Consider the following 115,343-nt stretch of genomic DNA (forward strand, 5'->3'; position numbering starts at 1 on the left):
CATACCGGTTTTTGGCTGGTGTTTTTCGTGAGAGATTAATTTTTGTTGTGCTTTGCGTCCACTATGCAGTGTTTGACACACCACGCCGTGTTTGTGTGGTTGACGGGCACATGGTTTTTTGTGTGTTGTCTGGTTGGTTGTGTCGGTGGTTGATAGCGGCAGGGAAACGCCCGGTCCCATTCCGAACCCGGAAGCTAAGCCTGCGTCGCGCTGATGGTACTGCACTCGGGAGGGTGTGGGAGAGTAGGTTGCTGCCGACACTATATAATTTCATGTTTGGTTGTTTGTTTGGCCCGTGGTTGGGTGCACCCTGGTGGTGCATTCAACCACGGGCCACAAACATATCCACAGTTAGATTCTTGAATATAGAGAGGCGACGAATGGATGAGCGACAACGTTAGCTATGAATCCCTAAGCCTCTACGATGCTACAGCCGACAAAGCTGCCAGCGCCGTCATAAAGCAGTATTCAAGCAGCTTTCATATCGCGACCTGCCTGTATCCGAAACCTATTCGGCGAGACATCCGCAACCTCTACGCGGTAGTCCGAATAGCGGATGAAATAGTTGATGGAACCCTGCACAAAGCAAACTCTCTCGCGGGCAATACTCATTGCATGAGCAATGCTTTAGCCTCTTATGAACAGACCATCCTTAATGCACCGGACAAGCGTTTTCATACTGACCCGATTGTGCACGCTTACGCCAATACTGCCCGACGGTGTCGATTCCCAGAAGAACACTTGCAAGCATTCTTTCGCTCAATGCGCATGGATCTGAGTACGACCAGCTTTGCTGACACAGAGCTGCAAGAATACATCTATGGTTCCGCGGAAGTCATAGGACTGCTATGCCTCGATATTTTTTACGCCGAGACACCACGCCCAGATTCAGCTACCTGGTCACGGATACAGGAGGGGGCACAACGCCTCGGCGCCGGCTTACAAAAAATCAATTTCCTCAGAGACTACACTGAAGACACTACAGTTCGTCGGCGCGATTATTACCCTCGCTTGTCCGCACCGTCCGCAGAAGAAGCATTCAACAGCATCTTGGCAGAAGCTCGCTCCGATCTGCTAGCAGGCGCACGAACAATCAAATTACTCCCTCCCAGCGTTCAACCGGCGGTAGCCGCGGCATCCGAAATTTACTTGGAATTAGCGCGCAAACTCTGCCGGCACCCGGAAGCGGTTATCGGTGCAGGCACTAACAAACGCAGGTTATCGGTCCCGAAGCCGGTTAAAACCCGGCTAGTCAGTCAGGCAATATTTCGTTCCGGTTATGGTGCCGCGCTACACAAACTAACCCGGAAGGCAGGCGCATGAAACCCCAAGTGTTGGTGATAGGCGCCGGTATCAGCGGGCTTGCTACCGCCGGGCTTCTGGCAAGGCGCGGGTTTGCGGTCACGGTCGTCGACAAGAATGAGTCCGTTGGTGGCAGAATTGGCGAAATATCCGACTCCGGGTTTCGGTTTGAAACCGGGCCCTCGTGGTATTTGATGCCAGAAGCATACGATCAATTTTTCCGCATCATGGGTACAAGTACCGCCGCGCAGTTATCACTGTCGGTGCTTGATCCGGGTTACCGCGTGTGGACAGACGTCGGCGAATACGTCGATGTGCCCCGTGGGGCAGACAAGGTCGCGGAGTTATTTGAATCGATTGAGCCAGGGGCAGGAGCACGCTTGCGTAGTTACCTGGCATCCGCACACCTGGTTTATTCCGTTGCCCTCAGTCATTTTTTGTACACTACCTTCCGTTCAGCGTCTGCGTTTTTTCAGCCAGAGGTCCTGCGCCGTTCCGGGCATCTGCTCCGGTTTTTGTTGGTTCCCCTACAGCAGTTCGTCGAGAAGCAGTTTCGCGATCACCGTCTGCGTAAAATTCTGCAATATCCAGCGGTGTTTCTTTCGACCCAACCAAGTACAGCCCCGAGTTTGTACCACTTGATGAGCCACACTGACTTGGAACTGGGGGTGCGATATCCAACTGGTGGTTTCCGGGCTATTGTAGATGCAGTCGCACAATTGGCGCACGAGCATGGTGTCCGCTTCGAATTAGGATCCGAGGTTGTTCGTCTGGATTGCGCGGATCGCAACAACAGCCCACGACGCTCCAGCCAGCAGGACCGCAGCACGTTGTACTCCGGTGCACAGGCGGATAAGGCTCATATCAAGCGCGTCGAGGTGCGGACAGCGGAGGGTAGCCAGACTTATTACCCTGACCTCGTGGTGTCCACGGCAGACCTGCACCACACTGAAACTGTGTTGCTTCCTCGCAAATACCAAAGTTACCCCGAAACGTATTTTGCGAAAAAAGACCCTGGGATCGGCGTCGTACTGGCCATGTTGGGCGTTCGCGGAGCGCTTCCAGAATTAGCTCATCATTCATTGCTGCTGTCCCCGGAGTGGCAGAGGGATTTTTCTGCCGTATTTTCGGCAACCGGCGCGCTACCCGAAAATAAGAGTTCGTTATCGCTGTACGTGTGTAAGCCCTCGGCAACCGATGCGACAGTGGCTCCTGCCGGTTACGAAAATCTTTTTGTACTAGTACCTACAGCGGCCGATCTGGGGATTGGCTACGGTTCTGGCGATCATGCCGACGAACGCAATAATGTTGCTTTTGCGCAGCAGGAATCACCGGCGGTAACAGCTATCGTCGACAAGGCTGTGGCTCGGATTGCCCAAGTGACAGGCGTTAATGATTTGGCGGAGCGAATTGTGGTGCGGCATACGCTCGCGCCAGGAGATTTCGCGAAGGATTTCCATGCTTGGCGCGGTGGTGCTCTGGGCCCGGCGCACACGCTAGGGCAATCTGCGATGTTTCGACCGCAGAATAAGTCGAAAAAACTCTCCAACCTTTACTACGCCGGTGCGACTGTCGCGCCCGGGGTGGGGGTGCCGATGTGCCTGATTTCGGCCGAAAATGTTCTCAAACGTATCGATGGGCGGACAGATTCCCGTCCCATGCTTGCCGACGAAGTGCTGCATGGCAGCCACTGTAAGCGAAATCGCAGCCACTAAAAACGAATCTTTAACTTTGCTGCAAGGTATCGAGCACCCCTAGCTCGGTACGAAAACTGCGCTGCCGGCCGTTTAACGGATCGGTGAAAGAGATTTCCCGGGCGATGAGATGCATGGGCACCGCAAAATCTTCTTCATCCTCTTTATATATCCGCGGATAAACAGGATCGCCCAAGATGGGTACTCCTGCCGCCCACATATGCAGGCGCAGTTGATGTGTTTTACCAGTGACCGGGGCCAACCGGTAACGCGCCAGTGGTGGCTGCGGGCCGTGGATTTTTTCCAGCTCGGTTTGTTCTGCCGGGCTGCACGGAGTGATGGCATCTACATAGGTGATCGCATTGGTTTCGCCTTCCACGAAGCGGCCCTGCAATTCGCCAGGGTGTTTTTCGAGCCGGGAACGCCAGCTAAGCCGACAGTCGTGAGCAAGCGAGTCGGCCAACTCTGGATCATAAGCCGCGACGGCCTCGTACACCTTGGATACCTGACGTTGCGCGAACAGGGTTTGATACGGCCCGCGCAGTTCGGAGCGGGTGGTGAACACGACCAACCCGGAGGTTAAACGGTCCAGCCTGTGGGCAGGGGAAATCTCCGGGATACCGGTGAGCCGACGCAACTGCACAGTCGCGGTTTGCACAATGTGGCGAGCCCGCGGCATCGTAGCCATGAACGGTGGCTTGTGGACCACCAGCAAGTCATCGTCGCGGTGGATTATCGTGAGCTGGTAGGGAATTTCGGCTTCCGGGGCAGGGGTTTTGTAGAAGAAGACCTCACAATTTTCGGGTAGCAGCTCGTTGGGGGAAAGCGGGGTGCCGTTGTGGCGCACCACCTCGTGATCGCGAAAGCGTTGGTAAATCGCCTCCCAATTATCATCTGGGTGGCGATGTCTCTGGGAAAAAATTACCTCGGCGACGGCATCGACAGCTCGAATTCCGGATGGTGGGGCGCCTTGAATGCGGATGCGCGTGGGGTTCAGACCATCTTTGATGGGTAACGGGGTGGACTTTCGGCGCATGTCGTTTATTATATCGTTATGGATTTAAACGCATTCTTAGAACCAATCACCAACTTCTTTGCCTCTGAAATTGGCGCCACCATCTCACGGGTACTGCACAGTATTTTCCAGCTTCTCTACCCAGCTAACTCGGAAGCTGCACATAAATAAAAGGTTTCCCACTCCTCCCACGCCTTGTCGCTTTACAGGGCTTTGGTTTTGGACGCGATGAAGAGCACGAAACAGCCGTGGTGTGCATTGTAAATCTACGGACAGTGTCGGTGATCGCGGTTATACTGGGTGGTGGAAGGGATATTTTCGCCGGATTTGCTCATATCAGGTTCGGTCAGAGGTATTCACCAGTTATGGCTGAAAACGACCTGGAGAAAGGGCGGTCACAATGTCCAAAGAAGATATCATTGTAGTAGCAGTAGACGGATCCGATGCTTCCAACGAGGCTGTCCGTTGGGCAGCAAATGCAGCGGCAAAGCGTGGGGTTCCTCTACGTCTGGCTTCTAGCTACACGATGCCACAGTTTTTGTATGCAGAAGGCATGGCTCCGCCGAAAGAGCTTTATGACGAGCTGCAAGGCGAAACTTTAGACAAGATTGAAGCCGCGCGGAAGCTGGCTTTAGAAGTGGCTCCTGAAATTAAGATCGGTCACACGGTGGCCGAGGGCTCTCCGATTGACATGCTATTGGAGATCTCCAATGACGTCACCATGATTGTTTTGGGCTCCCGCGGTCTGGGCGGTTTGTCTGGCATGGTTATGGGCTCTGTTTCTGCTGCGGTAGTTTCCCACTCCACCTGCCCAGTCGTGGTGGTTCGGGAAGATTCCGGAGTTACCGAATCCTCCAAGTATGGCCCAGTCGTCGTCGGTGTGGATGGTTCTGAAGTTTCCCAAAAAGCCACTGAATACGCCTTTGCCGAAGCGCACGCCCGTGGCTCTGAGCTGATTGCGATCAACACCTGGATGGATATGCAGGTGCAGGCATCGCTGGCAGGCTTGACGGCTGCGCAGAAGGAATGGGAACAAACTGAAAAAGAACAAAAGCAGATGATGGATGAGCGCTTGTCTGCTTTAGTGAAGAAGTACCCAGAGGTACCGGTGAAGAAGGTCGTGACCCGGGATCGTCCGGTGCGGGCATTGGCGGAAAACGCGGAAGACGCTCAGCTGCTGGTGACCGGTTCACATGGCCGCGGCGGATTCAAAGGAATGCTGCTAGGATCGACTTCTCGTGCACTGTTGCAATCCGCGCCGTGCCCAATGATGGTTGTTCGCCCAGAATCGGAGTAAAAAATGGAAACCCTTAGCTTGGGAATTATCGCCTGGATTATTATCGGTGGTTTGGCAGGTTGGATCGCCGGTAAAATTAAAGATTCTAGCCAGGGTTTCTTCGGAAACATCCTTGTCGGCATCGTCGGCGGTCTACTCGGTGGTTGGCTACTGAGCCTGCTCGGCTTCGATGCTGCTGGCGGTGGTTTCTGGTTCAGCCTGCTCACAGCCATTCTTGGTTCAGTGATCCTGCTGTCTATCCTGAATGCGATTAAGAAATAATGCTGCGAAAGTAGCTGCACTAAGCCAGTCGGTTTCTACCGGCTGGCTTTTTTAGTGACCAAAATCTGAATACAAAAAGTCTTACTAGTGCGCGCGAACTGAACCGGGTGGTCTATATTGTATGAAGACCGACTAGTGCAGGTGCGTGGTCTGATCGCGCATACGGCTGAGAACAGGAAGGAGCCGGAGTGAGCACCGCCAAGAAGAAGACGACGGCTAGCCGTCGCCAGAACCGCCCGAGTCCCCGCACTCGGTTGCTCAACTCTGCCACCAAACTTTTCGACACTGAAGGCATTCGTGTGATCGGTATTGACCGGATTTTACGCGATGCAGATGTTGCCAAAGCCTCGCTATATTCGTTGTTTGGTTCCAAAGACGCGCTGGTGACCGCCTATATCGAGAAACTTGACGAGGACTTTCGGGAAGATTGGCAACAGCGCACGGCAGAACTCACCAATGTGGAAGACAAGCTTTTGGCTTTCTTCGATAAAGCCATCGACGATGAACCAAAAAAGGATTTTCGCGGCTCGCACTTTCTCAACGCAGCTAACGAATATCCAAAGCCAGAGACTGACTCTGAACGGCAAATCATTTCTGCGTGCATGAACCACCGTAGCTGGGTGCATGACACCATGACCACGCTGTTAAACGAGAAAAATGGCTACCCGTCCGCAACCCAGGCCTCGCAGTTGCTTATTTTCCTCGATGGCGGGCTTGCCGGGGCACGCCTGACCCGCAGCATCAACCCGCTGGTGACAGCACGAGACCTGGCGCGCCAGATGTTAGCGGCGCCACCAGCGGACTATTCGATTTAGTCGCGCCCACCTTCCCTTGGGGTATCGCTCGCGTCGCTAGAGGTATTTTCGGTAGTCGTATCCTGCGGAGAGTCGGCATTTGTAGATCTAGCCTGGGCAGCCTTCTTTTCGGCCTTTTCCGCCCGGCGCTGACGCGAAATCTCTAGTCGTGCTTGCTGCTGCTTTTTCCGCAGCTCCTTTTTCTCGGCGCGCTCCTGCTCTGCAGCGCGTTGCTTTTCTGCGCGGGTGGCGGCGAGTTCTTTTGCATACTCCGGATCTTTTCGCGCACGCTTATTTTCTTGTTTGCGTTCCCGTTTGCTCTGCTTACGGTCCTTTTTCCGCTGCCGGAATAATTGATGTGACTTACGTCGAGCCTCGTGATGCTCTTCTCGCAGTGGGTAGCGCACACGTACCAGCACAATGAACAATAGCGATTGCACCAAGGTCCACAAGTTATTAATGAACCAATAAATAATAATGGCCCAAGGGATCGGCACGTTAAAAGCGACAAAGAACAGCATGATCGGCACAAATACCGACATCACGATCAAGAATTTGAATAACCGGCGCGCGATAGCATTCGACCATTCAGTGGTATAGAACGCGCGGAAGGTACTGATCACCAAGTTGATTGTGGTAAATGCAATAGCCAGTAGCAGCGCGGGCATCATCCCAGAAACGACTTCCGTGGTGCTAATACCAAAGGCCTGCTCTAGGTCTGGGCCCATCGAGGCGAATGCCGGAAGCGGAATGCCTAAAAATTCTGTGTGACGGAAGTCGCTGACCTCCGCGGCAGTTAATAAGCCGATTGATTCTGCCGGCGCAATGCCCGTTTCTGCGCCAGAGCTGCCCGCAGCGCCTGCCTGTCCGGAACCGCCTTCTAGCGGGTTCGCCATTAACAACAGCAGCCGATACAGGCCGATGAAAACCGGAATCATGATCAGTGGCGGGATACACCCCATCACTGGGCTGTAACGGTATTCGTCGTAAAGCGCTTGTTTTTTCTTTTGATATTCGCGAATCTCGTCGGTGCTGGTTACTTCCGCGTATTGTTCCTCAAGAGCGTTTAGGCGCGGACGAAGTAATGCGATGACGCGCCCAGAACGGGCGGAATACCAGGTCAATGGTGCGATCAGCCCGCGGACAGTGACGATGAGAAACGGAATGGAGACCAGCCATGACACGGAGTCTTCTAGCCCAAATATATTTTGAAAGATCAGGTGCCATAGTTTCATGACCGCCGAAACTGGGTACATGAACAAGTCATATAAAGCTTCCATAGAAAGAGCGCGCTTCCTTCCGACGAGGATCGTTTCTGCCGGGGATTAGGCAGAAAAACACCGGCCGTTTAAAGTCTAGCCGTACGGCTGCACTGGGTAAGCTGTGGGCATGAGCAGCCCGGATCTTGTTGCAAAAAACGGTGATACTGACGTTGTGTCCGAATCCGATTTACGTGTGCCGCGTTCGGTAGCGGTGACGCCTGATTCCGCAGCAGAGGCAGAGGCCGCGATTGCCGATGTAGTAGCTGATCGTGATGTGCTGGGTGATGGCATTCATGTGCTCACCGCCGTGTTGTTAGTGGTTGGTGTGGTCGGTTCATTGCGTATGCCGTTGCCTGAAGCCAGCTTGAACCTCATTTTGTACACTGCTTTTGCCGCAATCTATTTTGCCGGTTCGGTGTATCTGGATGAGAAAGAAGAAAGCGTCCAACTATTTTGGCTTTTCGGTCTCCTAGCTGTGTGGATGGCGATTATGTTCGTCACCCCAATGGGGGCCTACCTGGCGTTTACTATTTTCTTTTTGTTTCTGCGGGTGCTCGATGGGGTACGTGGGATTGTCTCCGTCATGTTTGCCACCAGCATCACGGTGATCATGCAGATTCCCTCTGGACTCACCCTGGGCGGCATCATGGGGCCGACGGTCTCTGCTATTGTTACCGTCGCAATCTATTTCGCCTTCACGACGCTGTCCCACATCAGCCGCCAACGCGCCCAGCTGATCCATGAGTTAATGGAGACTCGTGAGCAGCTAGCGGAATCCGAACGCGAAGCCGGAATTAATGCCGAACGCCAACGTATCGCCCACGAAATTCACGACACCCTGGCGCAGGGGTTGTCCTCCATTCAAATGTTGCTGCACGCGGCGGACCGGGGCTTAGATCGTATCGACGCCGCGCATGAGGGCGATGAGGCAGTGGATTCGTCTCAACCGCGCCACCACATTGAACTTGCTCGCACCGTGGCCGCTGATAACTTGCAAGAGGCCCGGGCCATGATCGCCGCGTTGCAGCCGGCCACATTGGCGGAGACTTCCTTGCAACAAGCCTTGGAACGTGTTGCGCAGAATTGGGCAGACACCAGCGAGATCGTCATTGACGTAGAGGTGGACGGTACAGCGCGGCAGCTGCCGATGAAAACCGAGGCCGCATTGTTGCGTATCGCGCAGGGGGCAACCGGCAACGTCGTCAAGCATGCTGGGGCTAGCCGGGCGCGCATTACCCTGACTTACGACGAGGACATAGTGCGTTTGGACGTGGTGGATAATGGAGCTGGTTTTGATCTTGCCGACGTCGACAAGCGCCCTAGTGGGTTGGGGCATGTGGGCTTGGCAGCTATGCGGCAGCGGGCCGCCGAGCAAGGCGGACAGATGGAAATTGAAACCGAACCTGGGCGCGGGACCGCGGTATCGGTGACGATGCCGTGCACGGAATAGCCGGGGAGTAAGATAAAGCTAAGTAACCGTCAGAAAAGGGGTAGTTGTCCACCATGATCAGAGTCTTGCTGGCAGACGATCACGAGATCGTGCGCCTTGGGCTGCGCGCAATTTTGGATGATGCGGAAGACATCGAAGTTGTTGGCGAAGTTGCCACCGCCGAGGCCGCGATTTCTGCCGCGCATGCTGGTGGCATTGACGTGCTGTTGATGGATCTTCGATTTGGCGCTGGCGCAGAAGGTCACCGGGTAACGGGTGGGGCAGAAGCCACGCGCACGATTAAAACTTCAGTGCCACACCCACCAAAAGTACTGGTGGTGACGAATTATGACACGGACGCGGACATCCTCGGCGCAATTGAGGCCGGGGCAGTGGGCTATTTGTTGAAAGATTCCCCGCCGGCGGAATTGTTGGCTGCGGTGCGTTCGGCAGCAGAAGGTGATTCTGCGCTGTCGCCGGTGGTTGCGGATCGTTTGATGACGCGCGTACGCACCCCGCGCAGCTCGTTGACCCCGCGTGAGCTAGAGGTGCTGAAGCTGGTGGCCTCGGGTTCGTCGAACCGTGACATCGGCACCGAGTTGATGTTGTCGGAAGCCACCGTGAAGTCTCACTTGGTGCACATCTACGACAAGCTGGGTGTGCGCTCCCGGACCTCGGCGGTGGCTGCTGCCCGGGAGCAGGGAGTGCTTTAACAGCGCGCGTTACCCTTCAGCGATATTGCGCTGAATATCCTCAGTGATTAAGTCAATATCGTTGCTGACGCTGCGGTGCGCGCGACGACGCTGCTGGTCGGTCATGAACTCCGCGTTGTCGACGGCTGCTTTCAGCTCGTCCAAGCGCTCGTTAATATCGCGCTTGTATCCTGGCTTCACGCTGGTGTCCTGCAGCGAATTGCGGATTCCCTGAATGCGCGCCTTCAAATCCGCACCGTGGCCGCTAAACTGCGCCATCTGTTCTGGGGTGACACCAGAGCGCTGTGCGGTTCGTTTACTGAACTGATCCTGCGCGGCAGTGATACCGCGGTAAATTAACGGCAGAGCCAGCGGCAGCAGCACGCGGGAAGCACCGGCGAAACGCTTGATGTTATCGGCGTTGAATTTGCCGGTTTGCAGCTTATCCAGCTCCATCTTCGCCATTTTTTCCTGGTGCTTGCGTTTGGATTTCAAGCCCTTGTTTTCGTCTTTAATAATCGCGCGTTTTTGCTTTGCCAGTAGTTTTTCGCGGCGGGCGCGTGCCTTCGAATCAGCTTTGATCTCTGCTTTCGCGCGGGCCTTGGCAGCTTTAACGGCGGCTTTGGCATCGCTACGGCGCTTACGGAGTGACTTCATCAAGCCCATGGTGTGCTCACCTTTGCTGAAAATTGCGTATTTTTACCAGTTGCTGATTCAACAATACCTGGTGGTCTCGACTAGGCTGACCACCTGTGATCGGCTGTCGGGAATTTGTGGAAGCGCATGACCTCGTCGGCTGCCATTATCGCCTGGTGCAAGCCCGCCGTTACCCCGAGACCCCGGCGACGGAATCTTCGCAAGAACGTGCGTTGCGCAGCGCCGATGCCCGGGCAGAGGTGGCTGCCTTATTGCCGATAGCCCCCGCGCTTGGCGACGGCCGCCGCCGGAATTTCCAGCGAATAGATTTAGGTCCGCTGCCTGCTGGTGATGCTGCGGCGGTGGAATGCCGGGAGTTTGACACCTTAGAAGCCCTTGCTTGGCAGCCAGATCTGATTACCGGCGCGGTGCTGGCGGGAACCACGGGTGATCGTGAAACCGGGGACACCGCCGGAAGCATGGGTACGCCTGGCGGGGCTGATATTCCGCACAACGGGCAGGCTGGCAACGATGGCAACACGCCTGTGGACTGGAAAGTCTCCGTCGACGCTTTGGTACGCACCGGGGACAACGCCTACCTGCCGGTGATGGTCAGCAACCACCGCGTGGCGCGAGAAAAAACCGGTGGCGCGGTAGCTGTTCTTCCCACTCACCGCGCCGGGCTGGGCCAACCCATCACCGAGCAATTCGCCTTGCGTCAGCATTCCGTTGACGGTTACCGGTTGGGCCTGGCAGCACGAGCGCTCGATGAACTCGGGCTGGCTACCGGTCGTGGTGGTTTGATCGGGCAGGATCGTCTCCGGATTTTCCTGATGGATACCCAACGGTTCCAGCGAGGGTTGTCGAATGCGCTTGCTGCTGTGCAACCGGAGGAATTACCACAGGGGCCGCGGCGTCGAAAAGAGTGTGCGAGCTGTCGGTTTTGGGTCTATTGCGAGCACGAATTGCAGGACACCGACGATATCAGCCTGTTTTTATCCGGTGACCGGGCTGATCATCTGCGTGAACGCGGGATCACTACCGTGGAGGCGCTGCGTCGGGCAGATCCCTCTGTGGCCGGTGATTATGCCCAATTGGCGGATGCGTGGCGGCGTGGAATCACCTTTTTAGCCCGCAGGCCAGCACAAGAGATGCGGATACCGCGTGCCGACGTCGAGCTGGACATCGACATGGAAGCCTACCTCGACCAAGGCGCGTACTTGTGGGGTGTGTGGGATGGCGCGAACTACCACCCGTTTGTCACCTGGGACGAGCTCGGTGGGGCGGCAGAAGCGCGTAATTTCGCGAAGTTCTGGGAATATCTGTGCCAGCGGCGTCGGCAAGCAGAATCGGTGGGCCTTAGCTTTCGGGCATATTGCTACTCTGCGCATGGGGAAAATCATTGGATGCGCATGTCAGCGCGACGTTTTGCAGGCCAGCCAGGTATTCCGAGCATGGAAGAGGTCAGCGCGTTTATTGCCTCCGAGCAGTGGGTGGATGTGTTCCGCTATGCCAAGCAGTTTTTGGCCGATACCGCGGGCATGGGGCTGAAACAGGTGGCGGCGACGGCAGGGCATCGTTGGCCAGATGATGACGTGGATGGCGAACAGTCGGTGAATGCGCGCCGCAAAGCCGTGGGCGATGGGCCGGAGGCAACCCGCTCCCGGGAGCAGCTTTTGGGCTATAACCAGGGCGATTGCCAGGCCACGCGGGTGGTGCGGGATTGGTTGTGCGCGGGTGCGCCGGGCGTGCCACGGATGCGGAGTGTTCGCTAGTCAGCGTTAGGTGTTTCCTTGGCGTGCGCGAAAATCCCGAGCGCCAGCATCGCACCGGCCAACAGCACAAGCGTGCCGACGAAGCCCCACCACGGTAGGGCGGTAAAAACCAAGCCGGATAGCGCGCCGACGACCGACGAGCCCAGGTAGTAGCACAGCACGTACATGCTGGATGCTTCGGCGCGGTTGTGTTCTGCGATGGCGCCCACCCAGCCAGAAGCGATGGAATGGGCGGCGAAGAAGGAAGCGGTAAAAATCAGCAAGCCGGTCAGGGTCAGCCACAGCCACGGGGTGGCAGTAAGTAGCAACCCGATGATGAATGCGGTGGTGGAAAATACCAGCACTGTGCCGCGGGAGAATCTTTCCGCCAGTACACCTGCCCGGGCAGCGGAATAAGTGCCGCTGAGGTAAGCCAAAAATGCCAGTGCGACGATGCCTGGGGACAGCTCGAAATAGCCGATCAAGCGGAATGCCAGGAAGTTATACAAAGAAACGAACACCCCCATGGCGAGAAAAGCAATGAGAAACATGGCCGCCAGCGATGGCGTTTTCCAGTGCGTGACCATGGATTCGTATTCGGTGCGAAACCGCAGGGCTTTCGGCTGGAAGAACTGCTGGCGCGGCAGAGTGAGCGCCACGATGATGGCGAAGCCGAGAGCTAGGAGGGATGCACACAGGATTGCTACGCGCCAGTCGGTGACTTCCAGCAGCATTGACGGGATCAGGCGGCCGGTGAGCCCACCGACGGAATTGCCAGCGACGTAGACGCCCATGGCGCGGGCCAGGAAGCGGTGGTCGAGTTCTTCAGCCAGCCAAGCCATGGCCACCGCGGGTGTACCAGCGATGAAAGCACCGTGTAGCAAACGCAAGGCGATGAGCTGGTGGATGGTGTGTGCGAGCGGAAGCGTCAGCCCGATAAGCGAGGCCGCGATGGCGGAGATAATCAGCACTCGGTTGCGGCCAAAGCGTTCCGAGAGGATCGAGGCCGGAACCACGCAGATTGCCAACATTCCCGTGGCGACGGAGACTGTCAGCGCTGCGACGGTTGGTGTGGTGTCGAAGGCGTCGACAAGCGCAGGCAGCATAGCCTGGGTGACATACAGCCCGTTGAATACGGCCAGCCCCGCTGCCAGGACCGCGACGGTGGCTAACCGGTAGTTACGTTCTCCCCGTTGTAGGCCGCGTGCGGGTACTGTTTGTGTCATATATTACATGGTGTCACGTTTTTCACTGCGCGGTTGAAGTGTCCCAGGTTTTGTTCCGTCTGAGTAGGTGGGAAAATCTGGACTATGTCCAAAAATTGATCAGGATGCGAAGGGCCACGTCGTTCGTTTAATTGAGGATCGCATCCTGCCGAAAGGTCTTGTTGATAGAGGTCGAATGTAAATCGTTGCACCAAAGGTTGGTACCTCCTGACGTACGGCACGCCAGTGACTACAACGAGCCCGGGCACAAGGAATACTACGCACGAAAAACCCGAGCTCATCGCAGAGCTGGCCCCATGGCGGCGGGAAAACCACAAGTTGCGAGATACCAACGAACTGCTGAAGACTGCCTCAGGTTTTTCGCCTCGGAACCAGGCTCAAAGCCTCCGTTATGATCCAATTCATCGATAACTATCTTGATCATTTTTCTGCCTGAATTCATCTGCGAGACGTTAAACACCCACCGTGACGGTGGGTTCATCACCTCGCGTAAATTCCGCGAATCTAAAACCCGGACTCCGACCAAGCTGTGAGTAACAGATATTACGTATCCACGCTCCCAGCACGGGATTGTCGCTTCTACCATAACTGTCAGAGACTCCTATGACAATGTTCCAGCGGAAAACGGGAATGGCTCCGACAAAAATGAGCTGATCCATAACCGAAAATGGGATGATACTGTCGAGGAGAAAATCGCGACGTTTGAGCGGGTGCATTGGTGGAACGAGAAAAGTCGACACCAAAGCTTGGGATACCGCACACCGCCTGAGGACGAGGAAGAGTTTTGGTCCGGCACCCCGGGGCACAAGATGATGGAAACCTAAGCAAAAGCCGCGGAAAAACCGGCGCACTCCATTACCAATAGTTCGCTTGCATACCCCGTATGCAAAACCCAAATGCACCTATTCTCTTCATAAAATGCAAACTACAATTTCTTTTCATTTCCGTTATTCGTATCAAGAGCTTGGAACAGTTCTTGCCTTGTTGGGGTTTCCAGGTTCTTTGTCAACATTCCATCCGACAAGACAACGGCACGCTGTGCCTGTGCTGCCACCTCTAAATCATGTGTCACCATGACGACAGCAGCGCCTTGTCGGCTGAGCTCTGCAAGTTCGTTCATGACTAAGCTCCCCGACCGAGAGTCCAACGCACCCGTCGGCTCATCGGCGAACAACACTCGAGGCTTCATGGCTGAGGCCCTGATAATCGCCACTCGTTGGCGTTGGCCACCAGAAAGTTGGGCAGGATAATAATTCTTCCGTTCGGCCAACCCAAACTTTTCAAAAAGGCTATTCAGCTCCTTTTTCGCTATTTTTTTAGATACGAATCGTAAGCCAAGCTGGACGTTTTCCATGGCTGTCATGGAATCCACCAAATTATAATCTTGAAAAACGAAGCTCGCGTTTTTACGACGAATATCGCTCCGCTGGTTTTTGGACGCAGTCACCAAATCAACTCCACACAAAAAACTGTGCCCAGAGTCAGCTTGCACGAGTCCAGAAATGCAGTAAAGAAACGTTGATTTTCCCGATCCAGAAGGTCCAACGATTGAGATAAACTCGTTCTCAGTGACAGAAAAGTTGATCCCCCTAATGACTTGCTCTTTTTCCTTCTTATTGATTGAGAATGATTTTTTCAGTTCCTGTGTGTCAATAATCTTGTTCATTTTACTTTCCTTAATGCGAGATTGCGGTGATATCGAGCTTTCTGGATTCCTTAAATGTTGGAATCACAATAGACACGGCAAGTAGCGAAAACCCGGCAATAAGCAGGAAATAGGTTTCATTTCCAATCCATACGGGGCTAGCGTCCGGAACCGGCCCTTGTCCAAATGCGATACCGATGGCTAAAGCATTAAATCCCAGAATAATCGAGGAAATCACAACAGCCGATAAGAAATAAATAATGCATTCAAATACGGAAGACCACCGAATTGAAGCTGTAGTTGCACCCAAGGTTTGCAGCAAGGCAACGTCATGTCGTCTCCACTCATTCGTAAGAGACACGGCAATCACACCAGAAAAAGCGGCGATAATGACGGGCGCACCAAAGATCAGGATGATTTGGCTTGTTGGACTAACCTGAAGGTCCGACTCATTTGCACCCGAGACATACATAATGTTCTTGGTTTGGTTAACCATGCCGAAGATACAGCCAACCGACGCCGCTGCCACAACCAATGGGGTAACAACAGAGGTAGACAACGTGGCTCGTCGACGAGCCGATGTTCTGGCAAGTACCCAACTGTCCAGCCAGTTCAGTGGCAATAGTCGACCTATCAAGGTAACAACTGGTTTCACCATCACTCGGTCTGACAAGCCATAGGCGAGCAACAATCCAAGCCCTGCACCCCAATAAGAGGAGAGTAATCCGCCGAGACGCTCCATGTCATCAATTGGTGAAGTTGATGCAATACCGATATACCCAATAATGATTCCTGTTATGATGAGGCCTGAGATTATTAGTTTGACAATGCTTCGAGAAGGCGCTTGTTCAGGCATGTCCATCACGGCCTCTACAGGCTCCACCTTTTTCAGCTGGCGTGTTCCCAAAATCAATGCTAAGAACAACACAACAAAAGCTATCCCCGGCCCAAAAGTCCAAGCCCACGCAGTCAAAGGCTCTGATAGCGCAGGCAGTACTAGGAACCCTGTGTGGTCAATAATGCGCCCGAGAGCTGGCCACGATAAGAATGCTAGGGCACTTCCCATCAGAGATCCTGCTAAGGAACTAATAGTAGCTATCCCTATATATCTCGACCTCGCTTTCTGAGGAGAGGCACCGATGACCTGCCAAAGCGCTATGCGCCGAGAATCTCGTCGAATAGCTACTTTGACAACAGACGGAAGGCACATCAGCACTGCCAAACATGTTAGGGCTATTTGAAGACCACCCATAGCTGCGAACTGTTCACCCGACTCCGCTTCAGAAGCCTGAGCGCCGACGATTATAATTCCAAGGGAAAGAGAAAGCATCCAAGAAGATACTAGAGTTAGTAACAGAACTGCTATAGAAACAGGTTTAAGGTCTCGAATTTCTTTATACATACGCTATCCTCAGTTATTCATAAAATTTCACTATCGCATATAATGTATAGATAATATAAATAAGAATAAATAGGACGCTAGCCAGGCGTACGCCTTTTAATGTTCCACTCATTCCTTCGGCTTTTTCTTTTATTCCCAGCATGCACAGTAACGTTTTGTAACCGTCTGAATTATAAAGCGGAAGAAAATTAACACAGATTCCGAATGTATATAAGATAAACGTAACGGTACTCAGCTATAAGAATTCCAGTACGTTGAATAATGACGCCAAAACTAGGCAATAGTCCCAACTGCAGTAACCGTCAGAACCGAGGATGGCTCCACAAACAACAAAGTGTCAGTTGTTATTTTGATCTGTCAGCTGCACTGCTTCAACCTCCAGATTAAGTTCCTGAATTATTTTCTCCACCTCCTTCCTGAATTCGCCATTTACTTGTTCTTTGAAGCCTACATCATATTTAGACCCCATAGTTATTTAGACAACAAATCTGGTTCTTATTGAGACATCTACCCCGGATAGGGCTGGGATTGCCCAGGTTCTTTTTCGCCTGAGAGTAAGTGCCCCAGGTTTTGTTCCGTTTGAGTAGATGGGAAAATCTGGAACATGCCCAAAAAATTTGACCAGGATGCGAAGGACCGCGTCGTTCGCTTGGTGGAGGATCGCATCCTGGCAGAGAACATGTCGATGCAGGCTGCGTGCCAGGCAGTAGCCCCAAAGTTGGGGGTTTCATGGCACACGGCTCGTCAATGGGCGCAGGCGGCTCGTCGAGAAGGACGCGTCACTAATCCGTTGCCTGAAGATCTTGTTGCAGAGGTGAGCAAGCTGCGTCGTGAAAACCACAAGCTACGCGACACTAATGAGTTGTTGAAAGCTGCCTCGGCTTTTTTCGCATCGGAACTCGACCCGAAACGTTAAGAAATGATCCGGTTCATCGATGCGTATTGGGATCGTTTCACAATCGAGTTCATCTTCTACAACGGTGAAGAATAATCGTGAAAGTGGCTTCATTACCTCGCGTGGTTACCACCAATCCAAAGCCCATGGTGCGCGCTTGGCTGTGAAGGCATCGCTATCGGTCGTGAGCAGACTGCCAGATTTATGCGTATGGCTGCCCTGTCTGGTAGAGGCAAAGGCGGGAGACCTGTCACCACCCGCACACCCAAAGGGCCGGATCTGGGGCCTGACCTCGTTAATCGTGAATTCAAAGCACCGGGACCAGGAAAACTGTGGGTGGCTGGCATTACCTATGTACGGACACGAAAAGGATTCGTCTACACGGCTTTTGTCACCGATGCGTACTCCCGCGGGATTGTCGGGTGGGCACTATCTGATTCGATGCGGACTTCAGGCGCTACCGCTCCAGGTGCTCAACCAGGCGATTGTCAGTGCTAAGGAAACTTCCAGGGTTGGTTTACCATTGTGACTACGGGTCGCAGTATGTCAGCGTTGTCTACAACGAGCGAGGTGCCCAGCACGGGATCACTGCGTCCACCGGGACTATTGGCGACTGGTATGACAATGCTCTGGCCGAAAACGTCAACGACCCTTTACAAGAACGAGCTCATCCATACCTGCATGTGGAATGATGTTGTCGACGTGGAGAGTGCAGCCTTCGACTGGGCGAATTGGTGGAACGACGCAAGGCTTCATCAGAGCCTTGGCTACCGCACACCAACGGAGATTGAATCAGAGTTGTGGAGCCATCAACCAGCCTGAGAAATAATAGAAAATAAGGCATATGCCTAGGAACAAAACCCGGAGCACTTCAGGTGCTGGTTTTCCGACTCTAGATTAGGAGTGGAATAAACATGCTGAAACCTCTGGAAAGCATCACAATTCTTTCGGTACTCGTGGCCCTCGCGCTCTATGTATTGATTAGCATTATTGCTGCCTCGGGTGACGGATTTCCGTTTCTTGTTGGCGCATTATTTCTTCTGGCCGCCGCTATCGCGGTTGTGCTTATCGGGATAAATATTTCGCTCTGGAGCCATAAGCGGGCACGGTATTGTACATCCGCGATAGGAAAAATCGGCGCGTGGATAATTACCGCCGGAATTGTTATTGCAGTTGCTGCCGTTATTACTCAGCTGTTTCGTGCCGGTGGTTTTTGGGAACCGCTGTTTAGTGAGCTTTTATGGGTAATAACTGCAGCCACCGTACTACTGTGGCTGGGATTTATCTTTCTTATGGTTTCCGGGAGAACGCGCTAAGCCAGAATGGTTGCCCGCGAGGTAAAAACTCCGAAGAGATAAAAACCGCCACTAAAAACTGCCACGAAAAAACGCCGTGTCCAGCACGTAAAGTGCGCGGACACGGCGTTCCTGCAAGCCGCAGCGATGATGCGGCGGAAGGTTTACTTCTTCGCTGCTGCGAAACGCTCTGCAACGTCGTCCCAGTTGAAGACGTTCCAGACAGCCTTGACGTAATCAGGCTTGACGTTCTTGTACTGCAGGTAGAAAGCGTGCTCCCACATATCCAGCATCAGCAGTGGGGTGAAGTTCACGGAAGTGTTGCCCTGCTGGTCGGTCAGCTGCTCAACGAGCAGGCGACCAGCAATGTGGTCGTAACCCAGCACGGCCCAGCCGGAACCCTGCAGGCCGAGTGCTGCTGCGGAGAAGTGCGCCTTGAACTTCTCGAAGGAACCAAAGTCGCGGTCGATAGCCTCTGCTAGCTCACCGGTTGGCTCGCCGCCACCGTTAGGGCTCAGGTTCTTCCAGAAGATGGAGTGGTTGGTGTGGCCACCCAGGTTGAAAGCCAAGTTCTTGGACAGCGCACGGATGCGGTCTGGGTTGGCTTCGCCGTTGCGCTCTTCTTCCAGAGCGTCCAAAGCTGCGTTAGCACCCTGCACGTAAGTGTTGTGGTGCTTGGAGTGGTGCAGCTCCATGATTTCGCCGGAGATGTGTGGCTCCAGAGCGTTGTAGTCATATTCGAGTTCTGGGAGTTCGTAAACAGCCATTATCGCTAAATCCTTTCGTTGGGTACATCGCCCATAATAGGCACGTATAAGAATTTCGCAACATTTTTATGACATAAAACTATTCACGCACACCAAGCATCAGAGGATGCTCTTATAAACAAATACACAGCTGCACGCGAGCTCCTTTCACAGTATTTAGCGAGCTACGCGGGCGTAGAATATCGGCATGTGGATGTTTGGAAATAACCCAGAACTCGTCGCCGAAGAAGACGCCCTGCATGGCGGAAAGCACCCGGTCCTAGAAAACCCACGCCCGCATGCCGTGTTGGGTACGCCAATTACTGGCATCTGGGAAGACGGCCAGGCCAGCCTGATTGTGGGCTTGGGGTGTTTCTGGGGTGTGGAAAAACTTTATTGGAACCTCGACGGCGTGGTGTCTACGTCGGCTGGTTATGCCGGTGGCGTGACGCCGAACCCGACGTACCGGGAGGTGTGCACGGGGCGCACCAATCACGTGGAAGTTGTGCGCGTGGTTTATGATCCTTCTCAGATTTCCCTCGAGGATCTGGTACGCGTTGGTCTAGAAGCACACGATCCAACTCAGGGTTATCGGCAGGGCAACGACGTGGGTACGCAGTACCGCTCGGCGTTTTATACCGAAGGCCCAAACGCGGCGGAAGAAAAACAGACCGTCGACAAGCTTGTCGACGCCTACGGTAAGAAATTGCAGGCCAACGGCTACGGTGAAGTCACCACGGAGATCGCTACGCTGGCCGAGACCCCGGCGGGCGAGTACTACTTGGCGGAGGACGAGCACCAGCAATACCTGGAGAAAAACCCACAAGGCTATTGCCCGCACCACGGCACGGGCATTGCCTGCAGTATTTAGGCTTGGTCGCTGTATCTTCGTTATCCCGAGGAGTTCACGCACACCATGTTGACTGGCTGTCATATCGTTGCCCACCGTGGCTATTCCGGGAAGTATCCGGAAAATTCGCCGGAGGCGTTTCAGCAAGCCCTGCAACTGCCCATTCATGGCCTGGAATGCGATATTCGCGCCAGCCGCGATGGGCAGGCGGTGGTGATTCATGATCCCAGCGTGGACCGCACCAGCAATGGCACCGGCATGGTCGCGCGCATGACGTGGCCCGAGCTGCAGCGGCTGAATATCGGTTCCGAGGATGCGCCACAACAACTCATGCTTGTCGACGATTTGCTGCGCATGCTCGGGAATAACTCGCACCACCTTTATATTGAGACCAAACCGCTGGTGCGGCAGGGGGCTGCGCTGGAAAAAGCTCTGGCGCGGGCGTTGCATCGTACCGGCATGGTTGCGGACCCTCGTGTGCACATCATTTCTTTTTCACATGCTTCGCTGCGCAGGCTCGCGAGTCTCGTGCCGCAGGTGGACCGGATTTATTTGCGCCGCGGTTGGGAACGGCGGTGGAACAGCCGCGATTTGATGCTCTCACGCCCGCATGCGCTGGGGCTTTCTCTGGACCACGGCAAAGCCAACCCGGCTGCGATTGGTGTGGGAGGCCGTCGGACGTACATGTGGACCGTCGATAAGCCAGAAGATATGCGCTGGGCGCGCGATCACGGGGTGAACCTCTTGGCGACGAATTGGCCGGAGCGTGCACTTAAAACGCTGCGGGAATGAGAAGGGGCTGTAAACATTCGTACGAAGACTCTGCTTGCCGAATAAGTGACTGTAAAGTACCGGGTAGCTCAACAAGCGATTGAACGTAACTGGGGGATGAAGCAATGAGTGATAAGCCAAGGAGCGTAGGAATTTCATCAGTAGGACCATTGCTTACGTTTACTGCGACGGATCTCGAACACGATCTGTTGGTGCGGTATGAGCAAGGGACAATTTGGCTAACGCAGGCGTTGATGGGGGAGCTGTTCGGTGTAGATAAGCGTACTGTTTCTGAGCATCTTCGGAATATTTTCGCATCAAGAGAACTGGATGGGGATTCAGTTGTCCGGAAAATCCGGACAACTGCCGATGACGGTAAGAATTATCAGGTCAAACACTATAATCTCGATGCGATAATTTCGGTTGGGTATCGGGTGAACTCCAAACGGGCGACTCAGTTTCGCATCTGGGCTACTAAAGTGCTTCGAGATTTCACGTTGCGCGGTTTCGTTGTCGATAAGCAGCGCATGGAACAAGGCGAGATTTTTGGGGACGACTATTTTGAGCAGTTACTCCAAGAAATTAGAGAAATCCGATTATCGGAGCGTCGCTTTTATCAAAAGGTGACAGACATATATGCAACGGCGACAGACTATGACAAGGATGCACCGGTTACAAAAACTTTCTTTGCTACGGTGCAGAACAAACTGCATTACGCGGTACATGGCCACACCGCTGCAGAGCTGATTCATGAACGTGCTTCGGCAGATAAAATGCATATGGGCTTGACAACCTGGAACAAAGCTCCAGATGGCAAGGTGCTGGCCGGGGACGTGACCGTCGGCAAGAACTATCTATCTAAAACAGAGATCAAAGATTTAGGGCGGCTTGTTGAAACGTTCTTGAACTTGGCTGAAAGTCGAGCTGAACGTCAGATTCCAACCACTATGGAACAGTGGGCGGGACTACTCGATCAAGTATTATCGATCGATGGTCGTGAGTTGCTTAAACATGCGGGCAAGATTTCTAAGAAGCTTGCTGATGAATTTGCGCTTGGAGAATTTTCCAAATTTCGGGTTGAGCAGGACAAGAGATTTAAGTCTGACTTCGATGCTTTCATAGAAGCAGGTGAAAATGCGGTTGAATCCATCAAGAACGATGACGATTAATAAGTTCACTTTGGGAACCGTCGGCATACGCTGCGGCGCTATGGAAAATGAGCAGGCAGCTATGTCGTAAACTGGCGCGCATGGCGAAGAAGAAAAAGAAGCAAGAAGACCTCCCCGAGGGAATGTCGCGTCGACAAGCAAAACTTGCAGCCCGGGCTGCGGAACGTGCCAAGCTGGAAAAAGATCCACGCCCTTTCGCTGGGTTCGCGTGCGAAGCCGAACTAATTGCACTGCAAGAATTTGTGCCCTCCGGTTACGCGAAAGTGGATATCGCAGGCATCGATCGCACCGTGTGGCTGTGTAGTGTTTTGCCGGGAGCATCCGCAGCGATGATCCGCGATGAGCAATACGGCGGAGATGCCTTCGTCGCACTGCAGGTGCAAGCCCACGGCGTGAACCCGCACCATGACCTGGCCTACGCCCTGAACTGGGTGAAAGAGCACTCGGCTGGCGAATCGCTGGTGTCCACGGCAGCCGACGGCAACCAGCCGGAACTCACGGAACTGCTGCCGCACGACACCACGCTGGATATCCAGCTCGAGCAAGACTTTTCCTGGTGGATGCCAGAAGGCGCGCCCATGCCGGAGCAGGTTGCGCAGTCGATGCAGATGGCCAACGATTCCGTCATTGAAACCCACGCGATCGATGCCGACGCGCCGGGTGCTTTGTGGTGGTCGGATACCGGCAGCGGTAAGGCGCACATCCGCTGGGTACGCCCGGTGGACAACGAAAACGATTTCCTTAACGCCTTGGCACGCGTGGCCGCTCGCGGTGACTTGCACGTGGGTGAAGACACCAAGTTTGCCGGTGTGTTCCGTACTCATGGTGTGATTGCCCCAGTTTTTGATGTCACCCCGGAGCCAGCCGCGGATTCCTACCGCGAGCAGCTCGAACGCGTGAACCAGGCTTTGGAAGAAGAAATCTCCAACGACGCGCAGCTTTCTGCCGACGAGCGTAAGCAACTGCAAAACATTAAATCGCGGCAGGTCACCATCCGCTAGTACCGCGGGGCAGCGGCTGCAGCCTCAGAGCAGCGGCCGCAGCCGCAGTGATCTGCGGTTTAGCGGCCTGCCGGAAGTGCGTGGAACAAAGACGCGCCAAAGATCGTTGTAGTTGACATGACATCATTATTTACGACTTTGGAACTTGGCCGCTTTAGATTGAAAAACCGCATGACCATGGCCGCGCTGACGCGTCAGCGCGCAGGTCATAGTGGGGTGCCGAGCGATATGCATGTTCGGTACTATTCTCAGCGTGCTAGCGCGGGCCTCGTAGTTACAGAGGGTACCTTCCCCGCATGGACAAATCGCGCGTTTCCGGGCCAAGCAGGTATCGCAGATGATGAACAGGCGGCCGGTTGGCGCGAGGTAGCCAACGAAGTGCACAACAGTGGCGGTGTCATTTTCATGCAGCTCATGCACGGTGGCCGCACAAGCCACCCGGATCTTATCGATGGAGCCCAAGCAGAAGCACCCAGTGCACTGGATTGGGGCGGAGAAGTTCGTGGGTTTTCCGGCAAAATGGACGCGCCGATGCCACGTGCACTGGAGACCAAAGAAATTCCACGCATCGTCGAAGAATTCCGCGCTGCTGCACGTCGCGCCGTAGAAGCTGGAGTTGATGGCGTGGAGATTCACAACGCCAACGGATACCTGTTGCATGAGTTTTTGGCACCATCCGCCAACCAGCGTGACGATGAATTCGGTGGTAGCCCCGAAAACCGATGGCGATTGCCTGAAATGGTCATCCGCGCGGTGGCTGATGAAATCGGGGCCGACCGCGTCGGAGTGCGCTTTTCCCCAGGGCACAACGTGCAAGGAGTCATCGAAGAAGACGAAGCAGACATGGTGGCTACATATGGCGGTCTCATAGATGCCATCACGCCACTAAACCTGGCTTATGTTTCCTTCCTGCACGCGGAGCCGGAAGGTGAGCTGATGTCGACCTTAGCGAACAAAGCGCGCGCTAACGGTGTGACCAAAGTACTGATGAATGATGGGTTTGGCACCGTGACTACAAAGGAAGATGCCCAGCGGGAGCTGGAATTAGACTACGTAGATGCTGTTGTAGTCGGGCGACAGTTTATTGCGAACCCAGACTTGGTGCGGCGGTGGCACGAAGATTTGGTGCTGAACGAACCAGATCAAGCCACGTTCTATATGGGCGGCGAACGTGGCTATACAGACTACGAGACAATCGCGGATTAACCACTAGCTCTGTAACCGATGAATGCGCCCCTGCACTAAGCAGGGGATTAGCGCAGTGAGTTCCAGAGGTTTTCTGCCTCAATCTCGTCCCATAGCACCACGTTTCCGACGTCGGTATCAGCAAAACCACCGACCGGTACCGTCTTGGTTTCCACCCCGGTACCCATCGACAATGCCAGGCGGGCCAGGTGCCATACGTGATCGCTTTCGCCGACGGTAAACGACTTTGATACCGAGCTGATCATCGGGAATACGTCAAAAGGGTTGAGCAGCGTCGACGGGTTCGTAGCCTCGTGCATCAGCGCAGAGAAAAACTCACGCTGGCGTTCTACACGGTCCAAATCACCCATCGCGGTGGCACGGGTACGCACATAGCCCAGTGCGTTGGCACCGTCCATTTCTTGGCATCCTGCGCCAACATTGAGATTGGCCAACGGATCGTCGATCGGTTCGGAAGGACACAATTCCACCCCGCCGATAGCGTCGACAATATTGGCCAAACCGCCCATGCCCACTTCGGCGTAGTGATCAATGCTGACTCCGGTGTTGGCCTCCACGGTTTGCGTCAATAGCTGTGGGCCGCCATAAGTAAATGCCGCGTTGATTTTGTCTTGCCCAAAACCAGGCACGTCGACGTAGCTGTCGCGAGGAATGGAAATCAGCTGTGCACTGGTGCCTTCCAGGTGCAGCAACATGATCGCGTCGGTGCGGCCGGTTCCAATATCGCCACCGGTGCCTAGCCGGGCAATATCTTCTTCGCTTAAGCCCACGCGCGAATCCGAACCAACCAGCAGCCAGTTCGTGCCCTTGGTGGATCCGATAGGTTGCTCCGGTTCCGAGGCCACGCGGGTGAGCTGGGCATCCGCCCAAAAAGCAATAACCAGCAGCAGAACTATGAGCACTGCCAACGGCCAGCCCAAGCATCCAACACAGCCGAATTTCGGGCGGCGCAGCTTCGAGCGCAACCCGGCCGCACTAAACTTTCCGAAACCACGGCCACCGTGCGCGCCGGGGTGTGGATTGCGTACATCGGCGTAAGCTTGCTGGTACTGCTGGCTCGGTTGCCCATACCCACCGGGTTGTGGATAGTACTGTCCAGGTTGTTGGGCATAAGGTTGCCCCACATAATTTTGTGGCGGCCGTTGCTGTGGTGGCCGTTGCTGTTGTGGAGGCTGCTGATACGGAGATTGCTGCCCAGGAGGCTGTTGCCCTGGCTGCTGTGGAAATTGCTGTGCGGAACGAGACGGCACTTCACCGTGACGGTCCTGTCCTGCCGCGCGGCCCTGCGCGTACCCTGCCGCGGCACCACCGACAGCACCGCCCGCTACTGGTCCGCCCAAGTCCATGCGGGTCGGCTCCGAAGGGATCCGCTGTTGGTTGCGCGACTGGTGCAGTTGCTCGCGGTTGACCGGACGAGCACCCGGGTGGTTGTGCCCGGAGACCGAACGTGCACCATGCCCAGCATCGTGATTTGTGCTCTGCCGAGCAGAATTAGCCCGTTGCGCATCATAAATAGCGCGTTCACGGCGCAGCTTTTCCCGGTCAATCGGCGGGCGGTTCGCCCGCGAATCTTGCCGGTTGGTGCGCGCCGGGCGCGCAGAGTGTGCAGAACGCTCGGAGTGTTCAGGCCGCTCAGGCCGTTCGGAACGCGGCGGACGTGCAGCACGAGGGGCACGCGAAGGTTCTTGCGGGGCTTCGGGCTTGGCATGTCGCCCGCCGCCAGCGGAATGACGGCCGCTTTCCCGTGCACGATCGGGCGCCGTGCGTGGACGCCGTCGTACTGGCCGACCGTAGCGATCCAGCAGCGGCTTACCGTCGCGCCCCAGGACGACGTCACCTTCTGCAGGCCCGTGGGATCCCCCGTGCCGTCCAGCTGGCCGTTCTCCGCGATCTGTCATGGCAGATATTTTACCTATCCTTGCTTGTGCAGTGCCCGCTTAGTGTCCTTTAGTAAGTAATCACGCATGCACATCAAGCGCGAGCCCGAGCAGCTCGTCGTCGGCAAGCGTGATGGACCCCAAATGAACCCCAACTGGTGGGCGTCCAGGCAAAGCCCAAGGAATCGAAATAGCGGGCCTTCCCGTCATATTAAATAGCGAACACCATGGTGACCAGCGGGTTTGCTCGGCAAAACAACGTGAGTGCTCCATCGCGGCAAAATGGCCCACCGGCGGCGGATCATGGGTGAGCGTGGGCGATAACACCACATCAACATTCCAAAAAGAATGCAACAGACCATTCAGTGCCGCGGCGTGTTTTTTCGCTGCCTGCACCTCCGCTGGTGCTTGCCGACGCCCGAGCTGCCCCACCCAGTGCGGGTAGCCGACGGTGCCTGAGCCTGGTGCTAATGTGTCGTCGGCAAGCGCGGTGGCGAGCGCGGAGCTAAAAATCGTGCGGAAGGCGTCTAGGGTGCGCTCACCGGGAAACGCAGTGATGGGGATGATCTGGTGGCCCGCGGAATTAAGCGCTTCGGCGGCTAGCTCTGTGGCCTGCACCATGGGATCGGCAACCTCGGCATCTGCCAAAATCGGGTCGGTGAGTAGGCCGACGCGCACACGAGCAATGCTGGGGTGAAGTTCGTGCAAGAAAACCGAATCAGCCACCGTGGTGGTGACAAACCCCTGCACCGCTAACGCCCCGTTCGGCATTCCCGGTGGCCGCGGGGTGGTGGGTTTGAAACCGACAAGCCCGCAGGCCGCAGCCGGAACACGGATCGAACCACCGCCGTCCGAGGCATGCGCGGCGCGCACAGTACCGAGTGCGACCTGCTCTGCAGCACCACCCGACGAGCCACCCGGGGTCGCGCCCGGCCACAAGGGATTCGTCGGGGCAGGCAGGCCCACCGGCTCGCAATCAATGCGTAAGCCCAGCTCAGAAGACGCGGTTTTCGCTTCGATGCGCGCGCCCTGGGCTTGCAGATGCGCTAGAAACGGCTCGGTGCGCTGGGCAATATATCTGCGGGAGATATTGCCCAAGGTGGTGGGAAGCCCGGCGACGTCGTAAAGATCCTTTGCTGGGATCGACCAACCCGCCAGCCGCTCGGGGTTGGGGAGGTGCGCGTGTTGCGCCCGCGGAAAGACCATGCAGATCAGGGTAATCTAGCGGGCATGAGCACCGTGGCATACCTGGGACCCGCCGGAACTTTCACCGAGGCTGCACTGCACAAGCTACAGCGCGCCGGGGTGTTTGCTCGGGCGGGACACGATGCAGGGGCTGGTATCACCGCTGTTCCGGTGGCTTCGCCGGGTGAGGCTTTACGACGCGTCAGCATAGGCAAGGCCGATTATGCCGTTGTAGCCGCAGAAAGCTCCGTCGAAGGCGCAGTGACTGCCACGCACGACGCGTTGGTGGAAAACCCCGGGTTGCAGATTTTCGCCGAGGCCACACTGGATATCCAATTCAGCATCCTGACTGCTACCGAAGAAATCGCGGCAAAGCCGCACGCGATTACCAGCATTGCGACGCACCCGGTGGCGTATCAGCAGATCCGCACCTGGGTGGAAAACCACCTGCCGAATGCCGAGTTCATCCCGGCCTCATCCAACGGGGAAGCCGCACGCATGGTCGCACAAGGCCGCGTTGATGCCGCTGCCGCCCCGGATAATGCTGCGGATCTGCATGGGCTTGCGCGGCTAGCACAAGGGGTGGCTGATGTTTCCGGCGCCCAGACTCGTTTTATTGCACTTACTGCGGCGCAGCGAAGCGCTGCACCCCGCACGGGCAACGATCGCACCGGAATCATTTTTCACGTGCACAACGAACCCGGCGCACTGGCTGGCGTGTTGCAGGAAATCGCTGGCCACGGGGTGGATTTGTCCCGCATTGAATCCCGCCCGACGCGCACCGGACTGGGGACTTACCGCTTTCATATCGACATGCATGGCCACATCGATGACTTACCGGTGGCCGCGGCGCTTGCGGCACTTGAACGGCGCTGCGAGAAAGTGCAATTCCTCGGCTCCTGGCCCAAGGCAGGGGTTTAAGCATGGGAAAAGTCATTTTGCTCCGCCACGGGCAAACACACTCCAATATCCACGGCTACCTGGATACGCGCCCGCCGGGAGCAGAACTCAGTGAGCTGGGGCGTCGACAAGCCCACGCTGTTGGTGAGGAATTCGCCCGTGATCTGGGAGAAATCCCGCAGTGGTGGTCGTCGATGGCCATCCGCACGCAGCAAACCTCTGAGATCGCTGCCCGTGCCTTCGAGCAATTCCGTGGACTCGAGCCCTACACCATCCCAGTGCAGGTGACCCCGGGGCTGTTTGAGGTTTTCGCTGGTGACTACGAAATGAGCCAAAACATGGGGAAAATCGCCGAATACCATCAGTGTTTGCTGCGGTGGCTCGAAGGCGACGAACAAGCAGCAACCCCTGGCGGTGAAACCTACCCCGAGATTCTGGCGCGCTATTTACCAGTGATGGAACAAGCCGCAGCCAGCGATAACACCACGGTCATTGCCAGTCACGGCACCGTTATCAGAGTCGTGGCGCGCTACCTCACGGGCCTGGACCCGAGGCAAGCATTTGAATGGTATCTGCCCAACTGCCGCTACATCGTGCTAGACCCGGCAGGGCGGGAGTTTGGGCAGTGGAAGCTCGAGCGCTGGGGCGACTATGATCTGGGGGTCCTGCATACCTGAGCCGTGCTGCTTACGGCAGCCGAAAGAGCCGGGCGGTGCGGAAGTTTTAGCCAAAACCAGCGGCATGCAGCTGCTCTTCGTCCATACCGAAATAATGCCCGACCTCATGAAACACAGTCACCTCGACTTCGTCGGCAAGCTGCTGGATACTGCTGCAATATCGCTTCAGGGCTTCGCGGTACACAAAAATCGCATCCGGCAGAAAACCTGTGTGGTGGTGGGTGCGCTCCACCAAGGACACGCCCTCATACAGGCCTAAAATCTCGGGGTTTTCCGGGTGAAAATCCTCAATCAAAATGGCAACATTGCGCAGGCGATACGCGAAATCATCCGGGATTTTATCCAGCGCATCTAGCACTAGCTCCTCGAAATCCTCGTCGCTAATTTCAACCATTGCCCACCACCTTTGCACCTTTGCCGGAAGCGGAATGATTTCCGCTGTCATCGCAGTTGTTAGCGCCTTGGATTACGCTCTGGACGTTCCTCTGGTGGGCCACCGTCGATAGTCAACGCCCCACGGCCTTCGCGTGCTGTGCCTTCAATGGTGGAAAAACCGCCGCCATCGCGGGCGTGCACCAGCGTGCAATTCACGGAATAGGAACCATTACGCCAGGAATCCTCGCTAATCGCACCCCAGTATGGTTGCAGCGTGGACTGGTACAGGTTTTCCTCGCCGCCTAAATAATCCTCGCCTGCGCGGGTGCAGACGTCGGCAAGAAATTCATCCTGGGCTTCGCCGGCCGGGTATCCATCCGGGAAATTCTCCCGCAAATTGACCGTTGAGGTGACCTCCATGTGGTGCGGTTCGCCGCAGGCGACCTCGGTCAGGGTTTGTGATTCCTCGATGCGTAGGCAGGACTGTGCGCTATAAACCCGGGCTTGATCGCGCTCCGAAACCTTGCCGGTGGTCAGCTGCGGCACACCGCGCGCATCGGTGGTTTGCAGGCCGCACAGCATGGTGCGATCGCCATTCTCCCAGGCAGGAGCCGGCGGGAGGATAGGGGCGATGGAATATTTGCCGGTCGGATCAAAACGACCATCTAAGTAGCGCAGGGTGGGTGCGCGGCAGAGTTCTTCGCGTAGCTGGGCTTGGCGTGCGGTGCCGGGAACCCCCGCTTCCGGGCCGAACTCGGCAGTAGGATAAGCACTCAAATCCTCGCGCGCGGAGACTTCAAAACGGTGTTCTTCCGCGCAGTCGGCTTGTTCGAAATTGGTGATTTTACCTTCCGGGGTAATATCCCAGCTCAGACAGGCGCCAGCATCAGCGGTGGTGAACGATGCCACCTTTGGCTTTGGTTTCTGCGTCGATTCGGTCGCAGGGCTGGCGTTGACGGTGGTGTCGTTTGCTTGACCAGTGCTGCTGGAACCGGAATCCGAAAACAGCCCATAGCCGGTTAATGCCGTTGCGCTGGCAAGAGCAGTCACCAGTGCCGTGCGCACTGCTGCTGCTGATCGCCATGGTGACTGAGTACTCATCGGCAGCTAGTTTACCTTGTCGTTTCACGCTAGACTCTGGAGGCGTGATTGATCTGAAGCTTTTGCGCGAAAACCCTGACCTTGTCCGACAGTCGCAGCGCACCCGCGGCGAGGACCCGCAGCTTGTCGACGAGCTGCTGGCTGCAGACGAAAAGCGCCGTCGCGCTATTGCCACCGCAGATGATCTGCGCGCGGAACAAAAAGCATTCGGTAAAAAGATCGGTCAGGCTTCCGCAGAAGAACGCCCAGCGCTGCTGGAGGGATCTTCCGAGCTGAAACTAAAGGTCAAGCAGGCGCAGGAAGAGCAAAAGGCCGCCGAGGATGAAGTAGCCGCCATCCAGTACCGTTTGTCGAACATCGTGGAGGGCGCACCTGCCGGTGGCGAGGAAAACTTCATTGAAATCGAACGCGTCGGAGAAATCCCTAGCTTCGATTTCGAACCGAAAGACCACCTGGAGCTTGGGGAAAAGCTCGGGCTTATCGACATGACTCGCGGTTCGAAGGTCGGTGGCGCACGTTTTTATTACCTCACTGGTGATGGTGCTTTCTTGCAACTGGGCATGATGATGCTCGCTGCGCAAAAAGCGCGCGAAGCCGGATTCCAGCTGATGGTGCCTCCGGTTTTGGTGCGCCCAGAGATCATGTCTGGCACGGGCTTTTTGGGTGAACACTCCGACGAAATTTATTACCTGGAACGCGATGACATGTATCTGGTCGGTACCTCGGAGGTGGCGTTGGCGGGCTATCACAAAGACGAGATCATCGATCTTGCCGACGGCCCAATCCGCTATGCCGGCTGGTCTTCGTGCTTCCGTCGGGAAGCCGGTTCGCACGGTAAAGACACCCGCGGTATTTTGCGTGTGCACCAGTTCGACAAGGTAGAGATGTTCAGCTACTGCAAACCGGAGGATGCAGCAGCGGAACACCAGGCTTTGCTGAACCTGGAAAAAGACATGCTTGCCGCCATCGAGGTTCCATACCGCACCATCGACGTTGCCGGGGGTGATTTGGGTAGCTCCGCAGCACGCAAATTCGATAACGAGGCCTGGGTGCCATCTCAGCAGACTTTCCGTGAGCTGACTTCCACCTCGAACTGCACTACCTTCCAAGCCCGACGCTTGTCGACGCGTTACCGCGATGAACAGGGCAAAACCCAGACTGCTGCGACGCTCAACGGCACGCTAGCCACCACTCGTTGGCTGGTTGCGATCCTGGAAAATCACCAGCAGGCCGACGGCACCGTGGTAGTCCCAGAAGCCCTACGCCCATTCGTCGGCAAGGAGATTTTGGAGTGACCGAATACCGCAGCCGTGCCGGGCTACGCGTGCCAGAAAACCTGCCGAAGCTGAGAAAGCACCCATCTGAAGCCCGCGAAATTCCCTACGGCACCCCGGTGGTGCCGCTGGCTCGCTGGCTGATGTTTCTGCAGGGCATCGAAGTGACCGTGGACGGCGTCGAAAATATCCCTGCTGATGGTGGCGCGCTTCTGGCAATCAACCACACTGGCTATTACGACTTCATCCTGGGCGGGTACCCTGCGTACCTGCGGGGACGTCGCATCGTGCGCATGATGGCGAAAAAGGCGATTTTTGATACGCCGATTGTCGGTACTGTGCTGCGGATGATGGGCCACATCAGCGTGGACCGTTCTGCAGGAAAAGGTGCTGCATCCAAGGATGCAGCGGTGCAGAAATTGCGTGAGGGCAAACTGGTGGGGATTTTCCCAGAGGCTACGATCTCACGCGCATTTGAAATCAAAGACCTGAAGACCGGTGCTGTGCGCATCGCAGATGAAGCAGATGCGCCGTTGCTTCCGGTGATTATTTGGGGATCGCAGCGCATCTGGACCAAAGACCTGCCCAAAAACCTCTGGCGTGCCAATGTGCCGGTGCGGGTAGCCGTCGGCAAGCCCATCGAACTCAGCGGTTCCGTAGAAGAAGATACTGCAGCGCTGAAAAAAGCGATGGAAAAGCTGCTAGAAACCACCCGGGAGAAATACGCCGAGCGTCATGGGCCATTCGAACCTGGCTTACCGTGGATGCCGGCTTCTTTGGGCGGGAGCGCTCCAACCCTGGAACAAGCCGCTGAAATTGATGCTGCCGCGCGTGCCGAACGCGCACGTAAAAAAGCTGCGAAGGCGGAAAAAGCTGCAAAGGCAGCGAAGGCGGAAAAGAAAGACCGCAAGTGAGCCAGGCAGATGATGCAATGGCCATCGGGCCCGCCCCGCGACTAATCGTCAGCGATATTGACGGTACCTTCATTAATTCGGCCGATCGTGTGCCGCCGCGGGTACGCGATGCCATACATAAGGCAACCGCGCAGGGGATGCATTTTGCTTTAGCGACTGGGCGCCCTTTCCGCTGGTTGCAGCCGGTATTAGAACAAATAGCAGCCCGACCAGTGTGTGTCACTTCCAATGGAGCGGTGATTTACGACTGTGCTGCCGATGAGGTGCTCACCGCCGCAGAGATCTCGCCGGAACTGATGGAAGAGGTCTATCATACTGCACAAGAAATTTTTGCCCCCTACGGCGGGGTAAGTATCGCTGCAGAATACGCAGGCTATTCCGTACGGCAAGACCCAACCGAGCTGTTTGTGGCCGCGGATAATTACGCACACACTTGGGCCGATTCGCAATTTATTTCTAAGCCGACAGAACAAGTCTGGCAAAAGCCCGCCGTGAAGTTTTTATTGCGTAATCCGGCGATGTCCGCGAACCAGATGTATGGGCTGTTGGCTGAACATATTGATAGCCGACGCGCACACGTTACGTATTCGATTGATGCGGGATTGCTGGAAGTCGCGGCACCGGGGGTAAACAAGGCCGCTGGCCTGGAATTCCTTGCCAACCACTTGGGAGTGGCGGCTGCGGACGTCATCGCCTTCGGTGATATGCCAAATGACATTGAGATGCTGCGCTGGGCCGGGCGTGGGGTAGCAGTAGAAAATGCGCACCCGGCGGTGCGCCAGGCAGCTGATATGGTAACTGGGTCTAATGACGATGCCGGGATAGCCCAGATCATAGAACGGTGGCTGTAGAACAACCATGTTTATTGCTGCACTCGACCAAGGCACCACGTCCACGCGGTGCCTTATTTTTGACCGCGACGGAAACGTGGTCTCGCAGGCTCAGTTGGAACACCAGCAAATTATGCCGCGCAAAGGTTGGGTGGAGCATGACCCGAACGAGATTTGGGCCAACACGCGCCGGGTGATTTCTTCGGCAATGGTGGAACTGGATATCACCGCCCGTGATGTGCAAGCTTTGGGGGTTACCAACCAGCGCGAGACTGCCGTTGTTTGGGAAAAAGCTACTGGTGAACCAATCTATAACGCAATCGTCTGGCAAGACACCCGCACTGGTGGCGAATTCGACGATGCTGCGGCGTGGCAAGCAAAAACCGGGTTATTGGCCAATTCTTACCCTGCTGGTCCGAAGATCGCCTGGATTTTGGATCACGTTGATGGTGCTCGTGAGCGCGCCGAACGCGGCGAATTACTAGCCGGAACCATTGATTCCTGGTTGGTGTGGAACTTAAGCGGCGGTGCGGAACAGGGAGAAAACGCCGATGAGGCAGATGGCGCTGCTGCTGAGGAAAATACCCCTGGAAACAGTAGCGATGCTACCTACCAAGCGCAGCATATTACGGACGTGACTAATGCATCGCGTACCCTCCTGTTGGATTTACACACGCTGGATTGGGACGACGAACTTTGTGAGGCGCTGCGGGTGCCGAAGAAAATCTTGCCGACGATCGTCCCATCGATTGGTGCACTCGGTGAGGTGCGCCACCGCGGTTCACTCACCGGGGTGCAGATAACCGGCATTTTGGGAGACCAGCAGGCCGCCATGTTTGGGCAGCGGTGTTTCCGGCCCGGGGATGCGAAAAACACCTACGGCACCGGATTGTTTTTGCTGCTCAATACCGGAACGGAACCGAAGTTTTCCGAGCATGGTTTGCTGACCACCATCGCCTACCAACAACAAGGCGAAAAGCCGGTGTATGCGCTAGAAGGATCAGTCGCGGTTGGTGGATCGTTGATCCAATGGCTGCGGGATCAATTGGGAATTATTCCGGATGCTGCTTCCAGTGAATCGATTGCTGCCGAAGATAACGGCGGGGTTTATATCGTCCCAGCATTCTCTGGGCTTTTTGCTCCACGTTGGCGCCCGGATGCAGCTGGCGTGATCGTGGGCTTGACCCGTTATGCAGATCGCAGCCATATTACGCGCGCGGCGTTGGAAGCGACCTGCTTTCAAACCCGCGAGGTTGTCGAAGCAATGCAGAAAGATGCCGGCCGGGAATTATCGGGCCTCTGCGTCGACGGTGGCATGGTGGCCAACGATCTGTTGATGCAGATGCAAGCGGATATCCTCGGCTCGTCTGTGCAGCGCCCGGAGATGATCGAAACGACTGTCTGGGGCGCGGCACTTGCGGCGGGTATCGGAATTGGCTGGTGGGATTTTTCGGACGATGACTACGTCGCTGACCACGTCTGGGAGCCAAAAATGCCCGAAGCCCAGCGTGAGCAGCTCTACCGCATGTGGAATCAAGCAGTAGAACGCACGCTGGGCTGGGAAGATGCTGGCCGGGGCGAAGCCGACTAGCCCTCGGTGATTTCTATTTGTCCAGTGGAAGGATCGAAGGTGATATTGCCACCCTGGAAATTCACACGGATTTTCTGACCATGCTGGTATTGCTCACTGGTTGGTAGCCCCAGTTTTTCGAAGCCGCCGTTGGCCCAGGCTCGAGCGATTTCTCCCCAAAGCGCCTGGGTGCCAGTTGCCGCGGAATCAACGATGACTCCGTTGTCGAACAAGGCAAAGTCGACATCATCGGAGGCGCGCACGATACCAGTGGCTGGCGACCCCAGGACCGGGCCAATCAGCTTATTGATCCGCGCCCAGGTTTGTTCGATATCGCTGTTGCCCGTCAGTTTCACGACTTGCGTGATCATCGCGGGAACATCGCCCAGTTCGATAGCGGAAGACGTCGCCAAGCGCTTAATCGTTGCCTCGGGAGACTCATTCGGAGCTTTCTCCGCAGCACTGTTGGTCTGCTGCAGAATTGCCATGACTAGCGGCGCGATGATGCCGATTGCCTTGATTGCAGTTTGCAGAGGCCCTTGTGAGTTGGCATTGGTAGACGCATTTTGCGTATTGCTCTGTGTCTTGCTTTGGGGAGTGCTCTGCGGGGCTGCTTGGGTGTTGGTGGTGCTGTTGGAATTTGTGGTTCCGGATTGGTTGCCCGACTGCGACTGGCTGGTTGCGTTGCCCGCGAGCAGGCCAGCAACCTGCTGATATTTTTTGTTCGTGGCGTTGCGGATATCGCTCCACCGTGCCACGGCGTGGCTACCTGGGCATGTCGTGGCGCCAACGTCGCGGTGGCCGTGGAAACGCTGGAAGGTACGTGTATCACCGGCAGGATATTTTGCGTAGCTGCTGCCACCGGATGTCATCTGGATGGTGCCTGCTGGGTCAAAACCAGACTGCGCAGCGCGCCATCCAGCGATCTGGCCGACGGATTGGATGATGGCTTCGTTGATCGGTGCAATTTCGTAGTTACCGACCATGGAGATGCCGAAGGTTCCGTGGTTATAGCCGCCTGCGTGCGCGCCCATGACACCTTCACTGAGTCCACCACGACGGCCCTCGTAAATGGTTCCGAACTTGTCGACGAGTGCGTGGTATCCGATATCGCACCAGCCCAGGGTCTGGGTGTGGTACTGGTAGGCGCCGCGAACCTGTGCGGCAGCGCTGGCAGCGTCGTAGTTATTGGAGCCTGCCGTGTGGTGCAGAGTCAGGGCGTTGTAGTCCATGCCGGTTGCGCCGCAATTGCCACGGTAGGACTCGTTCGCGCCCCAGCCTTGGCGAGTGACTAGGGTCGGCATGCCGACGGATAGGTTTGCGGTGTGTTCAATGGTGTTTTCTGTTTGGGCTGCGCCAGCTGCGGCGTTGCCGTTGACGAAAACTGCGCTTAGATCATCAGCGCTGGTTGCGCCACCCGCTGCACCAGAATTAGCTGTAGTGGCAGTGGTGCTGTCGGCGTTGTCGGTGAGGTCGACGTCATCAGCGACGGGCTGGATAAGCCCAGCGGAGGTCTCCAAACCGGCTTTTGGTAGGGAGTTGGCTGTTCCGGGCGCTGCGTCGGTTGCGTTTTCGGTTGATTGTGCATCAGGTTCCGTATCAGATTGTGCGCCAGGTTGCGCATCAGCCTGTGTGCCGCTGGTTTCGGTGGTGCCCGCAGTGGCTTCGTCGCCAGTGAACAGATCTAATCCGGCAACTGACACCTGCACGGTGTGAGTTGGTTCGACGTAGATCAGTTCGGTGCCTTGCTGCGTGGCTTCTTCTGGGTTGGGTAGCGCGTCGGCTTCGAACCATTCCGTCCAGCTACCGTCGGCACGCTTGGAACGGAAGTGCGCATTGATGTCGCGTTCACCGCTCCAAGTTAGGGCGAAGGAGTCGAATTCTTCGTCCTTAGTAAATTCTTGCACCGCGCGGGACGGGGCGGGGCCGTCGCCTTGGGTGGCCACGGCTGGATCATCCACAACGGTGGCGGTGCCGCTACTGAAGCTGGCGGTGCTGATGCTGGCTTCGGCCTGATCAGAACCAGCATTTTGGGTTTGCAATACCTGGTGGCCTCCGAATGCTGCGGTGACCACGAGGGCCGCCGTCGCGGTGACAGCGACGACTGGGCTGGCACTAGCCCAACTTCGCGGCGACCCGGAGGTGCTAATACGGCGACGTAAGTGCATGAATACTCCTGTTTCTTTGAATGATTCAGCGAATCAATCAGCAACACACCCCTGAAACATGCACGCGTGTGTCAGAGGTGAAGATACATATGCGAAGTTACATATGGGAAAAATGTTAATCATGTTGCGACACGCGTATCGGGAAGGGTTATCCGGAATGGGTTGCTCCCACTAGTGCGGGTGGTGCTCCACTAGTCTGTAATGCATGACTGCATATGACCTCATCATTGTCGGATCCGGATTTTTCGGCCTCACCATCGCAGAACGCGCGGCCAATGAGTTGGGCAAGAAAGTGCTCATCGTCGAAAAGCGCTCCCATCTTGGTGGAAACTGCTACACCGAAACTGATGAAGAAACCGGCATTGAGGTGCATAAATACGGTGCTCACCTGTTCCACACCTCCAATAAGCGGGTGTGGGATTACGTCAACAAATTTACCGATTTCACTGATTACCAGCACCGGGTATTCGCTATGCACGACGGCACCGCCTACCAATTCCCGATGGGGCTGGGCCTGATTAACCAATTCTTTGGGCGCTATTACAGCCCGGAAGAAGCCAAACAACTCATCGCTGAGCAAGCTTCGGAATTCGACTCGGATAAAGCCGAAAACCTAGAGGAAAAAGCCATTTCGCTGATTGGGCGCCCGCTTTACGAGGCATTTGTGAAAGGCTATACCGCTAAACAGTGGCAAACTGACCCGAAAAACCTCCCAGCTGGCAATATCACTCGACTGCCAGTGCGCTATACCTTCAACAACCGCTACTTCAATGACACCTACGAAGGACTGCCGGTCAACGGGTATACCGCCTGGCTAGAGAATATGGCGGCTTCGGACAATATCGATGTCCGATTGGACACGGATTGGTTCGAAGTTCGGGATGACATCCGGGCGCAGTCACCGGATGCTCCTGTGGTCTACACCGGCCCATTAGACCGCTATTTCGACTACTGCGAGGGCCGTTTGGGCTGGCGTACCGTGGACTTCGACAAAGAGGTCCACGACGTGGAAGATTTCCAGGGCACCGCGGTCATGAATTACAACGACCAGGATGTGGACTACACTCGCATCCTGGAATTCCGCCACTTCCACCCAGAGCGCAATTACCAGCGCAACAAGACAGTGATTTTCAAAGAATATTCACGTTTCGCTGGTGCCGATGACGAACCGTATTACCCGATCAACACCCCGGAAGATCGCGAAAAACTCGCTGCTTACCGCAAGCATGCGGCAAAAGAAGTTACAGACAACAATGTGCTCTTTGGCGGCCGTCTAGGCACCTACCAGTACCTGGACATGCACATGGCCATTGGTGCGGCGCTGTCCATGTTCGACAATAAACTGGTGCCGTACTTCCAGGATGGGAAGCCGTTGGAACAAGAACGTGGCCACTAAGAAATAACCGCTGGACTAGCACGCTGGACCCAGCGCCCTGAACTAAGCACTCTGCACTCATTACCGTGAATCAACTTCTGTGAACTGGAGAACCGTGAACCATCGCGAAGCCCTGCAACGCATCCTTTTGCCGAAACGTGGCGAACCTTTCGATGTCTGCATGCTGTATCTCATCGAATCCACGCAAAACAAAGAACGCTTGAGCTGGAATACCCGCACTGATGTCACCGTGCCGGCTGGTGCGGAAGCTAGCTTCGAAACCTACTTCAATGCCTTCCCAGCATCGTATTGGCGCCGCTGGTCACAGTTGGACTCCGTCGTATTGACCATGAAGGTCGCCGGTACCGCCAATATCGCGGTGTACCGTTCCAAAGTCGATGGCACCCGCGTTGGGGTGAGCAACCATTTGATCGCCGATGACACCCTGGACATCGAGCTGCCGCTGAAGAACTTTGAAGACGGTGGTTGGTACTGGTTTGATGTCACCGCAGAAACGGACACCATCATTAGCGAAGCCGCCTGGTGTGCCCCACACGCGCCGAAGCCACAAACGCTTCCCGACGGGTCCACCATCGAGCCTGCTGCGAAAAAAGTCGCTGTCGGCATCCCGACGTTCAACCGCCCAGCCGACGCCGTTGCTGCGTTGCAGGCGCTGGGGGAGGATCCTGTCGTCGAACAAGCTATTTCTCACGTGCTCATGCCGGACCAGGGTAACCAGCACCCAGCTGATGAGCCCGGCTATGACGACGCGGTAGCTGTATTCGGCGAACGCTTCCGTGAATTCCGGCAGGGCAACCTGGGTGGTTCCGGTGGTTATTCGCGCATCATGTACGAGTTTGTGGAAAACACTGATGCGCCGTTCGTGTTGTTCATGGACGACGATATTGCCATCGAACCAGATTCCATTTTGCGTGCCGTGCAGGCTGCCCGTTTTGCGGCCAGCCCGATTGTCGTTGGTGGACAAATGTTGAACCTGCAACAGCGCGCACAATTGCGTACCACAGGCGAAATGATCCAAGGCCACGACTTTATGTGGGGGCCAGCCCCATATGGTGTGTACGATCACGACTTTTCTGAATACCCGTTGGGCTACACGCTCACCGAAGAACAACAGCGCAACCCGCACGCGAAAAGCAGTGCAGACTTACACCGGCGTGTCGATGTCAGCTATAACGGCTGGTGGATGTGCTTGTTCCCACGCGTGGTTGCCGAAACCGTCGGCCAGCCATTGCCGCTGTTTATCAAGTGGGACGATACGGAATATTCCTTGCGTGCTTCCGAGTTCGGCTTTCCGACGGTCACCTGGCCGGGTGCCGCAATCTGGCACATGGCCTGGGCAGATAAGGACGATGCGATCGACTGGCAGGCGTATTTCCACCTGCGTAATCGTCTGATCACTGCTGCTATGTATCATCGCGGTAGCTTCAAGGGCGTGGCACGCTCGATCATGAAGTCAAGCTACAAGCACGCGCTGTGCATGGAGTATTCCACCATGGCCATTCAAATTGAAGCCATGCGGGATTTCCTGTCTGGCCCAGCGCAACTCTTTGATGTCTTAGAATCGTCGCTGCCACGCATCCAAAAGATCCGACAGAACTACGATGATGCTGTTATATACGAGTCGGCGGCAGATCTGCCAGCGCCGACCGGTGCCAATGTGCCTTTACGCAACGTTGGTGGTCGTTTGGGTAAGGTGAAAAAGATTCCGTGGCTGTTGAAAACCCTGCGCCACATGTCGCGGGAAGCTGACCCGGCGCACTATGAAGCACCGCAGATCAACCTAAATCCAAAGGATGCGCGGTGGTATAACCTGTCGCGAGTTGATTCGGCGACCGTGACCACCGCTGGTGGTACCGGGGTGGCCTTCCGCAAACGCGATAAGCAGTTAACCAGTGAGTTGCTCTCACAAACCCGGCAGCTATTGAAAGATATTGACGCTCGTTTCGATGAGCTGCAGGAAACTTATCGAAGTGCGCGCCCGCAATTGACCGCACGTGAATCGTGGAAGAAGGTGTTTGATGCCCAATAAACCCAGCAAAAACGAACCCAATCAACTGAGCCGGGCAGAATCTCGGGTTCTGCAGCGTATTCAGGCGGTGGCTTTCGATGCGCCGGGTGTGCTGTCGGCTGCTCGTGGGCTATCGCATTTCGGTGAACATGCTGCAGGCTGGGTTGCCAGCGCAGGAGTAGGTGCTGCCGTCGACAAGCAGCGTCGTGGCCAGTGGGTACGAGTTGGTGCCTCGGCATTGACCGCGCATGCTGCATCGGTGGTGCTGAAACGCATCGTGCGTCGGCGTCGCCCGGATTATCCGTATGTGCGCGTGGGGGTGTCTACGCCATCGAAGTTGTCGTTTCCGTCGTCACATTCGACGTCCACAGCGGCGTTTTGTACTGGGATTTCAGAATTGACGGGTACAAAAATACCGTTGGCAGGTATCCCAGTAATGATGGCATCGCGTATGGTGTTGGGGGTTCATTACCCGACAGATACTCTGCTGGGTGCAATGATTGGTTATGCGACCGCTAAGCGAATGATGAGGCAAGGCTAGATGGAAAACGACGGTCACCAAAGCGTGTTTCATTCGGAACCGCACACCTCCGGCGTGGATACCGGCCGGAAGCGGCAACCTCCGAAAAACTTGCTTGATGGCATGATCAAGGCGCTGCGTCCGAAGCAGTGGGTAAAAAACAGCCTGGTTATCGCGGCACCGGCTGCTGCCGGTGCGGGTGTCTTGTTGGATGGGCGCACGCTTGCCGACGTCGCCTTGGCTTTTATCGTCTTCTGCATGGGTGCGTCCTCGATCTACTTGGTCAATGATGCCCGCGATGTCGCTTCTGACCGCGAGCACCCGACTAAGCGCTTCCGCCCGATTGCCGCTGGGGTGCTGCCGGTCGGCCTGGCCTATGCCATGGCTGTCGGGCTCATTATTGCCGCCGTTGGCCTGTCCTTCTTGGCCTCTGATGGGGTAGGTCTGGCCTCGGTGATTGCGGTGTATATCGCCTTGCAGCTGGGCTATTGCTTTGGCTGGAAGCATATGCCGGTGATTGATATCGGCTTGGTGTCTTCTGGGTTCATGCTGCGTGCGATGGCAGGTGGTGTAGCTGCCGGCATCGAACTTTCACAATGGTTCCTGCTGGTGGCGGCATTCGGTTCCTTGTTTATGGCTTCCGGTAAGCGTTATGCGGAGCTGCTGCTCTCGGAACGTACGGGTGCTAAGATCCGCAAGGCATTGGAGGGCTACACGCCGACGTACCTGCGCTTCGTTTGGACTTTGGCTGCTACCGCCGTCGTTATGTCCTATGCGCTGTGGGGATTTGAACTCTCGCAGGCTACTGAGGGCTTGGCATCGATCATGTATCAGGTTTCCCTGGTGCCGTTTACCATTGCTATTTTGCGCTATGCCTCCAATGTGGACCGGGGTGAAGGTGGAGCTCCGGATGAGATTGCGTTGGAGGATCGCGCGCTGCAGGTGCTGGCGTTGCTGTGGATCGCTTGCATCGTGCTGGCTGTGTACATCGTTCCTGCAATTTAAAATCATTTTCAAGTAGCGATTATTTTTGCCTCCCCCTAGACTGATTTTTAGCTGTGTAACGAAATTGTCTCGGTTTTCGATACACTTACTAGAATCTGCTGCCGCTCTGGTTTTTGGCTGATCACCGCATACGGTTGCTTGCTGGCGTTCGATCGAAAAGCTTGGAGCATAAAGGCAGCTTGGAAAAATTTCCGTGAAGGGGAGCAATGACGTTGATCGTGAATATGCGTCGTGCGGTGGTCGCTGCGGTGGCTGCTGTGGCGGTGGCGCTCGGAATGATGGCTAGCCCATCGGTGGCGACTGCACAAGACAACCGGGGCTGGTTGCGCCCGGATGCTACGGGTACCTGTGATTGGGACCCGCATGTAGCTTATTTTGTGCAACGCTGTGACGTATATTCGCCAGCAATGGGGCGTAATATTCCCGTGCAGATCCAGCCTGCTTCTCGTGGTGGCAACGCAGGCCTATATCTTCTAGATGGTTTGCGGGCGAACAACCAACAAAATGGTTGGAACCGCGAGGGCAACGCCCACAAGAAATTTGTGGACAACAACATCACCCTGGTAATGCCAGTCGGTGGCGAGGCATCGTTCTACGCAGACTGGAAAGGCACCCCGAAGTACTTCCCGGGTGAAGAAGACGGCAGCTACAAGTGGGAGACTTTCCTGACTGCTGAGCTTCCTGGCTATCTGCAGCAGCACTTCGGTGTTGCTCCGAACAACAACTCGATTGCCGGACTGTCGATGGGGGCGACTGCCGCGATGAACCTGGCTGGCAAGCACCCAAACCAATTCCGTCAGGCCCTGTCTTATTCCGGTTACCTTTTTACCACTGCACCGGGAATGCAGACCATGATGCGGGTGGCGTTGCTTGATGCAGGTGGCTACAACATCAACGCGATGTACGGCACGATCATTAACCCAGCTCGTTTCCAGAACGACCCATTCCACTTGGTGGGCAACTTGCGTAATACCGACGTTTACGTTTCTGCCGCTTCCGGTATTCCTGGCCCAGCGGATCATAACTTGGCGCCGCAGCACCAGACTCCGGGTATCGTTTTGGAATTTATGTCTATGATCGGCACCCGAGCCTTTGAAGCGAATGCTCGCTTGAATGGTGTTCCTATCACCACCGATTACCCGGGCGTTGGTCTGCACAACTGGTACCAGTTCAACTACCAGTTGGATCGCACTTATGACCGTATCTTGGATGTTATGGGAGCTCGTTAAAACAAGCCTGAGCTCGTAGCCGGACTGGATGTCGCAACACAGCGACACCAGTCCGGTTTTTGTTTCTAGCGTGCTGTCTGCTGCTGAAATATTGCTGGAGCTGAATAATTTAATGATTTCTAGGGCTGAATCATTTCTGGGCTAATGATCTTTGTGTATTTTTCTGCGAAGTACCGGAGTGTCTTACCAACCATCGCCAAGTTAAACCTAAACTTTAGACTTGATAACTACGCGAGTAGGCCAGCCGCATCCCGGAAGCGGGGAACTTCCGGGGTGGGGGCGGGCCTGAATTTTGCCTACCCTGTACACACTTTCAAGGAATCATTATGCGACTAGACTCGTCTCGTTCCCCGCACGTTCAATCACAGGCTGCCGGTCAGTCACGCGGTACTCGCGGTCGTGCCTGGTTTAAGGCCTTGGCTGTGCCTACCGCCGTTGCTACCGGCTTGGCTGTCGTACCTATTACGACGCAGGCGCCGGTGGCGCAAGCCCAAAGCTCGCTACCAGGAAGCTCGAACCTACTGCCAAAAAACGATGGCCTGACTGACTCGATTCTTCCGGGCGAAGCTCCGCAGCGCAGCACCATCGAAACGGAATACCCGAGCTCCGATGGGCTGCCAGCAGGCGTGGAAATTGATCGTGTGGAATACAAATCGCCCCGCCACGCCTTCGTATACGTGAAGTCCGCTGCCATGCCAGACCAGGAAATGAAGTTCCAGATTCTGCTGGCCCGTGACTATTACGCCAAGCCGAACCAGCAGTTCCCGGAATTGTGGTTGATGGACGGTTTGCGTGCCCGTGAAACCGAATCCGGCTGGACCATCGCGACTGATGTCGAGCAGTACTTCGCCGACAAGAATGTCAACGTCGTGTTGCCAGTCGGTGGTGAGTCGTCGTTCTATTCTGACTGGCAGAAACCAGACAATGGCAAGCACTATAAGTGGGAATCTTTCCTGACCAAGGAAGTTATCCCAATCATGGATAACAAGTTCCGCTCCAACAAGCAGCGGGCAGTCGCTGGTCTGTCCATGGGCGCAACTTCTGCTATCAACATGGCAGAGCGCAACCCACACCTGTTTAATTTCGCAGGTTCGTTCTCCGGATACTTGGATACGACTAGCAAGGGTATGCCGGAAGCGATTCAGATGGCGCTTTCCGACGGTGGCGGCTACAACGCTGAAGCAATGTGGGGCCCGCTGTACAGCCAGGGCTGGATCGACCATGATCCGAAGCTGGGTATCGAGCAATTGCGCGATATGACAGTCTATGTTTCTTCCGGTAGCGGACAGCCGGACTTTGGCGACCCGAACTCCGTCGCCAAGCACGGCCCAAGCTTGCCAGGCGTGGGCCTGGAAGTTATTTCGCGCATGTCGACGCAAACCTTCGTGGACCGTGCCAAGGCCCAAAACGTGGATGTCGTCGCGAAGTTCCGCCCAACCGGTATTCACACTTGGGAATACTGGGAATTTGAGCTGAAGCAGGCCTGGCCGTACATCGCGAACTCTCTGAGTATCCCACAAGAAGGCCGCGCGGCGGAGTGCGAAGTTAAGGGAGCCATTGGAGCCAGCGTTGCTGGCCAGGCGCACTTCGAAGAATGCTTGACTAACGAATATCAGGTGGGCGAGACCAGTGGTGTGGCGCAGGATTTCACCGGCGGTACTGCTTATTGGTCGCCAGAAACCGGTGCGCATGGGGTTTACGGCGCGATCAACGCGCGTTATGCGCAGCTGGGTGGAGCAACCTCGTGGTTGGGCTTCCCGAAGTCCACTGAACTGGGTACGCCAGACGGCAAGGGCCGGTTTGTACAGTTCGAAAACGGCAACATTTATTGGCACCCAGATACTGGTGCTTGGGAAGTGCCGAATGATTTGTTGGAAGGCTGGAAAGAATACGACTACGAGCGTGGCCGCTCCGGGTACCCTACCGGCAAGGATGAACACATCAATGGCGGCAAGCTACAGCCGATGCAAGGTGGCTTCCTAGCGCGTAACCGCGAGGGCAAGACCCACCTGGTCTTCGGCGCAATCGCTAAGAAGTATGCGACCGTGGACAAGGCTGACTTGGGTCTGCCGATCAGCAATGAGTACAAGATCGATGGCGGTTGGTTCCAGCAATTCGAAAACGGCAATATTTACTTCTCGCCAGAATCCGGCGCCCAGGTGATCAAGTACGGAAAGATCTTCGACGAATGGGGTAAGCACGGTTACGAGAAGGGCAAATTCGGCTGGCCTACCGCGGACTTCGAGTCGAAGCCGGGCGTGAATGAGCAGAAGTTCCAGAACGGAACCCTGCAAGAGATCAACGGTGGCGTACGGGAGAAGTAATGCGATTTACTCGAAGCACAGGTATTCGTAGCGTTGGAGCTTTTCGCAACACTGGGGTGCGGCGTCGGAAAGCGTCGTTGGTAGCGGCGTTGACCACCGGTGCCCTGGTTTTGGCCGCCTGTGGTTCAGCGACCGTAGAAGACGAAGCACCAGAAACCCTGAGCAAATCCTCGACACAGACTACGAAATCCACCGCAGCCAGTTCTACAACGTCGCCGGGGGCTGGTAAGGACGACAAAGACGGTAAGGACGGCAAAAAATCCAGCGAGGGTTCTACGACGGCTAAGTCTGGTTCCGGGCAGAATAGTGCCGGGAATAATAACACTGAGCCGGCGCCACAAACTGCCGGTGGCCGTGACCGTGGCGCGCAGGAAATCGACGAAATTCCTGAGACGAACCCTTTCGAGGGTGAGAACGCCGCCTTTCTCGATGATGTTCGTGCTCTCGGAGTTGATGTTGCAGGTGTCGAAGGTCAGGTGGTTTCTGCTGGCTATCTGGTTTGTGATGAGCAGACCGCTATCTTACAGGCAGTGGCTGGGCAGCTGATCGGGCAGCAGCGCACTGACAGAGAATTTGAAGATTTGGTTGATAAGTTGACGGAATCCGCGCGCGGGCGCTTTTGCTAGTGCTAGTGCGGTAGTTATGTGCTAGAAAATTCCGCAGTCGTGCTCAATCAAGAAATGTGAAGCTATGAGAAAAGTGTTCACGGTTGTCGCCGTGATCGTCCTGATCGTTCTGATCGGTGCCGGGGTAGTGCAATACCTGAACGGTGATGATCCGATGGCCCCGGACGACCAGGCTCGTCCTGCCGAAGAAGCTGAAGGGCCAGTGCAACCGGAATGGTGCCCGCGCGTGGAGTTTATTGCTGCACCGGGCACATGGGAATCTGCTGCGGATGATGACCCGTTCAATCCACAGGCGAACCCTCATTCATTTTTGCTGAATGTCACCCGCCCGCTGCAGGAGCGTTACGCTCCGGACGATGTGCGTGTATGGACTTTGCCGTATTCTGCGCAGTTTGCCAACGTGCAGAATCAGGATCAACTGACTTATGACGAATCTCGTGAAGAAGGTACGCAGAAGGTGCGTGAGCGCTTGCTTTCTACTCATGGGGAATGTCCGTTAACTGACTTTGCCATGACTGGGTTTTCCCAAGGCGCGGTAATTTTGGGCGATATCGTCAATGAGATCGGTAATCATCGTGGCCCGATCCCTCCCGAGCGGGTTCGTGGTGTTGCTTTGCTTGCCGACGGCCGTCGTACTGCGGATCAGGGCATCAACCCTGGCAACCCCGTTGGTGGGGTTGGTGCCGAGGTGTCGCTGAAACCGGTCGAGGGGCTGGTGCAAAATGTCACTCCGGGTGCGTCAATGCGGGGTGCGCGTGATGGTTTTGGTGCGTTGCAGGATCGTACTTTCCAGATCTGTGCTTCGAGTGACCCGATCTGCGCTGCACCGGAAAGCGTGATTGATGGTTTAGGACGGGCTTTGGAGCTGGCGAATAATTCGCACGCGCAATACGGCACTAATACGGACGTTGTTCCCGGAACAACTGCGGATCAGTGGATTAAGAATTGGGCTATCGAGACCATCGATCATGGTTAGCCAGATAGGTTTGCTCGGAATGTGAACCTCACCAGCACCGCCATGTTGAAAGTCTTTCGGCGTGGCGGTTTTTCGGCGTGGCGAATCGTGATTGTGAACTAGAACTCATATCATTTGGTGTATATGTTATAGATGTTAACGTTTCTTATTTTGTTTCCGATAGCACCTGGTAGTTGCATGACTTCTGCGCCAAAGTAGGCTGGAATCTTAGATAAACAAACATTTTCGACCGGTACTACTTGCACCGGTGTTAGTTCAAAGAAGGAATCACCATGGATCTTAAAGCAGCAATGAGTCAGTTTTACGACGGCCAGGGCAACCTGAAACTCGCCCCGCAATTGTCCCTAGTCGGGCTGGCGGAATTGCTCTATCAGGGTGATCTACACACCGGTGGAGCAGACCGGCATTGCCTGCGCTTCTGGGATTACTCCCAGTCTCGCGAAGGTACTGCGGTTGATTTCACTCGACAAGAGATCAACATTCGCATCAAATCTGTGGCTGCGCGTTTGCAGCAGGTTGCCAAGATGGGCGACCGGGTCGCGATTTTGATGGGAAATTCTCCGGAATACATTTTCGGCTTTGTGGGTGCGATGTATGCCGGTATGGTTCCGGTGCCTCTTTACGACCCGAATGAACCAGGCCATGAAGGACACCTGACGGCGGTCTTCGCTGATTGCAGCCCGAAGTTGGTGCTTACCAACCGCCCTTCGGCAGCGGCGGTGCGTGATCACTTCAAAAAACTCCCGGCTCGTGAACGCCCCCGTATCTTGGCGGTAGATTCGCTGCCGGATTCCTTGGCTGATTCCTACATCAACCCACAGCAGACCATCGAAGGCCAGCAGCGCATGGCTTCGTCGACGGTGATGCCCATTGACGAACCAGCTTTCTTGCAGTACACCTCTGGTTCTACGCGCACCCCGGCTGGTGTGGAACTGACGAACCGTTCGATTCTGACCAACGTATTGCAGATCTTCGAAGCAGCTCGCCTGCGCCTGCCGTTGCGTTTGGTGTCGTGGTTGCCGCTGCACCACGACATGGGAATTATTCTGAGCCTGTTCGCCACGATCATGGGGCTGCGCAATGAGATCATGTCTCCGAAAGATTTCATCCAGCAACCAGCACGTTGGACGCGCATGATCTCAGCTCGCGAAGGCGACGACAGCAATGGTGTTTACACTGTGATTCCGAACTTCGCATTGGATCTCGCAGTTCGTTATGGCAATGAAGACGGCCTGGATTTCTCGAATATTAACGGCATCATCATTGGTTCAGAGCCAGTGACGGTGAAAGCGCTGAATTCCTTCCTGGATGCTTTTGAGCCAAAAGGTTTGACTCGTCGCATGCTGCGTCCGTCGTACGGCTTGGCAGAAGCTTCGCTGATGGTGACCACCCCGCAGACCGAGGATCGCCCAAAGGTGAAGTACTTTGAGCGCGACGAAATTGCGCAGGGCAAGGCCGTGGAGACTGCTAGCGAAGATGGCGTGGCGTTTATTTCCAATGGTGAAGTCGTGCGTCCACAATTTCTGACCATCGTGGACCCAGAAACTAAAGCCGAATTGCCAGATTCTACCGTCGGAGAGGTGTGGTGCCACGGTGACAACATGGCTGCGGGCTACCTGAACCGTCCGGAAGAAACTGCGGCTACTTTCCACAACACCATTGGAGAGCGGCTGGAGGACTCCCGCGTGGCTGAAGCTCCGGCGGATAAGTGGATGGCCACCGGTGACCTGGGCGTGCTTATCGACGGCGAGCTGTTTATCACTGGTCGTTTGAAAGATATGATCATCATTGCTGGTCGCAACCATTACCCGCAGGATATTGAGCACACCGTGATGACCGCCAGCGAGCACGTGCGTAGCGATTCCGTGGCTGCCTTTGCGGTCTCCGCAGAAAACACCGAGGAACTCGTACTGCTGGTAGAACGTGCCGACCAAGCCGAAGAATCCGGAGACGAACAGGCAATTTCCGCCATCCGCGCGGAAGTTACCGCACGCCATGGTGTGCGTCCGTATGATATTCAGTTCCTGGCTCCTGGCGAGCTCTCCCGCTCGTCGGCAGGAAAAATCGCGCGGCAGGTAGCAAAGAAGAAGTATGAGGGATCTGAGGGAGAAGCCTAAATGACAGTTGAGCAGCTGAAGAGCTGGCTGACCGAGTGGGTAGTGAAGGTCACTGACCTTCCCGTCGAAGAAGTATCGGAAAACAAGCCACTGGAAGCGCTGGGGCTTTCTTCGCGCGATGCGGTGATCCTGTCGGGTGAATTGGAAACCTTGCTGGATACCCGGCTGGATCCGACTATCGCCTACGAATACCCCACCATTGCGTCACTGGCTCAACGGCTGGTTGATGGTCCGGCGGAAGATAGCGCGCGGGCCGGGGCTGCCCAGCAGTCTTACGAGCGTGCCGACGTCGCTGGTGTCGGAAACGGTGCGCATGGTGGCTACGGTGGCGATATCGCGATCGTCGGTATGTCTGCTCGCTTCCCGCAGGCAGATGGCTTGGATGAATACTGGAAGCTGCTCGCAGAAGGCCGCACTGCCACAGGCGAGCTGCCGCTGGGGCGTTGGAGTGAGTACCAGTCCGACCCGGTGATGTCGGAAAAGATGGGCAAGATCAATCTCACCGGTGGCTACCTGGACGATATCGCCAGTTTTGACCCGGAATTTTTTGGCCTTTCTCCCATTGAGGCCACCAACATGGATCCGCAGCAGCGCATCATGCTGGAGTTGACCTGGCACGCGCTGGAAAACGCGCACCTGCCGGCCAATGAACTCAAGGGCAAGCCCGTCGGCGTGTTTATGGGTAGTTCGAATAATGACTACGGCATGCTGATCGCCGCTGATCCAGCCGAGGCCCACCCATACGCGCTGACGGGTACTTCTTCGGCTGTGATCCCGAACCGCATTAGCTATGCCTTTGATTTCCGCGGCCCGTCGTTGAACGTGGACACCGCGTGTTCCTCGTCGCTGGTTTCGGTGCACCAGGCGGTGCGCGAGCTGCGCTATGGCTCGTGCGACGTAGCTATCGCCGGTGGCGTGAACATTCTGGCGTCGCCGTTTGTTTCGACTGCCTTTGGCGAGCTCGGCGTGATTTCCCCGTCGGGCGCTATCCATGCGTTTTCTGATGATGCCGATGGCTTCGTGCGTGCCGATGGCGCCGGTGTAGTGGTGCTCAAGCGGCTTGCCGACGCCGAAGCCGCTGGTGATGAGATCTTGGCGGTGATTAAGGGCAGCGCGACCAACTCCGATGGGCACTCAAATGGTTTGACCGCGCCGAACCCAGAGGCACAGATCGACGTGCTGCGCCGGGCTTATGCTGATGCCGGGATTGATCCAGCGACCGTCGATTACGTGGAAACACACGGCACCGGCACGATCCTCGGTGATCCAATTGAAGCCAGCGCATTGGGCGCGGTGCTTGGTCCGCGCCGGGAAACAGACACCTTGATTGGCTCGGTGAAGTCGAATATCGGCCATTCGGAATCTGCTGCCGGTATTGCCAGCCTGATCAAGGTAGTGCTGTCGATCCAGAACGACACTGTGCCGCCGTCGGTGAACTTCTCGGAACCGAACCGTTATATCGACTTCGAGAAAGAACGCCTGGAAGTTGTCGAAGACCCACGAGAATGGCCTTCGGAAAACAAGATTGCCGGTATTTCTGGTTTCGGTTTTGGTGGGACAAACGCGCACGTCGTGGTGCAGAAATATGACGCTGCGTCGACAGCTCAGGACGCGGCGTCGACAGTGCACGATGGCGCTGCGGGCGTGGCTGTGGCTAGGGAAGCCCAGCCGCGCCTGAATAGCGACCACGTGGTGTTGCCGATTTCTGGCCTGGTGCCATCGCGGCGTCGGCAAGCAGCTGGTGATTTGGCTGATTATTTGGAAGACGCCCAGAGCAACAAGGATTTTGATCTGCAGGCCGTCGCCCGCACCCTGGCCAAGCGTAACCATGGCCGCTCGCGGGCTGCCATTGTTGCCGCGGACGCTGGTGAAGCTGTGAAGCGCCTGCGTAAGCTCGCCGAGGGCAAGGCTGCGACGTCTGCGTTTAGCGGAGACGCACCGGAAAGCCCGGGCCCGGTATTTGTGTACTCTGGCTTTGGTTCCCAGCACCGGAAAATGGTGAAGGACCTGCTGGAACAGTCGCCGTTTTTTGCCGCGCGAATGGCGGAGCTCGACGAGATCGTGGACTTTGAGGGCGGCTGGTCCGTGCTGGAATTGGTTCGGGACGATGAGCAGACCTATAACACCGAAACCGCGCAGGTAGCGATCACCGCAATCCAGATCGCGTTGACGGATTTGCTGGCGCAGTGCGGTGCACGCCCGGCAGCCGTGATTGGCATGTCCATGGGCGAGATCGCGGCAGCCTATGCTGCTGGTGGTTTGCGCGCTGAGGATGCCATGTTGATCGCCTGCCACCGTGCCCGGCTGATGGGCGAAGGCGAAAATGCTCTGACTGGCGACGCACAAGGTGCGATGGCCGTCGTGGAGCTGTCTGCACAGCAGATTTCGGACTACGCCGAGCAAGAAGAATTCGCTGGTGTGGAACCCGCCGTGTACGCCGGTCCGGGAATGACGACGGTTGGTGGCCCGCGAGCCGCGATTCTGCGCTTGGTAGAAAAGCTGGAAGAAGAGGGCAAGTTTGCCCGCGCGCTGGACGTAAAAGGTGCCGGCCACACTTCCATGGTGGAACCACTGCTCGGTGAGTTGGAAGGTGCCATCGCAGGCATCGAACCTGCTCCGCTGCACACCCCGTTGTTCTCTTCAGTGGACAAAATCCACCACCAGCGTGGTGCGGTGGTGCATAACGAGGATTATTGGCTGGAAATGACACGCCAGCCGGTGTACTTCCAAGATGTTGTCACCAGTGCTTTTGCCCATGGCCACAACACGATGGTGGAAATTAGCCCGAACCCGGTTGCGCTGATGGGCATGATGAACACTGCTTTTAGCGTCGACAAGGCTAATGCGAAGCTGCTGAAGACGCTGAAGCGCAAGGAAGATTCCGCAAACAACCTGGTGGATCTGCTGGCGCAGCTTTATGTTTTGGGCCAACCGGTGGATTTCTCGCAGCTGTATGGCAGCGGTGAGTATGCTGCGGTGCCCAACACACGCTTTAAGAAGCAACGGTATTGGACGAATGCCCGCCCGAGTGCCGGTGTTGCCGGGTTGCCGGGCACCCGGGTGAATTTGCCGGATGGGCGCACCGCGTTTTCTGTGGATGCTGATCAGGTGCCTTCGGCGCTGGCGTTGCTGGAAGCAGCTGCCGAGGCGATGCAGCCGGGCGCGCAGCTGGTGGCGGTGGAAGAACCGCGCACGTTGCCGGCCCAGGGTGAGTTGACGACGATCGCCCAGCGCAATGTCGGTGGTGTGGCGTTGACTGTGCACGATATGACCGCGGGCGTTGTGGTTGCGGAAGGTTTTGCTACTACGTTGGCGCTTGCCGACGGCGGTGTTGGTGCACACGCGCAATCGCAGAATTTGGGTGTGGCGCCGATTCCAGAATCACCGCTGGCTGCTGGTGTACCCGGTGCCGAAGGTGCAGCCGGTGCCGCCGCGGCCGGAAACAACCTGGGCATGCCTGGCGCGGATTCGGGGGTGCGTTGGGATCCGGAGGCCGAAACCGTCGAGGAGCGTCTGCGCTTAATTGTTTCTGAGTCCATGGGCTACGACGCAGAAGACCTGCCTGGTGAGTTGCCGCTGATTGACCTGGGGTTGGATTCGCTGATGGGCATGCGGATTAAGAACCGCGTGGAAAATGATTTCCAAATTCCGCCGCTGCAGGTGCAGGCTTTGCGTGATGCGTCGGTGGCGGATGTCGTGGCGATGGTCAACCAGGCCGTTGCGGAGAAGCATGGCTCTGCTGGCCCAACACCGGAAAACGGTGCTGCAGTGCGGGATGACCAGAGCTCCTCTGCGAAGAGCTCCGCCGAGCAAAGCTCTGCCGATCAGCCAGAGCAGGCCCAGCAGCCCGAACAGTCCTATGCCACGCAGACAGAAGGAGTCGGCGTGGCGCCACGTGATGCCGCTGAGCGCCTGGTGTTTGCTACCTGGGCTAGTTTGACTGGTCGCGCGGCCACTGGTGTCACCAGCACGTTGCCGGAAATCAGCGGCGAAGTCGCCGACAAAATTGCCGAGCGCTTGAGTGAGCGCAGTGGCATGAACATCGGGGCCGAGCTCGTCGGCAAGGCAGAAAACCTGGAAGAAATCGCCAACGTGGTGCGCGAAGGCCTGGAAACCGACGTCGAAGGCAATATTCGGGTGCTGCGTGAGGGCAGCGCCGAAGCGCCGGTGGTGTTCATGTTCCACCCGGCCGGTGGTAGTTCGGTGGTGTACCAGCCGCTGGCGCGCCGCTTGCCGCAGGAGGTTTCGGTCTATGGCGTGGAGCGGCGTGAAGGTAGCTTGGAAGAGCGCGTGGCGGATTACCTGGGCGATATCCGCAAGTATGCGAAGGGACGCCCTGTCATCCTGGGCGGCTGGTCCTTTGGTGGAGCGTTGGCGTATGAGGCGGCTTCGCAGTTGCTTGCCGACGCTGGTAACGCTGTCAATGCTGATAACGCCGACAACTCCACCCACGGCATTGACCTCGCCTATATTGCGTTGTTGGATACCACCCAGCCGTCTGAGCCGATTCCGGACACCTTGGATGAGACCAAGGCCCGCTGGGAGCGCTACGCCGCATTCGCGGAGCGCACCTATGGCTTGGACTTTCCGGTACCGTACGAGCTGCTCGAAACGGCCGGCGAGGAAGCCTTGATGCAGATGCTGGAGCAGTTCCTGGCTAGCTCCGATGCTTCTGAACACGGGCTATCCGCGGGAGTTTTGGAACACCAGCGCGCCAGCTTCGTGGACAACATGATCCTGGGCAAGCTCGATTTTGCGCGCTGGGCTGATGTGGACCTGCCGGTGCTGTTGTTCCGCGCGGAACGTATGCATGATGGTGCAATTGAATTGGAGCCACGCTACGCCGATATTGATCCGGATGGCGGCTGGGGTGCTATCGTCGATGAGTTAGAGATCGTTCAGCTGCCGGGTGATCACCTGGCGGTGCCGGATGAGCCAGCGATTGGCATCGTCGCAGAGCACATGGACCGTTGGATGAAGAGCAAGATCCCCGCTGCACGGGAGGAGCACTAGGTGACTAATACCGCCGAGAAACTCGCTGACCTGCGTCGTCGTTTAGAAAAGGCGCAGGATCCTGGTTCGGAGCGGGCGCGGGCAAAGCGCGATGAGGCCGGGCGCACCACTCCCCGGCAGCGCATTAATGCTTTGCTTGACGACGGCTCCTTCATGGAGGTTGGCGCGCTGGGTAAAACCCCGGGCGATGACGATGCGGTGTACTCGGATGGTGTGGTCACTGGGTATGGGCGCATCGGCGGCCGTCCGGTGTGTATCTATGCGCACGATAAGACGGTCTATGGCGGTTCCGTTGGTGTGACGTTTGGCCAGAAAGTCACGCAGGTGATGGATATGGCTGCCCGCATCGGCTGCCCGGTGATTGGTATTCAGGATTCTGGTGGTGCGCGTATTCAGGACGCGGTGACGTCGCTGGCGATGTATTCCGAGATCGCGCGTCGGCAGATGCCGCTGTCGGGGTATGCGCCGCAGATTTCCATCATGTTGGGTAAATCCGCCGGTGGAGCAGTGTATGCCCCGGTGACCACGGATTTTGTCATCGCGGTGGATGGTGAGGCCGAAATGTATGTCACCGGCCCGGCTGTGATCAAAGAGGTCACCGGCGAGGAAGTCAGCTCCGCGGAACTCGGTGGTGCGCGCCAGCAGGAGCGCAACGGTAACGTGCAGGCCGTTGTTGACAGCGAAGAAGATGCCTTTGAGCTGGTGCGTGATCTTTTGGATCACCTGCCGTTGACGTGCCATGATCCGGCGCCGTCGTTTTTGGCGCCTAGTGACGAGGAAGTCGCGCATACCCCAGAGCTCGATGAGTTTATGCCGGATGACACGAATGCCGGTTACGACATTATTGATGTGCTGAAGTTGCTGGGTGATGACGATCAGCTGATTGAGTTGCAGGCAAACTTCGCGCCGAATATGGTCACCGCTTTTGGGCGTATTGATGGTCAGGCGGTGGGTTTTGTGGCGAATAACCCGATGCATTTTGCTGGTTGTATCGATGCGGATGCCGCCGATAAGGGCGCGCGGTTTATCCGCATTTGCGATGCCTATAATATTCCGCTGATCTTTGTTGCCGATACCCCTGGGTATTTGCCGGGTGTGGAGCAAGAAAAGGCCGGGTTGATTCACCGTGGCGCTGGTTTTGCTTTCGCTTTGGTGGAGGCCACCGTGCCGAAGATTTCGTTGGTGGTGCGCAAAGCTTATGGCGGTGCGTACGCGGTGATGGGGTCGAAGAACTTGTCTGGTGATATCAACTTTGCATGGCCGACCGCGCAGATTGCGGTGATGGGTGCGGCCGCGGCCGTCGTCATGATCCAGGGCAAGCAGCTGGAGCAAACCCCGCCGGAACAGCGTGGTTACATGAAGAAAGTGTTCATGGACTTTTACGACGAGAATATGACTTCGCCATATGTGGCTGCTGAGCGCGGCTATATTGATGCCATGATCCAGCCTTCGGAGACCCGGTTGAAGCTGCGGCAAGCGCTACGCCAGTTGGCGACTAAGCACGTGGAAGACTTGCCGAAAAAACACCCGATCGCGCCTATGTAGGTGGACCGGAGAAAAAGAAGCCGAGTGCGATAGTAATGATAAGAACTGGTGATAGTGCTGACAGCAATGCAGCGATATACAAGTCGTATTTCTTTGTTTTATGTGCGAGATAACAGTTAAGCGCGCAAATTGCGGCTATCGCTGTACCGGTAATAGCCACTGAGGGCCACCACCAGTCTTGACCAATGGTCCATAGCAAATAGCTACCGACAAAGGCGGCAATTGTTGCACCCCAGCCTAGTAAACGCGCAGGTTTCACTTGTGACACCTCCCGGTGATTGACTTAGTAAAACTTTTCCTAGCTTTGCTCATCAATCGAGATGATAATATTCCTGCAGAGCCTGCCAGCATAATTAGTGCGCTGGTGAATCCTTTCGTGTGTCCAGTTGCTATAGAAACTACGACAATAAAAAAGGATACGCAGCATAGGCCTAGCATTGCCCATGTTGCACCATGAATTTTGTTCTGTTTATCCACATCAGTACTCATGATCATCACCTTGGTCTAATCTAGCGGCCCTGTGAGTCTGCACCTTTGTCTAGCGTAAGTCTCGCAGAACCTCCGTTCTCTAGCAATACCACCTGAGTTTGAATCCTGTTTTGTATAGGGATGCTAATCCGTTTCGAAGGGATATGCTGTGATTTACTGTTAAAGTTTTTATTTCCGAAGAGTGCGGTGCATAAAAAAGATGAAAGCCTGTGGATCGTCTCTGGAAATATCCTCGTGTTGTGGCAGTCTTCGCTCAGCTAGTCTTCGGCCAGATTAATTCCCGGCTACGGTAGTGGAATGCAATATATCGTCGCCGCTTATGTGCTGTGGGGTGTGTTTCCCGCGTTCTTCCCACTGTTGGATCCTGCCAGCCCGCTCGAGATTCTGGCGCATCGCATCATATGGACTGCGGTGTTGATGGTGGGAATTTTGCTGGTAACCGGTCGGTGGCGCGAAATCTATGAGGTGCGCCCGGCTACCTGGTGGCGTTTGGCTGCTGCTGGCGTGGTGATCACCGTGAACTGGGGTACTTATGTCTTGGCGGTGATGAATGATCACGTCGCTGATGCCTCACTGGGCTATTACATGAACCCGTTGGTTTCGGTGGCTCTTGGCGTGTTGATTTTGCGCGAGCACCTACGCCGCTGGCAGATGGTGGCAGTGGCTATCGCGGCCGTAGCCGTGGTGTATCTGACGTTCCTGAGCGGCCAGCCACCAGTGATCGCGCTGGCGTTGGCATTCAGCTTTGGTACCTATGGCCTGCTGAAAAAGAAAGTCGCCGTGTCCGCGTTTTTCTCCGTCGGGGCAGAAACGATGATCATGCTGCCGCTCGCGCTGGGCTATGTGGCATATATCAGCGTGAGCCCAGAGCAACAATCAACTTTCACCAGTGAAGGCTGGGGACACACCCTGCTGATGATGTCGTGTGGTCTGGTCACCGCCACCCCGCTGTTGTTTTATGCCCGCGGTGCACACATGCTGCCGCTGTCGACGATCGGCATGTTGCAGTACCTTACCCCAACGATTCTGATGTTGTGGGCGCTGTTTATTACGCAAGAACCGATGTCGCAGCAGCGCTGGATCGGCTTCATCATCATTTGGGTCGCGGTGGCGGTGTATGTCGCTGATTTGGTGCGGATGCGTCGACACAGCAGGCGGGAGCAGCGCCGACAAACGGTATCATTTGCGGGAACCGGCCAGCGCGAAGGCAGCGCGCCAACCGAACATGAACAGTGCGGACGTCGCACTGGCGACCAACACGAATGACCAGTGCGGCACCGCCCCATTACGCAACGCCCAGATGACCAGCCCGACGATGACGGTGCACAACCACACGATGGCCGCTCCGCGGCCGTTGCGCGCACCGCTAACCATCGTCAGCGCCGTCGCGCGGGAAAGCAATAACCAGCCAAGACCCAGCCCAATAAGGAATGGCCACAGCGTGGATAACCAGCCCACGAAAGACAGTGGCATGTCCGCAGACTGGTGGGCAATACGTGCAAGTAAGGCGAAAACTGCCAGCGCGATGGCATCGAAGATGATCGGACGGGCAGGTGCGTGGCAGTTAGGCGTCGACATGCCATTTATTTTACGTCGCTGGTTTCTTCCGAATCAGTCTGGCGCAGCGCGGCATAGGACATACCCTTGCGTGCGTAGTAGGCGAAGTAGATGACCCAGCCGATTGCGCTGTAGAAAACGAAGGTGATCAGCCGGTAGACCAACACCGTACCGGTGGCATCGACGGCCGTCATGCCGGTAGCCACTAGCGCGGTGATAATCGCGATTTCCACGGTGCCGACGCCCGCCGGGGTGATCTGCGCGGAACCCGCCAGCTTGGCGGTAATAAACGCGACGCTAATGCCCATGATGGTGGTGTGGTCGTCGGCAGGCCAGAACGACGGCATATTACCGGTCACGGCCCAGGCACAAGCCCACAGAGCAACGGCATCGAAGGCTCGGTTGAAAAACGCCATCAACGTCACCCAGGAAAATTGGCCCAAGTTCAACGACACTTGGTCGAGCTTGTTGACGTGTTTGACGAGCTCGTCGGTCTTTTTCCACGGCAGGTTTTTAATCCACCGCCCCACGGTCCGGGTATTGCAGGAAGCCCAGTACAGGCCTCCGCACAGACCCAACATCAACGCCAGGGATACTACTAATGACCACAACGCCACATCTGCGCCCCAGAAAAATACGCCGGTAAAACCGATCAACACGACCCACAGCGTGGAAATCGCAGAAGAAAGCACAAAAAACCAGCCGCACAGCACTACGGAAGCCCCCCAAGCGCGCTGCACTTTATACGTCAAGATCGCGGCGAACGCGGGACCGCCGGGAAGCGTCGTCGACCAGGCATTGGAGGCGAAGACAATGTTGTTGCACTCTTTGAACGAGACGGGCACACCACCGGCGACAAACAATTTGCGCATCACCTCGGCCATCGCCAATAGGGAAAACGCAAAGGTGATAAACACGACGACGAGGGGCCAAGGTTGCGCGTGACGAAGGGTGCGGAAACCATCGCTCAAGAAATCTAGCTCGTCACGGAAGAAAATACCCATGACGACGAGTACTGCTAGGGGCAGTATCCACCGCAGCCATTTGCCTACTGTGCTCTTCATCGTTGCGGCCCCGTCTATTTGTCGTTTTCTAGGCGCTTCATGAGCTCCGAGAACGGAATCAGGTCACTGTCTTGGTCGGTGGTGCGTCCGCTGCGAATGGCTTTGGTATCGGCGACGACTTCCGACTCATGCAGTTCGCGCGGCTCATCCAGCTCGTACTGTTCCTCGTACTGCTCATAGTCACCGTCCGGGGCAAGGTCGTACTGTTCATGGTCACCGTTAGGGCCGGAAGTATCCGCCATCCGCCCAGCCGGGACCACGGTTTCTTCGTATGCACCGTGCCCCATGCGTTCATAAATTCGGTGCACGAAGGCCGGTGCCCACCAGTTGTCTTCGCGCAGCAGGTGCATCACGGCTGGTACGAGGAACATGCGCACGATAGTGGCGTCGAGGAAGAGCGCGAAGATCATGCCGAAGGCGATGTATTTCATCATCACGATATCGGAGAAGCCGAACGCGCCAGCCACCACAATCATGATCAGCGCGGCGGCCGTAATGATGTGGCCGGTGTGCGCGGTGCCGTAGTTGATGGCGTCGTCGGTTGACGCTCCACGCTTGCGGGCTTCCACCATGCGCGAAACCAAAAAGACCTCGTAGTCCGTCGACAAGCCATAAATGATGGCGATGATCAGAACCAGGATCGGGCTCATCAGTGGGCCCGGCGAGAAATCCAACAGTCCGGAACCAGCGCCGAGGACAAACATGCCGGTCAAAATACCCAGGGTGGCGCCTAAGGTCAGCACCGTCATGATGATGGCTTTTGCAGGGATGATCAGCGAGCCGAACACCGCGGCCATCAGCAAGAACGTGGCGACAATAACGTACAGCGCCATCCACGGCAGTTTCTCAAACAGCGCTTCGAGTGATTCGACTTCCATAGCCGGGGTACCGCCGACGTAAAGTTCCACGCCTTCCGGTGCTGTAATCGCGCGGAGTTGTTCGATAACTTCGGCGTTATCTTCGCGGTCTGCAATACCGGCGCTCAACACAGTGGTGCCGTCTATGGTCTGGCTGGACGGCGCCATGGGGGAGGTCAGCCCTTCGATCTCACGGGCTTGCAAGACGACGTCGACAAGCTGCTGGTTATCGGCCCCCTTGACTACAAGTTTGATGGGCTCGGTGCGGTGTTCCGGGAATTCCTCGTTGAAGCGATCCTGGGCCTGGCGGGTTTCGTGGCTCGGTGGCAGATAGGTCTCGTTGATGCCGCCGAAGCTGACACCCAACAGCGGGATGGTCAGTGCGAGCAGCAGGGCGGTGATGCCGACGGTGAACCAGCGAGCTTTGCTCATGGCCCAGCGTGGAACGCGGTACCAGAAGGTTTCCTCGATTGGGCGGGAGCGTTTGGTCTTGCGTACCGTCCACTTGTCGATGTTGTGGCCGAGCATGCCGAAAATTGCTGGTAGCACCGTTACCGAAAGCAGTGCTGCGAGGCCGACGGCGGAAATCGCGCCATAAGCCACGGATTTCAAAAACGCCTGTGGGAAAATCAGCAGGCTGGAAATGGCAACGGCCACCATGAGTGCGGAAAAGACCACCGTTTGCCCAGCGGTGGCGGTGGTAATCGCAACGGCTGTGCGGGTATCACGGCCTTTATCTAGTTCTTCGCGGAAGCGCGAGACCATAAATAGCCCGTAGTCGATGGCCAGGCCTAGGCCCAGCAACGTGACGACGGCCTGCGAAAACACGTTGACCTGGATGAACCCGGCCAATACCGAGAGAATGCCGATGGAGCCCATGATCGACAGCGCGCCGACGATCAACGGCATAAACGCGGCGACGACGGAACCGAAGACGAACAGCAACAGCAAGCCCACCAGCGGTAGCGCTGCGCGTTCGGCAACCGAGATATCGTGCGCCATGCCGTCGTCCAAAGCATCAGCAACGGCGGTGGCTCCGGCAACCTCGATATCTAGGCCCTGGGCGGTTGCGGCGCCGGTGAGATCATCCTGTATGGTACGGAAATCACGCAGAGTTTGCTCGTCGTCACCTGCTAAACCGATGGCCGCGAACGCTACCGAGCCGTCGTCGGACAGCAAGTTTGGATTGCGCGTATCGAAATAGCTGGTGACTTGCGCGATCTGGTCTGGGTACTGTTCTTGCAGGTAATTCAGGTGGGCGCGCGCAGCCTCTAAGTTTTCTTGCGGGTTGTCGAACAGCAAGATGACATCGCCGTTGCGGTCCCGCCCGAAGGTCTCGGCCTCAATCTCAGCGGCGGTGGTCGATGCCGCGCGGGGGTCTTCCCACCCTTCCTGGCTCAGGCGATCGTCGAGCTTGGTGCCAAAAACCGCGAAGACCAGGGCGATAGCCGCGATGATCAGCAGCGGAATGATCCTGCGATGGGCATAGGAAAACTGCCCCCACCTGAAAAACATGCCGGTTCCTAACGGTTAGACAACAGTGACGACAGCGGGCGGAAGGGCGCCAACCAGGCGCCTTCTTCCGGCAGCGCATCCAGACTAACCCGCGGCAGTGGTTCGAGGAAGACCCCCTCGATATCTTCCAGGTCCACAAAACCGATATCTTCGTGGCTCACAGCCCACGAGCAGTGCTCCTGGAAACCCAACACGGTGGCGGGAATGCCGGCATTGATGAGTTCTTCGAGCAGCTCCTGGAAGTTTTGGCCGTCGGCAGAGGCGACGACGATCTCGCTTAAACTGCCTTCCTCGAACCGTTGCCGGATGTGGGCGACCATGTCAGGGTCCACATCAGATTCTTCGGTGATTTTTGGTTTTGCGAATACGGCATAGCCGACGTTGCGTAGTGCTTCTACCCATGGGCGAATGACCTCCGCGCCGCCGGGTGAGACATTGGTGAACACGCAGGCTTCTGGGGTGAGGTTTTCTTCTTCAGAGATTTCCAGAATCCAGCGGCCGATGGCGTCGAAACGCGGGCGGGAATTAGCGGTGGGGCGGCCACCCAGGATGGAGCCCAGCCCCATGTCCAGGTTTGGTGCATCCCAGATCATCAGCAGAGTGTTGTTGTGCGCTGAACTAGTGTGCGCAGAATGATTCTGCGCGGTGTGTGCGGTATGCGTGTCCATATTTTCGGTATATCCAGTATTTCTCGTATTTTTTTCGGGTTTTATGCGGCCGCGGGGTGTGCAGCCGTACGTGCTGTACGTGTCGCACAGCTGCTACGGATCCTGCGGGTTCATGGGGCGGGGCGTTTCTGCCTAGCGCTTCACCCACAAGTATTCATTAATAATGTGGTCTTTTTCTAGGCCTTTGCCTTCGAATTTGGTGATCAGTTGGCGGTCGGTCAGCTGCGGGCATTCCGGCCATGGCCAGCCTTTGTATTCTAGTTGCGGCTCGACCTCGACCAACTCGTTAATCCATTCGGCATAGTCCGCGTGGTCGGTGGCCACATGCAGCACTCCGCCGGGTTTTAGGCGAGAGGCAAACAGGTTCAACGGCCCGGATTGGATGATGCGGCGCTTGTGGTGCTTGGCTTTCGGCCATGGGTCCGGGAAAAACACGCGGATGCCATCGAGCGATTCTGGGGCGAACATGCGCATGAGTACTTCCATGCCGTCGCCGCGGATCATGCGGATATTCGGGATGTCTTCGCGTACTACCTGCCCAAGTAGCTTCGCCAGGCCGGGCTTGTACAACTCGACGGCAATAATATTGGTATCTGCTTCTTTTGGTGCCATTGCCGCGGTTGAAGTACCTGTGCCGGAGCCGATTTCCACGATCGTGGGTGCGCCGCTGCGGCCAAACCACTTGTCGACGTCGACGTGTTCGTCGGCAAGCATCGCGCCGAGTTCTGGCCAGTGCTTTTCGAAGGTCGCCAGCTGGTTGTCGCTGAGCGAGCCGCGGCGAAAAGTCACGGTGCCTAGCCGCGGGTAGTCGAGGTCATTGTTGAAAACCTCGTTGAAATCGGTCTGTGGGGGCCGACCGGCAGGAAATTCGCCGATGCCGCGGGATTGCTGGTTATTGTGTGTATTGACTGTATTCATTGCGTTATTCATTATTGCCTATTGTTCCTTGTCAAAAATAGTAGAACAATTCGGGGGCTTTCACTGTGGGCACAGGTGTTTTCGGGTGATCCAAACCTGCGCGATATTACCCCTGTATGAGGGTGGCAAGTGCACATTTTGCAGAATCAAAATGTGGATAAGCAGGGGTAGTGGCAGTGCGTGCATACACGCTTATACGTGGTTATTACCTTTCACCCCTGGTAGTCGCTACCCTGGGGCATGTCCAACCTGCTGTAGTGACCGATCAGGAGTCTAAATGAGCGCCCCAATCACGGGACTTGTTGGTGAAGCGCCAACGCAGAACAAAGAATTGATCAACTGGATCAACGACGCCGTTGCTATGTTTCAACCAGAAGACGTTGTGTTCGTCGATGGTTCGCAACAAGAATGGGATCGGCTTGCAGCCGAACTTGTCGACGCAGGAACCCTCATCAAGCTCAATGAGGAAAAGCGTCCAAACAGCTACCTAGCACGCTCGAACCCATCGGACGTCGCTCGTGTGGAATCGCGCACTTTCATCTGTACAGAAGACCAGGAAGGTGCCGGCCCAACCAATAACTGGGCCCCGCCGCAGGCCATGAAAGAGGAAATGGTCGACGTCTACACCGGCGCCATGAAAGGCCGCCGCATGTACGTCGTACCTTTTTGCATGGGTCCGATCAATGATCCAGACCCAAAACTGGGCATCCAGCTGACGGACTCGGCGTACGTCGTCATGTCCATGCGCACCATGACCCGCATGGGCACGGAAGTCCTGGATAAGCTTGGCGACGAAGGCTCCTTCGTGCGCTGTTTACACTCCGTGGGTGCCCCGCTGGAACCAGGCGAGGAAGATGTTGCCTGGCCATGCAATGAAACGAAGTACATCACCCAGTTCCCGAAGAGCAAAGAAATCTGGTCCTATGGCTCCGGCTACGGTGGTAACGCCATTTTGGCGAAGAAGTGCTACGCGCTGCGCATCGCCTCGGTCATGGCGAAAGAAGAAGGCTGGATGGCTGAGCACATGCTCATCCTGAAGCTGACCAGCCCAGAAGGCAAAAACTACAACGTTGCTGCGGCATTCCCATCCGCTTGTGGCAAGACCAACCTGGCCATGATCACCCCAACGCTGGATGGCTGGTCCGCAGAGGTAGTCGGTGACGATATTGCGTGGATGCACCTGCGCGAAGACGGCCTGTATGCCGTGAACCCAGAAAACGGCTTCTTCGGCGTCGCGCCGGGCACCAACTATGCATCCAACCCTATTGCGATGCGCACTATCGAACCAGGCAATACCTTGTTCACTAACGTTGCGCTGACCGACGACGGCGACGTCTGGTGGGAAGGCATGGATGGGGAAGCCCCAGAGCACCTGATTGACTGGAAGGGTAATGACTGGACCCCGGATTCTGCGGAGAAGGCTGCGCACCCGAACTCCCGTTACTGCGTGCCAATTTCCCAGTGCCCTGTCGCTGCCCCGGAATACGACGACTGGCGCGGTGTGAAGATCGACGCCATCCTGTTCGGTGGACGTCGTGCCGACACCATCCCGCTGGTTACCGAGGCTTTCGATTGGGAACACGGCACCATGATCGGTTCGCTGCTGGCTTCCGGCCAGACTGCCGCTGCCGAGGGAACCGTCGGTGCGCTGCGCCACGACCCAATGGCGATGCTGCCGTTCATGGGCTACAACGCTGGTGAATACCTGCAGCACTGGATTGACATGGGCAAGAAGGGCGGCGACCTGATGCCGTCGATCTTCCTGGTTAACTGGTTCCGCAAGAACGACGACGGCAAGATCATCTGGCCTGGCTTCGGTGAAAACTCCCGCGTATTGAAGTGGATCACCGAGCGTGTTGATGGCAAGGTCGGCGCAGAAAAGACCATCGTGGGTAATACCGCGCGTGCTGAGGATTTGGACCTGACCGGTCTGGAAATCAGCTTGGACGAGGTCAAAGAAGTCCTTGCTGTGGATCCTGCAGAGTGGGCTAGCGATGTCGACGACAACGCTGAGTACCTCAACTTCTTGGGCTCACGGGTCCCAGATGAGGTTCTGGAGCAGTTCGAGGCTTTGAAGTCCCGCATCGAGGAAGCTTCTGCAACGAAGTAAATCTGGCATTCTGCTCTGTTGCCGGTTCAGGTTTAGGGCAGGAAAGCGCTGAGATAGGACTTCCTGCCTGGGGCCTGGTGTTTGAGCGCAAACGGAAAGATCATTCCGTTTGCGCTTTTTGCATGCGAAAACGGGGCGATGAAGAACACTAACGGAAGGATCTTTCCGTCCTGATGTCTGGCCCTCACGTTGGAGCTGGACATTCGGTAATGGAAAGTCTGAAACGAGGAGGTAAGCAATGCTTATGTCTAGCTTGATGAAGGGAATAGCTAGTGCCAGTATTTTCTCGCTTGCTGGGTTTGCTTTAGGATTCTTCGACCATATTTGGCTGAGTGCTCTGATGATCTTGGTAACTATGCTGATATCTTTCTGGTTGCGCTTGAAGATTTTACGCAATGAAATGCATTCCCATATTGTCCTGGGGGTGTCAGTAGCGAGCGCTATTTCGGTGTTATTTTCGTGGCGTATATCTTCCGACGATCGGGCAGGCTTAGTTTTTGGTCTGGTGGTAATTACAGCGCTGTGGGCCGGTGCTTATCTTTTGTTGCGGCGTGCCGGTGCCCTGCGTGGTGCTAACACCCTATAAACGTCAAGTAAACATAAACGGTGGGATCCTTCCGGTCTTATGTCTGAAGTGTCCCAGGTTTTGTTCCGTTTGAGTAGATGGGAAAATCTGGAACAGACACTCTCGGCTAAACAGCGTGGCGATACCCGGATTGTAGGGTTATTCGAGCAAAAGCAAAAGGTCACGAATCAAGAAGCTGGATTTCGTGGATCAGGAAAGGTGCAGTTTGGATAATGTGAAAATTTTCGCCAGCCTCATTGCGAGGATAGTTTTCCTCATTCTTATTGTGGCCAGTCCATTTGTAGTCGCATTGGGAACCGTGCATATCCTAGGTGGGCTCGCAACCGCTAGCTTGGCCTCCATGTTGCAATGGGGAATTATTGCACTATTGGTGGGAATTTCACTTGATGGGTTGGTGCGCACCGTAGCACGTGCTGCTTATTTTTTATCTGGTCTAGAGATATTTCATAAGCAGGCCATTGAAAATATCATTGCTCTAGTCCTATTGGTATTTTTGTATTTCTTCGTAGCCGAAAGCATCTGGTTTGCCTTGCTTGCGGCCCTGGTCAATGTCGTCGTGGCAGCAGCAATAGGCAAGATCATCCCGGGCGGGAGTGAAACCAATTCCAGGGCCGATTTGCTGGCAAACCGAATGAAACTTTGAATGCGTTAGCTCCGCGTCTTATCCACCACAATCATCAGGTTTGAAGTGCCCAACTCCCGCAACCCGGGTATCTTCGTAATCCACCAGGCCCAGCTGGGGTGATAGCGCGGGAAGCAGTAGGTATGGTAGCCGCATTCGGCTGCCCAGCCGAGGCCTTCGTGGGCGGAGACGTCGAAAAGCGAATGCCCCCAGATATTTTTTGGCGGATGCCCGTGCTTGCGTTCGTAACGACGCCGGGCGAAATCCCCACCGATATAATGCGGCCACAACCCTGTTTCGTGCCCGCCGAAAGGCCCGAGCCACACCGTGTAACTGATGACCGCCAAGTTGCGTGCAACCCGCACCATTTCCTCGGCCATCTCCCAGGGGCGCGCGATGTGTTCGGCCACGTTGGAGGAATAGACGATGTCGACGCTGTTATCCCGAAAAGGCAGCGCTGTGCCGGAAGCACGAACCGCGGTATCCAAGGTGATTCCGGCTGCAGTCATTTCTGAAACGTCTGGTTCCAAGCCAATATAGTGCGCGCCGTGCTCGGCGAAAGCCGCCGAAAAATACCCGGGGCCACCGCCGACATCCAGCACCGATAGCTTGTCCAGCCCCGTGCCGTGCACATCCTGGTGGATTGCTGCCAGTTGTTGCGCGGTATCACGGGCCAGCGGTTCATAAAATTTGCGTGGCTGGGATTGCTCGTAATCGAAAGAACGCAGCAGGCGAATCGACCGGGCTAAGCTGGCATGGCGGCGTGTGTGGTGCAGGGGATGGCGCAGTTCGGGACGCATAGGTTCCCAGGATATAGCGTGTTGGAGGTTGTAGTTGGGAAGCCCAGTTTTTATTGATCGATCTTCGCTGAAACTCTTGCTTTTTGGGCTGGAAACTATATTATGAGGGTAATCATTCCAACTGGATAAAGTGATATAAACCATGTTGAGGGTTTTTCGGCGAAGAACCGTTCCGAGTGTGTGGTGCGATCTGTGCCCAGTATGAGAGGATGGGTGGTCCGCGGTGTTTTGACGTGGCTGCGGGCAGGCCCTTGTGCTCGAATACGGGATAGTTACACAATCGGAGTTAAAGGGTTTGATTGGGTAACTATTTAAAATAATGTGAAAAAGGGTTGGAGCGAAGAGAATCGCAATTTTTCAAAGGATAGGTCCATTGTGGATAATTTTAATGTCCCGATTTTTCTAAACTTGGTGTTATTGTTCAGCGTTGTTCCTTCGACGATAATCGGAGGCGCCATTTGGCTCAGTTATTTGTTTTCGCGGAGGAAAGTTCTGCGTGAAGAGCAATCGGCGTCGAACCCTAAGATGCAGCGGAGGATAGACCAGCCTCAGCGTCCTTATCCGGTTTGGTTATTGCTGATGTGTGGTGCGGCAGCCGGTGTATTTGCCCCGATTGTTTGGTTGACATGGGCGCCTAGTTATGGGGCGCAGCATGTACCTGAACCACCTGGTGACTACCCTCTATGGCAAATATTAGGTTGTGTAGTAACTGTTGCTGCCTGCTCTATTTTTGTCAGTATGAAGTTGCGCAATACTTTTCGGGGTTGTGTACTCGCATCGATTGCTGTCGCCGCAAGCCTTGCAGTGCCTATGGCTGCTGTTGAAGCTAGCGAATATCCTGATTCGTTCATTGGACTTGGAACAATGGTCACCTATATTTACTCTGCGTTTGCTCTCTTCTTCCTCAATCTTTTGGTTGCATTTGTCATGGAATTAAAAAAGGTTCGCACGTACGGTAATCCGGTTCCACTAATCAAGAATGGCCCCATTCACAAGTAGTCTGGCAGCTCGGGGAATATTTCGGGCCAGTGTTTTGTGCTGACTGTGTATAGTTCTAGTCCTTCTGATGTGGATGCAGCCCTACCCCGCTAAGCTGGTACGGAATATGAAGATCTTATTGCTGTGCTGGCGCGATTCCACCCACCCGCAAGGTGGCGGCTCCGAACTGTATTTGGAGCGCGTTGGGGAATACCTCGCGCGAGCAGGGCATGAGGTGATTTACCGATCCGCCGCGCACACTGATATGCCGCGGCGTTCGGTGCGCGATGGTGTGCGTTATTCACGGAGCGGCGGGAAGTTCACGGTGTATCCGAAAGCACTGTTGGGCATGCTCGTCGGCAAGCTCGGGCTGGGCACGCTGTCGAACCTTGATGTGGTCGTCGATACGCAAAATGGAATTCCGTTTTTTGCGCGCTTGGTGTTTCGCCCAACAGTGCTGCTCACGCACCACTGTCACAAGGAACAATGGCCGGTTGCTGGGCCGGTGCTGGCGCGGATTGGTTGGTTGTTGGAATCGAAAATTGCGCCGAAGGTGTACCGGGGCGCGCCCTATGTGACTGTTTCGCAGGCCTCCAAGGAGGATTTACAGTCCCTCGGGGTGCCGGATGCTGCGATCATTGAAAACGGTGTGGATGAGGTGCCCGCGCTCATACCGCGCTTGGAGCGTCGTGGGGTGCACATTGTCACGCTGTCGCGGCTGGTTCCGCATAAACAAATCGAGCATGCCATCGATGCGCTAGCCGGGTTGGACGGAGCGGCTGGGCTTGCAAACGACGTCGTGCTGGATGTCATTGGTTCCGGCTGGTGGGAAGATAAATTGCGGGCTTATGCGGCAGCCTCCGGGGTGGGCGAGCGAGTGTTTTTTCATGGGCAAGTTACCGACGACTATAAGCACGCGTTATTGGAGCGCGCCGAAGTGCACGTGATGCCGTCGCGGAAAGAAGGCTGGGGTTTGGCCGTTGTCGAGGCAGCTAAGCATGCCGTCCCGACGGTCGGTTATAGCTTTGGTTTGCGCGATTCCGTCGGGCACGGGCGTACTGGGTTGCTCGCTGATACTCCAGAGGAACTGGCGGTACAGTTGCAAAAAATTCTTGCCGACGACTCCTTGCGCGCACAGCTCGGTGCGGGTGCGAGGAAGTTCGCAGAACAGTTTTCCTGGGAAAAGACCGGTCAGCGCTTTGCCGAGTTATTGGAAGGTGTGGTTGCTCGAGATGCTGGGCGCGGCTGATGGGGATTGTCGCAGTGGCCTAGACAATGTCGGCTGTGTTTTAGAAAGGTAGGCTATTCTTTATGAATTCCTCGGAGATGAACACGACAGCTGAAGAGAAGCTAGAGAACACTACCGCGAAGCCAGAGAAGCCGGAAAAGCCAAAGAAAAAACGGCAAGTACGGGAAGCGGCCGTCACGGGGCGTACTCAGTTATCTCGCACGATGGTGCGCCTCAGTTTTTCTTGCCAGAGCTTGGCTGGAGGCGAATTTCCGTTTACTGACCACTATGTCAAGCTGCTTTTTGCGCCAGCAGGGGCTGACTACAGTTGGCCATTTGATGTAGAAGAAATAAAGAAAACCCAGCCGAGGGAGCACCAGCCGGTGCGCCGAACTTATACCTTCCGCCGGATTGATCCGGCCACGGGAGATTTTGAGATCGATTTTGTGGTGCATGGCGAGCACGGCGTTGCCGGGGTGTGGGCGCAGAACGCGAAGATCGGTGAACGCATCGGTTTTCTGGGCCCTGGTGGCAAGTGGCACCCAAGCGACAGCTACGAACATTTTGTCTTGGCTGGTGATGAAGCCGCAGCACCTGCGATTGCCGCCGCGTTAGAAAACCTGCCGGACAACACCACTGCTGATGTGTACCTGGAGATCCCTGACGCAGAGTGCACCATGCCCATGCCGGAACCGGCTGGTTCCAACCTGCATTGGGTGCTGCGGGATGGGCGCATGCCAGGAACTGCTTTGGTTTCTGCTATCCGCGAGGCCGGCTACCCGGCGAAGCGAACCAGCTGGTTTGTCCATGGTGTTGCCGAAATGATCAAAGACGTCCGAAAATTTTTGTACGTGGACGGCAATATCGCGAAAGAGGACACTTCCATTTCTGGGTACTGGCGCTTGCGCATGACCGAAGATGAATGGCAAGCATCCAAGATGGAGTTCAATCAAAGCGTCGAAGACGAGGAACGCGCGCTACGCAGTCAACGGAAATAGCTTTGCTGCGTGGTGCGGCTGACCCAAAAGTCGACAACGCCAGAAATACACGCTTGCTGGCCTGGTCAAGCATCTGTTTGATGCTGCTGAAGTAATGATGCAACGCGGTGGGTGCAGTCAGCGTAGCGAGATGCTGCTGAGCTTAGCCGGGTACTGGTATTAGGTATTCTTCACGTCTACGATTTGCGAGTAACCCCACAACGCTGATGCGTCATAGCATCCAGGCTATGGCTGAACCGTGCCGTCAGCATCAGCGGTACGAATATATGATTCGCGGTACATTCCTTTATTCGTGACGTATGCGGGTTTGTCGTATGTTCAGCGTCGTATGTCGTATGTCGTATGTCGTATGTCGTATGTCGTATGTCGTATGTTGCATGTAGGTGTTGTATGTCGGCTGCTAATTTATGCTTCCCGCGGGGCAGCATCAACGGCGGCAGGGGCGCGTACAGTCAAAGCAGCAATGGCTGTGGTGAGTGGAACCGCCAAGACCAGGGCAATCGCTCCGGTAACCGAACGCAGAATTTCCGTAGCCATGATGTCACTGCTGAGAATTTGCCCCAGCGGACGACCAGAAATGCTTAGCAGCAACAGCGTCGGCAAGGCCACACCCGTATAGCTTAAGACCAGGGTGTATACCATCGACGCAATATGGTCACGGCCGACGCGCATGGCACCAGCGAACAAGCGTAAGGGCTTCGCGCCGGGTTCCAGTTCGCGCATTTCGTTGACGGTGGAGGCTTGCGCGATGGTGACGTCGTTAAGAACACCGAGCGCGCCAATGATCATGCCCGCGAGCATCAATCCAGAAATGCTGACTCCTGGCAGATAAACCAGGATATTCAAATTATTTTCATCGCCCAGGCCACGGATGCCGGCGGTGGCCACCGCAAGCGTCGACAAGCCCACGGATAGGCACAATGCCAACAGCGTCCCGCCCATGGCACTAGCAGTTTTCCAGCTGAAACCATGTACCAAAAACAGCACCAAGAACAGCACCGCGGCGCCGCAGGTGAGTGCAAGCAGAATAGCGGAACCACCGTGGATGAGCCCGGGAATAAGAAACGCCGCGATCACAGCCAGAGTGATGACCAGGCCGAATACTGCGCGTAGGCCGCGCCAGGCGCCAACCGCGATGATCAGGATGACCGCCGCTGCCAGCCAAAGCCACATAGTGGTGCTGCGTTGGAAATCTTGAAAACCATAGATGCCGGCGTCATGCTTGGAAAGAGCGATCCTGTCGCCCTCTTCCAATTGCGGATTACCCGGGATTTCTGGGTGGATCTCCAGCAGCGTGCGTTGGCCTTCATGTTCACCGGAAGTTAAATCGATAATCGCGTGGGTGCAATCGTTTGGCGCCTCTGGGTTGGTTTGCGGGGAAGTGTCAAAGACCTGGCCATTCGACGGGGAACCGCACATGCCGGGCTGGACGATGGCGACGGTGCCGTCGACAAGCTCACCGGAAAGTGACGAGGTTTGCTCGAATTGCTCACTGACCGGGGGCTCTTCATTTGGTGGCCATTGGATGATAAACCCAATGATCGTCGCTGCAGCCGCGAGGATGAGCCCGGCTGCGAGTACGCGCTGAGGCCACGTCCAGGTTTTGATGGCGCTGAGGCTGCGACCGGATGGCTGATGTTCGGGTTGCGCCGATTGTTGGCCCGGCCGTGTGGTCTCCGTTGTTTGCGGGGCGGGCGCTGCTTGGTTGGCGGACTGTTTTTGCTGTGCAAGCAGCGATTGTGCGGACTGCGACGAACTAGTGCGGTGATGGCGACCCATGGGCTAAGAATATCGCCTGCGTGCAGTGTTGCCTAAAAATCTGGTGGCAGAGCGTTGGTTCAGTGCATGTTTCCGTGGTCTCGTGATGCCGTCAGGTTAGACCACAGCGGTGGCGATGTGGTAGGTTTGTCTGCAGGATCTCGCGTGGCGTTCATCCTCTCAACTCCCCCAGGGCAGGAATGCAGCAAGGGTACGGAGGCTCTGGCGGGTGCGCGGGGTCCGTTTTTGTTACCTGCTTTGTAAGGGTTGGGTTATGCGGGTTATGGGGATATGCGACAAAGTCGGGTTAAACGACAAGGGTTAACCGGCAAAGTCGTGCACCCGAGTAGTAACGAGAGAAAATAAATGAAAACCGTGTTTAGAACGCTGCTGGCTCTCGGAGTCATTTCCGAAATCGCAGTGGTGACCCTCTCGGCGACGTTGCCGTCACTCTCTGGCTGGTGGGTATTAGCCCCTATCTCCGTCATCGCCGTAGCTTTCATGCTGTTGTTTGTTGGGATGGCTATGGACCGGCGGAAGAAAGGATCTTGGTCGGTTTCACTCTCTCAAACTGCCGAACGTTTCGGGGTTCCTAGACTGGCACTGGCTTTGCTGGTTTCGGAGATCAGCTCGCTGTGGTCGCTCACCAAAATTTTTACACGCCCCGCTTCCCCTGCCGGTGCCGACGCCCACCCCGGGTACAAGAACCTACGAACCGTGGTTACCTTAATCGTCGCTCTAGTCATCGTTGAAATCATTGTCATACACCTGGCTGTGCCAAGCCAATTTTGGCGCATTTTGCTGCTGGTGCTGAGCATCTACGCACTCTTATTATTAATCGGGTTTTACACTTCTATTAAGGTCAATCCGCATCTTCTCACACCGCGGGGCTTAAAAATTCGACGTGGCCACAGATTCGTGTGTGAGATTCCATGGGAAAACCTGGCACGGGCGCAAAAGGCTGGTCCCGGGCAGGGCGGTGACATCATTATCAATGAAGACGGAGAAGTTAGGCTCCCAGTTCTGAGCGAAGTTAACGTCAGACTTGAGATGGAGCCACCGGTCTCGGCGGAAGACCTGCACAAAGGACGGGTCGATGTGACTGCAGTCGAAATTTACTGCGACGACAGAAATTCTTTCCTTGATTCGGTTGCTGAGGCGTGGCGGTCACGCACTATGTGAGAACTTAACGCAAGAGCTCACGATCACTGTTGGGGGTTAAACGACAAAACGAAGTGCGGACATTCCGCCGTCGTGGTGGTTGGTGATTGCGGCCAGCCCATCACAATCAACCAGTCGAAATGATCCGGAGCTGGCAGCCCATCACCTTCATATACACGTGAGTAGGACAGCTCATGGCCACGAGCTTGCGCCCATTGCGCATAAGCCCCGGGGGGGCCTCAAGGCCTCGTGCACGACGAAGTGAATGCGGCTATTGGGGCGATTGTCCATATTCGAATCCTCTCCTCGCCTGCACTATAGCTGGAAGCAGGTACAAGGTGAGGCGGAATAGCAGGATTGCTGCCAGCGGCTCGTTCAGCGAGGGATACATTTCAATTTCTTTCCACTCGCCACCGAAGTCGTATTCGGTGCCGTCTGCCAGGCGAACCTTGCCAGTGCCCTCCAGGTCGGTGCCTTTGTTTAGCTGCTCCACGATGTACTGGGTGGACTCGCGGGTGGTGCGGGCACAGTCGTCGTAGTCGACCCAGGCAGCATAAGTCTCGAGCATTGCAAACTCCGGGGAGTGTGACTTATCTACGCCCTCGTTGCGGAAGTTGCGGTTGATCTCGAAGACGCGATCTATGCCGCCGACCACAGCGCGCTTGAGGAATAGCTCTGGAGTAATGCGCAGGTACAGGTCGATATCCAGATCGTTGTAGCGCTATCGCACGCGCGTTTCTTCGTTCATTTCAGCGAAGGCCACGGGTAGCGGGCGCAGGGACTTCGCGGCTATGACCCACTCGCTGGCCATCACGGATAGCTCGCCCCGGAGGGAGGCAATAACGCGACCGGTCACCCCGATGAAGTCACCGAGGTCGACATCTTGGGTTTCTTCGCCTGTGGCGAGGTAAGTGATGCCCTCATTCTCCGCCGACGTAGCTTCCGCTTCGCCGTCATCTTTCCGCACAGCCCAACGTGCGCGAACCTCGGACAGGGAGTGGGTCCGCGGCACTTCTACTGGGTAGGCATCCTCCCGGATTCGAGAATCCGCTGACGCTTGTCGCGCCGGATGCGAAGCTGTTCTGGAACGTCGAAAGCTGGGGCTTTCGATGCGTCAGTCACGGGTCATAAGTCTTGCGCACCTTAAATCAACCAGTCATTAGGGCTAAACAGCTCGAAGTGGATTCCCTTCGGTGCCAGCGCATCGGCGTTTTCGGCCAGCTGGTCGCGCTGGTTCTGCAGGAAGTTGCTGCCACCACAGAGGTACCAGCGGGCGCCCTGCGGGATCAGCCCCTCTTCGGCCAGTGCCTTCAGATCGACCGATTCTCCATTGTCGCGGTAGCGGGCGATATGGCGGGCTTCGCCCTTATCGGCCAGGCCGACAACGTGGGAGTCCGTGATGTCGCGTTGAGCGTAGGAGTCTGGGGTGGCGTCCGCATGAATAACGGTGACGGCGGGTACCGCGCTGGAGGCAGAGCGGGCAACCAGTGCGGCCAGCATGCCGGTCATTGGGGTCGAACCGATTCCCTGAGAGACGAGCACCGCGGGCGCGTCGTCTTCCTGCAGCACCAGGTCGCCAGCCGGAAGTGTGGCTTGCACCTTCCCGTCGATTTCCACCTCATCCATGAGGAAGGAGCTGACCTCACCATCGCGCTGCACGGCGATGGTGAAGCTTTCCGCAGTGGTGCCGACGATCGAGTATTGGCGCAGCTGGCGAGCACCATCTGGGAGCTGTACACCGACGGAAACATACTGGCCAGGTAGCGCATCACTGAAGTCCACACCACTGAAGGTGAACTCCACGACATTGTCGGAAAGCTGCTTTTTCTCCTGCAGGGTCACGGTACGGAAGACGTCGCCGTCGGCCACGTCGGCGGAGCGGTAGAGGTTGCGTTCGAAGTCGATGAGGGCCTTGGCCATTAGCCAGTAGACCTCATCCCAGGCAGCGGCGACCTCGGGGGTGACTACGTCCTCACCCAGCACTTCAACAATCGCGGCGAACAGGTTGTCGTGCACGATCTGGTACTGGGCCTCGGTGATACCGAGAGAGACGTGCTTGTGGCCGATGCGAGAGAGCATGTCGCGCGGGTCCGGGGCATCCGGGGTGACCAGCATGGAGGCGAAGGTAGCAATCGAGGCGGCCAAGGCTTTCTGCTGCTCGCCGGAGCGCTGGTTGCCGCGATTAAACAGGTCCGAAATCAGTTCTGGATGCTTGCCGAACATGGTGCGGTAAAAGACGGGAGCGATGTCTTCGATTGCACCGCCGACGATGGGCAGGGTCGCCTTGACGATCTCTTCGTTTTCGGGGGTCAGGGCGATGTCGGTCGTCTGTGGCTGAGTTGAGATATACATGGTGTTTGCTTCGAACTCCTTATGCCGTCACGCCAGAGCTCTGCTGAGTGCGCGGTAAGCCCAGAGCCTGTCGTGTTGGGTTTTCTCCGAATGGCGCGGGCGCGGTATTCGCGATCAAGTCGCCAATTGTGTCTCCATCCAGCTCCGCAAAGAAGGCTTCACGGGCGGCAGCAAGGCGGCTCCGGAGAGCACAGTCGCGCGAGGCCAGAGGGCAGTTTTGGCCCCCTTCGCAATCCACGACTTCGCCGGGGCCTTCCAATTGGCGCAGGATTTTTCCCACGCTTGCTTGGCGGGTGTCATCCGCCAGATACACTCCACCGTTTCTGCCCCGCACGGCAGCTACCCATCCCAGTTCAACCAAGCGGGCGTTTACCTTTGCCACGTGGTTGGTTGATCCGTTGATGCGCGTCGCGAGATCAGAGATCGTCACTCTCTGTCCTGGCTGCAGATCCCCTAAAACCATGAGGGTCCGCAAGCCCAGATCTGCGAACGTGGTCAAGTGCATAATTCCACCCTAAGCGTCAATCAATAAAAGATCTATCTCAGATGCATCTTTTATTGTGGTTTGTAGCCAACGCAACATTTCCGCATTTTTTCAGAGTCAATGCGACGTTTTTTAATGCCCTAACCACCGCCGGCACTACCCCTCATCCCCTAACGGGCTATCCCATTACGTTGTTAGCAGTTCCACATCAGGGCCCCGAAGGTTCATAGCCTGTCCACCCGATTAGGCGAGCTATATTTATGTTCGTTCACACCGTCCGAAAGGACAGTGGAACTAGTCGCTGGCTTCGGTATGGCTTATTCCTGTCCCTGTCTGACAATGATCCAGGGGGTGATGTCGTCGAAGACAGTGACATATTCAAACTGCTAATAGGAACCTGACCCAGCCCAGGTGGTATGAGGTCTCACAGTAATGTGGATGCCAGTGCCAAGTATGTCCGACCAACCCCAGCGATGAAGCTTAAATAATCCAACTTCTAATTCATCGCTAGCAGGCACACACCCATGGCTTATGACTTCGTCATTGGCATGGACGTCGGCAAATACTTCCACCACGCCTGCGTCCTCGCCCATGCCGGTCTTCACCTTCCGGATACCCTGCGCAACCTCGACCGCGTTGAGGAAGTCTTCTGCCAGCTGAAAGTTCTCAACGGTATCGACGAAGACCTTGCCCGGGCCTACACACGCCTGATTAACCAGATGCGATCTGCGCTCGTGAGAACCTATCCTGCATTCGAACATGTCCTGCGCGGACAGATGATTCACCGAAAGTGGATCCTCCACCTACTTGCGAAATACGGTGGTCCCACCGAGATTCGACGCGTCGGTAAAGCACGCCTTAAAGCCTTTGCGCGCAGTCACAGAGCGCAATCCTGAGCCTGTCATCGATGCCATGCTTGCTGCCATCGATGGGCAGACCGTGTCCATTGCCGGCGCAGAATACGCCGAACTTGGCGTAGCAATGTCCGCCACAGATGCACTGGCCAAAACTAGGCCATCGTAAGGAAATCGAGGCGCAGGTACTTGAACTTATTCAGGACATTCCGCAGACCGAGATTCTTTTATCCATGCCCGGTATCGGCCCGCGTAGCACCGCGCAGATCCTCATGACTGTTGGCGATATGTCCGACTTCCCCGATGCAGCGCACTTAGCGTCCTATGCAGGCCTATCACCGCGGACGAATCAGTCGACAACGTCCATTATGTCGAATTCGCCTAACCAGGCTGGCAACAAAAAATTAAAGAACGCCCTATGGCAATCGTCTTTTGCATCGATCAGATTCCACGAGCGTTCCCGGCAATTCTATGAACGAAAACGCAAAGAAGGCAAAGGACACAACGCCGCCGTCGTCGAACTCACCCACGGAGTTGACAACCTATATAGGAATCCCCCCTGTTAGAGGGGCACAAAGCCGGCAAGGGGTTGCAGGTCTTAGTGAATTTAGCTGAATCCGCTAGAAGCGGCCGGTTATGCCGTATGCTTCGGCTGAGGGGCGGGTTTTGATCAGGGCGTCGAGCATATCCACCGCCAATCTGATGGATTGTAGTGCGTCTATGCCGCCGACTGACAGGTTTCCGGCGTCCAGGCCTTCTGTGAAGATTTCACAGATCCAATCGTTTCCATCTTGGTAGGGGGCGCGTAGCCCCACGGTGAATTCTCCTTCATCATCGCGGTAGGTTCTTTGGGCGATGACCCTATGTTCGCTCATCGGCGGCAGTTTGCGTATTGAACGGCTGCGGCAGATCCCATACTGCTGATGAGAGAGCCGACGATTGCGGCGTTGATGATTAGTTTTTTAGTGGAGAGGTGTTTGGACATCTCGGTTCTTTCTAGTTGTGGGATGTGAGCCGGGCTGGTTGAAGTGTCCTAGTTTTTGTTCCGTTTGAGTAGATGAGCATCTCTTCAATTACGCCAATGAAATGTGACCACGAGGCAAAGACAACGTGCCCTGCGTTGTCGATGGCTATATCCCGGCAGAAGACTTGTCGATACAAGCCGCGCTCGCTGTCAACCATTCGTGAATAACGAGTGTGTGGACTCCTCGGTCCTGAGGCTTGGCCATTCAATTCAGCCATGGTGCATTTTTGCAAATAGGGCCGCTGAAAATGGCCTTTTTTAGTCCCTATTTGCAAAAGTGCACCATCTGCCAATACAAAGCGCCGAAAGGACGGCGAAAAGAGGTTTCCCTGGGGTAAGGAAGACGGTTAAGGGGGGGGCAAAGTGAGAGTCAACGGACCAACAAAGCTTCCGGCACCGCGCAAAGCCGCAAACACCCCCGGTGCACACTTTTTGTCGCATATCCCGCATAACCCTTCCCATGTTGGGGCTAGGTATGGATCCTTGGGGCTTTGCCAAATTGACACTCGGATAGACCATCTTGTCTATTAATCTTCCGTAGCTGATGCAGCGTTACTGAATGGACTGAAAAGTTACGTTAACTGCACTTGTGCTCAATACCGGTTATATAGCTGTGAATTTAGAAATTGACTCTGCCATGTGTTCTGGCTTACGTTTAAACCCTTACTGAACCGATTGGTCTACTTAAGGAAGAACGCATGGTCTATAACCGCATTCTGTCCCGGCGACAGTTGCTGCGTACAGCAGTAGCCATGGGCGGGGTAGCCCTGGGAGGCGGCATGCTTTCTGCCTGTTCTACACAGTCACAAACAGGACAGCCGCAAACAAGTGCTTCCGGGCCCGCATCTTCTGCTAGCTCTGCTTCCCAGAAAGAACTGGTCATCGGTTTTGTACCCATTGCGTGTTCCTCACCACTGGTTGCCGCAGACGCGCTCGGCGCATTTGAAAAACAGGGACTCCACGTAAAATTACGGAAATACGCCGGGTGGGCTGATCTCTGGACAGCATATGCAACCGGAACCCTCGACGTTGCACACATGCTCTCACCAATGCCACTGGCAATTGATGCTGGTGCGACGAACGCATCCCGGCCCACAGAATTGGCTTTTACCCAAAACACCAACGGCCAAGCGCTTACCTTGTCTACCTCTCACCTGGGCGCGGTCTCGCAACCGACAGATCTTGCGGGGATGGTGCTAGGAATTCCCTTTGAGTATTCGGTGCATGCATTACTTTTGCGCGATTACTTGGTAGCCGGTGGTCTCGACCCAGTTTCAGATGTGGAATTGCGTCTCTTGCGGCCACCGGACATGGTGGCGCAATTGGCGGTCGGCGCCGTCGACGGTTTTATTGGCCCCGAACCGTTTAACCAACGAGCTTTGACCACGGGATCAGGCCGCGCGTTTATTCCCACCCGGCAGATGTGGGAGAACCACCCCTGCTGCTCGGTTGCTATAGCCAAAGAAATTGACCGCGGGGTGCGTGATCGTGTGGTCGCGGCTCTGCGGGAAGGTGCCCAATTTGTCGATAGCCCGCATCACGTACACGAATCAGCGTCGATGCTGGCCGAAGAAAAATATCTGAACCAGAAAGAGGAATTGATCTCGCCTGCTTTAGCCGGATCCTATACCACCTGGGATGGCACTGATGTGGTGGACCCGGACATGATCAATTTCGGCGGACAGACTTCAGCTACCGCGATCACCTGGATGGCTGCGCAGATCGCGCGCTGGGACCTCGGCGGTACGGCCTTGACGATGGACGACGATGTGCTCTTAGCAGCCGCAGAATCAGTCTTGCCGCCTGAGGCAGACCGCAGCACGGACCCGGTTGACATCAATGGCCGGATATTTGATCCGCTAAAGCCCACGGCTGGATACCAGCGTTAAGGACCCACTATGTCTCGAACTCACACGCCTATTACTCAAACTTCCACGCCTGCTGCTCGAACTTCCGCTGGCCGAACGTCTACCAGCCAAGCATCCACTGGCCGAACGCTGCCAAGGGAAAAGTCCGGCCCGTGGAAACCCGTTGCCCTCGGCGTCGGCCTGTTTCTCGCTTTCCTTCTTGTATGGCAATTAATAGCGGCTGCGGGGTGGCTGTCGGATATCGCGCCGACGCCTGCTCGCACCTTCAGCCGCGGTGCTGAAATCTTGTCTGATCCTTTTTACCGGGATGGTCCAGCTTCTGTCGGCATATTCTGGCACATGGTGGCATCGCTGCGCCGTGTGCTGCTCGGTTTTATCATCGCGATGCTCATCGCCATTCCGCTGGGCTTTTGGTTAGGATCGTCCACCACCTTCCGCCGGGCGACGGACCCCTTTGTGCAAATTCTGCGGCCGGTATCCCCGCTGGCGTGGCTGCCGTTGGGGCTTGCGCTGCTGCGCGATGCGGAAAATACCGCGGTCTTCGTCATCATTCTCTCCGCTTTGTGGCCCACCCTGCTCAACACAATCGAGGCTGTACGTGGTGTGCACCCATCGTATAAGAACCTCGGCGCCACATTGGGCACCAGCCGTGTGGACCGGCTGCTTTACATCATCGGGCCTGCCGCGCTGCCCGGAATCATCACGGGCATGCGCCAATCGCTGTCTACCGCGTGGCTGGTGATTGTGGCTGCGGAGATGCTCGTCGGCGGGCAAGGCGTCGGCTTTTTCGTGTGGAACATGTGGAACCGCCTGGATATTGATGCCATCGTCGTGGTCATCGTTCTCATCGGTGCCATCGGCTTGGCCCTGGATTACCTGGTTGCTTCATTGCAGAAAGTGGTGCGTTATGACTAATACCTCAACCGATACTGTGCCAAATACCGTCGATGCGCCTAGCACCAGTGGTACGGGCACCCCGCATATCGAATTTAAAAATATTACAAAAAGCTACGGGCCGACGACGATCATCGGCGAGACTTCCGTAACTATTAAGGAAGGCGAGTTTATCTCTTTGCTCGGGCCTTCCGGCTCAGGCAAATCCACCATGCTGAACATGATTGCTGGCTTGGCGACGCCGTCGACAGGCGAGGTCCGTGCCCGCGACGAGGTGATCACCGGCCCGGGGCCAGACCGAGGAGTGGTTTTTCAAAATCACGCCCTGCTGCCATGGATGACAGCACGCGGCAATATCGAATTCGGACTGCGCTCTGCACGGCCGGACTTGTCGAAAGCACAGCGTAAGACAATCACACAGGATTTCTTGGATGAAGTCAGTTTGGGACATGCGGCTGACCGTCGTCCCGCGCGGCTTTCCGGTGGGATGCAGCAACGGGTGGGTTTGGCGCGTGCGTTTGCCATTGGTTCGGATATTTTGCTGCTGGATGAACCTTTTGGTGCGCTGGATGCGCTGACCCGGAGGCAATTACAGACCTTGTTGCTCAGCGTTTGGGAAGAAAACCGACGCACGGTGGTAATGGTGACCCACGATGTTGACGAAGCGATCTTGCTGTCCGACCGCATCTTGGTTATGTCGCCGGGGCCGGAGGCAACCATTGTGGAAGATTTACGGGTCGGCCTTGCCCGCCCGCGTACCGGTGCTGCGGATCCAGCCGTCGGCAAGCGCAAAAATGAACTGCGCCAGCACCTGTTGTCGCTGCTGGAGCACAAATAACGGCAAATTGGGTGTGCTGCGTACCCGACCGTCGGCGGAAAGCATCGCGTTCGGCCGGAAGCTTTGTTTTTGGGTAGGCAACACAGATCTCACACAAACTCGCTACCATGGCAAGCAGCACAGATGTAACGGAAGGTAGGCGAGTACCCCAATGTCATTGCTCGACTTAGATACTGCACAATTTAACGAACTAGCCCAGCAGGTGCGCCAGGATTACCAGGACTTGCAGGCGAAAAACCTGAACCTGAACCTGACGCGCGGTAAACCGTCGAACGAACAGCTCGATTTTTCTCATGACCTGCTTACCTTGCCTGGCGATGATCCGATCGACGCTGATGGGGTAGACGTGCGCAACTACGGCGGATTGCTGGGAATCAAGCAGCTGCGCGAAATCTGGGCGAATGCCCTGGGACGCTCGGTGGACAACACCATCGCGGCTGATTCTTCTTCGTTGAACATTACCTTTGACCTGCTGTTGTGGTCGTATACCTTCGGCAACAACGATTCTGTACGCCCGTGGAGCCAAGAAGAAAAGATCCGCTGGATCTGCCCGGTGCCGGGTTACGATCGCCACTTCACCATCACCGAAAAACTCGGCATCGAGATGGTTTCCGTTCCTATGCTTGACGACGGCCCGGATATGGATGCCATCGCAAAGCTGGCCCAAGACCCGAAAGTGAAGGGCATGTGGGCCGTGCCGGTGTTCTCCAACCCAACCGGAGTGAGCTTCTCTAAGGAAGTCTGCGAAAAACTGGCTGCTATGGACACTGCCGCGCCAGATTTCCGCATTGTGTGGGATAACGCGTATGCGCTGCACACGTTGACCAACGAATTCCCGGAAAATTACAACGTGCATGAGATGGCGGCAGCCGCCGGTAACCCGAACCGCTTTTGGGAAATGTCATCGACTTCCAAGGTCACGCACGCTGGCTCAGGTGTCGGCTTTTTCACCTCCTCGGAAGAAAATATCGCGTGGTATTCCTCCATCGCGAGCGCCCGCGGCATCGGCCCAAACAAGGTCAACCAGCTGGCGCACGCGCGTTTCTTCGGAGACGAAGAAGGCCTGAAAGCGCTGATGCGCAAGCACTCCGGATCATTGGCACCGAAGTTCGACGCGGTGTTGGATCTGTTGGAAAAGAAGCTCGGTGGATATGACGTTGCTAGTTGGTCGCACCCAGAAGGCGGTTATTTCATTGACCTTAACGTCATCGATGGCACCGCGACACGCGTGTGGGAGCTGGCGAAAGAAGCCGGAATTGAATTAACCAAGGCCGGTGCTTCCTTCCCGTACGGCGAAGATCCGCACAACCGGAATATCCGCCTGGCACCATCGATGCCTACTGCCGATGAGGTCGCTGTCGCCATGGATGGTGTGGCCACCTGCGTGCTGCTGGCTGCGATTGAGAAGAAGGAGGCTTAAGGCCCTGCAATTCGAAGAAACCGGCTATTGGCTCAGCCAACTCATCCCGGCAAAGCTGGAATTTCGCAGACTCGATCAGTGGCGTATTGCCAGCGCACAGATCGACGAGCAACAAGCGTTAGCGGCAACCGCTAACTTTGGCGACGTTGATACCGGGCTAACTAGCGATGAATCCGGTCAATCCGTGCGCTGCGAGCTACTTGCCGTGGCGCAGGCCGAACAGCCCGCCATTGCGACAGCCGTTTTGGCAGCTGCAGAACTGTTACGTTCGGCAAACGGTGTTTTGCCAGCACAGCCGGGCGTGCTGCTGCCGGATATTGGCCAGAAATTCGCTGAGCTGGAACAAGATCATCTCACCGTGCGTCACGGGTTGCTAGCCGTGCCGTATTTGTGGTCTGGGAAAACGCCACGCCTGGAAGAAGACGACCGGCTCACGTTGATCTGCCAGCTGATCATGCTCACCGATGCGGAATATGAATTTGCGGTGGAGCATGGCGTCGGCAAGCTGCAAGACAAGTTGTCGACCGAAGGTATTGATCCGGGTAACTGGGGTCGGTAGTGGGGCTGGAAATGGTAGCCAGTAATGACTCGCACCGGTGGCTGTTGGGTCTTGTGGGGATATCGGTAAAGTAGTGGCGTGGCTCTTTACCGGAAATATCGCCCCGCAAGCTTTGCTGAGGTCATCGGACAATCGCAGGTCACTGAGCCTTTGTCAGTGGCGCTCGATGCCCACCGCATCAACCACGCTTACCTTTTTTCGGGCCCGCGTGGGTGCGGCAAGACCTCCTCAGCGCGCATTCTCGCGCGCTCGCTGAACTGCGTCGAAGGCCCGACCTCGATGCCATGCGGGAAGTGCGATAGTTGCCGCGCGCTCGCCCCCGGTGGTCCCGGCAACCTGGATGTCACGGAGCTCGACGCGGCTTCCCACAACGGTGTAGAAGACATGCGTGAGCTGCGCGACCGCGGCCACTACGCGCCGGCGGAATCGCGCTACCGCATTTTCATCATTGACGAGGCGCACATGATCTCGCAGCAGGGTTTCAACGCTCTGCTGAAGATCGTCGAAGAACCGCCTGAGCACCTAATTTTTATTTTCGCGACCACCGAGCCGGAAAAAGTCATTGGCACGATCCGCTCGCGTACCCATAACTACCCGTTCCGTCTGCTCACCCCACCGGATATGAAAGCACTGCTGCAGCACGTGGTGGAAGAAGAAAACGTGCAGGTAGAAGATGCGGTCTACCCCTTGGTGATGCAGGCTGGTGGCGGTTCGCCACGCGATACTCTCTCGTTACTGGACCAGTTGTTGGCCGGTGCGAAAGACGGGCAGTTGACTTACCAACAGGCGGCGCCGCTGCTGGGCGTGACCGACCTGGCGCTGATTGACCGTGTGATTGCCGCGCTTGCCGACGACGAAAAAGGCGAATTATTCCGCATCGTCAACGACGTCATCAATGCTGGGCACGAGCCCCGCCGTTTTGTGGAAGACTTGCTGGATCGCCTGCGGGATCTGTTGATTATCCAGGCTGTGCCTGAAGCTTTTACCGAGGGGCTAGTTTCCGCCCCGCAGGATCGCGTGGCGGTTCTGAAGGAGCAAGCCGGATGGTTTAGCCCGGAGGCGCTGACGCATTACGCGGATGTGGTTAATGAGCGCTTGCCGCAAATGCGTGGCGCCACGTCGCCACAGTTATTGCTGGAGATTTTGTGTGCGCACTTGTTGGCGCGGCCATACGTTGCGGCGGCGGGTAACGCAGCTGGTGCTGGGCCAGGCAGCGGTGTTGGCGCGGGGGCCGCTGCCGGCCAATCGGGCCAGTCTGGTCGGGCGGGCCAGGGTGCTGCAGCCCAGGAGAGTGGTCAGCACAGCAGGCAGGGCGGTCCGCGTGGTGCGGCGGCCGCGTTGGCTGCTGTGGCGGCGATGGGGTCGGCGAAACCGCAGACAAAATCGATGCCGTCGCACGGTCCGGCGCCTAAGGCACAGCCTGGTGAACAGGTTGCTGAGCAGCACAACGCAGCATCTACTAGTGAGCACAACGCAGAAACGCCTACAGCCGAGCAAGAAAATGTGGTTGGTGCTGTTGCCGATGCAGAAGCCAAGCCCGAGGCGGCAAGCACGTCGGAAACAGTAAAAACGTCGGAAGCAGTAAGAACCTCCGATGCAGTAAGCGCTGCCGATTCCGCGGACTCAGCGTCGGCTAACGATGCTGTCCGCGCGCAGCGCACCGACGAGTCTGCGCAGTCAGACCATGCTGAGGAGCCAAACGATCCTGAACAGCAGCGTGCCGAGCAGCCTAGTGAACAGCAGCCTAATGAACAGCCAGGTGATGCGCTCGAGATCATCCGCAGCCAGTGGACGAATATTCGCTCAAAGGTAGGGCAGAAGAATCGCGTCGCGGAAGTTATGCTCACTGAGGCAAAAGTTCTGGGGATCGACGGCGAGACTGTCGTGCTGGGGCATAACACCGGCGCTTTGGCTGAGCGCATTAATTCTGAGCGCAACAATGCCGTGATTGTCGAAGCGGTAAGCGCCGTCGTTGACCAGAAATTACAGGTCAAGTGCATCGTCGGCACGAAAGTTCCACCTGAACTTACGGCGCAATCACGTATGACGCCGCAACCACAGAAACCCGCGCAGCAGAATAACCAGTCGCGTCAGAATTCGCAGCCACAGCAGAATAACCAGCCGCCGCAGCAGGATCAATCACAGGCAGCAACGCGCCCACAACAGGAGGCTCAACACACAAGAAGTGACAGCGTCTGGCCAGAAACCAGCCGTGATGTTAATGCCGGGGTGGACTCAACGGACACTACGGTGCATGAGAGCAACGAGGGTTCTGGGCAATCCCACCGGCAGCAACCGGAGCCACAGCGGGCGCAATCAGTCCGGTCAGAATCAAAGCCCTCGAAGCCACATGAGAAACCACTCGCCAGCCCAAAGAACCAGGACTGGCGCGAGGTAGCTAACCAGGCAAAAAACCGCGCACGTGAGCGCGCAGCACAATCTAGCCGCGACACCTTTGGCGACGGTGTCCCGCTGCCACCTGAACCGGCCGCGGAAGAGTCTGCACCGGACGAGCCGCCGCAAACGCAGCCAGCACAATCGTCGGCAAGCCACACACAGAACGCACAGAACGCACACAGCGCGCCGGGCAGCGCCGAAACCAGTAGTGCCGAAAGAAACAAGGCCGAAAACAGCAATGCCCAAAACAGCAATGCGCAAAACGGCGGGGACGACACAGGAACCAGCACCAACACAAACACGGACACCAATGCCAACACCAGCCCCGGCGAACGCAGCCCAGAAGAAATTCATGCTGCCGCGCGTAAGCTGCTAGAAACCGAGCTGGGAGCGCGTCCGCTGTAGTCTGTGCCGGTCCGTTGTAAACTAGGGCCGTTGTGCGTGCAGATTCGCACAGAAGACTAGCTATCGGGCCAAAACCCAAAGCTACAAACAAAACGCACCAAAACAACAAAACAAGGAGCATCGACAATGACGCAGCCACAAGACATGCAGCAGCTGATCGCCCAAGCCGCCGAAATGCAGGCCAACCTGCAGCGCGCCCAGGAAGAAATCCTGGCCACCTCGGTCACCGGTAAAGCAGCTAACGGCCTGGTTGAGGTCACCATGACTGGCGGTGCTGAAGTCACCGATATCAAGATTGACCCGCAGGTTGTTGATGCTGATGACGTCGACACGCTGCAGGACCTGATCCTGGGCGCATTCCAGGACGGTCACCGCCAGGCCGGTGAGCTGGCCAAGGAAAAGATGGGCCCGCTGTCACAGGGCATGGGCGATGGCGACATCAACAACCTCATGGGTGGAATGTAAGTGTTCGAAGGTCCTTTACAAGACCTCATCGACGAATTCTCGCGCCTGCCTGGGATTGGGCCGAAAAGTGCCCAGCGGATCGCCTTCCACGTTTTGCACACAGAACCGGAAGATATCGACCGCCTCCAGCAGGCGCTTGCTGGTGTCCGCGACGGGGTAACGTTTTGCCGCATTTGCTGCAATATTTCCCGTGAAAGCGTGTGCCGCATCTGCCACGATTCCGGGCGCGACCGCTCGATGATCTGCGTGGTAGAAGAACCCAAAGACATCCAATCCATCGAGCGTACTGGCGAATTCACTGGCCGTTATCACGTGCTCGGGGGTGCGTTGGATCCATTGGCGAATATTGGTCCGAAAGACCTGAATATTAGTCAGTTGTTGCAGCGCATCGGTGGCGTGGTGCAGGACCGTGAGCTGGCAGATTCCACACCGGAAAAACCGCTTTACGACGACGCCCCAGAGATCACCGAGGTGATTCTCGCGATGGATCCGAACACCGAAGGCGAGGCAACAGCGTCCTACCTGGTGCGCTTGTTGCGAGATTTTCCTGATTTGAAAATTTCACGGCTGGCCTCCGGTATGCCCCTGGGTGGCGATTTAGAATTCGTCGACGAGCTCACGCTATCCCGCGCGTTGTCAGGACGCCTGCCCGTGCGCTAGTTGCGGCAATGAGCTGGCGCCAAGAGGGGTGCGGCTAGCGCTGAGCTGGTGGCAGACTACGGCCGTGCTTTACCCGCGATCCAATACACGCACCACTGGATCGCTGCGGAATCCAAACCGAAGATCTCCATTCCCAGCTTGCGTGCGGTTTTGGCCATTCCCATTTCCCCACTGGCCCACAGATACTCCGGATGAAACTCTGGGTGCTGGTGGGCCAGTTTTTCAATTTGCATAGTTAAAAGTTCCTGGTGTCGCGTATAAGGTCCCTTGACGACGTCCAGCCCGGCCAGCGTCTCTTCCCACTGGTGGAGCGCGGGAACCTCAATATCCGCATCGGTTTCCGCGAGTGCAATCACACGGATGGTGCGTAGCGTGTTTGGGTGGAAACTCTGACAATAATCCAGAATGGCCCACACTGAAGGCAGCGCCGAAGGGTCTGCGATGAGCAGCTGTTGGCTGCTGGGGTGGTGCCACAGCCCACGCGAGGTGTACACCGCGCATTCATCACCTGCTTGTGCGCGCAGTACCCAGTTCACCCCCGGGGCCGGTAAGGCCTCGGGGGTGTCCTTTGTGTTATCCGACCGGTGGCGTTTGCCATGTGTGGCCACATCAAAACAAGCAGTTGCGTTTTCGCGGTTCAGTGAGCGGAAGGTGTACCAGCGTAGCTCCGGGCGCCATGCGGAATCGCAGGAAGCAATGACTGCGCGCAGGTTCGTGCGGTCACCGGTGGCAAGCCTATCCGCTAAACCGTCCAGACTGGCATCGGAGGTAGGCATGATCAGCCCGAAAAATTCGTCTGGGCCAGTCAGGCGCAGATCTGCGAATGCTGGAGAATGCAGATGCACGCGCACGAGTTCTTCAGCAAGCACCTCTATAGATTCCACCCGGCAGCGCAAGAAATCGTGGCGTGCATCGCCGGGTGGGGTGGACAATCTGGTATCGAGAAACGTGGAGTGGTTGGCAGCCATACCCATATTTTAGGGCAAAGATCAGCCTAACCTAGTGTGGGCTGGTGTTGCCTGGTTAGCGCAGGCGTTCTTTGCGTAGTTGCTCGATCGCAGGGATCTCCAGTGGCGCTAGCTCATCCAACTGGCACCCTAAAGCCATGGACAGTACCAGATCCGCTAACTGCGGATTGCGCGCGAGCGCAGGGCCGTGCATATACGTAGCGATGACCGATCCTTGCACCGCTCCTTCCGCGCGGGTTTGGGAATCGATGTTTTCTGCTTCCCTGGCACGGGCGGCATCGGCATCACAGTTACCAACACCAGTGGTAATTGCCCCTAAAGGTCGCGCATCTGGGCCGAGCAAGCTGGCACCCATATGGTTTTCAAAGCCAGTTAACGGGGCAGTGAGGCTACTGGTAACACCTGCTTGCGTGGGTTGCGAGGCTACTTCACCAATCGCGCGCTTTTGCAACGTGACAGTCCGGGCATCAACCAGGCCGAGGCCCTCGATCTCGCGTCCCGCGGCACGGAAAGTTTCACCAACCAGCTGAAATCCTGCACAAATCGCGAAAATAGGTGCACCAGCTTGGGCGGCTTTGTGCAAGCCACCGTCGGCAAGCAAATGCTCCACCGCCAAGATCTGCGCGCTGTCTTCACCACCGCCCAAGGTATAGGCGTCGAGTTGGCTAGGCACCGGCTCACCCAACTTAATTGGGTGGATCTGCGCCGAAATGCCACGCATGCGCGCACGTTGGCGTAACACCAGCGCGTTGCCGTCATCGCCATAGGTGCCCAAAACATCCGGTAGAACCAAGCCGATATTCAACTCTGCATTCTTAGCAGCCTGGTTGGCTTCGGCAGTGCTCGCAGCCGCGGATTTGTTAGCCGCAGCGCTGTGCTCATCGTGTGCCATATTTGCTGCCATCTCCTAAGCTTCCGCAGAATCTGCGGTGGAATTTTTCGTGGTCGAATCACTTGTGGTCGAGTTTGGGCTGGTGGAACGCTGCAATTGCGAAGGTTCGCCACGCTCCAGAGCCTTCTTCAGATCACGGAATGCGGTGTAGTTGGCCAGCACCTCAATGCGCCCGGCTGGGCACGCATCGATGGCTTTGAGTGGATCAGCGATCAATTCGTGGCGGATATCGGCATACACCAGACGCACAGCGAGGTCCGTGCCGCGCTCACCGGCGGCCTTGACGGACTGCTCGGCGAAATCCTCAAAAGTGACATCCCACAGCCAGGACAAATCCTCACCGTCGGCAACCTGGCCGTTGACCGCGATCACCAAACCTTCGGCGCTGCGATCGACCATGGACAATGCTTCTTGCCAGCCGGCCGGGTTCTTGGCCAATAACAGGCGGATTTCGTGTTCGCCGCGGGTGATTGTGGAATAGCGACCGGCGACATCATCAACCTGCTCAGTGGCAGAAACAGCTTGCTCGAAACCGACGCCGAAAGCTTCCACCGCAGCGGCGATAGCCTGGGTAGCGTTGCCGCGGTTGGCCCGGCCCGGCAGTGCCAGGTTCAGCGGGTGCGCGGCGTCGTCCAGCGATGAACTGCGCGTAATGCCCTCGCTCGTGATCGTCCAATCTGGGGTAGGGCGTTCGAAGGTCGAGCCGTTGGCAAGCTTTTTCGCCGCATACCAATGCTCACCGTCGCGCACGATCGCGCCGCCGGTGCGCGGACAAGTGGTGGACTCACCGAGCCAGCCGCCACCAGCAGCCACCCACACCACATTCGGAGCATCGTAGGCGACGGAAGAAATCAATACATCATCACAGTTAGCGATGACCATCATTTCTGGGTGCGCTTCAATGGCCCCGCGCAAGGTGCGCTCAATCTTGTTGATCTCGCCGACACGGTCCAGCTGATCGCGTGACAGATTAAGCAGAACCAGTGCCTGTGGGTTGATCTTGTTCGCCACCTGCGGCACGTGCAGCTCGTCGACCTCCAAGGCGAGGACCTCGGCACTACGTCCGGCCAGCAGCGCAGAGATGATTCCAGCATCCATATTGTCGCCGCCCTCATTCGTGGCGACGGAATACTCGCTGCGCAGCGCATTTGCCAACATGCGGGTGGTAGTGGATTTACCGTTGGTGCCGGTGACCAGCACCGCGGGGCGTCCGTCGGCAAGATTATGCATGACGTGTGGGTCGATCTTGTCCGCGAGCAGCCCACCAATCATGCCACCCGCACCCCGGCCGGTTGCGCGTGAAGCCACCGTCGCCAAACGAGCAACGGAAGTAGCAACCTGCGTGCGGGCGCGCGACAGTAGGGAAAGGGCAGACGATTTCGCAGAAGAGGAATCTGCAGGCGACGGCTTGGAAGACGACGGCTCAGAAGATGACACAGAAGGCTTAGTCATAGGAACCTAGGATAGTAAAAGGTTGGACGGCTAGTCGGCCTGGGGCTGTGCGCTGGCCCGGCGGGAGCGGCTCCGGCGACGTTTATTCGTCTTGTTGGGGCGGCCGGACTTGGCGTTAGTTTGTGTACCGGACTGTGCCCCGGTTTGTTTTGCAGGGTGCTTTCCGGGCTTCGCGCCAGATTTTCCGCTGGTTTTTGCGGCAGGTTTGTTCGGGGACTTCGTCCCAGATTTAAGCGCAGATTTTTTCCCGGGTTTGGAGCTGGCCTTCAGCCCCGATGATCCGCCCAAGACACCGCGGGGGTGGGTGGATTGCTCGACTGGCGCATCCGGATCTGGGTGTGGCTTGACGCGGGTCAGTGCATCTAAAAATGCGGTATCACCCAACAAGGGGATACCTTTGCGTACCGCATGCATCGCCTTGCCACGTAGATCGGTAGTTTTGTTGCAGACGACTACCGACACCCCTCGATGCAGGTGCTCGCGATACACCAGCCCCGCTTCGAGCAAAGCGTCGATGATGGTATCCGGACTGTAGCCAATCTCATCAGCCACTACCACTTCCATGCCTTCGATCAGGGATCGCCCCGGAACATATTTCCCGGGGTTTGCCAGGCTGAGCTCGGCTTCGGCGGCCTGCACCCGGACATGGCTGCGCTGTAAACCAAACCGGTCCGCGCGCAGATCACCTGGATGGTAGCTGGCGATTAGCTCATGATCTGTGATTAAGGATTTTTCTGCGGCTCGTTGCTGATGTTGGTAAATATCCCAGACCAACTGTGTAGTCTCGCGTGAGGTTTCTTCCTGGCTACGGCCAGCACGAACGACAGAAGCCACTGGACTGACAGCAGACAAGCCACTGGCGCGCGCCACGCCAGCGGGTCGGATATCGCTAAAAGATATTTCTTGTCGACGCGCAGTCGCCAGCGTATCCACGATGCGTGCAGGCTGCGGAATATGACCGACACGCTGCCGTTTGCGGTTGCCCTTGCGGGAGCGTTTCCGGTTTGCGCGGGCGGCAGCGCTCATCGCGCGCTTTGCTTCTGAAACCAGAAAGCCCCATGTCAACGGCAAATCGTGGACGATTAGTGTGCGGTCGTCGATAAGCCGATCCAGCGGTTTCAAGATTTTTGCAAAGCGTTGGCCGTTGTCCACTTCTTCGCGGGAAAGCCCATGGTAGTGGCGCGGCCCTGGATCTTCTCCGGGGTTGAGTACAGCGTGGAAAGTCTCGCTAGTCTCGCCCGCATCATTAAAAGTAACGGCGTCGACGGCAACCAGACGCGCCGTTGAAGGGTGAATACCGGAAGTTTGCACAGTCAGCGCAAGATACGGAAATTCCGCAACAGCCTCGCGACGAGCTACTTCTTTTGGGTGCAGCTCGCCGGAGGCTTCTTTGTTCTTCGTGCCGTTGTCGTTGCGCTCGCTGGTTGCGGCGCGGTCATCGGTATCGGTATGCGAGGTCATTAGTACAGCAGTCTAGTTCACCGATTTAGCTTGCGGATAGTTCAGCAACGCCAACGTGGCACAGAAAACCATCCGCTGCTGCGGTATAAAACTAATCGCAGTTCCTCGTGCCAATGCTAAAGATTGGCGTGTGCGCGGTTGGCAGCGGAGACCAGGGCCTTCAACGAAGCATACGTCGTAGAGCCGGCAATGCCGACGCCCCAGACGCTAGAGCCGTTGACTGTCGCCAAGATATAACAAGCAGCTTCGGCATCTTCCCCGGCGCTGCGGGCGTGCTGGGAGTATTCCAGAACCTCGATGTCTATGCCCAGATTCCCCAGAGCGTCAGCATATGCAGCGATTGGGCCGTTACCGTTGCCTTCGATGCTGCGCTCTTCGCCATCGTGGATAACCTTGGCGGTTACCGTAGCGTCTTTGTCCTCGGTTTCTGCATTCTGCACACTCACTGAAAGTTGTTCGACGGGGGACTTCGTCTCCAAATACTCATTGGTGAAGATGTCCCACATGGTCTTCGAATCAACCTCGCCGCCTTCGGCATCTGTGACGGTCTGTACCACCCGGGAGAAATCAACCTGCATGGCGCGAGGCATGGCGATGCCGTGGTCAGTTTTCATGATGTAAGCCACCCCGCCCTTGCCAGATTGGGAGTTTACTCGGATGACGGCTTCGTAATCACGGCCGATGTCTTTCGGGTCAATAGGCAGGTATGGAACCTCCCATGTGGTTTCGCGCAATTCTTCCCAAGCCACATCGGAGCTGCTGGCCTGTGGATGCACGTTGGCGGCCATCGCGTCCAAGCCTTTGTTAATGGCATCTTGGTGGGAACCGGAAAAAGCGGTGAACACCAGCTCGCCACCGTAGGGAGAGCGTTCGTGTACACGCAGCTGATTACAGTATTCGACGGTGCGACGAATCTGCGCGATATCGGAAAAATCAATCTGTGGGTCTACGCCCTGGGTCAGCATGTTTAAGCCTAAAGTCACCAGATCGACGTTGCCTGTGCGCTCGCCGTTACCGAATAAACAACCTTCGATACGGTCAGCGCCGGCCAGGTAGCCCAACTCGGCGGCTGCTACGCCTTCGCCGCGGTCATTGTGCGGGTGCAGCGAGATGATTAATGACTCACGGTTGTTTAAATTGCGGTGCATCCACTCAATCGAGTCAGCGTAAATATTCGGCGTGATCATCTCGACGGTGGAAGGAAGGTTAATGATCAGCGGATTTTCTGGGGTCGGTTCCATGATTTCTGCGACGGCATCGCAGACTTCTTTGGCGAAATCCAGTTCGGTGCCGGTGAAAGATTCCGGGGAGTATTCCCAGCGCCAATTGGTATCCGGGTAATCCTGGGCGATGGTTTTGATCAGCTGTGCGGCATCCGTGGCCAAGGCCTTGATGGCTGGGCGGTCTTTACGGAACACGACGCGGCGCTGCAGCTTCGAAGTGGAATTATAGAAGTGCACGATCACATTCTTTGCTCCTGCGCAGGCCTCGAAAGTCCGGCGAATCAGGTGTTCACGTGCTTGGACCAACACCTGGATAGTGACGTCGTCTGGGATTAGGTCCTGCTCAATGATTTCGCGGACGAAGTCAAAATCTGTCTGCGATGCCGACGGGAAACCTACCTCGATTTCCTTGTATCCCATGGTCACCAGAAGATCGAACATGCGGCGCTTCCGCTCTGGGCTCATGGGGTCAATCAGTGCCTGATTGCCGTCACGCAGATCGACTGCACACCATTGTGGGGCGCTGGTGATCTTTTTATCTGGCCAGGTGCGGTCCGGCAGCTGAATATCTTCAACTTCTTTGGCGAACGGTAAATAACGATCCACCGGCATAGTAGAGCCTTTTTGTTTATTCCAAGCCGGTTGATTTTCATTGCGTGGGCCGTTGGGCTTGTTCAGTTGGCGGGGCGCGGAAATAAAAGCGTCGTTAGGAGACATGATGATTCCTTGTGTTTATGGGTTTAGCGTTTATGGGTTTAGCACTGTGTGTTCGGTCGGCGATTAGTGCGTGCCGGGGCGAGAAGCAAAAGCTACGCGAACTACCGCGACGGGGTGCCGACCAAACTGTTGCCGTTGGCTCTAAAACCCGCCGCGGCTGCTAAGGAGAAGAAAACGCGCCCCGGAAATCATGTGGTATAGACTACACAATTTCTGGGGTTGGTGTGAAACTTGGGCTGCATTTAAGTCTGGGTGACAGGGCACATATTATGGTATGAATAAGCATTAACCTGCGTTTTTGAGCCGCAAAGACAGCAGAAACGAACGATCAGGAAAGGCAGCTGGCCTCATGGCACTAGTTGTGCAGAAATACGGGGGTTCATCCCTAGAAAGCGCGGAGCGGATCCGGGCGGTAGCAGACCGTATTGTTGCGACGAAAAAGGCTGGCAATGACGTCGTCGTTGTGTGTTCGGCGATGGGTGATACTACCGACGAGTTGCTGGATCTGGCAGCTTCCGTGAACCCAGTTCCACCGCAGCGCGAACTCGATATGTTGCTCACCGCCGGCGAGCGAATCTCCAATGCACTGGTTGCGATGGCCGTGAATTCACTAGGTGCGCAGGCGCAATCGTTTACTGGTTCGCAGGCCGGTGTGCTGACTACCGAACGCCACGGTAATGCTCGCATTCTTAACGTCACTCCCGGACGTCTGCAGGAATCACTGGACGAAGGCAAGATTTGCATCGTCGCTGGTTTTCAGGGCGTCAATAAAGACACCCGGGACGTCACTACCCTGGGCCGAGGCGGCTCAGACACCACTGCAGTGGCGCTTGCTGCGGCACTGAACGCGGATGTGTGTGAAATTTATTCTGACGTCGACGGCGTGTACACCGCTGATCCGCGTATTGTGCCCAATGCCCGCAAGCTAGAGCAGCTGTCTTTTGAAGAAATGTTGGAAATGGCAGCCGTCGGCTCCAAAATTTTGGTGCTGCGCAGCGTCGAATATGCCCGTGCCCACAACGTCGCTTTGCGCGTACGTTCGTCTTATAGCAATGACCCCGGCACTTTGGTGTCCGGTTCAATGGAGGATATCCCAATGGAAGATGCAGTATTGACTGGTGTTGCCACCGACAAGTCCGAAGCCAAGGTAACCGTGCTGGGAATTCCCGATAAGCCGGGCGAGGCCGCTAAGGTCTTCCGTGCCATTGCGGATGCAGAGATCAACATCGATATGGTGCTGCAGAATATCTCAACCGTGGAAAATGGCATCACCGATATCACCTTCACCTGCCCACGCGAAGATGGCCCACGAGCAGTTGAGATCTTGTCGAAGCTGAGCCGCGAAGGCAACTGGTCGCAGGTGCTGTATGACGATCAGGTGGGCAAGGTTTCTCTGGTTGGTGCGGGAATGAAATCGCACCCAGGTGTTACCGCGGATTTCACCGAGGCATTGCGTGATGCTGGCGTGAACATGGAGCTGATCTCGACTTCTGAGATCCGGATTTCCGTACTTTTGCGTGAATCGGATTTGGAAAAAGCTACCCGTGCGCTGCACGATCGTTTTGATCTTGGCGGTGACGAAGATGTCACCGTCTATGCTGGAACTGGACGCTAATTACCAGCTTGACCGCTCAACCGCTCTGGGAGGAGACCACAACTATGACCACACTCGCCGTCGTTGGTGCTACCGGCCAAGTAGGCCAGGTGATGCGCCAAATTCTGGAGGAGCGCGAGTTCCCTGCAGAAAAGGTGCGCTTTTTTGCTTCTCCGCGTTCGGCTGGCACTGAACTGGATTACCGCGGCGAGCGCATCACAGTAGAAGATTTGTCGCAGGTGACTGTTGAGTCTGTCTCCGACGTCGACATTGCGCTGTTTTCCGCCGGTGGCGCTACCTCGAAGCAGTGGTCGCCGGTGTTTGCAGAAGCTGGTGCAACTGTGGTTGATAACTCTTCGGCATTCCGTAAGGATCCTGAGGTTCCGTTGGTGGTTTCCGAAGTCAACCCGGAGGCTGTGAAAGAGGTGCCGAAGGGAATCATCGCGAATCCGAACTGCACCACTATGGCTGCGATGCCGGTGATTAAGGCACTGCACGATATTGCAGAGTTGAAACGCTTGAATGTTTCTTCTTACCAGGCGGTTTCTGGTTCTGGCTTGGCAGGCGTGCAGGCGTTGGCGGCCCAGATTTATGAGGCAGGCGAACACGCGGTTGACCTGACTTATGACGGCCGCAAGCTCGACGGTTTGGAGACTGCCCCTTATGTAGCTCCGATCGCCTATAACGCGTTGCCACTAGCAGGAAACCTTGTCGACGATGGTTCTTTAGAAACTGATGAGGAACAGAAGCTGCGTAATGAATCGCGCCGGATTCTTGGTTTGCCAGAACTGCGCGTTTCTGGAACCTGCGTGCGTGTGCCGGTTTTCAGCGGCCACACCATGACGATCCACGCTGAGTTTGGCCAGGACATTACTCCAGACCAAGCTGTGGAAGCACTCGAGCAGGCTCCTGGCGTGCAGGTTGTCGATGTACCAACCCCGTTGGCTGCTACGGGTATTGATGATTGCCTGGTGGGGCGTATTCGTCAGGATCAGTCGTTGGAGGGTAACAACGGCTTGGTATTGGTAGTTTCTGGTGACAACCTGCGGAAAGGCGCTGCGCTGAACACGATTCAGATCGCTGAATTGCTGTTAGAGAATTAAAATAGGCTAGGCACCCAACCGATTTCCCGGTGGGTGCCTTTTTCGTATCTTTCCGCAGTCAGTATGGGCGGGCGGGAGGCGTCCTGGAACGGTGCCTCGCTGGAGCTTATTCCGGTTTGGTGTGCTCGACGTAGACTACGCTGCCAGCTGGCGTGGTGCGGTCATAATCCACATCGGGATCGTTTTCTAGCTCGTCGTCGATTTCTTCTTTGATGCTTTCTAAGAATTCCTCGGAATTCATATTGGATTGGGCAGCTAGGGTGGTGAGCTCGCGGTCGTGCTTCTTACTAAAGCGCACGCGTGGATCCACTTTGCGGGCCATCAATTCACGGCCGCGACGACGGCGCTGGCCTTCGGTGCGCATGGTGCGGAAATTGCGTACCCAGGCCCAAATCAGGACGATGATCAGCAACATGCCGATGTATCCCAGTACTGGGTAGACGTAGCTGACGAGTTGGCGGAAGCCAACGAAGGAAAGCACGAAGCCGACCAAACACGCAATCACATAGACGCGGAAGAATTTCTCTGGCGAGTTACGGGTTAGACGCTTAGCCAGCGCATAGAACATACCGATGGCGGTGTTAAAGACCATGCCGTAGAGAACCACGGTCATGATGTGTCCCAGCACCGGGTGCAGGCTAATCATCAGCGCCAGCATTGGCATGTCGGCATCTTTGGTGGTTTCGACAGTGAAGTACATGCTCATTACCAGCAAGAGCAGCAAAGAAAGGAAAATTCCGCCGCCGATGGCTCCACCAATGCCTGCTTCGCGGGTATCCATGAAACTACCGCCGATAACGATGGCCATGGACACTGCCACGATCACCTGGAAAGCGATGTTGTTAATGGCAGATACCCACCAGTTGGGTAGTGTGGTTTGGACTTCGGTAGAAGCCTGCTGAATGTTTTCCCAGTTCGGGTCCACCGTGATTATTGTGTAGATCGCGGTGCCCAAGACCATGATGATCAAAAAAGGTGTGATCATTCCGATCACCGCGGTAGTTTTTTCCACATCAAGCAAGCCAACCAGGATGGTCAGCACCAACATGAGGGCAGCACCGATCCAGGTCGGCCAGCCCCAGGCTTCCGTCAGGTTCGAGCCACCACCGGCGAACATAACAAAGCCGATAGAAAATAGGGTCGCAATGGTGCCCCAGTCAAGGATCTTGGCGATGATTGGGCTGTTAGTGATGCGGTCGATCACCGCGGTGTGCTCGCGTGCCTGGTAATAGCTACCGAGCTGCAAAATGGCGATACCGCAAATGATCATGACAACGGAGCCGAGTAATGCTCCGACAATTCCCCAGTTACCGAAGGCTACGAAATACGTCATGGCCTCCTGCCCGGATGCAAAACCGGCACCGGCGAGGGTTCCGACGAACGCCATCGAGATGGCTAACGATCGTTTGAGCATGAAGACAACAACTCCGAATCTGTGATCACGCTGTGAAAGCGCGTCCGAAAATCTATGAACTTTTAACGGAATATAACAGTTTCTGTGATTAATTGTCGTATTCTGCGAGAATATCTTTCCGGGCCCGGGCTACTCGAGAGCGAATTGTCCCGATACGCACCCCCGCGATTGCCGCTGCCTCTTCGTAGGAATAACCCAGTATCTGTGTCAGAACGAGTGCTTCGCGACGCTCGTCGGGTAGCGAAGCGATCATGGTGCGGGCATCGATCCATTCGCTCCATACCGACGAATCTTCGTGTACTGGGTCTAAGTCTTCTAGTTCCGAATGTGACTTCCGGGGGCGGGCGCGTTCGTGACGAATGTTGTCGATCCACACGCGACGTGCGAGTGAAAGTAGCCAGGTGCGTGCAGTGGAGCGTCCGGCAAACCGGGGGAGTGCCCCCATTACGCGTACATAAGTGTCTTGGGTGAGGTCGTCGGCAAGTTCGGGCCCGGCTAGGTGAGCGAGAAACCGCCAGACGTCGTCATGGGTTTCTTTCACGAACGCGCTCAGGGCTGTGCGATCACCACGACCGGCCTTCAGGGCCAGCTGGGTGGTGCGTGCATCGCGGCTCGCAGAGTGTCGTTGTGCGTTCACTTAGCTGAGATTACCAGCGCTGATTTTTATTCCTGAGCAGAGTTTGTGGTGTGCCAGTGCGATTGCGCACTCTGATGTATGCAAGTAGACTATCAATTGACCTCATCCCCATAAGAGCGTCTAATCAATTCCCAACAGGAGTGAGCATTCCATGACTAAGAACATTGATGACAAGCTGGATCTTGGCCAGCGGGAGGACGCCCCAGGCACCACCACTCGCCAGGGTGGACAGCCAATCGCCTCGGAAAACATTTCCATCACCGCTGGACCACAAGGTCCAAACGTACTGAATGACCTGCAGCTGATTGAGAAGCTGCAGTCCTTCAACCGTGAGCGTGTTCCAGAGCGCAACCCTCACGCTAAAGGCCACGGAGCATTCGGTGAATTCCATGTCACCGAAGACGTATCCGCATACACCAAGGCTGACCTGTTCCAGCCGAACAAGGTCACCCCGATGGGTATCCGTTTCTCCACCGTTGCCGGTGAGCAGGGCTCCCCTGACACCTGGCGTGACGTCCATGGATTCGCTCTGCGTTTCTGGACCGAAGAAGGCAACTTTGACATCGTCGGTAATAACACCCCGACGTTCTTCCTGCGCGACGGCATCAAGTTCCCAGATTTTATTCACTCCCAGAAGCGCACCGGGGCTTCCGGTTTGCGTGACGCTGATATGCAGTGGGATTTCTGGACTCGCACCCCTGAGTCCGCACACCAGGTCACTTACCTGATGGGTGATCGCGGCACCCCAAAGACATCCCGTCACCAGGACGGCTTTGGTTCCCACACCTTCCAGTGGGTTAACGACAAGGGCGAGGCTTTCTGGGTGAAGTACCACTTCAAGACCCAACAGGGTTGGGAGTGCTTCACTGACGAAGAAGCTGCCGAGATGGCAGGTCAAAACGCTGACTACCACCGTGAGGATCTGTTCAACGCGATCGAGAATGGCGACTACCCACGCTGGGACGTCTACGTACAGATCATGCCGTTCGAGGATGCAGAGAACTACAAGTTCAACCCATTCGATCTGACCAAGGTGTGGTACCACGAGGATTACCCACTGCAGAAGGTTGGTTACTTCGAGCTGAACCGTAACCCACGCAACAACTTTGCGCAGATCGAGCAGATTGCCCTGGATCCATCCAATATCGTTCCAGGTACCGGCCTGTCGCCAGACCGCATGCTGCAGGCCCGCGCATTCGCATACGCGGATCAGCACCGTTACCGCATCGGCACTAACTACCGTCACCTGCCGATCAACCAGCCAATCAACCCTGTGAATACCTATAATCACGAGGGTTCGATGCAGTACAACTTTAACGGTCCAGACCAGCCGGTATACACGCCGAACCGCTTCGACAAGGGCGCTGGCTACCTGGATGATGGCGAGACTTCGTCGTCGAACCACACCAGTTACGGACAGGCTTCTGACTACTACGTCAACCCTGACCCACACGGCACCGACTTGGTTCGTGCGGCATACGTCAAGCACGAACAGGACGATGACTTCACCCAGCCACGCAAGCTGTACGAAGAAGTCATGAACGACGAAGAGAAGGACCGCCTGGCGCATAACATCACCAACGCCATGGCTGGTGTTTCTGAAGGCGTCGAGCAGCGCGTCTACGAGTACTGGGACAACGTTCACGAGGACTTGGGCGCAGCCGTCCGCAAGAAGTTCGCTGAGAAGTACAAGAATTAAATTTCTCAGGCTTTGTAGGCGCTATCTGTTGCCGGTGTTCAATATGCGTGCCGGCTAGCAGCACAACAGTGCCAGTGCTTTCGAGTAACCCTGCAGGAGAAAGGGGCCGCACCAATAAATCGGTGTGGCCCCTTTTGGTGTTTGTGATTGGTGTTGTTTATGTGACTCGCCGAGAACGTTGACCCATAAGCTGCGGGTTCAGCACTAAAGTGCGGTCGTATGAACGATTCTTCGTCAGCGGTGAATAACCGAGCTGCCACGCCAGATGGTGCATCGTCACATGCATCGATGGGATTAGGGGAATCTCGGTTCGGTGAACCACGCGTGCCGGGATCCCGCATGCGTGGCATCGTGGCGCTGCTAGCGGTGGTGTTGCCGCTAGCAGTTGGCGCGGTGATTGCCGCTGCAGCTTCTTTAAGCCCGAGTGACAGTTGGTCAGCGCCAGAAGAACCAACTGGTGCTCCGGCCGTGCAAAACCCAGGGGTGGACAACAGTAAGTTGCTTGACGCCCGTCGTGCTGCTGGACAAGCTTCGTCCCAAGCGGGAATTTTGTACAGTGCAATCGACGAACTGCTTTCTGGTTTGGAAGGCGTGGACGGCAATACTGAAGAATTGGTGGGTGCAGTTGGCGAAGCTGCGGATGGCGCGGATCGACTGCGCCAAGGCATGGTGGAGCTACAAGCGGGTACTGGTCAGCTGGGTCGTGGCGCTAATGAGCTGGCTGACGGCGTCGGGCAAGCAGTGGATCAAGTTGTTGGCTTTGGTGCGGTACAAGGGCAGTTACTAGAGGCTGCGGACCGGGCGATTGAAGAACTGCGCGGTGTGCAAGGGCCGGAAGCAGAACAAGCAGTGCGCGATCTGAGAAGTCTGCGTCAGCAAATCGACAACTTTAACTTCCAACGCGAAGTTGCTGATGATCTTTTGGCTATGAAAAACGGATCAAGGGACCTGGCGAATCAACTAAATGTCCCTGGTTATGGTTTCCACGACGGCGTGTATGAGCTGACGAATGGCTCCAAGAATTTGTCTGCTGGTTTACAGGAACTGCGAGCTCGGATTGACGAAGCTACGGCAGGTCTAGACGAATTTGATGGTGGTGCAGAACGGCTGGAAGCTATGGCGCAAAGCACCAAGCAAAAAGCTGATGCAGTGAATCGCGCTATCCCAGCGGGCCCGAGTGGGGCAGAACCTGGCGACGCAGAACCAGCCCGCGGGGTTTTGCCGCCAGTGGTGGCAATGTTGGTCGCAGCACTAGTTATGTTGGCAGGCGTAGTGATGGCAGCGATGAGCAACTTCTTTGCGACTCGTTGGGCTGTGCAGTTAAGCGGTGGTCTGTTAGCTGCCGCTAGCGGCGCTGTGCTTGTCGGCCTGTTGGGGGACGGGCTAAGCATCGCTACGATCGCGATTTCGGCCGGTGTTTCTGCATTGAGTGCCTGGGTAGCTGCCGGGTTTACTTCGGTACTGATGCAGTTGGCTGGGTTGCGTAGTGGCCTTGTGATTGCAGCTATTGCGGGCATTGGACAGGTCGCTGCGGTTGGATGGGTCTGGCAGGCTGCTGCGGGTGCGGAAATTTCTCAAGCATGGTCGGCCCTGGCTGGTTTCTTGCCGTTACACTGGGCGACGACTGCGTTGAGCACTACCGCGAATGACGGTGCAATTCTGGGACTTTGGGTAGCGCTCGCGGTACTAGCAGTGAGCGCATTTGTAGGCCTGGTGGTGGCGCCACTGCTTAACCGCCGCCGCGTGAATTAATGCTTGCTAGTTGCTAGCAGCCATGGTGGCAAGGCAGTACTGCACTTGCCGCTGTTGAATTGCAGCGCTACAGCGCTAGTGAATCACAACGATATATCTTCGGGCTCACCATAAAACTCTTCTGGAATGGAGAGTGGGGTGGGCCCTTCTTTTTTGAATGCTTCCAGCCGGGGCTTCCATTCTTTCGGGAGCGAACCGAATTGCTCGAGCTCATTGGTTTTTCGGTTGATCATGATCGGTCCCTTGCCGGGCTCAGGTGATGCGGGTGCGAAAAGCCACCAGGATTCCGTTTCCGCAGCGCCGGAAAGTTTGCCACGGCGTTGATAGACCCATTTAGCAGCGTCGTAGAAGCTCAGTGCATTTGCAGATTCCATGGGGTTAGCTTAGTGCTACAGCGTGATCTTCGCTACATCAGGTGGGATGTTGGTAGTGGCTTATGAAGCTGTGGAGAGCTTTAAAAATTCCGCATAATATGCATAACGGTGGAATTATGTAGTGAAGATCATTGTCGATTGTCTTGTTTTCTGAATCGATTAAGTGTTTAGTTGTTTGCAAATCTATTTTGCTTGCACAAAATAGATTTTGTGTACCCACAGAAGTGGTGTTGCACTTGGCTTTTGAAGAGAAACTCGGAGACCACACTGTGGCTAGAAAGAAGTCAGTCGGCGTAACTGCATGCGCAGTATTCGCCCTGAGCCTGGGGCTGCTGACCCCAATCAATACTGCTCATGCGCAGGAAAATGTTGAGCCCACCGCAACGACTGAAACCCAACTCTGTCCAGTCGTCGATTTCGCTGTCAAATCTAGTGCTTTCTCTTGGCAGATTGGACCTGACCAACAAAAATATTTCGAAGATACTAGTCAGGTGATTGATCGTGATGAGCACGGAAAACCAGTAAGCGTGGGTTTCCGAAGCGATAATGACCAATCGCTGGTGGCTGTGGATAGTCAAAACCACATTACGCGAGCCACGATGGTTGGCCGCGGTCAATTCAAGGTGGGCGATGAAACGATTGCTAACCCTGTAGTAACGGTAAGTCCAGATAAAAAGGTATCTGTTTTAGCCGGATATAACGGTGTTACACAGACGCTGGCAACCGGAACCTTATCTAATGAGCAAGCTCATGAGCATAAAGTCCTTGATAGCCACACGGTTTTTTTCCAGGGTGAAGTCCGGAACCTGAATTTTAGGGGTCCAATCTCCGAGAATGTAAAAGCGGCCTTGTCTGGGGCATTCACCGTTTATGGAGAAATTGCGCCAATCCGCAAAGAAAATTGCTCCGAAGAAGAAAAGAAGGGGCTGCAAGGACCTCGTGGCCCAATCGGTCCACAAGGTGATCGTGGCCCAGCTGGTCCGGCAGGCCCTCCGGGCAGTGAAGGTAAACCAGGTGTGCAGGGACCACAGGGAGAACCTGGACAGCGGGGACCGGCAGGCCCTGCAGGTCAAGACCTGAAGATCAAAAAGCAGTACGACGATGCACAAGGCAACATCGTCGTAGAGTTCACCAATGGCCAAAAGATTGTCATCCCGAAGGGCAAGGACGGCGCTGCTGGTAAAGACGGTGAAAAGGGGCAAGATGGCAAAGATGCCAAGCCGTTGACCATCGTCGGCCAGGAGATTAAAGACGGGAAAGTCATCGTCAAGTTCTCGGACGGCAGCACTGTCGAAATCCCGCTGCCGAAAGATGGCAAGGATGGACAAGACGGTAAGGATGGCCGGGATGGTAAAGACGGCAAGGACGCCGAACCAGCACCAAAGAACCCACAGGAAGATCAGTCCGATGTGTCGTCGTCAAGCGCTGGCGGTATCTTCGGCTCCATCCTGAAGACGCTGGCGAGCTTGTTTACCGGGCCGACGTTACTGGGCAGCTTCTTCAGCAAAATCATGGATCTGCTGAAAACCCTAAGCGGTATGCGGATCTAAAACACTGATTTCGCCTACTCCTAGTCAAGCCTCCTAGTGAAACCTCCCAGCGAAATCTCCTAGTGAAAACACGGGGAAGTGTGCGCCCCGGTGGGTGGCAATAAAAGCTTAGAACACCAATTGTGCATGCGGTCGCATTCTGCTCTTTAAGGGTTGGGTGCGACCTTCAGAGATGTAGGGGTATACGAGGGTTTATAGCCTAAACGACAAAAAGCGTGGGTTAAACCTGGGTTAAGCCTCAAAAGTGTGTCTGGGTTTCAGGGGTCGGGCTTAGCCTGCATACGAAGAAAGACCGAGAAGCAAAAGCTTCTCGGTCTTTTCTATTGTCGGGGCGACAGGATTTGAACCTGCGACCCTCTGCTCCCAAAGCAGATGCGCTACCAAGCTGCGCTACGCCCCGCCATCGCGATGAAGTATTAATTTCTGCGACTTGGATATCTTATTATATCGAGCTTGCAGAACACAAATCGAGGGTCCTGTAGGGGAGAATTCCCAGCGTATGGCGGGAAACGTCGCCAAGTATTAAGTTGTTTTTTCGATAATTCGTAGCAGTGTTGCCGACGGGCGGCAGAACAAACGAACTGGGGCATACTTTGAGGTCCCTAAGCCATTGGAGACGTGCATTGCCATGCCGTCGAAGTCATGGAGTCCCTGCACCCGCTCGCGATCGATACCACAATTGGTCACCAACGCTTTGGAACCCGGCAAACACACTTGCCCGCCGTGCGTATGGCCAGACAACGAGAGCTGGTAGCCGTCGGCAGCAAAGCGCTGTAACACGCGTGGCTCAGGGGAGTGCAACAGCGCCAGAGCCAGGTCCGCATCCGGGTTTGGGGCACCAGCGATCTCGTCGTAGTCATCAAAATCATGATGCGGATCATCTACCCCGGCCACCGCCAGGCGCACGTTACCGACCCGGAATTCGTGGCGCCGCTGATTTGCATCAAACCAGCCCCGCTCAATAAACGCGGCACGCATATCCCGCCACGGCAAATCCACATACGACGGCGTGCGTTTCTTGCCCGTCAGGTACTGGAAGGGGTTGACCGGCTGGGGCGCCCAGTAATCATTAGTGCCCCATACGAACAATCCCGGTGTGTTCAATAGTGGGTCCAGTGCGCGCAACACATCAGGAACTGCGTGCTGGTCAGAAAGATTATCTCCGGTGTTAACCACTAAATCAGGCTGCAATCGGGCTAGATCGCGTACCCACGCAATTTTTTTGTCCTGGCCGGGGATCATGTGCAGATCCGAGACATGCAGTATCCGAAACTCTGCCTGGCCGTGCGCGCTGCGCTTTTTGCCCAAGGTGCCTTTGGGTAGGAGCGCAACGGTGTGTTCTTTGAGCTCAAAGCGATTGAGTTCCGAAACCGCCCAGGCCAGTGTGCCCGCACCCGCACCGAGGGTGGTCACGGTGGTGGTCATTAGTGCAGTTTTCCACGAAATATTCACCCCGCCTAGTCTAGACGGACTTTAGGTGGAATCTTGCCGTGATCTCGTTGCCCGGTCGGGCCAAGCGAGTATCTTTGGGACTATGAGTGAGAACAACATGACAAGCGAGAACAGCGCCCAGGCATCATTAAAAGAGCACATCCGCCAGGATCTGACTACCGCTATGAAGTCCAAGGACAAGGCGACGACGTCTGCGTTGCGTATGCTGCTGGCAGCTATCCAGGCCGAGGAGACTTCCACCGGTACCCGCACCGAGCTCACCGACGATGACGTTCTCAAGGTTATTGCTCGGGAGATCAAAAAGCGTCGCGAATCCGCAGAGATTTACCGCGACAATGGGCGCGATGAGCTTGCCGACGCCGAACAGTCTGAAGTCGAAGTCTTCGAAAAATATCAGCCACAGCAGTTGGATGATTCCGAACTTGCCGAGTTAGTAGATGGCGTTATTACTGAAGTTTCGGCTGCTGCTGGCGAAAAATTGAGCATGAAGCACATGGGCCAAGTGATGAAGGCTGCAAACGCAAAAGCCTCCGGACGCGCAGATGGTAAGCGCATCTCGGAGGCAGTAAAAGACCGCCTGCAGGGCTAAAAGTTAAACAGATTACGCAACTCTTCGGTAGCGTTTTCAATTTCCTGTTCTAGGTTGAACTCCAGCGCCGGTGGTTGGCTGCCGCCACCGGTGTTGTTTTCTGTCTGGGCGCCTGGGTTTGACTGGCGGCGTGTTGGCGGGGTGCTGCGGGCTGAGCCATCGGAAATTCGCAAAATTACCACGCTATTAGCTGGTCCTGCGAAATCCGCACTGACTACACGGCCGGCGGGCATTCCATTGCCAGCCACTCGCTCCGTACGCACTTCTAAACCGGCCTCGGCCAAACGATCCCGCGCTACGGATTCACGCAATCCGCGCACTTCGTTGAGTTTGGCGGCGTCGAGGCCTTCATTAAAAGCTGGATCGTAGTCTTCTGAAACACCACCATTGAGCGCCGGTGGTAGGTTGTTGGCCATGTTGTAGAACGAACGCGCCGGTTCAGTACCACCAAAGAGGTTTCCGTTGCTGCACTGGCGCACTGGGCTGGTGCATAGCGACATCGTGGTGGTGCTGTCGTTGAAGATATACGGTGCCGCTGCGATGCCAGAGTTGAAGGCCAGGAAAGCAGCGGAATAGTTCTCGTTGGTGGTACCCGTTTTGGCTGCCATCGTGCCGGGGAAGCCCTCGGCATTACGAGCGTTGGCGGCGGTACCGGATTTACCGTCCTCGGTCATTGCCTGTGATAACGCATCGGCTGCGTTGGAGTCCATGACGTTTTCGCACGGGGTGCGCTCTAGGTAGACTTCCTGCCCATTGCGGTCATAGACGGCGTCGATTGGATTCGGTTCACACCAGGTTCCGCCGGAGGCCAACGAAGCACCGACATTGGACAGCTCCAATGCGTTGACCGGGGTGGAGCCCAAAACGTAGGAACCAAGATTGGCGTCTTTCTGGAACTGCGCGATGGAGCGCTCACCGTCGTGCGTGCCTTCTTCTGCGTAGCTGCGCAGTCCTAGGTTTACCGACAGATCTACCACGGCAGGTACCCCGACGCGTTCCATCAGCTGGACGAACGGTGTGTTTGGTGAATGCGCTAGTGCGTCGCGCAGAGTCATGGAATCGGCAAATTCACCGAAATTTTCCACGCAGTAGCGGTTGGCCGGGCAGTTTGGTGCGCCACCGTGACCCAAACCTTCTGCCTCGTAGCGCGATGGAACCGACATGTATTGTTCGATGCCCATGCCGTCTTCGATAGCAGCGGCAGCAGCAAAAACTTTGAAGACAGAACCTGCGCCGTGGCCGACCAGCGAGTACGGCTGTGGGAGAATCGTTTCCCCGGCTTCTTGGTTCAGGCCGTAATTGCGTGACGACGTCATCGCTAGGATGCGACGAGAATCTTTGCTGGGTTCAATGACATTCATGACCTCAGCGACGCCGTTCGCCTGCGGGTCGGTATAGCTGGAGACCGCCCGCCGCGCTTCATGCTGCACGCCCGGATCTAGAGTGGTGTGGATGTCATATTTTCCGGCAACCAGTTCGTCGGTAGTAATTCCGCGCTCGTCTAGATACTTCAAGGCGTAATCACAGAAAAATCCGGCATCGCCTGCCGCGATGCAACCGTTGGCCAAAGTCTCGGGGGTTTCTAGCACCCCAAGAGGCTCATTCTTAAAGCCATCGGCTGCTTCCTGATCCAAATATCCATGATCGACCATTGCCTGCAAGACGGTATTCCGGCGATCGGTTGCACCGTCTGGGTTGGTGTACGGATTTAAATATTCCGAAGACTGCACCATTCCAGCCAGCATGGCGGCCTGGGGCACCGACAATTCAGCAGCTGAAATACCAAAGTAGGTGCGTGCAGCGGATTCAATGCCGTATGCGTGGTTGCCAAACGGTACCAGGTTCAAATAACCAGCCAGAATATCTTCTTTGCTCAGGCGGTCATCCAAATCGGCAGCGACACGGATCTCACGCAATTTACGCGCAATTGTTTGTTCAATTGCTTCTCGACGCTCTTCGTCGGTGTCGGCGTCGACAAGCAAAGCCCAGTTCTTGGCATATTGCTGGTGGATCGTTGACGCGCCTTGCTGTACGCCGCCGGCTGCAATGTTAGTGGCCAGTGCACGCAGGTAGCCCTGAAAATCGACGCCCTCGTGTTCGTAGAAACGGTTGTCTTCGATCGCGACGATGGCATCCTTCATGGCCTGTGAGATTTCCTCTGGCGGAACCTCATGGCGGCGTTGGCTGAAAAAATTTGCCAACACATTGCCCTCACTGTCATACATGGTGGACACGCCCGGGGCGCCGCCCTCCTGAATGTCGGTGAGATCAGATTCCATAGCCTTTTCGGCACGTGCTGCACTCGCCCCAGTGATGCCGGCAACCGGTGCGATGGCCGCGGCAAAAACCGCAGACACACCGAGCGTCGCCAGCAACATGGTGATCATCGATTTGGAATAAGACACGATAGATACTTTACGCAGTAAAGGTGTGTGGCAAAAGCACTCACACCCCCTGGAAGTGTGACGCATTCGACAAGATTGGTCACGCGCCCTAAACTATCTGGAACACCTCAGCGAAAAATCACGCCCTCGCTGTCAACAATGAGGAGTCGATTCATGCCCGCCACTCCAGGCAACCACCAATACAACTCAAGCTACCGTGGCGCCTACAGCCGGAAAACGGCGAAAATTTCCTCCGCAACTGTCGAGCGTGGTGAGTGGGTAGCCCAGGCCAAGTGCCGCAATGGTGACCCTGACGCATTATTTGTGCGCGGAGCAGAACAACGCAAAGCTGCGCTGATTTGCCGTCACTGCCCCGTGGTCTTGGAGTGTTGCGCCGATGCGCTGGATAACGAGGTGGAATTCGGTGTCTGGGGTGGGCTAACCGAACGCCAGCGTCGGGCCATTTTGCGCAAAAACCCGCATGTAACGGATTGGGCGAGTTACCTTTCCAACGGTGGCGAGTTTTAGGACCGACTGTGCACCCGTCACACTGTGCACCCGTGACCTAGTCGTCGGCGCGGAGCAGGCGGTAGAATTGGGCCCATGAAGAAATGGGAATACGCAACTGCACCTGTCCTTGTCCACGCTACCCAGCAGATTTTGAACAGCTGGGGTGAAGACGGTTGGGAGCTGGTGACCATCATTCCGGGGCCAAACCCAGAAAATCTGGTCGCTTACTTCAAGCGCGAGCTGGTTTAACATGGCCGGCGATGCTGTGAACATTAATGAGCGGCTGGCAGAGCTCGGTATTGAACTGCCAAACGTGGCCAAACCGTTGGCTGCTTATGTGCCCGCGAAGCGCGTCGGAAAGCAAGTCTGGACCTCCGGCCAGTTGCCGCTTGTCGACGGTCAGCTGCCGGCAACCGGGCTGGTTGGTGACGAAGTTTCTGCTGACGAGGCTTATGGGTTGGCGCGTATCTGCGCTCTTAATGCATTGGCAGCGGTGGATGCAGAAATAGGGTTGGACAACGTCGCTAGCATTTCTAAGCTGGTCGGCTTTGTTGCCAGCGCGCCGGGGTTTTACGAGCAACCAGCCGTCGTCAATGGTGCATCCGATCTGGTGGGCGAGATTTTTGGTGATGCAGGCCAACACGTTCGATCCGCCGTCGGCGTGGCCGTCTTGCCGAAGAACGCACCGGTTGAAGTAGAGATGGTTGTTGAACTGCGCTAGCTTTTCGTGACCAACAGCGCAGCCGGCAACGGTGGCGTATAGCCGGGAAAACTGGAAGTTCTAGTACGGTAGGAGACATGAAGCATCCTGCTTATAGTCAGCTTCGTCCCGTAACCCCTTCGGTGGGCGTGGTGCTATGCGCTAACCCGAGTTACGCGGCATTGGAAGGCACTAACACCTGGATTATTCGCGCAGGTGAAGACGATAAAGCAATTGTTGTCGATCCCGGGCCAGAAGATGAAGGCCACCTCAATGTGGTTCGTGGAAAAGCCGGCGAGGTGGGGCTGACGTTGCTGACCCACCGTCATTACGATCACGCCGACAGCGCTGATCGGTTTCGGCAGCTGACCAACCAGCCAGTACGTGCTTTTGACCCAAGCTACTGCATTGGCGGCGAAGCCTTGCAAGACGGCGAAATCATTTCTATTGAGGGAGTAACTCCGCAGGTAGAAGTTGTGCACACACCGGGGCATACCTCGGATTGTGTGTGCTTTTTTGTGCGGTCGTCCACCCCACACGAATCCCAACTTGAAGGCATCATTACCGGCGATACCATCGCTGGGCGCCACACTACGATGATTTCCGAGACGGATGGCGACCTCGGACAATACCTGGATACGCTGCGTATGTTGCAGAACCGAGGGCAAGGGGTGCCACTTCTGCCAGGGCATGGGCCGGACCAAGACAATGTGGCTGAGTGGGCCGAAAAATATTTGGAACGTCGGCAGTACCGTCTGCAACAAATCCGAGAACTGCGCGCTGAGCATGGTAATGATGTGGAATTACAGACGTTGATTGATGCCATGTACCAGGATGTGGATCCGGTGTTGCGGCATGCAGCAGAACAGTCGACCAGGGTTGCGTTGCGGTATTTGGATGAGCAGAGCGCCGAGGCGCAGGCTTAACTCCTGGAAGTGCAGCTGTGGCCATAGGACACGCCATGCCGGGGGCTGCTGAAGTTAAAAATAAGAAAAGCGCTAGTCGGATGTGTTTCCGCTAGCGCTTTTTTCTGCAAGCTCTGGCTAGGCGCTAGGTGCTAGGTGCTTAGCTTTTCCCGCCCGAACTTGCTTAACGAGGCTTGGGAAGCGAATTCTGCTTAACGGGCGCGACGTGCGAGGTGTTCGGTATCGACGATGAGCACGGACTTGCCCTCCAGGCGAATCCAGCCACGGTGCGCGAATGTCGCGAGAGCTTTGTTCACTGTCTCACGGGAAGCACCGACCAGCTGCGCAATCTCTTCCTGGGTCAGGTCGTGGTTCACGCGTAGTGCCCCACCTTCCTGGACACCGAAACGGTTAGCCAGTTGCAATAGGGTCTTGGCCACGCGGCCAGGCACATCGGTGAAGATCAAGTCCGCCAAGGAAGCGTTAGTGCGGCGTAGACGGCGAGCGAGTACGCGCAGTAACTGTTGTGCAATCAGCGGATGGTCAGAGACCCATTTCTGCAGCATCTCTGAATTCATCGTGGCCGCGCGGACTTCGGTAACACAAACTGCGGAAGAAGTACGTGGGCCAGGATCGAAGATGGACAGCTCGCCGAACATATCGGAAGGCCCCATGACCGTCAGTAGATTTTCGCGGCCATCTGGGGCGTGGCGCGCGAGTTTAATCTTGCCGGAAGTGATGATGTACAGGCGATCGCCCGGCTCACCTTCCTCGAAAATGGTGGTTCCCCGCGGATATTTGACGGTTTCCATCTGCTCGATGAGGTTGTCGACGGCTTCTGGGTCGACACCCTGGAAAATACCCGCGCGCGAGAGAATCTCGTGTACTTCTTCCACTTCTGACTCCTTGGACTAACTTCGGTTAGCTGAAATAGCTGTAGTAATATACCCCACCTTAGTGGGCTGACTGCATTGGCGGGTGCGAATGCGAAGATTGATTATATTTACGCTTTTGTCACACCGCTAGGGTTCTCTGCTGCGCTAGCCAAAACCCCCGCTTCTAGCTTTTCCATTGCCATAGCAAAAACAGCCAAGGCGATGGGAACGATTATAGTGAGAGCAATCATGCCTTCATTCTAGTAAACGTGACCTACTTTTGTGGTGCTCGCATCGCGCATTCTCGTGGGCGGGTGTTGTTTCGGCAGGTTATGGCTTTGTCTGGGGGCTGTGTGACGTGGCTGTATTAGTCTAGTGCATGATGAATAAACAGATCGCACTTATTAGTGTTATTGGCCTTGTGCTTAGCGCCGCGGTGGGCTTTGGTGCTTATGCCATGCTGCATAGTTCGACAGGTCACGTCGCGGGAGAAACGGCTGTAAGCAATAAAGCTGAGAGCCCAGCTGGCGAGGCAATGAAGGGTTCCGTGGCTCAGGATGAGGGGGCGGGCTTACGACGCCCGGCCTGTCCGAGCTTGGAAATTCCTGGTGCGCAAGTGCAGCTGCCGTGTTTATCGGAACAGGCAGTGACCGACGTTGACAAAAATGATGAACTCTCAACTGATGAGAAGAACGAGGCCATTGGCGGCGATGCCGGTGCGGCTGGCGACGAAATTACTGTTGTGAATGTGTGGGCTTGGTGGTGCCAGCCTTGCCGGGAGGAAATACCTTATCTGCAGGAAGTCCAAGATAAGCACCCTGAATGGCAGGTCGTCGGCGTGCACGCCGATAAAAACGCGAAAAACGGCGCCGGGATGCTGGATGAAATGGGCGTAGATTTTGTCAGTTACCAGGATTCTCACAATACCTTTGCTTCTGAACTCGGTTTACCTGGCGTGATTCCCATTACCATTGTGTATGTAGGAAACGAGCAGAGGAAAGTGTTTGTCCAACCATTCCGCTCAACAGAGGAAATTATCGAAAGCATAGAAGGTGTTTTGTAGTGATAGCGAACTCTGATCATCCTGGCTGCAACATTGCAGTCCAGCCAGAGCAAGCTCCACAATGGTTAGGGAAACTCGCCGGGCTGCACGAAGATAGCTTGCAGAAGTATCTGCCAAACCGAAGTGCAGAGGAATTCAATCTGCCAAAGCCGAAAACCATCAAAAAGGCTGCGGTGTTAATACTGTTTGGGGGCTCCCAAGCCCCTGCTGGCGACGGTGGTGCCCCGGACGATGCGACAGTCTTATTGACCCACCGCCACCCCGGGATGCGTAGCCATTCAGGCCAAATTGCTTTTCCTGGTGGCCGGATTGATAACACCGATCTTTCGCCGGTTGATACTGCGTTGCGGGAAGCCTGGGAAGAAACAGGGTTGAACCGGAACAACGTGACCCCGCTGAAGCAATTTAATGAGTTGGCTATTCCAGTGACAGGAAACCAGGTGCACCCCGTGTTGAGCTACTGGGATAAGCCATCCGAAGTCGCCGTGACTAGCCCGGAAGAAGCAGATGATGTTTTCACTGTCCACGTCGGCGAACTATTGAGGCCGGAAAATCGGTTTGCCATTGGCCACGGGAACTGGGTCAGTCCGGCCTTCCGGGTGCGGGATTATGTGATCTGGGGGTTTACCGCAGGATTATTGAATGCGGTTTTCCACTATTCGGGGTGGGAACGAGATTGGAATAAGACAGATGTTTTCGACTTGCGCGAGAGCTTAGCAAAATCGCGTAATAATGAAGCGCTTCGTTAGCGGTGGCTGGCGCAGGAAGCGAGTAGGATTTCCCCGTGGCAGAATCAATTTTCGTTGACCTTATTATTCTTCTGGTCATTGTGACCAGTATTGGCATCGGTTGGCGGCAAGGCGCAATTGCGTCCATCCTGTCTTTCATCGGAGTGATCTCCGGATTAATCATTGGAGGCGCCGCCGCGCCGATGCTGATGGGACTGACTGAGCACACATTGGCGCGCTTTGTTTTGGCGATCGGCAGTCTAGTTGTGAGTGCTGGTATTGGCCATTTAGTAGGTATTTCGCTCGGGCTGAAATTGCGCGAAAGCATGCGCCTGAAATCATTACAGACGGTGGATTCTGCGATCGGTTCGGTGGCCCAAGCCGTGGCTGTTTCAGTCTTGATCTGGCTGGTGTCGATCCCGCTTGTGACCGGTACTAGCGGTGCGTTTAGCCAGATGTTGCGTAGCTCTGCGGTGCTTAGCGCGATGAATTCGCTAGCGCCAGAACGCGCGGGGCAACTGCCAGCCCAGATTTCAGCGATGCTCAACGAATCTGGGCTGCCGCCACTGGTGTCTCCGTTTGAAAACCACCCGGAACCCCACGAAGTTGAAGCCCCACGTATCAACGTCGACAATGAACAGATGGTGCATGCTGTGCGCCCTTCGGTCATTCATGTGATGGGAGAATCCGATCAGTGCCGCAGGCGGTTGATGGGCACGGGGTTTGTGGCGCAGGATGATTATATTCTCACCAACGCCCATGTAGTTGCCGGAACCCAGAGCGTACGCGCTGATACCGTGGTCGGGCTCCGTGATGCTGAGGTGGTTTACTACAACCCAGACATTGATATTGCGGTACTGCATGTTCCGAACCTAGGGTTACCTGTTCTGCCATGGGCAGAACAGCCAGCATTAAGCGGTGACGATGCAGTGGTGATGGGCTTTCCACAATCCGGGCCCTTTGAGGCTTCGCCTGCACGTGTGCGGGACCAGATCCGGATTTCCGGCCCTGATATTTATGCCCAAGGCCGGGTAGAACGTGAAGTCTATACACTGCGCGGAAATATTCGACAGGGAAATTCTGGCGGGCCAGTCACCACTGATGACGGGCGCGTGATCGGCATGGTTTTTGGTGCTGCAGTGGATAACTCAGATACCGGCTATGCCCTGACCGCTGAAGAAGTGCGCCAGCAAGTTGGCGAGTTCGGTGCCCTGCGCGCACCAGTAGAAACCGGTGCTTGTGTTGCTCAGTAGCCGGTTGGCAGGTATGCCGTTTTAGTTTTCATGCTCTATTAACGACCGTCCTGGCTGCTGCCAGTACTAGTTAGCTCTGCCTGTTGCCACTGTTTAATTTGTTCACGCACCATCCGCACGAATGCTTGGGGGCGCTCTATATGCGGTAGGTTTTTTGTTCCCTGCATAGTCACGGCGGTCCAAGGAGCGCGCATGCGTTGTGCGCTACGTGCCGTGAGTTTTTTCCACAGGCTTTGATCCGCGTGCACCATGGTTACAGGCACCTTTACTGGCTGATCCAGCCAACTACCAGAACCAAAACTGAGCAAGTGCCGGTTATGCTGTAGGGCCACCGCACGGGTGTGGCCAATCTTAGATGCCCGCACACGCAGGTTTAATTCGTTAGCAAATTCCGGAGTGTCGTGGAATTCTGCGGTGGTTTCGCTGCGCAAATTGCGCCGGTATAACCATTCGAATCGTTGGGGAAACGGCAGGTAGAAAAAGGATGGCAAACGCATGATCGCGGCGCGCAGCAGAATCCATAAAAAATTCCAGGGTTGGGTTTGCA

Annotated in this window: 99 protein-coding genes, 1 tRNA gene, 1 rRNA gene, 1 other RNA gene and 3 pseudogenes (1 of these 105 running past the window's edge); 68 read left to right on the forward strand and 37 right to left on the reverse strand. The window is 56.0% G+C overall.

Annotated elements, in window-relative coordinates; translation table 11 throughout:
• Positions 1–141: 141 nt before the first annotated feature.
• The 3 genes from rrf (at position 142) to crtI (ending at position 3,017) form a co-directional block, all read left to right on the forward strand.
• Positions 142–260, forward strand: a 5S ribosomal RNA gene (gene rrf / locus O146_RS0100650).
• Between the two features lie 124 nt (positions 261–384).
• Positions 385–1,323, forward strand: coding sequence for a phytoene/squalene synthase family protein (locus O146_RS10575; RefSeq protein ID WP_035000453.1), 939 nt, complete (start codon positions 385–387; stop codon positions 1,321–1,323).
• Complete coding sequence (gene crtI / locus O146_RS0100660) at positions 1,320–3,017, forward strand: phytoene desaturase family protein (protein WP_027017405.1); 1,698 nt, start codon at positions 1,320–1,322, stop codon at positions 3,015–3,017. Before O146_RS10575 ends, crtI begins: the two co-directional genes overlap by 4 nt.
• A 10-nt stretch (positions 3,018–3,027) precedes the next feature.
• Here the strand turns inward: crtI and O146_RS0100665 are convergent, their stop codons facing one another.
• Complete coding sequence (locus tag O146_RS0100665) at positions 3,028–4,032, reverse strand: pseudouridine synthase (RefSeq protein ID WP_035000455.1); 1,005 nt, start codon at positions 4,030–4,032, stop codon at positions 3,028–3,030.
• A gap of 18 nt (positions 4,033–4,050) precedes the next feature.
• Between O146_RS0100665 and O146_RS13085 the strand changes: the two genes are divergently transcribed.
• The 4 genes from O146_RS13085 (at position 4,051) to O146_RS0100685 (ending at position 6,384) form a co-directional block, all read left to right on the forward strand.
• Positions 4,051–4,182, forward strand: coding sequence for a hypothetical protein (locus O146_RS13085; RefSeq protein WP_021353439.1), 132 nt, complete (start codon positions 4,051–4,053; stop codon positions 4,180–4,182).
• 229 nt (positions 4,183–4,411) lie between these two features.
• Complete coding sequence (locus tag O146_RS0100675; RefSeq protein WP_023018763.1) at positions 4,412–5,308, forward strand: universal stress protein; 897 nt, start codon at positions 4,412–4,414, stop codon at positions 5,306–5,308.
• A 3-nt stretch (positions 5,309–5,311) separates the two neighbouring features.
• Complete coding sequence (locus O146_RS0100680; RefSeq protein WP_021353441.1) at positions 5,312–5,569, forward strand: GlsB/YeaQ/YmgE family stress response membrane protein; 258 nt, start codon at positions 5,312–5,314, stop codon at positions 5,567–5,569.
• A 188-nt stretch (positions 5,570–5,757) separates the two neighbouring features.
• Positions 5,758–6,384 carry a TetR/AcrR family transcriptional regulator gene (locus O146_RS0100685; RefSeq protein WP_021353442.1) on the forward strand — a complete coding sequence of 209 codons (627 nt, stop codon included), beginning with the start codon at positions 5,758–5,760 and terminating at the stop codon, positions 6,382–6,384.
• Here the strand turns inward: O146_RS0100685 and yidC are convergent.
• Positions 6,381–7,643, reverse strand: coding sequence for a membrane protein insertase YidC (gene yidC / locus O146_RS10580; RefSeq protein WP_051619175.1), 1,263 nt, complete (start codon positions 7,641–7,643; stop codon positions 6,381–6,383). The two genes, O146_RS0100685 and yidC, sit on opposite strands and share 4 nt — an antisense overlap.
• A gap of 109 nt (positions 7,644–7,752) precedes the next feature.
• Between yidC and O146_RS0100695 the strand changes: the two genes are divergently transcribed.
• Together O146_RS0100695 and O146_RS0100700 are read left to right on the forward strand one after the other, a co-directional pair.
• Positions 7,753–9,075 (forward strand): sensor histidine kinase, encoded by a 1,323-nt coding sequence (locus tag O146_RS0100695; RefSeq protein WP_021353444.1) that lies wholly within the window; start codon positions 7,753–7,755, stop codon positions 9,073–9,075.
• A gap of 53 nt (positions 9,076–9,128) precedes the next feature.
• Positions 9,129–9,767 carry a LuxR C-terminal-related transcriptional regulator gene (locus O146_RS0100700; protein ID WP_021353445.1) on the forward strand — a complete coding sequence of 213 codons (639 nt, stop codon included), beginning with the start codon at positions 9,129–9,131 and terminating at the stop codon, positions 9,765–9,767.
• 9 nt (positions 9,768–9,776) lie between these two features.
• On the opposite strand, the gene O146_RS0100705 is transcribed toward O146_RS0100700, so the two are convergent.
• Complete coding sequence (locus O146_RS0100705) at positions 9,777–10,412, reverse strand: DUF6474 family protein (RefSeq protein WP_021353446.1); 636 nt, start codon at positions 10,410–10,412, stop codon at positions 9,777–9,779.
• An 86-nt stretch (positions 10,413–10,498) separates the two neighbouring features.
• Between O146_RS0100705 and O146_RS0100710 the strand changes: the two genes are divergently transcribed.
• Entirely contained in the window at positions 10,499–12,157 is a 1,659-nt protein-coding gene (locus O146_RS0100710; RefSeq protein ID WP_027017408.1) for a TM0106 family RecB-like putative nuclease, read from the forward strand.
• On the opposite strand, the gene O146_RS0100715 is transcribed toward O146_RS0100710, so the two are convergent.
• A complete protein-coding gene (locus tag O146_RS0100715) occupies positions 12,154–13,362 on the reverse strand; it encodes an MFS transporter (RefSeq protein ID WP_021353448.1) in 1,209 nt (402 codons plus the stop codon). The genes O146_RS0100710 and O146_RS0100715 overlap by 4 nt on opposite strands.
• A 569-nt stretch (positions 13,363–13,931) precedes the next feature.
• Here O146_RS0100715 and O146_RS13180 point away from each other — a divergent pair.
• Positions 13,932–14,186 (forward strand): integrase core domain-containing protein, encoded by a 255-nt coding sequence (locus O146_RS13180; protein WP_425265827.1) that lies wholly within the window; start codon positions 13,932–13,934, stop codon positions 14,184–14,186.
• A 101-nt stretch (positions 14,187–14,287) separates the two neighbouring features.
• On the opposite strand, the gene O146_RS0100720 is transcribed toward O146_RS13180, so the two are convergent.
• Together O146_RS0100720 and O146_RS0100725 are read right to left on the reverse strand one after the other, a co-directional pair.
• Entirely contained in the window at positions 14,288–15,028 is a 741-nt protein-coding gene (locus O146_RS0100720; protein WP_027017409.1) for an ABC transporter ATP-binding protein, read from the reverse strand.
• Positions 15,029–15,038: 10 nt separating this feature from the next.
• The gene (locus tag O146_RS0100725; protein WP_027017410.1) at positions 15,039–16,409 is read right to left on the reverse strand and encodes an FtsX-like permease family protein; all 1,371 of its coding nucleotides are present in this window, start codon (positions 16,407–16,409) and stop codon (positions 15,039–15,041) included.
• 604 nt (positions 16,410–17,013) lie between these two features.
• Between O146_RS0100725 and O146_RS12920 the strand changes: the two genes are divergently transcribed.
• The 4 genes from O146_RS12920 to O146_RS0100745 all read left to right on the forward strand — a co-directional run bounded on the left by O146_RS12920 (position 17,014) and on the right by O146_RS0100745 (position 18,620).
• On the forward strand, positions 17,014–17,325 hold the full coding sequence (locus O146_RS12920; protein ID WP_021353451.1) for a transposase: 312 nt from the start codon (positions 17,014–17,016) through the stop codon (positions 17,323–17,325).
• 189 nt (positions 17,326–17,514) lie between these two features.
• Entirely contained in the window at positions 17,515–17,802 is a 288-nt protein-coding gene (locus O146_RS13185) for a DDE-type integrase/transposase/recombinase (RefSeq protein ID WP_420681833.1), read from the forward strand.
• Positions 17,803–17,928: 126 nt separating this feature from the next.
• Positions 17,929–18,126, forward strand: a complete 198-nt coding sequence (locus O146_RS13190; protein ID WP_420681876.1) for an integrase core domain-containing protein — start codon at positions 17,929–17,931, stop codon at positions 18,124–18,126.
• Between the two features lie 92 nt (positions 18,127–18,218).
• Entirely contained in the window at positions 18,219–18,620 is a 402-nt protein-coding gene (locus O146_RS0100745) for a hypothetical protein (RefSeq protein ID WP_021353452.1), read from the forward strand.
• 143 nt (positions 18,621–18,763) lie between these two features.
• Here O146_RS0100745 and O146_RS0100750 read toward each other — a convergent pair whose 3' ends face one another.
• Complete coding sequence (locus O146_RS0100750; protein WP_018121637.1) at positions 18,764–19,366, reverse strand: superoxide dismutase; 603 nt, start codon at positions 19,364–19,366, stop codon at positions 18,764–18,766.
• A 187-nt stretch (positions 19,367–19,553) separates the two neighbouring features.
• Here O146_RS0100750 and msrA point away from each other — a divergent pair, with 187 nt between their 5' ends.
• From msrA to O146_RS0100775, 5 genes are all read left to right on the forward strand, one after another.
• The gene (msrA, locus tag O146_RS0100755; protein ID WP_021353453.1) at positions 19,554–20,216 is read left to right on the forward strand and encodes a peptide-methionine (S)-S-oxide reductase MsrA; all 663 of its coding nucleotides are present in this window, start codon (positions 19,554–19,556) and stop codon (positions 20,214–20,216) included.
• Between the two features lie 45 nt (positions 20,217–20,261).
• The gene (locus O146_RS0100760; RefSeq protein ID WP_021353454.1) at positions 20,262–20,987 is read left to right on the forward strand and encodes a glycerophosphodiester phosphodiesterase family protein; all 726 of its coding nucleotides are present in this window, start codon (positions 20,262–20,264) and stop codon (positions 20,985–20,987) included.
• A gap of 104 nt (positions 20,988–21,091) precedes the next feature.
• Positions 21,092–22,135, forward strand: a complete 1,044-nt coding sequence (locus tag O146_RS0100765) for a virulence RhuM family protein (protein WP_027017412.1) — start codon at positions 21,092–21,094, stop codon at positions 22,133–22,135.
• An 80-nt stretch (positions 22,136–22,215) separates the two neighbouring features.
• The gene (locus O146_RS0100770; protein ID WP_018121640.1) at positions 22,216–23,136 is read left to right on the forward strand and encodes a DUF5926 family protein; all 921 of its coding nucleotides are present in this window, start codon (positions 22,216–22,218) and stop codon (positions 23,134–23,136) included.
• Between the two features lie 117 nt (positions 23,137–23,253).
• Positions 23,254–24,342 carry an alkene reductase gene (locus O146_RS0100775; protein ID WP_027017413.1) on the forward strand — a complete coding sequence of 363 codons (1,089 nt, stop codon included), beginning with the start codon at positions 23,254–23,256 and terminating at the stop codon, positions 24,340–24,342.
• A 47-nt stretch (positions 24,343–24,389) separates the two neighbouring features.
• Here O146_RS0100775 and O146_RS0100780 read toward each other — a convergent pair whose 3' ends face one another.
• Together O146_RS0100780 and O146_RS0100785 are read right to left on the reverse strand one after the other, a co-directional pair.
• Positions 24,390–25,688 (reverse strand): LCP family protein, encoded by a 1,299-nt coding sequence (locus O146_RS0100780; RefSeq protein ID WP_051137434.1) that lies wholly within the window; start codon positions 25,686–25,688, stop codon positions 24,390–24,392.
• Between the two features lie 612 nt (positions 25,689–26,300).
• Positions 26,301–27,425 (reverse strand): amidase, encoded by a 1,125-nt coding sequence (locus O146_RS0100785; protein ID WP_051619176.1) that lies wholly within the window; start codon positions 27,423–27,425, stop codon positions 26,301–26,303.
• A gap of 24 nt (positions 27,426–27,449) precedes the next feature.
• Here O146_RS0100785 and pheA point away from each other — a divergent pair, with 24 nt between their 5' ends.
• On the forward strand, positions 27,450–28,325 hold the full coding sequence (pheA, locus tag O146_RS10585) for a prephenate dehydratase (protein WP_035000456.1): 876 nt from the start codon (positions 27,450–27,452) through the stop codon (positions 28,323–28,325).
• Between the two features lie 2 nt (positions 28,326–28,327).
• A complete protein-coding gene (locus O146_RS0100795; protein ID WP_035000458.1) occupies positions 28,328–28,981 on the forward strand; it encodes a histidine phosphatase family protein in 654 nt (217 codons plus the stop codon).
• 46 nt (positions 28,982–29,027) lie between these two features.
• Here O146_RS0100795 and O146_RS0100800 read toward each other — a convergent pair whose 3' ends face one another.
• Together O146_RS0100800 and O146_RS0100805 are read right to left on the reverse strand one after the other, a co-directional pair.
• The gene (locus tag O146_RS0100800) at positions 29,028–29,375 is read right to left on the reverse strand and encodes a metallopeptidase family protein (RefSeq protein ID WP_023018787.1); all 348 of its coding nucleotides are present in this window, start codon (positions 29,373–29,375) and stop codon (positions 29,028–29,030) included.
• 59 nt (positions 29,376–29,434) lie between these two features.
• The gene (locus O146_RS0100805) at positions 29,435–30,457 is read right to left on the reverse strand and encodes a septum formation family protein (RefSeq protein WP_024272847.1); all 1,023 of its coding nucleotides are present in this window, start codon (positions 30,455–30,457) and stop codon (positions 29,435–29,437) included.
• A 44-nt stretch (positions 30,458–30,501) separates the two neighbouring features.
• On the opposite strand from O146_RS0100805, the gene serS reads away from it, so the two are divergent.
• The 4 genes from serS to glpK are packed head-to-tail and all read left to right on the forward strand — an operon-like array spanning position 30,502 to position 35,066.
• Positions 30,502–31,752, forward strand: coding sequence for a serine--tRNA ligase (serS, locus tag O146_RS0100810; protein WP_024272848.1), 1,251 nt, complete (start codon positions 30,502–30,504; stop codon positions 31,750–31,752).
• A complete protein-coding gene (locus O146_RS0100815) occupies positions 31,749–32,645 on the forward strand; it encodes a lysophospholipid acyltransferase family protein (protein ID WP_027017417.1) in 897 nt (298 codons plus the stop codon). Before serS ends, O146_RS0100815 begins: the two co-directional genes overlap by 4 nt.
• Positions 32,646–32,662: 17 nt before the next feature.
• On the forward strand, positions 32,663–33,496 hold the full coding sequence (locus O146_RS0100820; RefSeq protein WP_027017418.1) for an HAD family hydrolase: 834 nt from the start codon (positions 32,663–32,665) through the stop codon (positions 33,494–33,496).
• A 7-nt stretch (positions 33,497–33,503) separates the two neighbouring features.
• Positions 33,504–35,066 carry a glycerol kinase GlpK gene (gene glpK / locus O146_RS0100825; RefSeq protein WP_027017419.1) on the forward strand — a complete coding sequence of 521 codons (1,563 nt, stop codon included), beginning with the start codon at positions 33,504–33,506 and terminating at the stop codon, positions 35,064–35,066.
• Here glpK and O146_RS0100830 read toward each other — a convergent pair.
• The gene (locus tag O146_RS0100830) at positions 35,063–37,213 is read right to left on the reverse strand and encodes an N-acetylmuramoyl-L-alanine amidase (RefSeq protein WP_027017420.1); all 2,151 of its coding nucleotides are present in this window, start codon (positions 37,211–37,213) and stop codon (positions 35,063–35,065) included. The two genes, glpK and O146_RS0100830, sit on opposite strands and share 4 nt — an antisense overlap.
• 205 nt (positions 37,214–37,418) lie before the next feature.
• Between O146_RS0100830 and glf the strand changes: the two genes are divergently transcribed.
• The 11 genes from glf (at position 37,419) to O146_RS0100885 (ending at position 55,972) form a co-directional block, all read left to right on the forward strand.
• Positions 37,419–38,609: a UDP-galactopyranose mutase gene (gene glf, locus O146_RS0100835; RefSeq protein WP_021353469.1), complete on the forward strand. Its 1,191-nt coding sequence runs from the start codon at positions 37,419–37,421 to the stop codon at positions 38,607–38,609.
• 94 nt (positions 38,610–38,703) lie between these two features.
• On the forward strand, positions 38,704–40,638 hold the full coding sequence (locus O146_RS0100840; protein WP_027017421.1) for a glycosyltransferase: 1,935 nt from the start codon (positions 38,704–38,706) through the stop codon (positions 40,636–40,638).
• Positions 40,628–41,158, forward strand: a complete 531-nt coding sequence (locus tag O146_RS0100845; RefSeq protein ID WP_023018795.1) for a phosphatase PAP2 family protein — start codon at positions 40,628–40,630, stop codon at positions 41,156–41,158. Before O146_RS0100840 ends, O146_RS0100845 begins: the two co-directional genes overlap by 11 nt.
• Positions 41,159–42,142, forward strand: coding sequence for a decaprenyl-phosphate phosphoribosyltransferase (locus O146_RS0100850; RefSeq protein ID WP_027017423.1), 984 nt, complete (start codon positions 41,159–41,161; stop codon positions 42,140–42,142).
• A 206-nt stretch (positions 42,143–42,348) separates the two neighbouring features.
• Positions 42,349–43,371 (forward strand): alpha/beta hydrolase, encoded by a 1,023-nt coding sequence (locus O146_RS0100855; RefSeq protein WP_027017424.1) that lies wholly within the window; start codon positions 42,349–42,351, stop codon positions 43,369–43,371.
• Between the two features lie 326 nt (positions 43,372–43,697).
• A complete protein-coding gene (locus O146_RS0100860; RefSeq protein WP_023018797.1) occupies positions 43,698–45,695 on the forward strand; it encodes an alpha/beta hydrolase-fold protein in 1,998 nt (665 codons plus the stop codon).
• Positions 45,695–46,321, forward strand: a complete 627-nt coding sequence (locus tag O146_RS10590; protein ID WP_051619178.1) for a hypothetical protein — start codon at positions 45,695–45,697, stop codon at positions 46,319–46,321. Before O146_RS0100860 ends, O146_RS10590 begins: the two co-directional genes overlap by 1 nt.
• 64 nt (positions 46,322–46,385) lie before the next feature.
• Positions 46,386–47,297: a cutinase family protein gene (locus O146_RS0100870; RefSeq protein WP_027017425.1), complete on the forward strand. Its 912-nt coding sequence runs from the start codon at positions 46,386–46,388 to the stop codon at positions 47,295–47,297.
• Positions 47,298–47,569: 272 nt separating this feature from the next.
• Complete coding sequence (locus O146_RS0100875; RefSeq protein WP_021353477.1) at positions 47,570–49,414, forward strand: FadD32-like long-chain-fatty-acid--AMP ligase; 1,845 nt, start codon at positions 47,570–47,572, stop codon at positions 49,412–49,414.
• Positions 49,415–54,427 (forward strand): polyketide synthase Pks13, encoded by a 5,013-nt coding sequence (pks13, locus tag O146_RS0100880; RefSeq protein WP_027017426.1) that lies wholly within the window; start codon positions 49,415–49,417, stop codon positions 54,425–54,427.
• Complete coding sequence (locus O146_RS0100885) at positions 54,428–55,972, forward strand: acyl-CoA carboxylase subunit beta (RefSeq protein WP_021353479.1); 1,545 nt, start codon at positions 54,428–54,430, stop codon at positions 55,970–55,972. It begins immediately after the preceding gene.
• Here O146_RS0100885 and O146_RS12295 read toward each other — a convergent pair.
• A complete protein-coding gene (locus O146_RS12295; protein ID WP_023018802.1) occupies positions 55,965–56,231 on the reverse strand; it encodes a hypothetical protein in 267 nt (88 codons plus the stop codon). The two genes, O146_RS0100885 and O146_RS12295, sit on opposite strands and share 8 nt — an antisense overlap.
• Positions 56,232–56,758: 527 nt before the next feature.
• On the opposite strand from O146_RS12295, the gene rarD reads away from it, so the two are divergent.
• Positions 56,759–57,727: an EamA family transporter RarD gene (gene rarD, locus O146_RS10595; RefSeq protein ID WP_035000460.1), complete on the forward strand. Its 969-nt coding sequence runs from the start codon at positions 56,759–56,761 to the stop codon at positions 57,725–57,727.
• Here the strand turns inward: rarD and O146_RS12300 are convergent.
• From O146_RS12300 to trmB, 5 genes are all read right to left on the reverse strand, one after another.
• The gene (locus O146_RS12300; RefSeq protein ID WP_081820527.1) at positions 57,641–58,039 is read right to left on the reverse strand and encodes a DUF3054 domain-containing protein; all 399 of its coding nucleotides are present in this window, start codon (positions 58,037–58,039) and stop codon (positions 57,641–57,643) included. The two genes, rarD and O146_RS12300, sit on opposite strands and share 87 nt — an antisense overlap.
• A gap of 5 nt (positions 58,040–58,044) precedes the next feature.
• The gene (locus O146_RS0100900; RefSeq protein WP_027017427.1) at positions 58,045–59,082 is read right to left on the reverse strand and encodes a lysylphosphatidylglycerol synthase transmembrane domain-containing protein; all 1,038 of its coding nucleotides are present in this window, start codon (positions 59,080–59,082) and stop codon (positions 58,045–58,047) included.
• A 14-nt stretch (positions 59,083–59,096) separates the two neighbouring features.
• Positions 59,097–61,454: an MMPL family transporter gene (locus O146_RS0100905; protein WP_027017428.1), complete on the reverse strand. Its 2,358-nt coding sequence runs from the start codon at positions 61,452–61,454 to the stop codon at positions 59,097–59,099.
• Between the two features lie 8 nt (positions 61,455–61,462).
• The gene (locus O146_RS0100910; protein ID WP_027017429.1) at positions 61,463–62,122 is read right to left on the reverse strand and encodes an NYN domain-containing protein; all 660 of its coding nucleotides are present in this window, start codon (positions 62,120–62,122) and stop codon (positions 61,463–61,465) included.
• Positions 62,123–62,254: 132 nt separating this feature from the next.
• A complete protein-coding gene (gene trmB, locus O146_RS0100915) occupies positions 62,255–63,040 on the reverse strand; it encodes a tRNA (guanosine(46)-N7)-methyltransferase TrmB (RefSeq protein ID WP_026168083.1) in 786 nt (261 codons plus the stop codon).
• A gap of 277 nt (positions 63,041–63,317) precedes the next feature.
• On the opposite strand from trmB, the gene O146_RS0100920 reads away from it, so the two are divergent.
• The 3 genes from O146_RS0100920 (at position 63,318) to O146_RS10600 (ending at position 66,379) form a co-directional block, all read left to right on the forward strand.
• Positions 63,318–65,150 carry a phosphoenolpyruvate carboxykinase (GTP) gene (locus O146_RS0100920; RefSeq protein WP_018121541.1) on the forward strand — a complete coding sequence of 611 codons (1,833 nt, stop codon included), beginning with the start codon at positions 63,318–63,320 and terminating at the stop codon, positions 65,148–65,150.
• Between the two features lie 238 nt (positions 65,151–65,388).
• On the forward strand, positions 65,389–65,736 hold the full coding sequence (locus O146_RS0100930) for a hypothetical protein (RefSeq protein WP_018121539.1): 348 nt from the start codon (positions 65,389–65,391) through the stop codon (positions 65,734–65,736).
• A 214-nt stretch (positions 65,737–65,950) separates the two neighbouring features.
• Positions 65,951–66,379, forward strand: coding sequence for a hypothetical protein (locus O146_RS10600; protein ID WP_026168082.1), 429 nt, complete (start codon positions 65,951–65,953; stop codon positions 66,377–66,379).
• A 5-nt stretch (positions 66,380–66,384) separates the two neighbouring features.
• On the opposite strand, the gene O146_RS0100945 is transcribed toward O146_RS10600, so the two are convergent.
• Complete coding sequence (locus O146_RS0100945) at positions 66,385–67,158, reverse strand: class I SAM-dependent methyltransferase (RefSeq protein ID WP_018121536.1); 774 nt, start codon at positions 67,156–67,158, stop codon at positions 66,385–66,387.
• A gap of 375 nt (positions 67,159–67,533) precedes the next feature.
• Here O146_RS0100945 and O146_RS0100950 point away from each other — a divergent pair, with 375 nt between their 5' ends.
• From O146_RS0100950 to O146_RS0100960, 3 genes are all read left to right on the forward strand, one after another.
• Positions 67,534–68,157 carry a hypothetical protein gene (locus O146_RS0100950; RefSeq protein WP_155896210.1) on the forward strand — a complete coding sequence of 208 codons (624 nt, stop codon included), beginning with the start codon at positions 67,534–67,536 and terminating at the stop codon, positions 68,155–68,157.
• A 106-nt stretch (positions 68,158–68,263) separates the two neighbouring features.
• Entirely contained in the window at positions 68,264–69,385 is a 1,122-nt protein-coding gene (locus tag O146_RS0100955) for a glycosyltransferase family 4 protein (protein ID WP_027017431.1), read from the forward strand.
• 62 nt (positions 69,386–69,447) lie between these two features.
• The gene (locus O146_RS0100960; protein ID WP_027017432.1) at positions 69,448–70,362 is read left to right on the forward strand and encodes a siderophore-interacting protein; all 915 of its coding nucleotides are present in this window, start codon (positions 69,448–69,450) and stop codon (positions 70,360–70,362) included.
• A 405-nt stretch (positions 70,363–70,767) separates the two neighbouring features.
• Here the strand turns inward: O146_RS0100960 and O146_RS10605 are convergent, their stop codons facing one another.
• Positions 70,768–72,141, reverse strand: a complete 1,374-nt coding sequence (locus O146_RS10605) for a YibE/F family protein (protein ID WP_021353500.1) — start codon at positions 72,139–72,141, stop codon at positions 70,768–70,770.
• 132 nt (positions 72,142–72,273) lie between these two features.
• On the opposite strand from O146_RS10605, the gene ffs reads away from it, so the two are divergent.
• Positions 72,274–72,368: signal recognition particle sRNA small type (ffs, locus tag O146_RS12305), an RNA gene on the forward strand.
• A 118-nt stretch (positions 72,369–72,486) separates the two neighbouring features.
• Positions 72,487–73,302, forward strand: coding sequence for a hypothetical protein (locus tag O146_RS0100970; protein WP_027017433.1), 816 nt, complete (start codon positions 72,487–72,489; stop codon positions 73,300–73,302).
• 343 nt (positions 73,303–73,645) lie between these two features.
• Here O146_RS0100970 and O146_RS12310 read toward each other — a convergent pair.
• From O146_RS12310 to O146_RS10615, 3 genes and pseudogenes are all read right to left on the reverse strand, one after another.
• Positions 73,646–74,403 (reverse strand): annotated as a pseudogene (locus O146_RS12310) (amino acid--tRNA ligase-related protein); the annotation flags it as partial.
• A 21-nt stretch (positions 74,404–74,424) separates the two neighbouring features.
• Positions 74,425–75,633, reverse strand: a complete 1,209-nt coding sequence (locus tag O146_RS0100985) for a globin domain-containing protein (protein WP_027017434.1) — start codon at positions 75,631–75,633, stop codon at positions 74,425–74,427.
• A 19-nt stretch (positions 75,634–75,652) separates the two neighbouring features.
• On the reverse strand, positions 75,653–76,138 hold the full coding sequence (locus O146_RS10615) for an RrF2 family transcriptional regulator (RefSeq protein ID WP_023018828.1): 486 nt from the start codon (positions 76,136–76,138) through the stop codon (positions 75,653–75,655).
• 503 nt (positions 76,139–76,641) lie between these two features.
• Here O146_RS10615 and O146_RS12315 point away from each other — a divergent pair.
• Positions 76,642–77,495: pseudogene (locus O146_RS12315) on the forward strand (transposase); the annotation flags it as partial.
• A gap of 96 nt (positions 77,496–77,591) precedes the next feature.
• Here O146_RS12315 and O146_RS0101010 read toward each other — a convergent pair.
• The gene (locus tag O146_RS0101010) at positions 77,592–77,846 is read right to left on the reverse strand and encodes a DUF6968 family protein (protein WP_023018809.1); all 255 of its coding nucleotides are present in this window, start codon (positions 77,844–77,846) and stop codon (positions 77,592–77,594) included.
• Positions 77,847–78,693: 847 nt separating this feature from the next.
• On the opposite strand from O146_RS0101010, the gene O146_RS0101015 reads away from it, so the two are divergent.
• The 8 genes from O146_RS0101015 (at position 78,694) to recR (ending at position 87,501) form a co-directional block, all read left to right on the forward strand.
• Complete coding sequence (locus tag O146_RS0101015) at positions 78,694–79,884, forward strand: ABC transporter substrate-binding protein (RefSeq protein ID WP_027017437.1); 1,191 nt, start codon at positions 78,694–78,696, stop codon at positions 79,882–79,884.
• Positions 79,885–79,893: 9 nt separating this feature from the next.
• Positions 79,894–80,778, forward strand: a complete 885-nt coding sequence (locus O146_RS0101020) for an ABC transporter permease (protein ID WP_155896211.1) — start codon at positions 79,894–79,896, stop codon at positions 80,776–80,778.
• On the forward strand, positions 80,771–81,595 hold the full coding sequence (locus O146_RS0101025; RefSeq protein ID WP_244266780.1) for an ABC transporter ATP-binding protein: 825 nt from the start codon (positions 80,771–80,773) through the stop codon (positions 81,593–81,595). Before O146_RS0101020 ends, O146_RS0101025 begins: the two co-directional genes overlap by 8 nt.
• Before the next feature lie 151 nt (positions 81,596–81,746).
• Positions 81,747–83,015: an aspartate aminotransferase type Ic gene (locus tag O146_RS0101030; protein WP_027017440.1), complete on the forward strand. Its 1,269-nt coding sequence runs from the start codon at positions 81,747–81,749 to the stop codon at positions 83,013–83,015.
• Complete coding sequence (locus O146_RS0101035) at positions 82,996–83,574, forward strand: suppressor of fused domain protein (RefSeq protein WP_027017441.1); 579 nt, start codon at positions 82,996–82,998, stop codon at positions 83,572–83,574. Before O146_RS0101030 ends, O146_RS0101035 begins: the two co-directional genes overlap by 20 nt.
• A 78-nt stretch (positions 83,575–83,652) precedes the next feature.
• The gene (locus tag O146_RS0101040) at positions 83,653–86,376 is read left to right on the forward strand and encodes a DNA polymerase III subunit gamma and tau (protein WP_027017442.1); all 2,724 of its coding nucleotides are present in this window, start codon (positions 83,653–83,655) and stop codon (positions 86,374–86,376) included.
• Between the two features lie 126 nt (positions 86,377–86,502).
• Positions 86,503–86,841 (forward strand): YbaB/EbfC family nucleoid-associated protein, encoded by a 339-nt coding sequence (locus tag O146_RS0101045; protein WP_021353519.1) that lies wholly within the window; start codon positions 86,503–86,505, stop codon positions 86,839–86,841.
• Positions 86,842–87,501 carry a recombination mediator RecR gene (recR, locus tag O146_RS0101050; protein WP_021353520.1) on the forward strand — a complete coding sequence of 220 codons (660 nt, stop codon included), beginning with the start codon at positions 86,842–86,844 and terminating at the stop codon, positions 87,499–87,501.
• Positions 87,502–87,557: 56 nt separating this feature from the next.
• Here the strand turns inward: recR and O146_RS0101055 are convergent, their stop codons facing one another.
• From O146_RS0101055 to leuA, 5 genes and pseudogenes are all read right to left on the reverse strand, one after another.
• Positions 87,558–88,469, reverse strand: a complete 912-nt coding sequence (locus tag O146_RS0101055) for a siderophore-interacting protein (RefSeq protein ID WP_162163364.1) — start codon at positions 88,467–88,469, stop codon at positions 87,558–87,560.
• Between the two features lie 55 nt (positions 88,470–88,524).
• A complete protein-coding gene (locus tag O146_RS0101060; RefSeq protein ID WP_081820540.1) occupies positions 88,525–89,361 on the reverse strand; it encodes a type 1 glutamine amidotransferase in 837 nt (278 codons plus the stop codon).
• A gap of 15 nt (positions 89,362–89,376) precedes the next feature.
• Complete coding sequence (locus tag O146_RS10630; protein WP_208853934.1) at positions 89,377–90,813, reverse strand: Mur ligase family protein; 1,437 nt, start codon at positions 90,811–90,813, stop codon at positions 89,377–89,379.
• A gap of 339 nt (positions 90,814–91,152) precedes the next feature.
• Positions 91,153–92,274, reverse strand: a pseudogene (locus tag O146_RS10635) (DNA polymerase III subunit epsilon); the annotation flags it as partial.
• A gap of 116 nt (positions 92,275–92,390) precedes the next feature.
• The gene (gene leuA / locus O146_RS0101075; protein ID WP_027017445.1) at positions 92,391–94,214 is read right to left on the reverse strand and encodes a 2-isopropylmalate synthase; all 1,824 of its coding nucleotides are present in this window, start codon (positions 94,212–94,214) and stop codon (positions 92,391–92,393) included.
• Between the two features lie 349 nt (positions 94,215–94,563).
• On the opposite strand from leuA, the gene O146_RS0101080 reads away from it, so the two are divergent.
• Positions 94,564–95,829, forward strand: coding sequence for an aspartate kinase (locus tag O146_RS0101080; protein WP_021353526.1), 1,266 nt, complete (start codon positions 94,564–94,566; stop codon positions 95,827–95,829).
• 44 nt (positions 95,830–95,873) lie between these two features.
• Positions 95,874–96,911, forward strand: coding sequence for an aspartate-semialdehyde dehydrogenase (locus O146_RS0101085; RefSeq protein WP_027017446.1), 1,038 nt, complete (start codon positions 95,874–95,876; stop codon positions 96,909–96,911).
• A gap of 106 nt (positions 96,912–97,017) precedes the next feature.
• Here the strand turns inward: O146_RS0101085 and O146_RS0101090 are convergent, their stop codons facing one another.
• Together O146_RS0101090 and O146_RS0101095 are read right to left on the reverse strand one after the other, a co-directional pair.
• Complete coding sequence (locus O146_RS0101090; protein ID WP_021353528.1) at positions 97,018–98,325, reverse strand: YkvI family membrane protein; 1,308 nt, start codon at positions 98,323–98,325, stop codon at positions 97,018–97,020.
• Between the two features lie 88 nt (positions 98,326–98,413).
• Positions 98,414–98,962 carry an RNA polymerase sigma factor gene (locus O146_RS0101095; RefSeq protein ID WP_021353529.1) on the reverse strand — a complete coding sequence of 183 codons (549 nt, stop codon included), beginning with the start codon at positions 98,960–98,962 and terminating at the stop codon, positions 98,414–98,416.
• Positions 98,963–99,113: 151 nt separating this feature from the next.
• On the opposite strand from O146_RS0101095, the gene O146_RS0101100 reads away from it, so the two are divergent.
• Together O146_RS0101100 and O146_RS0101105 are read left to right on the forward strand one after the other, a co-directional pair.
• Positions 99,114–100,661, forward strand: a complete 1,548-nt coding sequence (locus tag O146_RS0101100; protein ID WP_027017447.1) for a catalase — start codon at positions 99,114–99,116, stop codon at positions 100,659–100,661.
• A 219-nt stretch (positions 100,662–100,880) separates the two neighbouring features.
• The gene (locus tag O146_RS0101105) at positions 100,881–102,413 is read left to right on the forward strand and encodes a hypothetical protein (protein ID WP_051619179.1); all 1,533 of its coding nucleotides are present in this window, start codon (positions 100,881–100,883) and stop codon (positions 102,411–102,413) included.
• A gap of 83 nt (positions 102,414–102,496) precedes the next feature.
• Here the strand turns inward: O146_RS0101105 and O146_RS0101110 are convergent, their stop codons facing one another.
• Positions 102,497–102,787: a hypothetical protein gene (locus O146_RS0101110; protein WP_023018841.1), complete on the reverse strand. Its 291-nt coding sequence runs from the start codon at positions 102,785–102,787 to the stop codon at positions 102,497–102,499.
• 269 nt (positions 102,788–103,056) lie between these two features.
• Here O146_RS0101110 and O146_RS12925 point away from each other — a divergent pair, with 269 nt between their 5' ends.
• A complete protein-coding gene (locus O146_RS12925; RefSeq protein WP_155896212.1) occupies positions 103,057–104,337 on the forward strand; it encodes a collagen-like domain-containing protein in 1,281 nt (426 codons plus the stop codon).
• A 326-nt stretch (positions 104,338–104,663) separates the two neighbouring features.
• On the opposite strand, the gene O146_RS0101120 is transcribed toward O146_RS12925, so the two are convergent.
• Both O146_RS0101120 and O146_RS0101125 read right to left on the reverse strand, forming a co-directional pair.
• Positions 104,664–104,737 (reverse strand) — tRNA-Pro (locus tag O146_RS0101120).
• A 122-nt stretch (positions 104,738–104,859) separates the two neighbouring features.
• The gene (locus tag O146_RS0101125; protein WP_021353534.1) at positions 104,860–105,762 is read right to left on the reverse strand and encodes a metallophosphoesterase; all 903 of its coding nucleotides are present in this window, start codon (positions 105,760–105,762) and stop codon (positions 104,860–104,862) included.
• A gap of 109 nt (positions 105,763–105,871) precedes the next feature.
• Here O146_RS0101125 and O146_RS0101130 point away from each other — a divergent pair, with 109 nt between their 5' ends.
• Entirely contained in the window at positions 105,872–106,378 is a 507-nt protein-coding gene (locus tag O146_RS0101130) for a GatB/YqeY domain-containing protein (RefSeq protein WP_021353535.1), read from the forward strand.
• Here the strand turns inward: O146_RS0101130 and O146_RS0101135 are convergent.
• Positions 106,375–108,783: a transglycosylase domain-containing protein gene (locus O146_RS0101135; RefSeq protein WP_027017449.1), complete on the reverse strand. Its 2,409-nt coding sequence runs from the start codon at positions 108,781–108,783 to the stop codon at positions 106,375–106,377. The genes O146_RS0101130 and O146_RS0101135 overlap by 4 nt on opposite strands.
• 153 nt (positions 108,784–108,936) lie before the next feature.
• On the opposite strand from O146_RS0101135, the gene O146_RS0101140 reads away from it, so the two are divergent.
• The 4 genes from O146_RS0101140 to O146_RS0101155 all read left to right on the forward strand — a co-directional run bounded on the left by O146_RS0101140 (position 108,937) and on the right by O146_RS0101155 (position 110,898).
• The gene (locus O146_RS0101140; RefSeq protein WP_021353537.1) at positions 108,937–109,290 is read left to right on the forward strand and encodes a WhiB family transcriptional regulator; all 354 of its coding nucleotides are present in this window, start codon (positions 108,937–108,939) and stop codon (positions 109,288–109,290) included.
• A gap of 75 nt (positions 109,291–109,365) precedes the next feature.
• Entirely contained in the window at positions 109,366–109,521 is a 156-nt protein-coding gene (sp36, locus tag O146_RS12535; RefSeq protein ID WP_021353538.1) for a Sp36 family protein, read from the forward strand.
• Between the two features lies 1 nt (position 109,522).
• On the forward strand, positions 109,523–109,993 hold the full coding sequence (locus tag O146_RS0101150; protein WP_021353539.1) for a RidA family protein: 471 nt from the start codon (positions 109,523–109,525) through the stop codon (positions 109,991–109,993).
• 77 nt (positions 109,994–110,070) lie between these two features.
• Positions 110,071–110,898 carry an MBL fold metallo-hydrolase gene (locus tag O146_RS0101155; RefSeq protein WP_027017451.1) on the forward strand — a complete coding sequence of 276 codons (828 nt, stop codon included), beginning with the start codon at positions 110,071–110,073 and terminating at the stop codon, positions 110,896–110,898.
• A 191-nt stretch (positions 110,899–111,089) separates the two neighbouring features.
• On the opposite strand, the gene glxR is transcribed toward O146_RS0101155, so the two are convergent.
• A complete protein-coding gene (glxR, locus tag O146_RS0101160) occupies positions 111,090–111,773 on the reverse strand; it encodes a CRP-like cAMP-activated global transcriptional regulator GlxR (RefSeq protein ID WP_021353541.1) in 684 nt (227 codons plus the stop codon).
• A 358-nt stretch (positions 111,774–112,131) separates the two neighbouring features.
• Here glxR and O146_RS0101170 point away from each other — a divergent pair, with 358 nt between their 5' ends.
• The 3 genes from O146_RS0101170 to O146_RS0101180 are packed head-to-tail and all read left to right on the forward strand — an operon-like array spanning position 112,132 to position 114,796.
• Positions 112,132–112,815 (forward strand): TlpA family protein disulfide reductase, encoded by a 684-nt coding sequence (locus O146_RS0101170; RefSeq protein ID WP_027017452.1) that lies wholly within the window; start codon positions 112,132–112,134, stop codon positions 112,813–112,815.
• The gene (locus O146_RS0101175; protein WP_027017453.1) at positions 112,815–113,564 is read left to right on the forward strand and encodes an NUDIX hydrolase; all 750 of its coding nucleotides are present in this window, start codon (positions 112,815–112,817) and stop codon (positions 113,562–113,564) included. Before O146_RS0101170 ends, O146_RS0101175 begins: the two co-directional genes overlap by 1 nt.
• Positions 113,565–113,599: 35 nt before the next feature.
• Entirely contained in the window at positions 113,600–114,796 is a 1,197-nt protein-coding gene (locus tag O146_RS0101180) for a MarP family serine protease (RefSeq protein WP_021353545.1), read from the forward strand.
• A gap of 38 nt (positions 114,797–114,834) precedes the next feature.
• Here O146_RS0101180 and O146_RS0101185 read toward each other — a convergent pair whose 3' ends face one another.
• Positions 114,835–115,343, reverse strand: partial view of an alpha/beta fold hydrolase gene (locus tag O146_RS0101185; protein WP_027017455.1) — the 3' portion only. It continues 457 nt past the right edge of the window; only the last 509 of its 966 coding nucleotides appear in the window; its start codon lies beyond the right edge, outside the window; its stop codon occupies positions 114,835–114,837.

The organism is Corynebacterium pseudodiphtheriticum DSM 44287 (assembly GCF_000688415.1).
Lineage (GTDB): Bacteria > Actinomycetota > Actinomycetes > Mycobacteriales > Mycobacteriaceae > Corynebacterium > Corynebacterium pseudodiphtheriticum.

What these genes read in the sequence shown, in the direction of transcription:
- O146_RS0100745 (WP_021353452.1), top strand. Translation starts at nt 18,219, where the DNA reads ATGCTGAAACCTCTGGAAAGCATCACAATTCTTTCGGTACTCGTGGCC.
- O146_RS0101025 (WP_244266780.1), top strand. Translation starts at nt 80,771, where the DNA reads ATGACTAATACCTCAACCGATACTGTGCCAAATACCGTCGATGCGCCT.
- O146_RS13190 (WP_420681876.1), top strand. Translation starts at nt 17,929, where the DNA reads ATGCTCTGGCCGAAAACGTCAACGACCCTTTACAAGAACGAGCTCATC.
- O146_RS13185 (WP_420681833.1), top strand. Translation starts at nt 17,515, where the DNA reads ATGGCTGCCCTGTCTGGTAGAGGCAAAGGCGGGAGACCTGTCACCACC.
- O146_RS0100970 (WP_027017433.1), top strand. Translation starts at nt 72,487, where the DNA reads ATGAAAACCGTGTTTAGAACGCTGCTGGCTCTCGGAGTCATTTCCGAA.
- msrA (WP_021353453.1), top strand. Translation starts at nt 19,554, where the DNA reads ATGTGGATGTTTGGAAATAACCCAGAACTCGTCGCCGAAGAAGACGCC.
- O146_RS0101085 (WP_027017446.1), top strand. Translation starts at nt 95,874, where the DNA reads ATGACCACACTCGCCGTCGTTGGTGCTACCGGCCAAGTAGGCCAGGTG.
- O146_RS10605 (WP_021353500.1), bottom strand. Translation starts at nt 72,141, where the DNA reads ATGGGTCGCCATCACCGCACTAGTTCGTCGCAGTCCGCACAATCGCTG.
- O146_RS0100845 (WP_023018795.1), top strand. Translation starts at nt 40,628, where the DNA reads ATGCCCAATAAACCCAGCAAAAACGAACCCAATCAACTGAGCCGGGCA.
- O146_RS0100725 (WP_027017410.1), bottom strand. Translation starts at nt 16,409, where the DNA reads ATGTATAAAGAAATTCGAGACCTTAAACCTGTTTCTATAGCAGTTCTG.
- O146_RS0100750 (WP_018121637.1), bottom strand. Translation starts at nt 19,366, where the DNA reads ATGGCTGTTTACGAACTCCCAGAACTCGAATATGACTACAACGCTCTG.
- O146_RS0100960 (WP_027017432.1), top strand. Translation starts at nt 69,448, where the DNA reads ATGAATTCCTCGGAGATGAACACGACAGCTGAAGAGAAGCTAGAGAAC.
- O146_RS10630 (WP_208853934.1), bottom strand. Translation starts at nt 90,813, where the DNA reads ATGACTAAGCCTTCTGTGTCATCTTCTGAGCCGTCGTCTTCCAAGCCG.
- O146_RS0100850 (WP_027017423.1), top strand. Translation starts at nt 41,159, where the DNA reads ATGGAAAACGACGGTCACCAAAGCGTGTTTCATTCGGAACCGCACACC.
- O146_RS0101030 (WP_027017440.1), top strand. Translation starts at nt 81,747, where the DNA reads ATGTCATTGCTCGACTTAGATACTGCACAATTTAACGAACTAGCCCAG.
- yidC (WP_051619175.1), bottom strand. Translation starts at nt 7,643, where the DNA reads ATGGAAGCTTTATATGACTTGTTCATGTACCCAGTTTCGGCGGTCATG.
- O146_RS0100720 (WP_027017409.1), bottom strand. Translation starts at nt 15,028, where the DNA reads ATGAACAAGATTATTGACACACAGGAACTGAAAAAATCATTCTCAATC.
- O146_RS0100955 (WP_027017431.1), top strand. Translation starts at nt 68,264, where the DNA reads ATGAAGATCTTATTGCTGTGCTGGCGCGATTCCACCCACCCGCAAGGT.
- pheA (WP_035000456.1), top strand. Translation starts at nt 27,450, where the DNA reads ATGAGCACCGTGGCATACCTGGGACCCGCCGGAACTTTCACCGAGGCT.
- O146_RS0101150 (WP_021353539.1), top strand. Translation starts at nt 109,523, where the DNA reads ATGGCCGGCGATGCTGTGAACATTAATGAGCGGCTGGCAGAGCTCGGT.
- O146_RS0100855 (WP_027017424.1), top strand. Translation starts at nt 42,349, where the DNA reads ATGACGTTGATCGTGAATATGCGTCGTGCGGTGGTCGCTGCGGTGGCT.
- O146_RS0101125 (WP_021353534.1), bottom strand. Translation starts at nt 105,762, where the DNA reads ATGACCACCACCGTGACCACCCTCGGTGCGGGTGCGGGCACACTGGCC.
- O146_RS0101100 (WP_027017447.1), top strand. Translation starts at nt 99,114, where the DNA reads ATGACTAAGAACATTGATGACAAGCTGGATCTTGGCCAGCGGGAGGAC.
- O146_RS0100820 (WP_027017418.1), top strand. Translation starts at nt 32,663, where the DNA reads ATGGCCATCGGGCCCGCCCCGCGACTAATCGTCAGCGATATTGACGGT.
- O146_RS0100765 (WP_027017412.1), top strand. Translation starts at nt 21,092, where the DNA reads ATGAGTGATAAGCCAAGGAGCGTAGGAATTTCATCAGTAGGACCATTG.
- crtI (WP_027017405.1), top strand. Translation starts at nt 1,320, where the DNA reads ATGAAACCCCAAGTGTTGGTGATAGGCGCCGGTATCAGCGGGCTTGCT.
- O146_RS0101105 (WP_051619179.1), top strand. Translation starts at nt 100,881, where the DNA reads ATGAACGATTCTTCGTCAGCGGTGAATAACCGAGCTGCCACGCCAGAT.
- O146_RS0101130 (WP_021353535.1), top strand. Translation starts at nt 105,872, where the DNA reads ATGAGTGAGAACAACATGACAAGCGAGAACAGCGCCCAGGCATCATTA.
- glf (WP_021353469.1), top strand. Translation starts at nt 37,419, where the DNA reads ATGACTGCATATGACCTCATCATTGTCGGATCCGGATTTTTCGGCCTC.
- O146_RS0100920 (WP_018121541.1), top strand. Translation starts at nt 63,318, where the DNA reads ATGAGCGCCCCAATCACGGGACTTGTTGGTGAAGCGCCAACGCAGAAC.
- sp36 (WP_021353538.1), top strand. Translation starts at nt 109,366, where the DNA reads ATGAAGAAATGGGAATACGCAACTGCACCTGTCCTTGTCCACGCTACC.
- O146_RS0100830 (WP_027017420.1), bottom strand. Translation starts at nt 37,213, where the DNA reads ATGCACTTACGTCGCCGTATTAGCACCTCCGGGTCGCCGCGAAGTTGG.
- O146_RS0100680 (WP_021353441.1), top strand. Translation starts at nt 5,312, where the DNA reads ATGGAAACCCTTAGCTTGGGAATTATCGCCTGGATTATTATCGGTGGT.
- O146_RS0100770 (WP_018121640.1), top strand. Translation starts at nt 22,216, where the DNA reads ATGGCGAAGAAGAAAAAGAAGCAAGAAGACCTCCCCGAGGGAATGTCG.
- O146_RS0101045 (WP_021353519.1), top strand. Translation starts at nt 86,503, where the DNA reads ATGACGCAGCCACAAGACATGCAGCAGCTGATCGCCCAAGCCGCCGAA.
- O146_RS12920 (WP_021353451.1), top strand. Translation starts at nt 17,014, where the DNA reads ATGCCCAAAAAATTTGACCAGGATGCGAAGGACCGCGTCGTTCGCTTG.
- O146_RS0101170 (WP_027017452.1), top strand. Translation starts at nt 112,132, where the DNA reads ATGATGAATAAACAGATCGCACTTATTAGTGTTATTGGCCTTGTGCTT.
- O146_RS0101020 (WP_155896211.1), top strand. Translation starts at nt 79,894, where the DNA reads ATGTCTCGAACTCACACGCCTATTACTCAAACTTCCACGCCTGCTGCT.
- O146_RS0100900 (WP_027017427.1), bottom strand. Translation starts at nt 59,082, where the DNA reads ATGAAGAGCACAGTAGGCAAATGGCTGCGGTGGATACTGCCCCTAGCA.
- O146_RS0101140 (WP_021353537.1), top strand. Translation starts at nt 108,937, where the DNA reads ATGCCCGCCACTCCAGGCAACCACCAATACAACTCAAGCTACCGTGGC.
- O146_RS13085 (WP_021353439.1), top strand. Translation starts at nt 4,051, where the DNA reads ATGGATTTAAACGCATTCTTAGAACCAATCACCAACTTCTTTGCCTCT.
- O146_RS0100930 (WP_018121539.1), top strand. Translation starts at nt 65,389, where the DNA reads ATGCTTATGTCTAGCTTGATGAAGGGAATAGCTAGTGCCAGTATTTTC.
- O146_RS12300 (WP_081820527.1), bottom strand. Translation starts at nt 58,039, where the DNA reads ATGTCGACGCCTAACTGCCACGCACCTGCCCGTCCGATCATCTTCGAT.
- O146_RS0100675 (WP_023018763.1), top strand. Translation starts at nt 4,412, where the DNA reads ATGTCCAAAGAAGATATCATTGTAGTAGCAGTAGACGGATCCGATGCT.
- O146_RS10615 (WP_023018828.1), bottom strand. Translation starts at nt 76,138, where the DNA reads ATGCACTTGACCACGTTCGCAGATCTGGGCTTGCGGACCCTCATGGTT.
- O146_RS0100910 (WP_027017429.1), bottom strand. Translation starts at nt 62,122, where the DNA reads ATGGACACGCATACCGCACACACCGCGCAGAATCATTCTGCGCACACT.
- O146_RS0100805 (WP_024272847.1), bottom strand. Translation starts at nt 30,457, where the DNA reads ATGAGTACTCAGTCACCATGGCGATCAGCAGCAGCAGTGCGCACGGCA.
- O146_RS0100905 (WP_027017428.1), bottom strand. Translation starts at nt 61,454, where the DNA reads ATGTTTTTCAGGTGGGGGCAGTTTTCCTATGCCCATCGCAGGATCATT.
- rarD (WP_035000460.1), top strand. Translation starts at nt 56,759, where the DNA reads ATGCAATATATCGTCGCCGCTTATGTGCTGTGGGGTGTGTTTCCCGCG.
- O146_RS0100860 (WP_023018797.1), top strand. Translation starts at nt 43,698, where the DNA reads ATGCGACTAGACTCGTCTCGTTCCCCGCACGTTCAATCACAGGCTGCC.
- O146_RS0101090 (WP_021353528.1), bottom strand. Translation starts at nt 98,325, where the DNA reads ATGCTCAAACGATCGTTAGCCATCTCGATGGCGTTCGTCGGAACCCTC.
- O146_RS0100705 (WP_021353446.1), bottom strand. Translation starts at nt 10,412, where the DNA reads ATGGGCTTGATGAAGTCACTCCGTAAGCGCCGTAGCGATGCCAAAGCC.
- O146_RS0100875 (WP_021353477.1), top strand. Translation starts at nt 47,570, where the DNA reads ATGGATCTTAAAGCAGCAATGAGTCAGTTTTACGACGGCCAGGGCAAC.
- leuA (WP_027017445.1), bottom strand. Translation starts at nt 94,214, where the DNA reads ATGTCTCCTAACGACGCTTTTATTTCCGCGCCCCGCCAACTGAACAAG.
- O146_RS0100775 (WP_027017413.1), top strand. Translation starts at nt 23,254, where the DNA reads ATGACATCATTATTTACGACTTTGGAACTTGGCCGCTTTAGATTGAAA.
- O146_RS0101080 (WP_021353526.1), top strand. Translation starts at nt 94,564, where the DNA reads ATGGCACTAGTTGTGCAGAAATACGGGGGTTCATCCCTAGAAAGCGCG.
- O146_RS0101110 (WP_023018841.1), bottom strand. Translation starts at nt 102,787, where the DNA reads ATGGAATCTGCAAATGCACTGAGCTTCTACGACGCTGCTAAATGGGTC.
- O146_RS0100800 (WP_023018787.1), bottom strand. Translation starts at nt 29,375, where the DNA reads ATGGTTGAAATTAGCGACGAGGATTTCGAGGAGCTAGTGCTAGATGCG.
- O146_RS0100665 (WP_035000455.1), bottom strand. Translation starts at nt 4,032, where the DNA reads ATGCGCCGAAAGTCCACCCCGTTACCCATCAAAGATGGTCTGAACCCC.
- O146_RS0100700 (WP_021353445.1), top strand. Translation starts at nt 9,129, where the DNA reads ATGATCAGAGTCTTGCTGGCAGACGATCACGAGATCGTGCGCCTTGGG.
- O146_RS0100715 (WP_021353448.1), bottom strand. Translation starts at nt 13,362, where the DNA reads ATGACACAAACAGTACCCGCACGCGGCCTACAACGGGGAGAACGTAAC.
- pks13 (WP_027017426.1), top strand. Translation starts at nt 49,415, where the DNA reads ATGACAGTTGAGCAGCTGAAGAGCTGGCTGACCGAGTGGGTAGTGAAG.
- O146_RS0101060 (WP_081820540.1), bottom strand. Translation starts at nt 89,361, where the DNA reads ATGGCACACGATGAGCACAGCGCTGCGGCTAACAAATCCGCGGCTGCG.
- O146_RS0101010 (WP_023018809.1), bottom strand. Translation starts at nt 77,846, where the DNA reads ATGAGCGAACATAGGGTCATCGCCCAAAGAACCTACCGCGATGATGAA.
- O146_RS0100945 (WP_018121536.1), bottom strand. Translation starts at nt 67,158, where the DNA reads ATGCGTCCCGAACTGCGCCATCCCCTGCACCACACACGCCGCCATGCC.
- O146_RS10590 (WP_051619178.1), top strand. Translation starts at nt 45,695, where the DNA reads ATGCGATTTACTCGAAGCACAGGTATTCGTAGCGTTGGAGCTTTTCGC.
- glpK (WP_027017419.1), top strand. Translation starts at nt 33,504, where the DNA reads ATGTTTATTGCTGCACTCGACCAAGGCACCACGTCCACGCGGTGCCTT.
- O146_RS0100785 (WP_051619176.1), bottom strand. Translation starts at nt 27,425, where the DNA reads ATGGTCTTTCCGCGGGCGCAACACGCGCACCTCCCCAACCCCGAGCGG.
- O146_RS0100780 (WP_051137434.1), bottom strand. Translation starts at nt 25,688, where the DNA reads ATGGACTTGGGCGGACCAGTAGCGGGCGGTGCTGTCGGTGGTGCCGCG.
- O146_RS0100760 (WP_021353454.1), top strand. Translation starts at nt 20,262, where the DNA reads ATGTTGACTGGCTGTCATATCGTTGCCCACCGTGGCTATTCCGGGAAG.
- O146_RS0100985 (WP_027017434.1), bottom strand. Translation starts at nt 75,633, where the DNA reads ATGTATATCTCAACTCAGCCACAGACGACCGACATCGCCCTGACCCCC.
- O146_RS0101015 (WP_027017437.1), top strand. Translation starts at nt 78,694, where the DNA reads ATGGTCTATAACCGCATTCTGTCCCGGCGACAGTTGCTGCGTACAGCA.
- O146_RS0101055 (WP_162163364.1), bottom strand. Translation starts at nt 88,469, where the DNA reads ATGGCTGCCAACCACTCCACGTTTCTCGATACCAGATTGTCCACCCCA.
- O146_RS10575 (WP_035000453.1), top strand. Translation starts at nt 385, where the DNA reads ATGAGCGACAACGTTAGCTATGAATCCCTAAGCCTCTACGATGCTACA.
- O146_RS0100695 (WP_021353444.1), top strand. Translation starts at nt 7,753, where the DNA reads ATGAGCAGCCCGGATCTTGTTGCAAAAAACGGTGATACTGACGTTGTG.
- trmB (WP_026168083.1), bottom strand. Translation starts at nt 63,040, where the DNA reads ATGAATACAGTCAATACACACAATAACCAGCAATCCCGCGGCATCGGC.
- O146_RS0101155 (WP_027017451.1), top strand. Translation starts at nt 110,071, where the DNA reads ATGAAGCATCCTGCTTATAGTCAGCTTCGTCCCGTAACCCCTTCGGTG.
- O146_RS0100870 (WP_027017425.1), top strand. Translation starts at nt 46,386, where the DNA reads ATGAGAAAAGTGTTCACGGTTGTCGCCGTGATCGTCCTGATCGTTCTG.
- O146_RS0100795 (WP_035000458.1), top strand. Translation starts at nt 28,328, where the DNA reads ATGGGAAAAGTCATTTTGCTCCGCCACGGGCAAACACACTCCAATATC.